Raw genomic sequence first — 115,343 nt, 5'->3', positions numbered from 1 at the left:
AGCGTTGTATGTCGTAAGACTGCGCCGAGATACGACGTGATGCGGAAATGCGCCTGTTTAAAATACTCATCGGCGCGTCAAACGTACCGACATAGCCTTCATCACCATAGTTTTTTAGATTGTCTATCAGTTCTGTAAATACCGGTTTAATGGTAGATATTTGCTCTTTCATGATACGCCTGATAGATCTTTCGGCAGGCAAAATAGCATTCACTTGATTCCGGTGACGCGCCATCAGTGACCATACTGGTAGCGAGACGGGTTCAGTAGGGGATTGTGATAAGGATTTTTTTACCAAACGCATGGCAGCGATACCATCAACGAGCGAGTGATGGATCTTAAAATACCAAGCAAAACGTTCAGGTCCACCTTCTACTTCCGGTTCAATCCCTTCTATGACATGGCATTCCCAGAGAGGCATCGCACGATCTAACAGTCGCCCATGCTCTCTTGAAACATACATCAAAAGCTCACGGATACGTCCAGGACTTGGTAGTGCCACATGGTGAAAATGATGCTCAACATCAAAATCTTTGTCTTTTTTCCAAAACACCAAATGCTCTAGCACCTGATTGAACGGAAAGCTCGGCGGTACATCGGATTCTTGCATTTGTTTTACCAGCTGATAGACAAAGTCGCTATCAGCGCCTTCGGGTAATTCAAATAAAAACAATCCGCCAACGTGCATTGGCTGTTTACGCGACTCAAGAAGTAAGAACAACTGGTCGACTGCTGTGAGAAGTCGCATAATAAATCCTTTTATGACGATAATGAATAAAAATGATAGCTGACAGGTGGCTGATTAAATCAGATTTCTGTCTTATTATTTTATAATCGGTTTTTTGTTAGAGCTGACCCGAGCAAGCGCCTACTGGAAAAAGTAGCCCGTCTGCGGTGAGCTGGCAGTTGCCATTTTTCGCATCGGCATACGACCTGCCAAAAATGCGGCGCGGCCTGCCCATACGGCATGTTTCATGGCATGTGCCATCATCACAGGGTTTTGCGCATTCGCGATCGCTGAATTCATCAGAACGCCATCACAGCCAAGCTCCATTGCAATTGCAGCATCAGATGCCGTGCCAACACCCGCGTCGACCAAGACGGGCACGTTTGCGTTTTCAATGATGAGGCTGAGGGTATGGCGATTAAGTAAGCCAAGCCCAGAACCAATCAAGCTCCCAAGTGGCATGATGGCGACACAGCCCATGCTCTCTAACTCTTGGGCGACGATAGGATCATCTGAGCTATAGACCATGACTTCAAAGCCATCATTAACCAGTACTTGAGCCGCTTTTAAGGTCTCAGTGATATTAGGATAAAGGGTTTTTTCATCACCCAATACCTCAAGCTTAACCAAATTGTGTCCGTCCAATAGCTCGCGAGCAAGTTTGCACGTACGAATGGCGGTTTCGGCATCGAAGCAGCCAGCCGTGTTTGGCAAAATCGTGTATTTGTCAGGAGAGATGACATCAAGCAAATTTGGCTCGTCACTGTTTTGTCCGATATTGGTACGGCGAATAGCGACGGTCACGATTTCTGCTGCCGAAGCGGCAATGGCTTCTCCAGTCTCGCTCATGTCTTTATATTTGCCCGTACCGACCAGCAGGCGAGAGGAAAAGGTACGACTACCAACGGTAAAAGTATCTTGCAAAAGTGGTGTCGGGTGAGTAGCAGTGCTAACGTTCTCTGACATAACTAAAAATCCTAATGGCGAGCGGGCAAGGTGGACAGAAAAAATATAACGAGATTTCTAAGTAATATTAAAAAAGTGAAGTAGACAATAATAGCGCACTGTTAGCAAAATAAAAAATCGCATGATAAGTTGGCTATACATACCGTAAAAATAGGCGAGTGGCGATACGTAAAAAACGCCGACTACATAAAATAATACGCGTCTAATACAAAATGTTATTATAACAAACTCATGCGATCTTACTTGCAATCTTTTTGGGCTTGGTCAGTCAAGCTCAGTGTATTTACAGTGCTTTGGTGTGATTGTCTATTTGACACTATCTCTATTTATTAGGTCGTCTTTATGATGCAGTTGCCGTACAGCTTTGCGAAACGCCATCAGATTTTGGCCATACTTGCCATTGACCCTGAGTTGCCGCCAACTTTGGTGTTGACGAAAGCCACCCCGCTGTCTGCGATTAATGAAGCGGTGCGGTTTTTACAGCAGCAAGGTAGTCGCGGCGTACCAACTTACGAAAATGTCAGCTCGGATGATTTTGAAAAACGTATGAACGCGGCTTACGCTGGTAATACCGGAGAGTCGCAGCATATCGCTGCTGGGCTTGAGGATCATCCGGATCTTGATAGCTTAGCAGATAGCGTCCCTGAGACTGAAGACTTGATGGATCAGCAAGATGATGCGCCGATTATTCGTCTGATCAATGCGCTGTTGTCAGAAGCCATTCGCCTAAACGCCTCAGATATTCATATCGAAACTTTTGAAAAACGCTTGGTGGTTCGCTTTCGTGTCGATGGTGAGCTTAAAGAAATTATCACGCCAAAACGCCAGCTCGCGCCGTTATTAGTTTCGCGTATCAAAGTCATGGCCAAGCTGGATATCGCAGAAAAGCGTGTACCGCAAGATGGGCGTATTAGCTTACGACTGGCAGGGCGAGAAGTCGATGTGCGTGTATCGACACTGCCGTCGAGCTTTGGCGAGCGCGTGGTGATGCGTCTACTAGACAAGCAAGCGGGACGTCTTAACATGACGTATTTGGGGCTATCTGATAATGACTATACCGAGCTGAAGCGCTTGATTCATCGTCCGCATGGGATTATTTTGGTCACAGGGCCGACGGGTTCGGGTAAGACCACCACGCTATATTCGGCATTGACTGATTTGAATGACCAAACGCGCAATATTTTGACCGCCGAAGATCCAATTGAGTTTCAGCTTGATGGTATCGGGCAGACACAGGTCAATAATAAGGTAGATATGACCTTTGCCAAAAGTTTGCGCGCGATGTTGCGTCAAGATCCAGATGTGGTGATGGTGGGTGAGATTCGCGATTTAGAGACGGCAGAGATCGCTGTACAGGCGTCTTTGACAGGGCACTTGGTCTTATCAACGCTACATACCAACACCGCAATTGGCGCAGTCACTCGTTTGCAAGATATGGGTGTTGAGCCGTTCTTATTATCGTCGTCACTGATCGGCGTGGTAGCACAGCGCTTGGTGCGTACTTTATGCTCACATTGTCATGGCTGGCAGGCAGCGGACACCGAACAAGCCAAGCTTTTTACCGAAATTGGTATTGAGCCAGTTTTAGAAGGTAATGCGATTCGTCTACCCAAGCCAGTTGGCTGCGATAAATGCAATCAGTCAGGATTCAAAGGACGTACGGCGATATATGAAGTTGTACCAGTTGATGATACGCTGCGCCGCATGATTCATAGTAATACCGCTGAGTATGAGTTAGAAGCGTATGCTCGCCAGCAGACACCATCGATTCGCGCGGATGGTCTACGTAAAGTGATAGAAGGGCGGACGACACTGGAAGAGGTACTGCGAGTGACGAAAGAAAGTGCCCTAACGGATGATACGATACTGGTATAAATGCTTAGCTATAAACGATGAGAAACAGTGTCTGGTGCGCAATGTCTGAAAAGTAGAAAAAGATAACTGAGCGAAATAGCCAGTTATCTGATCTTTTTTCTGCAATTAACAGGATAACGTTTTCAACTGCTATTACTTGGCAGCGATGCACTCAATCTCAACGCTCGCTCCTGCGGCCAACTCCGATACGCCAAACGCTGAGCGTGCAGGATAAGGTCTAGACAGTTCTGCCTTATAGACTTTGTTAAAATCATCAAAGTCATCCATATCAGTCAGCATAGCCATGCATTTGACGATATCAGATTTTCGGTAGCCGTATTTTAGTAGCGTGCTATGGATATTATCTAGTGTTTGTTTGGTTTCAGCGTCGATACCGCCTTTGACCAATTTGCCGTCTTTAATACCAATTTGTCCTGACATATATAATGTATTGCCAACACGTACGGCTTCTGAAAAAGGATAGGGACCACCATCACCCAAAAAAGTTGGGCTAAATTTAGTATTAGCGGCAGGAGCTGTCGCTGGACTGGCGTTAGCACCAACAGCCGAGCCTAATGAGCACATAGCAACCAGTGGTACGATAGATAAATAGGTGCTAAGTTTGGACATCCTTGTCTCCTTACTGAGTTGATTGATCATAAACATGCTAGATGCGCCACAAAATGCAGATAGCATATGTTACGTCGGTTTAATCGATTATTTGTTATTAATAGTCTCGTCATCTGCAGAGAGTGTATCGTCTTGCTCGTTATCTACTGTAGTATCCGTACTATCTTCTGAGGCATTTTCATGTGCTTTGCCTTGGCGGCGCGCCTCTAATTCGGATTTTGGAATCCAAGCCCAAGTCATCTCCACTACAATCGGGTCGCGGTCACTCTCAGATTCACGGTCATCAATGACGCAAGGAATAACCATTTCACCTTTTGGCGTATTTAAAATCTGTAAGCGCTGCTCATCAGATAGACTGGCTACGGCTGCAATTTGACCTTTTTTGATCGGGCGATAGAAACTAACGGAATAGGATTTAATCAGTAGTACGCGATCAGAGGGTAAGTTTAACCCCAAAATGAAGCCTGTTGCCGTTTCAGCCAGTAAAGTAATGGCTACTGCATGGATTGAGCCAATATGATTCTGTACCCCTTTGACATTATTTAGACTGACGATGACTTGATTGGGCTCAACCATTTCATAGTACACGCCTGTTGTCCCTACGTAGGGTACAACTTTGCCAAAGGCTTTTGAGAGAATGCTTGAGCGTGCACTGGTAGGTAAATATTTGGTCACAGATAACAGTTTGGTAAATTGATTACTGATGGGTTTTAGCGTGCTGCTGGGTTTTTCGATGGATGATCTTGTGCTGTCAGAGACTTTGGCTGGTTTTTTATTGGTCAGCTTGACGGGCAGTTTTTTTAATAATCCTGACATACAAAATTCCTTAATGTAGATAAATCGAATGTTGTTTTTTGATAGTGGCAAACAGTCACTGTTAGCAAAGCCATTACAAACACTATGGTACATTAACCGCTGCTTTCCTACTATTATTAGCATGAACTGCTGCGCTTATAAAACAGCAGTCATTTATATTGTGTTGCTAGGATATAGTCTTAAATAATTAAAATAGCTCAATGGTGGAGCACGGATCTGCCTAGTAGACAATCTCTTAATATACCACCGCGCTATAATAGCGTGATGTTGGTACGTCTTATTTCATAAATTTTCAATGCTGGATGATGCTATGTCTGATATGTCTAGTCACGAGCCGACCAATATTATTTATACTGGCGTCGCGGGTACTGGCAAAACCTATCGATTGCTCCAAATCGCGAAGCAATATACCGATTATCTGCCTGAGATAAATAATGAAGCGCTACTTGGGCAGCTGTTGCAAAGCCTAAGCTGGCGTGAAGTACTGTGTTTGATATTTTTAGACTTACGGGCTGAACAACAGGATTTGGTAAAGGTGCGAGAGCTTGTTGACCATCCTTTTTTTATTACCAAAGCGGCACAAAACTCACGTGAGAAAAACCTAGATAGCACTGCTTGGTTAGAGCTTCGCAGACACAGTCCTATAGATTCTAAAACCGTCAGTTTTGATAATCGTGCCAGCCAAGCGTATTTTGATAAAGATAACAGCGGCGCATGGTATTTGCTGCCTGAGAGTATGGTATTGCTAACAGAGTTGTCACAGAAATTGGCGGAGTTTCAGCAGGCACAGCATGATAACCAATCCAATCAAAACCAAAATTCTGGTCAGCAGCGTTTTAGTATGGTGAGCTTTCATCAGGCTTATGGTTATGAAGAGTTTGTTGAAGGTATTCGTCCTGTTATGAGCGGCTCTATCCACGCAAATAACAGTCACTCGAGTAATACCCAAATGAGCTACGCCGTTCAAGATGGTGCCTTTTTAAAGCTATGTCAGCGTGCTGCGCGTGACCCTCAGCATCGTTACGCGATGTTGATTGATGAGATCAATCGCGCCAATGTGTCACGAGTATTTGGTGAGCTGCTCAGTTTGATCGAGCCAGACAAGCATGCTGGCAAGCCAAATGCGATGACGGTTCATTTGGCGTATTCTGGGCGTGCTTTTAGTGTGCCTGCCAATGTTGATATCTATGCCACTATGAATACCCAAGATCATTCGCTTGCGCCGCTTGATATGGCATTACGTCGACGTTTCCGCTTCATTGATTGTCCACCGCAGCCTGAATTATTACCAATAATTGGCGATATGAGCGGCGCGACTAATCGTGCAGCAGCGGACATGGTAGATTTAAGCAAATTATTAATAGGCTTAAACATGCGTATCACACAGACGCTAGGAGCCGAAGCGCAGTTGGGGCATGCTTTTTTGTTCGCAGTCGATGATTTAGAGCAATTACAAATGGTGTTGGTCGAACAGATCATCCCGCAGTTGGCGCAAGCTGCGGGCGGTCAAGTGGCTATATTGCAGTATATTTTTAGAGATGAGCAGCAACCGTTAAGCACCCAGTTCATCCACGACAGCCAAACAATGATAAATAATGATTTGTATGATCCGATGAGTAAGAACCATGCAACGACTCAACATCAAATGTTTGCAGGGCAGGGCGCCTTTCTTGGTCAATCGATGAACGTAGGTGGCTATATGATGAATCCTGACCTTATTGCTAAGACTGGTGAGTTTAGCAAGCCCGCTATCTATCAGCGCTTGTACGAATAAGGTGGCTGTTTAGTGAGAACTCATAATCAATATTATGCGCAAGGAAACTATATTAATGCAGATAATATTAATGCAAATAGTTTTTATGCTCGTATGCCTCAAAATAAGGCTCCCTCAGCGAAGGTTGTGACGGTATTTGAACATCGACGCCTCACAGCGCACGATTTCGCGTATGTCTCTGATTTTCACTGGCTAATGGCGCAAGAATTTGCCGTCTTTACCATCAAGCGCAAGCAAGGACAATGGCAGCTCAAGGTTGGGCATCATATAGGAATTATCCTCTTGCCTAGTGGTATGACACTTGAGCTATTGCCAAAGTTGGATCAATCCACTCAATATAATAATATTGCTCAAACTCGTCACTGGGTACAAGACATGTTAGCCGACTTGACTCGTCTTGATACGCGTCAAAGTCGTAAGCTGCCTAGTATGAAAAACCTAGGTCAATTTAGTGATCGGTCAATGCCATTACCTGTAGAGGCTCCGCCGTTGTCAGACTGGCTATTAGAGCAATTTTTGCAGCGCTTGGTTCGTTATCAGCCAACCCAGCACTATCAGGCGCAGATCAATAACCAATCATCGCTACAAGGGCGCCTGCTCATCAAAGAGCAGCTACGACATAACAGTATGCAGCCGCATAAGTTTGTCTGTGAGCGTAGTGTACTGAGTCAAGATATGTTGGCCAATCGACTGATCAAGAGCGCATTGGTATGGCTGATGCCATTACTGTCTAGATCTATATGTACACCGCTCTTACAACCATGGCAGCCGTTATCTGGGTTAAACCAGCGTGAACTACAGCGGCTAGAGTCAATATATGCTCAAGCAAAGCAGCAGTTAAGCGTCCTGCCATTACAAAAACAGCAACTGCAATCCGCACAGCAGTTGGTAGACCTAGCTTATTGGCTGTTACAGCAGTCAAAGGCATCGACAGGTTATGGTATTGATCCCACTCGACCAAACCTACCTCAGTCAAGATTGTGTCTATTGATCGATATGAATCAGGCGTTTGAACAGTGGGCGAGTCAGCGTATCGCGTCGATGTTTCGGCAAGTGAGTAGCCATTATCGTCCTTTTTACCAAACCCAAAGTGTCTGGCTCAATGATAGCGAGGGTCAAGCATGCGTATCGATACGACCGGATTTGCTGATATATAAAACGGCTGATAATGATAATGACCAAAATCAGAGTGATACCGCGGTTAGTAAAGAGACAATAAACGGTTGCTATAGCCACGTCATCGATATCAAATGGAAATATCTGCCTCATGCTGGTGCTATTACTGCCAGCGATGCCTATCAGTTGACCAGTTATGCACAGGCCTATCAAGCAGGGCAAGGTTGGATGGTATATCCTGTATTAGGAGACAAGAGACGACCAGTGGCGCTTAAGCAGCAGATTTATCATGACAGTGGTGAGAATAAAAGTGACATTAGCGATGATAATAAAAGTAACCATTCAAACCATGCGGATTTATGGCTGATACCGTTTGATGTGCTGACAGGTATGGTCAACGGTGTCTTGCCTACGAATTTGAATGAGGAATAATGATTCCATCAATCATAAGAATCATAATTAACAAAGGTTTTTGAAGAGACTATTTTTATAAAAATGCCTTTTTTGAAAGAATTTGGCATTTATTTAAAATTAATCGAAAATAGGTGTTGACACAATCGCCTTTACCCCTTAATATGTGCACCTCGATAGCGAGGAACATTAACAAGTTAGCGGCATTGCCAACAACGAGTTAATCAACAAACTATCGTGATAATAGAGAATTTCGGAGTGTGGCGCAGTTTGGTAGCGCATCTGGTTTGGGACCAGAGGGTCGTAGGTTCGAATCCTATCACTCCGACCATCTATTTTAAGAGCCTTACAGGCTTTTTTTTATGTATAATGATTTAGTTTCTGATATAGTAAAAATTATATTATAGACTAGGTTATAGTGTATAAAAGTCCTCTAAGAGCGCCTGTAGCTCAGCTGGATAGAGCATCTCCCTTCTAAGGAGGTGGCCGCAGGTTCGAATCCTGCCAGGCGCGCCATTTAGCCTGCAAATCTTGCCTATTCTTTTGGCAATAGTTATGGCGGTTGTAGCTCAGTTGGTAGAGCCCCGGGTTGTGATCTCGGTTGTCGTGGGTTCGAGTCCCATCAGTCGCCCCATTTTATTCTGCATTGTCTGCATATAAATCCTATCTTTATACTAAACCTTAGCTAATAAATAGCACTCGCCACTGTTGGCGTTTTTTTGTGTCTGCTTGATTTCTATTTCCCTGTATCATCCTATAATATTAAACGGTTAAAGCTTTCTGAACTTTTAATTGTTTAACGATTTACTGACTTCTTATTCATATCAATTTTGCGATAGGTTTTTCTTCAAAAACCTAAACTGACTGTGTCTGCTCTACTATTTATTAGTACTGCTTATGAGTAAATAGACATCATGTTTTAAATCGGGCATTATGCTTAGGTCTTGATGCATCCTGCTGATGAAAACATCGTATTGGCTACATAGAAAAAATTTAAAGCATTTTGGATACACCCCCGCCTTTTTAAGATTTGTTGTTATTGACCCTGTATTATTGAGGAACTGATTGATGGACGCATTGAGCGTATTGCTACAGAATGTGCACTTATTTGAGACCAAGTATTATCGTTTGAATGGTGCTGGCAATTGGTCTTATTCTATGAGTAGAAAAGACACCATTTTATTTTACTTGGTGATGTCGGGTGGTTTTTGTATAGACGTTGGCAATGGCCTACGCGAAGCTCGCGCTGGTGATATGATTATGATCCCGAACGCGCATAAGCACGTGAGTTATGCACTCAATCATCATGGTGACGTGGCTGAACCCCTCGATGAGTTACTGACCAATTGTCAAGATCGCACGCTTGAGATCGATGGCAATGGCGATCCTAACTCCTCACTGATTTTGATTGAATGTAAATATGATAAAGAGATGATTAGTCCTCTACTCTCTGTGTTACCACCGATATTACCTGAGCTCAATGATGCGGCTGATGGTCGGTTTGAGGTGATTGATGTAGAGATCAAGCTTTTGACCTTGGAGTCTGAGCGCGAACGCATGGGCAAAACGGCTGTGATTAATCACTGGGCAAGCATCATGATGATTGAATGTTTGCGCGTTTATATTGAAAGCTTACCTGAGGCGACTGAGAATTGGCTAAAGGCCATGAAAGATCCATTTTTGACCAAGGCACTAGCAGCGATGCATGAGGCGCCAAGTCAAAGCTGGACCATTCATAAGCTTGCAGAGGTGGCAGGTATGTCGCGCTCAAGCTTTGCACAGCGCTTTAAAGATACGGTAGGGATGCCGCCCCTCACTTATTTAATTGATTACCGCTTGCGTCTAGCAGCACGCTATTTGCGCTTACAGCAAAATAGTATCAGCCGTATCAGTGATATGGTGGGCTATGCGTCAGATTCAACTTTTAGTCAGGCGTTCAAACGCGTTTATGGCGTTTCACCAAAAGCGTACCGTCAACAGTATCAACAGCAAAAGCTTGCCTAAGTTATTTTTTGACGTCCTCAGTGTTCATTTATTAAAAGCGTTAAGGCGACCAAGGTATCCTTAGCGCTTTTTTTGATTGGTATATATCTAGTATTTGCATAGGTAAAATACTTGGCAGTCAACTGGCGCTATTTTGGCTAGGCAAGGCTGACAATACGCTTGTGTTCAGGTACTATGGAATAATGAGTCGTCGAGGTGTGAGCGTTCATATTTGACGCATAATATGTGACTGTATACCAGTGATATAAAAGGATCGAGACGATGTTTATTTTTGCTGCTGATGGTATGTTATGACTGAACCGACCGCAAAGCCAAGTACAGAAGCCAATAGCCACCAAGGTACTACTGCAACTGCTAAAAAAGAACAGAAATCTGATAAAGCTAATGGGCAAGATAACGTGCATACTGGCAAAATAGCGTCAGCTAATACGGCTGAGATGCCTGATAAAGCGGCATTATTAACACTATTTACTTTGTCAGATACCGAAGAGAGCATTGATGAAGCAGGCGCTAGCGAACAGCCTGACACCGATACATCAACTATACAGCCTACTGCCAATGAGTCAAACGTAGCTGCGCAGCGTGTGGCTCTTTATCATACCCAGCATGAACGTACTCGACTGCTATATATGGCATCCGCCAATACGCGCCCCACGTATTTAGTACAAACCCTCAAATCACAATTTGCAGAATATCAGCAGTATTTGCTTGCTCAACAGCTCGATAAGCGTGGTTTGATGGATACGGAAATGCTTGAACGACTTTGGCAGCAGCTGCACGTGGTCGATGATATTATTGCAGATATCGTGCATCATATGCCCGCTCAGCAGCCAGCAGGTTGGCAGCTTACCACGCAGGATGGGCGCAATCCGCTGTGTTTTGCCACTATCGGTAAGCTAAAACATGGCAAGCCAATCCGCGATCAAGGCAGTCTCAACAGCTACGTGCTTGGTCACTTTGGTGTGAGCAGCTTTACCTATGATCGGGGGTATTATATCGGTCACGTGGTTGGGTATTTATTCAGCTGTTATTTTTGCGCGCACTTATCAATCAGCTATGGTGTGGCAGCGCTCGGTCAGCAAGTCGTTGCTGATTATGACTATGCTAGCCTTGAGACGCCGCACATGGTCAGGCTTTTACAAGGTCTGGATGGGTATTGTAAAAAACGTGTCTATCAGTTGGCAGTGATTTGTGCGCGCTTGAGTGTGTTTGCAAGTGATAAACGCATTGAGAGAATGCTGATTGCTGAGGTTAATGATTTTGATAAAAAACTCCAGCAGCAGCATTTGGATGTCTTATTATTACAAGGCTTGATGCCTGATAGTAACGACTCAACCCCGCTTTGATAGATACTTTTTATAGACATTGCCCTTTTTGTTAAGCCATACATCCAAACCCCTACCTGTGATTTTTTTAGGATATCTGCTGCTATGCCCGCTTATCATTTTAAAGCGCTTGACGACCAAGGTAGTGTCCAAAAAGGCTTACTAGAGGGGGATTCTGCTCGGCAGGTTCGGCAGCAGCTGCGTGATAAGCAGTGGACACCAGTCGAAGTCAGTGCGGTCAATGACAGACAAAGCCAAAACAAAAGCCGCTACAAAAAGCCATCTGCTTATGAGCTTGCATTACTCACCCGCCAGTTATCTGTACTACTATCGGCTGGTATTCCACTTGAAGAAACTTTGGCTGCTGTCGCTAAACAATCGCCAAAGACGCATATCAAATCTCTGATGCTGGCGGTACGCTCACATGTCCTCGAAGGCTTGAGCTTAGCACGAGCATTACAACAAGCGGCGAGCTTCCCACCCTTATACATCGCGACGATTGCTGCAGGCGAAAAATCTGGTCACTTGGATTTAATCCTTAATCAGCTAGCCGACTATACCGAAAACCGCTTTGCCCTCCAAAAGAAAATCCAAGGGGCGATGGTCTATCCGATTGTACTGATGGTCATGGCAATTGGCGTGATCATGGGGCTGATGAGTTTTGTGGTGCCCAAAATTGTCAAAGTCTTTGAGCAGTCTGAACAGGCCCTGCCATTAATTACGCAAGTCGTTCTGACGTTATCAAATATCATTACGCAGTGGTGGTGGTTAATGCTACTGGTATTGGCAGGTACTGCGTTTTTGTTTTATCGTTTTGCCCAAACGCAAGCTGGGAAATTGGCAATAGATAGTGTAGTGCTCAAGCTACCGATATTAGCCAGATTGTCTAAGGGGTTGAATGCGGCGCGTTTTGCCAGTACGCTTGCGATCTTGGTGCGCTCAGGGGTGCCGTTGATTGAGGCGCTACATATTGGTGCGGCAGTGACAACCAATTTGCACATCAAGCAAACGATTGTGACTGCTGCTGATAGGGTCACAGAAGGCTCAAGTTTATCCAGCCAACTCGAAAAATCCACTTACTTTCCGCCCATGATGGTACAAATGATCAAAAGCGGTGAGAATTCAGGCGAGCTTGAAAACATGCTCAGTCGTGCCGCCACGATGCAAGAAGCGGAGGCAACCAATTTTATCAGTACCTTATTATCATTACTTGAGCCTTTGATGCTGGTCTTGATGGGCGTGGTGGTGATGATTATCGTGATGGCAGTGATGCTACCAATCGTTAATATGAATGACTTGGCAGGCTAGTCAATAGCTAACTGACTAGCTGACAAACAGCCGATATATTTTTCTCAAACTATCAACTATCTGCTTTTTTATCCTCTCTTAATTACCTATCTTGCTAAACCCTACGTTAGCTTTCTTAAGATTTGCTTACTGTTGTATATTGTTGACCAAGCAAAATTTTTGCTATGGTAAACCTAAGCACCACGTTATAGTGAAAGCGGGTTAAAACGATAGTGATAAGTATCGATGGTTACTTGGTATTGACTGTAATGACAATCTGAGCACAGCGCTGGATAAAAATAAAACCATGGTTTATAGTGACAATGATTTAGGGTTTTATTGATAAGCCCCTAGGCGCATGAGTGCTACTAGAACGCCACTTTTACTATTTACATAACTGTGATGACCAAAGCGATGACTATGACTGACACCCTTCAAGTAAATATTAGCCCAAAAAGTGCCAATACCAAAAATGACAATAATAATATTCAAGCCCATGGTGGCATTGTAAATGACCATCAGAGAGTCCATTCAATGACACATCACAGCTCGGTAGGCAAGTCTGGACAATCGGGATTTACGCTTATTGAGATTATGGTCGTTATCGTCATATTGGCTATTCTTGCAGGCTTGGTCGTCCCAAAAGTAGTCGGACAAAGTGACAAAGCGCGTGTCAAAACCACTGAAACCGCGCTCGCTACTGTCTCTAATGCGTTAGATATGTATAAAGTCGACAATTCACGTTATCCGACGACAGCGCAAGGGTTAGAGGCGCTTACCACACCGCCTGCGGATGCAAAAAACTATCCTGAAGGTGGCTATATTAAAGGTGGCTATCCAACAGATGGTTGGGAAAATGAGATGCAATATGTTGCGCCAGGTAGTGAAGGGCGACCTTATGACTTGTTCTCATTAGGTGCAGATGGGCAGCAAGGTGGTGAAGGTCAGGATGCGGATCTTTATGCTCAGCTATAAGATTTAGCCTTATCGGCATCTAGAAAGCCTATACCAATAAAATATCGTTAAATGCACTTGCTATCGTGCAATTAACGACCTATTAATATCAACCAATAACTTTTTATTGGTTGATATTTTTTATCGATACGTAAAATAAATACCATCTGATATGAACCTTGTATTGAGGGTAAGTAGTTTTATCAGTAAGTGTATATCCGTACTGCCAGTCACTGGAAGCTAACATCAAAGGTAATAACTTATGTCAATGAAAATACCAACACTACAATCAGTCGCTATCAATAAACGCGCTACTAAGTTCCATGCGCTTGCACTTACTGTTGCAACCACCTCGTTGATGACAGCTTTATCAATGACATCAATTAGCGCACAGGCGGCAGGATTGAACGACTTATTTAATAGTAGTAGCGCATCCCAATCAAAATTCTTACCAGTGGATGAAGCTTTTCAGGTGATCAGTAGCACCAAAGCGACATCTAAGGGCACGCGTTTATCCATCACGTTTGATATCACGCCAGGACATTATGTCTATAAAAACCAGCTCGCGTTAAGCTTTCCTAAAGGCATAAACGCAACGCCGTTTACTTTTAATCAGACACCAGTGTCCATTGATGATCCAACCTTTGGTAAAGTTCCTGTATTTACGCAAAGGAGTGTTGTTGCCACTACGATGCTGACGACCAATAATGGTAAAGGCGCAAAAAACGCCCCAATTATCATTGGTTGGCAAGGCTGTGCAAAAGCTGGGCTATGCTATCCGCCCGAAAAGATCAAAACTAAGGTAAATATTGCTGCGACACGTAGATAAGTATTGAGCAGTTTGATTCAAATATTGGTAATAACAGGTAGCTACTCATGCTCATGAAGACATCACAACAATCGCCATCATTGACCGCAAATACACATGTAAAAAAATCGTATGTCTTAGCATGTGCGATTGCTAGCGGCTCGCTATTGACAGGGTTGTTGGCTACGTCAACGACGGCGCAAGCGGCAGGGTTGGGTGATCTATTTGGCAGCAGCCAAAATACAGCGCAATCGAAATTTTTGCCAGTAGATGAAGCCTTTCAGGTTAGTAGCAGTAGTGCCTCTACCAAGTCAGGTACGCGTCTATCTATTAATTTTGATATCACGCCTGAGCATTATGTCTATAAGAATCAAATCAAACTGACGCTACCTGCGGGCGTGACGGCGGCACCTTTTACCTTTAACCAAAAGCCATATTCAATCGACGATCCGACATTTGGTAAAGTATTGGTGTTTGATCAAGCCAATATGGTCGCAACTACCACATTGACCAGTAACAACGGAAAAAGCATCGATGATGCAGCAGTTGTCATTGGTTGGCAAGGTTGCGCCAAAGCGGGATTATGCTATCCCCCTGAAAAAATCAAAACCACGGTCAATATCACAGCAGCATCGCCACAGAGCGCGACAAGTAATGCCAACAATGAGGCAGAAAGTGCGTCTGTTGGCGAGACGGCCGCGAGCGACAGTCTGACTGATGCGACAATATCTGCTGGGAATACTGAGACGACATCCGCAACGACTGGTACCAGTAGCACCACGGCGCAAGCAGAACAATCGCTGATGGATGATGAGGTTATTGATTATGATCTAATCGATGACAGTGCTTTGGAGTACGAATCTTTAAATGGTAGCACTGCAACGACTACGATTTCTGGAGCAAATGCCAACGTATCAAGTGACGCGACCAATAGTGAGAATGTAAATGCTAACAATCTTGTCGATGGTGATCCCTTTGGTTTGGCGTCTCATCCTTGGCTCGCGTTGGTCTTGCTATTTTTAGCAGGTCTCGGTTTGGCATTGACGCCGTGCGTCCTGCCGATGTTACCTATCGTTGCCAATATTGTGGCCCGCGAGCAAAACCCAACGGTCAAACGCGGCGTCATCCTAACCACCAGTTACGCGATTGGTGTGGCGACTGCTTATGGTATTTTGGGCGCTGTAATTGCAGTATTTGGCGAGTCATTAGGTATTATTGGCTGGTTACAAAATCCTGTTATTTTGATTAGCTTTGCGGTTGTTTTTGTCTTGTTAGCGCTATATATGCTCGATGCTTTTACCATACGTTTACCGCAAGCACTCAGCCGAAAAATGCAAGGCCTTAGCCAAGCAGGTGATAGCAAGCTTGGTAGCACAGGCGGTAGTTTGATCGCTGGATTTTTATCTGCATTAGTCGTATCGCCTTGCGTCTCTGCGCCATTATTCGGTGCGCTATTAGCAGTCTCTACTATTGGTAGTCCGCTCTTGGGTTTCGCCGCCTTATTCATGCTGGGTTTTGGTCTGTCAGCACCGCTTATTTTAATCGGTGCCACTCAGGGCAAAATCATGCCAAAGGCAGGAGAGTGGATGAACTGGGTCAAGCAAGGCTTTGCGCTACTATTATTCGCGGTGGCATTGTTATTAGTTGAGCGCGTGTTTGTATCGCCAGTGATGCTTATGGTATGGGCATTATGGTTTATGGTGGTAGCGACATGGGCGTGGAGCTGGCTCGGCAGAAGACGCATGTTAACCCAAGCCATGAGTCTGATTGCTGGTATCTGTGCTGCTTGTCTGATCGTGGGTGCGGCATTAGGAAATGATGATAGCCTGCATCCATTAGCCTCGCTAAGCGCTACGCCGACCATGCTTCAGTCAGTGACTGGTCAGCCGATGGATAACGATAGTACGGCGACAGATAAAACGATCACCACACTTGCTGAGCTAGATACGATTGTTGCGGCAAATCCTAATGTCCTTGTCGATTTGACAGCAGATTGGTGTGTTGAGTGCCGTATCATGGATAAAAACTTATTTCATAATCGCCCAGCACAGATGCAAGACTGGCAGTTGGTGAGACTTGATATCACGGATACTACTGAAGACTCCAAAGCCATTTTGTCACGCTACAAGCTGTTTGGCCCGCCAGCACTGCTTTATTATCAAGGTGGTCAACTCGTTAATCAGCAAGTGGGCGAAATAGGTCGCTTGGAGTTTGAGCAAACCTTAACGACGCTAAACAACTGATGGCTCACAACCCGTACTTAATAACCTGAGTAAGTCTTTTGCTAAGGCTTAATAATGAAAAAAAGCCAGCGTACGCCAATAATGGTACGCTGGCTTTTTTCATGCCATTAAATTATTTTTATAATATCTTCTAAACGTTTGGTTTCACACACAATATGTCTCTTTAAGCAGATTTAATATATCGATAACGCTAGTATAGTGATTATATTTTCATTACAATAAAGTAACAATACTGAAGGGGTATGTCGGTTTGTCATAACTGCCTCTGATGTTCTCATATTTTCTAGTTTTTTAGCGGCGACGCTAACAGTTATATTAATTAACTCACATACTCTGCTGGCGATAATGCTGGTTAGATAAAGGACATTTATGTTTGCCCACATCACCACTCAGCGTCAATTACAACGTACTCATGTAATCAGTCGTAACGCCAGTAGCCGCACTATACATACTCATTTGAGTATCGCAGTCGCTATCGCGTTGAGTTGTACGGCGGTACAAGTACAAGCAGCTGACAATAGCCAAACTTATAACGAACTGCCAGTACCAGAAGCGGCGTTTGAATATGAAGCCGTTGAAATGCCTCAGGGCGTAACCACACAGAGTGGCAAAGTAATCAGCAAAGAATTTATTGCTCAACAAGCGAAGCTGTTTTCTGAATGTACACAAGTGCAGAGTAGTGCCGCTCGTTTGGCTTGTTTTGATAAGGTAGCTGAACAAGGTAAAACACCAAGCTATACCACGACCAAACAACCAGTTGATTTGGCAAAAACATTTAAGACAACTATTTCGGGTAATCCACAAGTTGTTTTTGTGGAAGAGAACTCGACCAATACTTTCAGTGATGAGAGCGCAACTGCTAACCAACAGTCTGATACTAATAGTTTTGATACGGTCACAGACAATCAGCAAGAAGCTCAAGTTCTAGAAAATGTGGGTGTCACTCAAGCAGATATTGAAAAATACACACCACTCAGTCTGGCATATGATCTCGATCAAAACAGTGAGCGCGGTACTTGGACGGTAAGACCATACCGTCCGACTTATCTGCTGCCATTGTTTTATACTTTTGATCCTAATTTAAATCCAAGTACCCCTTCTCAAGAAATTGAACCTTTTGACTCTAATGACATACGTGAGACAGAGCTAAAGTTTCAGTTGTCTTTAAAGAGTAAAGTCGCAGAGGATCTATTCGATACCAGTGCTGATCTGTGGTTTGGTTATACCCAAGAGTCACATTGGCAGGTTTATAATGAAGACAATTCACGACCATTTCGTGCCACCGACTATCAACCTGAAATATTTTTAACTCAGCCTGTGACGGCAGATCTACCTTTTGGTGGACGTCTACGCATGTTAGGTGCGGGCGCTGTGCACCATTCTAATGGACAGGATGATCCATTATCACGTTCGTGGAACCGTGCTTATTTGATGGCAGGGGCAGAGTGGGGTAAGCTGTCAGTCATACCGCGTCTATGGGCTCGAGTGAATGGTGATAGCAGTAGCGACGATGACAACCCAGATATCGAAGATTACATGGGTTATGGCGATATCAAGTTCTTATATGATTTGCCTGCCGAGCAAAGCATTAGCGGTACCTTGCGCTACAATCCAAGCACCAATAAAGGCGCTGCCCAAATCGACTATATCTATCCATTGTCAGAAAACGTCAATGGTATGGTGCAGCTATTCCAAGGTTACGGCGAGTCCATTGTCGATTATAATCATGAGAATACCTCTATTGGTTTCGGTATTGTACTGAATGACTGGAAAGGGCTCTAACATAAGCGAGTCTTACCATATTTATGATAATCAATAGTCTATGCACCGCTTAACGCCTTATCAAACCGGACTGTGGCTGGCAGAGTATTTAAATGTACGCTGCCAGCTATGCCGTATTTATCGAAGTACAGCACAATCTCAGCTATTGATGCAGCACTCACACGCTAATAGTAATGACGCATCGAGCGAAAATTCTGAATTTTCTCTTTCAAGCAATCCATCCTCGTTTGCTCATATTTTTCATCAAATCAATCACCGCTTAAGTAGTGGGTTACTCTGCACTTATTGTCATAATAGTATCGCATGGCTACCACAGCCTTTTGATGTTGACATTGCGGCTGGTAGATCCTTATCTATCCAAGTATCTACCTATTATGAATATCCAATGCGTCAAGCAATTCGAGCGTTCAAGCATCATGAAGACATGACAAAATTGCCATTGTTGTTACATGCATTACGCCAGCTAACACGGCCACATGGCTGTCATCATAATAATAGTGTGATTGTTGCCATGCAAACAACCAATCAAAGACTAGTGAAACGAGGGTTTGATCCTGTCAGTATTTTATCATTGCAGCTGTCAAAGCATTGGCAAATACCTTTATGGCACGGTGTGGAACGCATTGATGATACGGTCAGTCAGCAAGGGCTCACACGCGCTGAACGTCTAAGCAATTTAGACAATGCTTTTGTGCTAACTGAAAAACCTCCGGTAAAACGCTTACTATTGTTTGATGATGTATCTACGACAGGCGCAAGCTTGCAAGCATTGGCACGCGCATTTATCTCATCTGAGCAAACAGCGACCATAAACGCTCACAGCCATAATAACTATGACATCTCTGCCTATGCCTTAGCTCATGGCAGCCAATCATAAAAATAGTTACTATCTATTTGAAATCATTAATATATTGCTAATATATCATCGTAACGCTATATTATTAGATACATATATATTTACTGGTTTATCAAATATATCTTATTGTTCATTTGTATATAACATGAGCAGAATGTTATGGAACAAAAATTGCATATTATTTAGTACATTGAATATAAAGTTATCAATAAAAGCGGTATAAGATTTTTATTGTTTTTAAGTAATGATTGATATCAGACAGACATTAGCGGTGTTAAATAGGGATTTGATGTGAATGCATCTGTGAATAATCGACAACCCAATAGACTGATGGCTAATTCAGGTTTTACCTTGATTGAGCTCATGGTAACGATTGCTGTTCTTGCAATTATTGTAAGTATTGCTGCACCCAGTATCAGTACTCAGCTTGCAAACCAGCGGGTTAAGTCAACGGCTTCTACGCTTACGAATGCTCTAAAAGAGACTAAAGCTGAAAGTGCTATTCGTCGTCAGCCATTAACGATAAGCATTGATAGTACTAATAAAATAATAAACGTTCAGCGTGTGGTGGCAGGTCAAGTCGAGAGCACTATAGCAACTTATAAGTACAGCATTGAAAGTAAAGTTAACTCAAGTCAGAGCAGTAATGAGTTTAAGCCTAATAAAGCTGCAGATGCTGTGACATATACTATATGTGATAGTAATAATACAGCCAGTCCTATAACTATTAAAGTGAGTGCTACTGCTATTATTAGCAATAGATCAGAAGGAGTATGCTGATGACCAATATTGGCAAACAGCAAGGTGTAGGATTGGTTGAGGTAATGGTTGCTTTGCTATTACTAGGAGTTGCAGTGTTAGGCTTTAGCGCACTTAACATGGTATCTATAAAGGCAACAGATGATAGTGTATTGATCGCAAACGCTAACACGGTAATGCGCGGTTTATCTGAAGACCTAAGGCTCAATTCTAATAATATACTGGAATACCAAAAAAATATTCAAAGTGTATTAAGTAGTGTATCTGATTCAACAAGTTATTGTGAAGCAGTAGAAAGCTATAAAACAAGTAGTGTCACTAAAAACTGTGATAGCGATGCCTGCACTGAAGAGCAGTTAAGTCAATATAATAGCTGGAATACAATGAAACAGGCTTGTGATAACGACGTTTTGCTGAATATGATTACTTGTCCTGGTACTGAGGACAAACAATTACGCCAATGCATCATAACTTCATGGAATGGTACACAGCCAGTGTTTGGTACCAGTTCAGCCAATAGCAAAGCTTGTGCAAGCACACTTGGAATATATCATGCAGGTTCTGACTGTTTGATTATGGAGTCTTATTAATGAAGATCAAACATAACCAAAACGGTTTTTCTTTAATTGAGCTCATGATAGCTCTTACATTGGGTCTTTTGATTTCAGCAGCGGTGATGCAAGTCTATTTAACCAGCATCAAGACCAGTAGCGTTCAGTCTGGTGGGACAGATATATTAGAAGCCAGTATTTTTGGTATTCAAAATATAGAAAAAAGTGTAAGACTCAGCAATCTAGGAATGGCAGATACTAACAATCCTTTTACACCTCTAGCCGGTTTAGTCATGACTAGTGACAGCAGTTTAGTTAGTGATACTCAGACAGATACTTCCAAAAACAACATGAATAGTATCAAAATGGGAGGAACGAAATCGAGTGCTGGTGGTGCAGATATCACAGATGGCTACCTAACTAGAAGCGGCAACCAGAGTACCAGTAGTGATAATAATGCTTGGAAGGCAGGAAATAGTAATATTACAGGTCTGAAAAGCTCACAACTGACGATACAGTACGAAGCGCCGCAAAATATGTACGATTGTGAAGGTTCTTTAGTTCGAGGGCCTGTAGAGATAGATCGTGGCGGTCGTTTGACAATGTTACCAGGACAAGTCGTTATTGAGAGATATTTCCTAAGTGAAGTGGCTCAAAATAATAAATCTAACTATGAATCAAATATAAAGAGTTATGAACTACGGTGTGATGCTGGACGTTATGTCAAAGAAGATTTAACAGCAGCCGAACTTGATGACCAAAAGATTAAGGACGAAGACAGCACCATACTAGTAGCAGCTAGAAATATCAGGGATTTTGGAGATATTGGAGAAGTAGTTATTCCAAGAGCTGATTATTTTGGTATCTCTTTGGGAGTAGAGGTTGTGGAGTCTACTAGCCCGTCTAATGTTTCAGTTTCTTTAAGATACTTTACGCCTGAGGAATATATAAGTTTTTTAAAAACAGTTGAACAAGCAGAATCATCAGGCAGTGCTTCTACAACCACTACGACGGACGTTATATCTGTGAAGCTATCAGTTTTAGTACGAGCGGATCGCCCGCTTACAGGAGAAGGTGGGGCAACCAAATTCATAGTGTTTGGAGAAGAAGAAGAGCTATCTTCAGATACTTCTAGTGCGTTTATTCGTAGAGTTTATGAGTCGAATATAATGTTAAGAAACTCAAGAGCCATTAAAGAAAGTTCTATACCCAATATCTAGCGGATTGAGCATACGGATTTGCTAAAAGAGGATAAATAAGATGACTAAAAAATCACAGGAAGGCGTTACTCTTATCGTCGTATTGTTGTTTTTACTGCTAATTACTTTGGTAGGTATTATGGCGGTTAAAAGAAGTACAACTGACTTAAGAGTAGCCACTGCTGATCAAATAGATACATTTTTATTAAACTCGTCAGACAGTGCAAATAAACGTATTGAGAAAGTATTCGATAACGATACAGATCAAGACTATATAAATGCAGTAATGGAAGGGACAGGGATGTTTGGCTATTATCTTTCTCAAGCAGGTAGTGGCAATCGTGATGATCAATATATATTTTGCTATAACCCAAGGTTAGATAGCTTTGCTAAATTGAGTTATGCCAGCATCGTAAAACCCAACGGTGGAACGGTGATGACATCAGACAGCGGTTACTGTGATATATCAAATACTAACAGCTACTCTAGCGCTCGCAGTAATTCAGTGACCCAAATAAATATCACGCGTCCATCAACTGCCACAGTAGGGCAAGGGGATTTTAAGTCAGTGACACAAGGGTCAGGGGTACAAGCTGGTGAAACAAGTAATGAATCTGCTGTGTTTAACATTCGATCGACTTCTATACTGCCTAGCTTGTCAAGTGCTAGTAAACAAAAAATCAATGACTGTCTAAAAAAACCTATCGCGCCCAACGATGGTGGAAGCACTAAATCTCTAGATGAATGTATGAAAGACGAAGGGGTTGCGACCAAAACATTGGTACAGCAAGCTTATGTCAAAAACGTTGTGGACGAGACTGTATGCTACGGGTTCGGTGTAGGTGATGGCAAGATAGACGAGGGTTGTCAAAAGCTGATTGGTGTTGATGCCAGTGGAAACCGTAAATAACATCGCTACTAAAAATTATATAATGGTAGGAATACATATCCATTAGATCCTTTAACAGCTGTAGTTGAATAAGAGTACTCATCATGATTTTAAAAAAGCTCATACCTAATCAGTTACGATATTCTAAGCTTAGCCAGTCTGTTAAGCCTTTATGTTATGCCGTCGCGCTCTCTATGATAGCCCTGCCCGTCAATGCAGGCAAAAATGACTTAGGTGACTTAGAGATATATAAAGCAGCGGAATCAGGAGGTGCTGTACTAACACTAATGCTTGATACTTCAGGCTCTATGGGTACTGTAGATTTTGGTACTGAATCTCGATTGACCATATTAAAAAGGGCTTTAACCGAGCTATTGACAAAAAAAGATGCCAATGGCAACTATACATTATCAAGTAATAATATAATCGGATTAGGTCAATACTCTGTAGACAAAGATGGTAATGGATCGGTTGATGGCAAAGCAGGTAGTATCTTAGTACCAGCACGTAAACTTGATGAAGTACAACGTACCAAACTGATTGCTACTCTAACAGGTTTTCGCGCAAGTGGTAATACGCCAGCGGCGAATGCTTATGCAGAAGCCGGCGCCTATATGATGGGTACTACTACGACTGAATTGAAAGAAGGGGAAGAGGCACTCAAGGTATTGGGTAGGATTGTTAGAGGAGACTATAGTAATTATTATAAGGCTTATCCATATTATATACAAAGATGTGCCTCTGGAAACAGTTCTACTATTAGCCCTTACAAGGGCGCTAAGTTTTATTTCTGTAATAACAGTCAATTCGAGACAGTTGCTACAGAATATCATAGTAGTTGGAATAAAATAGATAAATATCTTGATGTTGCTAGAGATGAGATTTCTAGTAAAATTGATAACTTTTATGAGGACAGTAGTACCATTGGTTATTATTCAGAAATGGTTGGAGGTGATGAGGAAATAAAAGACACTGAAGAAAGTGGTTATACCGTATCGACTCAAGAAGCGAAAGATGCTACTAATAATTATTTGAACTATAACGCCCCTGTTTCAGACTCACAGTGTAGTGGCTATGGTATTTACTTTTTAACAGATGGTGTACCTAACGGTTCATCCAACTCAATTGCTTCTGGTTTAATGAACTTAAGTCTTAAGGGTAATAGTAGCTCATTGAGTCTGGATGGTAGTTGTGCTGGTGGTTTAAACAATGTTAACAACAGTACTGGTTGGGCATGTATGGGTGAATACGCCAAGAAACTACGAGACGTCACCAATCCTGCTAAGCGTTCGATATTGACTGCTACAGTCGGGTTTGGTAGAGAGTTTGCTGGTATTAAGACTTCAGTAGATGGCGCTGGAAAAACAGTATACCATTGCGATGAGACAGATACTAACTCATCAATCACTCCCTCTGCACACGTCAAAAACCTATGTAAGCTAGGTAGTGAGGCGTATGGTGGCGGTGGTTTTTACTACACGACAGATGCAGACAGTCTGGCTGCTAGTGTGTCTAGCTTTACAGCTAAGCTGACTCAAATTATCGAAACAGCTCCTTCCGGTACTATCACTATTCCTAACGATCCACTGAGCTCTACTAATCTGCAGCCATTTGCTTATCTACCGATGCTAGAGCCAAAAGTTGCGGGCGCGCAATACGTATGGCCTGGTAATTTGAAGAAATATAATGTTTATCAAGGTACGCTATATGGTAAGTCTTCCTTCCCATTCGCCGAGTCTAATAGACTATATGTAGATGATGATGGCGATGATTTTCCAGACGATTTGAATAATAATACTCAAGATGTGTGGAGCACAACAGATTACAAAAATGATAAAGGTATAAGTGCAAATAATTCGATCTATGCAGGCGGTGCTTACGCACGTTTAAAAGCCCCAACTGTTGGAACCAATGCTAGCACTACGCGTAATGTGTACGTTGAGAGTGGAACTGGTAGCAATGCTAAGCTAGTAAATATTAAAGTGACAAATGGCACTATAGTAGGTTTTGATCAACTTGATTCAGATTATGGCATAAGAGAAAAGCTCTACCTGCTTTCCTTTTTGGGTTATAACGTACCAACAGATGCTGTAACAATTATTTCCGCTCTAGGTACGGCAGCGAGCCAAACGACGGCACTTAATAACATAGTGAAAACGCCACCAACTCAAGAAGTAAGAGTACTAGGAGGCGTCGTACATTCCAAGCCAAAACAAGTCTCATATGGTGCAGAGTTTACAACCGAAGGTGAGATATCTAACGATGAGAAAGATCGTGATGATTATATTATGTTTGGTTCAATGGACGGTGCGTTACACCTAGTATCAGCAGAAAAAGGGGAGGAAACCTTTGCTTTTATTCCCAAAACTATTATTAAGCAGCAGCTAAAAGCACTGAAAGCAGATAGTGAAGGCTCTGTAGGCACGACTGTATTTGGTGTTGATGCACCATGGACGAGTAGTTCAGTACTAGAGTATGATTTTTCAGGAACGCCTAAAAAAGTAAAAGCGACGTCAGTAAGAGCGTATGGTGGCCTAAGAATGGGCGGTAAAGGCGTATACGGCTTGGATCTAACTACGAAAGATAAACCAACCTTTTTATTCTCTAAAAATACGACTGATACTGGATTTTCTCGTTTAGGACAAGTTTGGAGTGAGCCTACAGTTGCAAAAATCAGAGTCAAAAAGGGATCAGGATTCGAGTCTAAAGAGGTAGTCATTGTTTCTGGTGGCTATGATATGTGCTACGAAAATCCAAGCTTTAAGTTAAAAAATAGTGGTGATAATACAAGTTGTGAGAAAAAAACACAGGCAGAAGGTAACGCAGTTTATATACTAGATGCTAGTGATGGCAGTATTATCTCATCTATATCAGGTAGTGATAGCGGCACAAACCATACTAAAGTGACGAGTATGAAACACAGTATAGTAGGCGGGGTAACTGCACTAGATCGTGATGATGATGGTAATATTGATCATCTTTATTACGCAGATTTAGGCGGTAGCGTGTACCGCGCGGATCTGAACTCAGGTGCTACAAATGCCAGTTTAGTGAAGCGAGTGGTTAGAGTGTTAGACGCCAGCTCTGGGCAGACATTGCCTTATCGATTCTATGAAAGACCTATTGTCAGTTTTTACACCAGTCCTTATCAAGAGATATTTGCTTCGGTGACCGTTGCGTCGGGAGATCGTAGCACACCACTATCTATGCTTAGGGATACGGACAACCCTAACTATCTATTTAATGTCTTTGACTATGACATTGCTCAGCCGAGTATCTTTAGCTATGCAGACACAAGTTTGACTACAGTAGACAAAAAGATTAACGACTTAGTTAGTTTACCGTTTAACCAAAACAATGCGCTAAAAAATCTAACTAACCGTAAAACTGTGCTAGAGACGATAGCGAAAGGCGCTTACGATGACACCAAGAAACGCTATATATATGACTATGCAGGATGGCGTTATCCACTCAGCTATTTTGATGGATATAGTGGTGTAGAAGGAGTGAAGTCAGTAGGTGAACCTCTAGTATACGGTAGCAGACTATATACGACTGCCTATAGTCCAGAGATGGTCTATGATCAGGCAGATAATTGCTCTGCTAGAGTGGTAGGGGGGTCTGAGAGACAAATATACTGTATGCCTTACGGTATATGTGAGGATACGGAATCACTTGATGGGACTGCAGGATACACTCGCGCTGGTAAAGGAATACAAGAGTTGACATTGGGGGCATACAGCAAAGACCAGCGAAACGTCAAACTGCTTATAGGTCCGCAATCATTGGCTGACCAAGTTAAAATTGCAAATAGGAACAACAGCAACACTGGCTCAGGTGGGTTAAACCAAACGACTGAAGCTGGTCTACAGGTAACAAACAATACCGTAGTAAATGACGGTACCAGTGGGTATGGTGGTAAGTCTGACAGTGTAGTTGAGACAAATGGTAGACAAACCGCTGATAGTAATCTGGGATCTGAAAAGTATAAATTCATACCAAAGAGATGGTATGAGCTCTATGAAGAGGATGAGTAGAGTGACTACCTTGGCTAAACGTCTAAAGAGCAATCCTGCTGTAAGTTCAGCGGGTTTTACTCTGATTGAGCTGATGATTGTAGTAGTGATTATCGCTATATTAGCTGCTATCGCAATCCCAAGTTATCGTCAGTATCTGATTATGAATGCAGAGCGCGATGTACAAGCGAAAATGCTACAGCTTGAGATACAGTTAGAACGATGGCGAGCATCAGCATTAACGTATAAGGGATTTATGCCAAAGGTAGTTACAGGTAATAGTACGGTGACCTATACCTATGATGCTGGTAACACAACCATCTATGTCCCTCAAGGTAGTGATGCTACCAATTATCGTTATCAGATCACGTTAGTAGATGGAGCAAATACTAGTAGCTCATTAGTGCCAGCTAATACTACAGGTATTGACAATACCACTGGTAGAAGCTGGAAAATGCTAGCTGAACCCAGAGATTCAGGCATTACCAAAAGTGCGAGTTATTTTATGTTGTCAAGTACAGGATTGAGCTGTCAAAACAACAGCCAGGTGAAAATAGGAGATAATGACTGTGGCACGGGTCAAGGAGAGTGGTGATGCAGATTGACTCAGACACGACAGTCAACGTATTTAAAAAGCAGTCTGGTTTTACATTGATTGAACTAATGATCGTCGTCGCCATCATTGGAATATTGGCTGCAATTGCTTATCCAAGCTATCAGCAGTATGTTGTTAAGACTAAGCGTACCGATATGATGAGCGAGATGCATAATATTGCATCTGAAATACAAAGCCGTAAGCTGGCACAAGGTGCGTATAGCAACGCCCTAATTACAGGGTTGAGCGGTGACTATCCTAAGCAAGGTGATGCTCTATACACAATAAGCTTTACTCCTAATCCGCTCACTTCGGATTGGAATATCATAGCCACGCCTAAAAATGCTGGTCAAATGGCGAATGATGGTAAGCTCAGCCTGAATTATCAAAATATTAAATGTCGGGGGGATGATTCGAATAAAAAATGTGGTACAGGAGACGAGTGGAGATAAGTTTTGTGACTATATTTCATGTACGACTGACAAAAAATGTCAGATAAAGTTATTATATTAAGCTTGAAATATATCAATTGACAATTTTCAGTAGGTAATGAGTAACATTGAATATGATATGCGAGTATGAGTAGATTATAAATGTCACTATTAGATGTAGCTTGTGTATTACTCATTAATTTAGAAATGAAAATAAAAATATGCGCAGGTTGGCATGATAAGTGCTTTATTTAGGATAAGAAGTAAATAAATTATATAACTGAAGATAAGCTGGTAAATAAGCTATTTTCTTATTATCTCAAAAGGAGTTCTTATGAACACTCAAAAAGGTTTTACCCTAATCGAACTAATGATCGTTATCGCTATCATCGGTATCTTGGCAGCAGTTGCTCTACCTGCTTATCAAGATTATACAGTTAAAGCTAAGGTCTCAGAAGTCGTATTAGCAGCATCTTCATGTCGTACTACTATTACAGAAACAGTTCAATCATCTCCAGCGGTAGATATAAGCAAAGTACTACCCACTTCTTGTGCTTTTAGTCCTACTAAATATGTTAAAAGTGGAGTAGTTGATGCGAATGGTAAAATTACTGTCACAGCCGACGAAACCAAATTGACAGCTTTGACCAATAAAACGAATGCATTGACACTTCTACCGATCCAGACAGGTACAACTGCTCTAAAAGGTACAACTGATGGTGGTAAGACTATTGCAGGATGGCGTTGTGGTTTACCAGCTGATGGTACGACTATTCCGGCTAAGTACTTACCTGGTTCATGTCAAGGTACTTACTAACCTATTAGTAAGTTAGATTAATAAAAAAAGACTGGTTTACCAGTCTTTTTTTTTGCTTTAAATTATAGTTAGCTCTGATTGTTATTTATCATCAAGCCATAGCTATTTGATGGAAAGCAGTTAGCTCTATTTTATTAAATTTTATTAAGGTGGAAGTATGTCACCACGTATTAAGTTTTTTATAAAACATTTGATTGCCTCTTTGATTGTCGCTACCTTAGTTTTGGGCTGGATATTTACTGTATGGTATCCAGCACCTTTAGCTAAAGCCACTGGTGTTACCCATATTGTACTTATTATGCTAGCGACAGATGTGATCGTAGGACCGATATTAGGGCTTATCGTATATAAGGCACATAAGAAATCACTGAAGTTTGATTTGATGACCATAATACTGTTACAGATATCGGCATTGAGTTATGGTATATACAGCTTAGCTGAGGGTAGACCAGTCTGGATGGTGTTTAACAGTAATCGCTTCGAGCTAGTAAGAAATAATGAACTGCTTGATGTTAGTGTAGATAGTCGTGTAGATAACGAATATTATCACCACAGTCTACTAGGACCTAAGTACGTAGCCGTAAAGATTGCTGAGGATAGCTCTGAGAGAGAACAGAATATGTTTGATGAGGTAATGGGTAATATATCACTGGCTCAACGACCAGAGCGTTATATCAATATTGCAGAAGCAAAGAAACAAATTATAAAAAATTCTGAATCAATATCTGAGCTCAATGATTATAATTCGAAATCAGTAGTTTCGAATACAGTAGACCACTATTCTAATGCAAGGAGCTATTTAGGTTTAAAAACAAGCGAGGTTGATATGGTTGTTTTATTAGATGCTTCGGGAACGCCATTACAGATAGTAGATTTACGTCCTTGGGAATAAATTTAAAATAGCGTACTTATAGTCAAAGAAATCTAAAACAGCTACAAGACAGCCGACCGCAGATTGTACATATCGTACCTCTAGAGAGGGTAACACCGTAGCGGTTTAGTAGTTCGCTGACTATAGATATATTGTTATGATTTCACCTCACAATAAATACTAAAAGAGCCAAACATGATGTTTGGCTCTTTTAAAAACTCAAATTAAATTTGTCGAATCAGCTACCTCTCTAAATACTGAATCTTACCTTCCACACCATCCCACTTAGCTGCTTCTGGCATTTGCTCTTTCATCTCAGTGATGTTCGGCCATTTCTGCGCCAGCTCTTCATTTAGCTGGGTGAACATCTCTTGGCCTTTGGGTACTTCATCTTCTGAGAAGATGGCATTGGCCGGACATTCAGGCTCGCATAGTGCGCAGTCGATACACTCATCAGGATCGATGACAAGAAAGTTTGGACCTTCATAAAAGCAGTCCACAGGACAGACTTCTACACAGTCGGTGTATTTGCAAAGAATGCAGTTATCTGTAACGACAAAGGTCATAGTAATGTCTACCTGTTATTGATTTGGCTTTTGGCTAAATAGAATAGCCGAAAATAAAGCGTATTTTAGCGCCTTTACCTCTATTTGACAATTCCCTTTAATGACTAATGATTTTTTTCAAATGATAGATTAAATCATGCGCTTGTTTAGGGGTCAGGCTATCAGGATCAATGGCGCTCAATTCGTCTTCTATGCTAAATAACTGATTTTGCTTTAGATTATCCACTATATTTGGTGATTGTATCGCGTAACTACTTTGTGGTTCTAGAACGACATCATTGTTAGATTCCGACTGTTTATCCGTTACTGACTTAGCTAAGTCATTTTTATCATCAATAGTTTTTTTATTTTCTGCTTTTAGATTGTCTATTAAGTAACGTTTGGCATCATTTAATACTTGTGCGGGGATACCCGCCATCTTCGCAACATGCAATCCAAAGCTTGAACTTGCTGCGCCTTCCTTGATTTGATGAAGGAGAAGCAGTTTACCATCGATTTCACTGGCGGCGACGTGGACGTTACGAATCTCGTCACTTGTCTGTCCCAATTGCGTCAGCTCAAAATAATGAGTGGCAAATAACGTCAGGCAGCCAATTTCGACTAGACGATTGACACAGGCGTGAGCGATTGCCAAACCATCAGTGGTGGCAGTGCCGCGTCCGACCTCGTCCATTAAGACCAGTGATTTGTTCGTTGCTTGGTTTAAAATATTGGCCGTCTCTATCATCTCAACCATAAAGGTAGATTTGCCACCAGCTAAATCATCCGCGGAGCCGATACGGGTAAATATCCGATCTATGTCACCAATATGTGCATGCTCGGCGGGCACAAAACTCCCGCAATGAGCAAGCAAAACAATCAGCGCCGTTTGACGCATATAGGTAGACTTACCACCCATATTAGGACCAGTGATGAGGAGTAATCTTTCAGGATGTCCTTCATCAGCATGAGCACTACCCAGCACGCAGTCATTGGCGACAAAATGGTTTGTACTTGATGCAGCACCGTTCCGATTGTTCGCGTTCGCTTGATTTAAGGCCGCTTCGACCACGACATGACGACCTTGGCGTATATCAATATGGGTCTGATTTTCGGCTATAGATTTATTTTGATTTTCTGAAGCTCCTCCCATAACTGGGCGTTGCCAATGATACATGGTCGCAAGCTGCGCCCAATTGCTTAGCACATCTATTTGGGCAATAGCAGCGCTCAGTTGTTGTAGCTCAGCCAAATGTTCGTTTAATTGGTTGAGCAGCGCTTGGTACAGTGTTTTCTCGCGAGCCAATGCCAAAGATTGCGCACTCAGATATTCTGTCTCGACCTCTTTTAGCTCATCAGTGATAAAGCGCTCACTACTCTTGAGCGTTTGCCGACGGATAAAGTGGGCAGGGGCATTCTTTGCTTGCATCTTAGGTAATTCAAAGTAAAAGCCACTGACTTTATTAAAGCCAACTTTTAGACTCGGTAGTTGGTTGTCCTGACGCGCTCGCTCTACCATTTCGTCCAATGTCACTTGAATATTGTCATGGAGATGAGTGAGGCGGTCGAACTCGTCATCATAACCCGCTGCTAGCATTCCGCCATCACGGATATGTGCAGGTGGTTCAATGACAATAGCGCGCTCGATTAACTCAGCGACAGATTGAACGGCTGGCAGTTGAGCGGGCAATTGTTGCATTAACATCGGTAATAATCCAGCATGCTCGTGGCTGATGCCTGAATTTATCAATAGAGTCGTAAGTTGAGTGCTACTCGCGATACCATCGGCAAGCTTGCGTAAATCACGAGGTTTGGCACTCATCAGCCCGATGCGACTGCTGATTCGTTCAATATCGCCAATGGTGTGTAGCGTATCGCGTAAACTGGTGACCAGTGAGCTATTTTCTGAATTTTGATTCGAATTACCATCCGCATTCAATAGGGACGTTATCGCGTCTAGACGCATATTGATGCGCGCATGCTGTCGCAGTGGACGCTTCATTTGCTGTACGAGAAGTCGCTTGCCCATTGGCGTTTGACAATGGTTAAGTACGGATATTAGCGAAGTACCACTACTACTGACTGGGGCAAATAGCTCAAGGTTTTGCTGACTATTGGCATCGATAATCAAATAATCGTCACTGTATTCAACGATCAGCTGATTAACTTGTGGCACATGGCGCTGCTGAGTTTGCCGTGCATAATGAATAAGCGCAGCACAGCTAGTTTGCGCCAGCAGGTTATCTGTGATACCCAAACCATCAAGACGTTGTACTTCAAACTGCTGACACAGCGTGTCACTGGCATGCTCACGGTGAAAGTCATTGGCAGCGACTTCTATAATAGGGCAGTCTAGATGTTGCCGTAACCACAGCATCCACTCTGCATCAGTGCCACCAATGCTATCGCTGAGTGCTTCGCTAATGATACATTCACTGGGTGCAAAACGTGCAAGTACCGTCAGCATTTGAGTTTGCAACCCATCTATATCGTTTTTATCTGCTATTAACGTCTGAGTGGTCAATGTACCTGCAGCCAAGTCCATTTGGCTAACAGCTGCTTGTAACGTCTGGCTATTATCTTGTGTTTTTAAATGAGCAATATCGATAGCAACGACAGTCGGTGTATGGTTTGGTGCAATGAGTGCATCATCGGTAATAGTTCCTGCCGTCAGCGTTTTGACCACTTCACGGCGCATGATGCTACCAGCCGCCGATTTGCTTTTGTCTTTTTTTTGCTTGTCGCCCATCGTAGGGACATTGGCCTTATTATTAGCGCTGCCAGCATTGCCAGTTGTTGATTCGTCAATTTGTTCACAGACGACGACCGTTTGCCCAGCCGCGATGAGGCGTGCCATATAGCTATCGGCTGCATGAAAAGGAACGCCCGCCATCGCTATCGTGTTGCCTGCTTTATCCGTACCACGACGCGTCAATGTGATGTCCAATATTTGCGCCGCCCGCTTAGCATCATCAAAGAACAGCTCATAAAAATCACCCATCCGGTACAGCAGCAATGCTTGTGGATAGTTGGCTTTCATGGTTAGATATTGCACCATCATTGGCGTATGATCCGCTAGGTTATAGACGGTATCGCCGATGCTTAAACAGTCATATGTATTTGGTTTTGATAAGGCACTATCTAATTGAGTAGAAATAGATGAATGATTTTGGACGGACGGCTTTACGGTCATGCAGAGTCTCTTATTGTGCTTAGATGCGTTTTATTTATCGATTCTTTGTGTCAATTGGTTTTAGAAAAGTGCTCATCAAAGGCGCATTGCACGACGACGTTTGGACTGGATTGCACCCAGTGCCTTTTATAAAGTTTAGTCGTAGTCAGCGAACAACAATGCCAAAAAAACCAAGAGATTGAATAAAGTAGCGCCTATTTTAACACGTCCTGCTCGGTTTTTGCCTTGGCAAATATCTACTCGCTGCCCTTGTATCCATCAGCGCCATAACCATATATAATGACGGCACACTTAATTGGGCGATACTAAATTAGGTAGTACTTAGTCGGGTAATGATAAGGCCACGAGCTAAGCTTTGGCTAATGCGCACTAATTATCGAATATTCCATAGGTCAAAAAATTATGTTATCAAAGATTGTAGGCAGTGTGGTTGGCACCAAAAATGACCGCGAACTAAAACGCATGCGTAAAGTGGTCAGCAAGATCAACGCACGAGAGGCTGAGATACAAGCCCTGTCTGATGAGCAACTACAACAAAAAACCGAAGAGTTTAAGGCGCGTCATCAAAAAGGCGAAAGCTTAGATGCGCTATTACCAGAGGCATTTGCCGTCTGCCGCGAGGCCTCATTGCGTGTCAATGGTATGCGCCACTATGATGTGCAGCTGATCGGTGGTATCACCTTGCACGAAGGCAAAATCGCTGAGATGAAAACAGGTGAAGGTAAAACCCTAATGGGAACCTTGGCCATGTACCTCAATGCCATTAGTGGTAAAGGCGTTCATTTGGTCACGGTCAACGATTATCTAGCCGCCCGTGATGCGGAGTTGAACCGTCCGTTGTTTGGCTTTTTAGGTATGACGGTTGGGGTTATTTACTCACAGCAGCCACCATTAGAAAAAATCGCAGCATATCAAGCAGATATTACTTATGGTACCAACAATGAGTACGGTTTTGATTATCTGCGTGACAACATGGTCTTTAGTTTAAAAGAGAAAAAACAGCGTCCGTTAAACTTCTGTATTATCGATGAAATCGACTCAATCTTGATTGATGAAGCTCGTACGCCGTTGATTATCTCGGGTCAAGCCGAAGATTCATCACGCATGTATGCGCTGATTAATACCATTATTCCTGTGCTGATCCGTTCAAAAGATGAAGAAGCAAATAAGAATAATGAAGAAGAAGATTTCTGGATTGATGAAAAAAATCGCCAGATTGAAATTAGTGAAAAAGGTTACGAAAAAATTGAGCGCTTCTTAATCGAAGTGGGCGAGCTGGGTGAAAACGAAAGCTTATATAGCCCAAGCCGCTTGCCGTTATTAGCTCACGTTCAAGCAGCCATTCGTGCGCATCATGTATTTGTCAAAAACGTTCACTATATCGTCGATGAAGGCGAAGTGGTCATCGTCGATGAAAACACGGGCCGTACAATGCCTGGTCGCCGCTGGTCAGAAGGTCTGCATCAAGCAGTAGAAGCCAAAGAAAACGTTGAAATCCAAGCAGAAAACCAAACGCTTGCGACCACGACCTTCCAGAACTACTTCCGTCTTTATGACAAACTGTCTGGCATGACGGGTACTGCTGATACTGAAGCAGCAGAATTCAAATCTACTTATGATCTAGATGTCATCGTCATTCCAACGCATGAGCCGATTGCTCGTATCGATATGGATGATCAGATTTTCTTAACCAAGTTAGGCAAATACAAAGGCATTATCCGCGAGATTAAAGAGATTCAAGCCAAAGGTGCGCCAGTATTGGTCGGTACGGCGACGATTGAAGCCAGTGAAGAGTTGTCTTATTTGCTCGATCAAGAAGGCGTCAAGCATAACGTTCTAAATGCCAAGCAGCATGAGCGTGAAGCTGAGATTATCGCACAAGCTGGTAGCCCAAAATCAGTGACGATCGCCACCAACATGGCAGGCCGTGGTACGGATATTATCCTTGGTGGTAACTGGCAGTCATTTATCGAAGATATTGATGGCGTCAGTAAAGAAGAAATGCAGCGTCTAAAGTCTCAGTGGCAAGTGAAGCATGACCAAGTTGTTGCGGCTGGCGGTCTACATATCATTGGCTCTGAGCGTCATGAATCACGCCGTATCGATAACCAGTTACGTGGTCGTGCTGGTCGTCAGGGTGATCCTGGGATGTCACGCTTTTTCTTATCGCTCGAAGATGATTTGATGCGTATCTTCGCAGGCGATCGCGTGGTTAATATGATGCGTGCCATGGGTCTCAAAGAAGACGAAGCCATCGAGCACAAGATGGTCTCAAAATCGATCGAAAACGCGCAAGGTAAAGTTGAGAGTCGCGATTTTGATGCGCGTAAGAACCTATTGAAATACGATGATGTCGCCAATGAGCAGCGTAAAGTTATCTATGGTCAGCGTGATGATTTGCTTGCCGAAATGGACTTATTAGAAGCCATTGAAGTGATGCATCATGAAGTCTATAACGCCATGATCAACCAGTTCATTCCTCCTGGCTCTATCGACGATCAGTGGAACATTGACGGATTAGAAGATGAGCTTGAGGACGAGTTTAAAATCACGATGCCGATCAATGATTGGCTAGATGAAGACCGCCGCCTAGATGAAGAGGGGCTGCGTGCTAAAATTATCCAAACAGCCATAGACCGTTATCACAGTCGCCGTGAGCAAATGGGTGAGCAAGACGCCGCCCAGCTTGAGCGTCACTTTATGCTACAGAGTCTAGACAAGCATTGGAAAGAGCATTTGACACAGATGGATCAGCTGCGTAAAGGTATCCATCTACGCGGCTATGCGCAGAAAAACCCTGAGCAGGAATACAAGCGTGAATCATTTGAATTGTTCCAAATGATGCTTGGGGCGATAAAGTCCGAAACGGTACAAGATTTATCACGTGTTCATATCCCAACCAAAGAAGAGCTAGAGGCGTTGGAAGCTCAGCAGCGTGAGAATGCTGCGCATATGCAAATGCAGTTTGAACATAATGACGTAGATAATTTAGATAGCAACGTAAACAGTGCAGCCGCTCAGCCGCAACCACAAAGCCGCAGCCTTAGTGGTACGGCAGCAGCTGGCGCTGCTATGGCAGCCAGTGGCACCAATGCCAATGAGCCAAACCCGTATGCTGGTATGAATATCAGTCGTAATGCCCCTTGTCCTTGCGGTTCAGGGCTCAAGTACAAACAGTGTCACGGCAAAATCTAATCACTCTTGTCTTTTAATCATTAACAACTATGATTAAAGTATGTAGACTGCTAAATAGCAAGCCCTTATCTCAACCAGATAGGGGCTTTTTTATATCTTATAAAGACTGCTTGTTCTATAATTTACCGTTCTATAGCAGATGAACACTTTGTATTGATTGCTTACAAATTCAGCATAGGCGTGAATTTATGGACACGCTATAGTGTTTAGCATATCTATTTGGGAGAGCGTTATGAGTTTAGAATTATTAAAAAAATTACGTACCTCAGTCGCATTGACGGGGTTGCTCGCTGGTGCATTAACGATCAGTGCCTGTCAGCAACAATCAGAGCCAGAGTCAAGTATGGAAGATGGTGTCAATGCTGAAGAATCTGTACCAATGTCAGCTGAGCCTGCTGAGCCAAGTGATGTCGTTGTAAATACTGAAGATGCTTCACTTAATGAAGTAGAAGATGATACAGTCGCGTCGGTAAACAGCGGCGTGACGCAGGTATCATATCTGTGTTCACCTGAGCTAAAAGTTGAAGCAACCTATAAAGAAGACGCTAACCAAGTCGTTGTCGCGACTGATATGGGTACAGTGACATTGAATCAAACCAATGAAGGCAGTAATCCAGAAGTGTTTGAAGTCGCAACTGCAATGGATGGTGGTCAAGGTTTTACTCAGTGGCGTGTGGCGCATGAAGACCGCGAAACTGGCGTCATGCGTACGGCTGGTGCGGATGAGTCAACCGTGAATACTTTTGAATGTAATAAAGTATAAAAGTTTGACTGCTATGTACCACAAAAAAAAGCAACGCTGGTTTGGCGTTGCTTTTTTTGTCAATAATTTATCTATGCTAATGCTTAAAGCACCAGTATCTCATCTATTTTGGCTGAGTAGTATTAGTCTCGTGTGCCAAATACCCTTCTTCAGTCACATCTAACTCTTCATGCTTAAGCTCTACTGAGATACTATCGGTATGGATATGTGTACTCTTATTGACCTCAATTTCTTGGATGGCATAGGTGTCTTTGGTAATAGTCGCCACTTGGCGTGATAAGACGATTTCAATCGGATCATCACCAATCTCTATTTGTTTACCATTGACGGTCACCACAGCTTTACTATCAAGTGAGGGCTCAACATGACGTAATATGTCTTTTTCGTCGTAATGGCCAGACAGCAAATCTTGACTCTCTGCATCATGGTATTCAGTACGAATCGTGATGTACTCTTCTACTAATTCAATAGGGACGTCGATAGTTTTGGTGCGGGCATGCTTGGTGACAGTCACTTTACCAACGTCTAGGCGCTCTTTATTGATGACAGGACGCTCTTCTAATAGTTCCAAATGTCCAACATTGACGACATTGGAGTTTTCATCAGTTAGTGTACTTTTTTGGTTTTCCAAATCGTCTTGGTATAAATTTTCTGTATGGTCAGTAGTCATTGTTATTTCCTTATAATTACAAAATAATGGATTGGGCAAGATGGAATGTTAACAAGTGATATTGAATTTATTACTATCATTAATCATTACTATAATAAATCATGTCACCATATTATCGATACAAAAAAGACCAGAGACATGCTCTGGTCTTAATCTGCTAAACCAAAATGCTTAGCTGCCTATTACTATCGCATCTCATGACGACATCACAATATCATTAAAAGACACAAAGTATCGGTGTATTACATACCACGAGCACGGCGTACATCGTCTGCAGTAATATCATCACGGTTTACTAAGTTGCCTTCACGGTCGACTACATTACCATCGTTGTCAACGTCTAGCTCTTCGCGCTGAATAGTCTCAACGATAGTTTCAGTATGACGTTCTGTTGTTTTGCCAACATTCACTTCTTCAGAGACATAAGTATCTTTACCGACACGAGCACGTTCTGCTTCTAGCTCAACTTCAACGGTATCATTGACGTCCATATCACCAATGCGACGATCTGTTGGACGATCAACGCTGGTACGCTGGATATCAGCATGTTCTTCTTCTAGCTCGACATCGACATTGCGCTCTTCAGTGACAACGTGCTTACCAACTTTTACAAGACCTGCAACGATACGGTCTTTATTAACAGTTAAGCGCTCTTCTAATAGCTCTAGTGTATTTGGTGCATCATAAGAATGATCTGCAATATCTACTCGCTCTTCAGCTGGAAGGGTGTCAGCAGTAAACGCTTGACGATCTTTTTCATATTGCTCTTTATAGCTGTACTGGTAATCATGGTCATATACTTCCATAGCTTCTACCTGTGACTTGGTCAAGCTATCGAAGAATACATCATCACCAACGATACGAGCAAGGCCCGCTGGTACTAATACTTCTTTTGAGCTGAACCAGCCGCCTGCATCAACGATTAAATAACGAATACGGCCAGTGGTGTCTTCTACTAGCGCACCTTCGATTTTACCGATCTTTTCCTCGTTCACACCGTAAGCAGTTTTGTCTGTTGGATCATAATAGTCATCACCGATTAGGTCACGATGAGTTGCTTGAATATCTTTTAAACGAATTAGTTGACTCATTATTTTAATTCCTTTTCTGTAATTTATTAGTTGTTTATTTTCTTTTACTTATCATTAAATAGACTTTGGAAAATCTATTTAGATATCATGTTGATAGCGACGTGTCAATTTTTCTTACTTACTATCTCAACTTGTATTCATCGTAACACCATGATTTTCGATGAGATACATGCTCAAGGTAGCAAAATGTGAGCTTGCAGTAATTGCGTGTAATAGGGTGTAAAGTCCACAACATAGAGGGGGTATAAAGTGAACATCTTTTTACAGAAGAAGACGATAGATAAAGACGAGCAGACGATAAACAAAAAACCGCAGCACCATTCGCGCTGCGGTTTTAAAAAATAATGAGTGATAAAAAATTAAACTGCAAATTGTCTCTAAAACTACTGTTTTAAAAATAATTGATAATTAAGGAAGCTCAATAGCAACGGCAACTGCTTCGCCGCCACCAATACAAAGTGTCGCAACGCCTTTTTTGCCGCCGGTACGCTTGAGAGAATTAATGAGCGTCACTAAGATTCGCGCACCTGAACAGCCTACTGGATGACCAAGCGCACAAGCGCCACCTTCAACGTTAACTTTGGCGTGGTCGATGTTTAGCTCATCCATAGCAGCCATAGTGACCATCGCAAAGGCTTCGTTAATTTCCCATAGATCCACATCAGCGACTGACCAGCCAGCATTTGCTAGTACTTTTTCGATAGCACCGATTGGAGCGATGGTGAATTCGCTTGGGTGACGAGAGTTCGAAGCAGTGGCAACGATGCGAGCTTGATAATCCAGACCTTCAGCCTTTGCTTGTGACTCTTTCATGACGACGACAGCAGCAGCACCGTCTGAGATTGAGCTGGCATTGGCTGCAGTGATCGTACCGTCTTTTGCAAATGCTGGGCGTAAGCTTGGGATACGATCAGCATTCGCTAGGCCTGGTTGCTCATCAGTATCGACCGTTTGCTCGCCTTTACGAGTTTCAAACGTCACAGGCTCAATTTCATCTTTGAAGTGATTGTCTTTGATAGCGGTTAGTGCACGATTCAATGATTCGATGGCAAACTCATCCATCTTCTCACGTGTATAGCCTTTTTCATCCGCCATTTCTTGAGCGAACATACCCATTAGCTTACCAGTCTCAGCATCTTCTAGACCATCTAAGAACATATGATCTTTGACTTCTTTGTGACCCATACGGTAGCCACCACGCGACCCTGGCATGAGGTACGGTGCGTTGGTCATTGACTCCATGCCACCAGCCACAGCAACATTGAAGCTACCAGCTTTGATGCCATCGTGTGCTTGCATGACGGCTTTTAGACCTGAGCCGCATAGCTTGTTGATGGTGACAGCGCCAGTCGCGTCAGACAATCCAGCTTTACGCATGGCTTGACGGGCAGGGCCTTGACCCAAACCTGCAGTCAAGATACAACCCATGATTACTTCATCAATATTATCGATACTAACGCCTGAGCGTTCGACAGCGGCTTTGATTGCAGCAGCGCCCAAATCGCTAGCACTCATGTCTTTGAGTACGCCTTGGAAGCCGCCCATTGGTGTACGTGCGCCGTTTAAGATTACAATTGCATCATTTGACATCGTTATTATTCCTTATTTACGTATTTTAAATGAAAGTGCCTCACAGAGAGGCAAGGGCTGGTTCGCCATTACCCTTTATCGGTTAGCATTTGCCTAGCTCACTGATAAAGGGGGTGATAAGCGTGGCTTACTAAAATTATGTTTTAAGCCAGCTCGTCTAAGCGAATGCGTACTACTTTATCAGTAATGGTGTCTAATTTTTCAATTTTTTCGATAGCGAGGTTCATCTGACTCTCGACCACAGGTAAGGTTAAGATAATGACAGGTACTTGACCAACTTTATGCGCAGGCTTTTGCAAAATAGCATCAATATTGATACCTGCATCGCTTAGGATGCGAGTGATGTCCGCTAAGACACCTGGGCTATCATAAGCATGCACACGTAAGTAGTAACCAGTAATCATCTGCTCAGCACGTAAGATCGGCGTGTCTGAGAGTTGCTCAGGGATGAATGCTAAGTGCGGTACATGGTGCCCATGATTATTTTGCTCGCTGCTGTTTTGCTCGTCGCCACTTTTGCTACCTAATACACGGACGAGATCCATGACATCGGCCATCACTGCCGAAGCAGTAGCACCAGCACCAGCGCCATCACCGCAGTAGAGTGTTTGCCCAAGTGGATGTGAGTTGACCAGTACCGCATTTTTTACGCCGTTGACATTGGCAAGCAACGCATCTTGTGGAATAAGCGTTGGATGTACACGTAACTCAACGCCAGCGTCATCACTATTGCCTTGACCATCACGGCGTACCGCAAATCCTAAATGTTTGATACGGTAGCCAAGCTCTTCGGCATAATTGACATCTTGTAGTGTGATACCAGTGATTCCTTCACAGTAGACTTTGTCAAACTGTAGCGGGATACCAAAGGCAATCGAGGCGAGTAGGGCTAGTTTGTGCGCGGCATCAATGCCTTCCACATCAAAAGTTGGATCTGCTTCTGCATAACCCAGCTCTTGCGCCTCCTCTAGTACATCGGCAAATGGGCGACCTTTGTCACGCATTTCGGTCATGATAAAGTTGCCAGTACCGTTGATGATACCTGCGAGCCAATCAATTTTATTGGCAGCAAGGGCTTCACGCATCACTTTGATGATTGGGATGCCGCCTGCTACTGCTGCTTCATAAGCAACATGGACATTATTCTCTTCAGCGAACGCAAAAATCTCATTGCCGTGTTCAGCCAATAGCGCTTTATTTGCAGTTACGACATGCTTACCGTTTTTGATAGCCTGCATGATGACGTCTTTAGCTAAGGTCGTACCACCAATCACTTCGATAACGATATCGACATTGTCGCTTGCCGCAATTGCCATCAAGTCACTGTTTTGCATGATGCTGGTATCAATATCATCACGCTGACGGCGCGTACCCACTTCGGTAATAATAATATCGCGTCCACTACGGCGTTTTAGCTCATCTAAATTGTCATTGATTAGGTTGATCACACCTGTTCCGACGGTGCCTAAACCAAGTATCGCTAGTTTGATGGAATTGCTCACAGTATCCTCAAGAGGTTAAATATAATGAAGCGGGCATAACGCTGGGGCAATATCAAATGAGTCTGCGGCATGACACCAGCAGTCTATAGGCATTTTCTAGTGCTACTTTGCATACATACTTCATTATAGTTGAATAAAAAATGCTCAGATAAAAGGGTATTGCTAATTTTGCATCGCGCTTTATCGTATCATACCGACAAGCAGTTGTGACGTCTACACAATGTCGATAAGGTTATATAGGGTATAGATTATAGAATAACTATCGTGCTCATCTGTACTTGGCATACTAAGGTATTGCTCAAGCGGTGCTGTCTTATATTTAAATGCATTCACATAAACGATAGATATTAGAATATATTAAAAATATCACATTTTAGGATTAAATATTAGTTTGCACCGACAGCTTGCGCCAACTGTGCTGCAGGTAAGTAGCCACCTACTTGCTCGCCTGCTTCAGTAAAGATAGCAGGAGTACCACGCACACCAAGTCTTGATCCTAGAGCCATATGCGCTTGCACAGGGGTAGCACAGCTAGGCGCTTGCACGTTGGCACCCATTTTTGCTTGATTCATCGCTGCGTTACGATCCTGACTACACCAAATCGCTTCCATTTTTGGCACAGACTCTTGACTGCGTGGCCATGCTAGATATCGCACTTCGATACCGCGCGCATTAATGTCATCCATCTCTTCATGCAGTTTACGGCAGTAGCCACAGTCGGCGTCAGTAAAGGCGTAGACGACCGCTTTGGTCTCACCTTTTGCTGGATAAATAATCATCTCTTTTTTATCGACTGCTTTTAACGCTTCTTGCGCGGTACTTGCCGCCAAAGCAGCACTGATATCCACTGGCGCAGCCCCGCCAACGGCAACGATCTGTCCTTGGATAATATGCTTACCCGACTTATCGGTAAAGAAAGAGGGTAGCCCTTCAGCAGTCACCCAATAAATACCATCCATATCTGTTGGTACCGCTGAGACGATGGTTTCTTCGATACCAGAGGCTTTTAGGTTTGCTTGTAATGCATTGACCACTGCAGAGTCACTATCAGCTGACACTTTGGCTGGCGCATCCTTGGTCTGTGCTGCATTGACAACACTGGTATTACTGGTTGCATCCGCCGCATTGTTTGAGCAGCCAGCAGCAATACCTACTAGCAAGGCACTCATCACAAAACGAGATAGGGTAGTACGAGAGAAAAAATTATTCGTCGTGGTATTTTTGCTAATGGATGACGGCATATGAATTTCCTATAGGCATCGCGCCTAGACATGAGTTCGTTATATACAAAGCGTTGTAGATTACAATATATAGTAAGGTGTCTGAGTAGTGTTTTAAAGGTTTAATTTTACAGAAGTTTTTATAAATAATTGATAATAAAGATAAGCGGTAAAATCGCTATATTACCATATTTATGGATAATGACAGCTCAAATGCATCGTCTAATAAATGCAAATAATCCCAACTTTTAAGAATAGCTGACAACACAAATTCAAAAAATAAGATACATTTGTACTATGTAATATATGGGCGTGCCCTTGTAGTCTACTGCTAACAGCATTGTTTTTATAAGAGTTTTAATAAAATACTTTGTTTTAACGATTTCAGCACGACTTACTTTAACAAATTTGCTTTAAGGAGCACACATGGCAGGTGCCAGTTTATTAACCTTACTTGATGATATCAGTGTGATATTGGATGACGTCTCGGTCATGACCAAGGTCGCTGCCAAAAAAACCGCTGGCGTGTTAGGCGATGATTTGGCTTTGAACGCTGAACAAGTTACTGGTGTCAAAGCCAATCGCGAACTTCCCGTTGTCTGGGCAGTAGCCAAGGGCTCATTTATCAATAAGCTCATTTTGGTACCAGCAGCGTTATTGATCAGTGCGATTTATCCACCGCTTGTCACGTTTTTATTAATGTGTGGCGGTCTGTTCTTAGTCTATGAAGGGGCAGAAAAAGTCATACATCGGTTTTGGCCACATGCATTGCCACATGACGAAGAACAAAATGCCCGCCGAAAAGCCAATGCGGATGAAACAGTAGATTTGGTGGCTTTTGAAAAAGAAAAAATCAAAGGCGCGATACGTACAGATTTTATCTTATCAGCTGAGATTATCGTGATTGCACTAGGGGCAACAGCAAGTGCTACCTTGCTAGAACGCAGTTTAGTACTATCCATTTTAGCGATTGGTATTACGATTGGTATTTATGGTTTGGTCGCTGGTATCGTCAAAATTGATGATGTGGGCCTACATCTGATGGAGCAAGAAAGCACGTTCAAGCAAAAAGTAGGTAAGTTGATGTTTGCAGCTGCGCCGAAGCTCATGAAGTTCTTGTCTATTGCGGGTACGTTGGCCATGTTCTTAGTGGGTGGTGGTATCTTAGTACACGGTATTGGCTTTTTGCATCATGGCGTAGAAGATATCGCGCATCTCACTGGTATTTTTGAAGGAGTAACAACTACCGTATTAAATGGTGTTATTGGTTTTATTATCGGTGCGGCAGTTGTGGCATTGCTTACCATTATTGATAAAGTGCGCGGTAAAGATGATAAGGCTTCTTCTACTCATTAAGCTGGCCTATGTTTTTATCTTACTATCAAACTTTTTTCTAAATCAATAATTAAGCTTCGACCTATTAAAAAAAGCCCCAAAGCTATTAGTAGCTTTGGGGCTTTTATATTTCTGCTTCTATATATTAGCTTTCGCTATCGGTATCATCAGACGCAAGCTTCTCAGCTTGGGTCGGTTTTTTATGATCCGTTTTTGGCTTGCGACTGCGCGCCTTTGGAACCTTTGGCGTCGTTAGATTAAACATGCCTGTCTGTGGCAGCAATTGCTCAGCCACATTCTCGATCATGTTTTTATAGCTGGCGATGGTGGTCTTAGACTTAGCTGCTTGACTGTCATCTTTGCCCATTTCCTTAGTAGATTCTTCTACTTTAGATTCGGTCGTCTGCTCAGCCTCTTCTGCATCAGAGCTTTCTACATCCGCCTGTGTTGCATCAGCTTCCGTCGTATTGACTCCTTGTGCCTCACTGGCTTGAGCTTCTGCACTGTTAGTAGCTGATTGCGCTTGCTCGACTTCTAGCAATTTCTCGCTATCAGCGCTGACATGGTCTGTCTGCACTTGATTCGCCAATGCTGTCGCTTCAACGTCATGTGCATCCACTTCGCTATTGCTTTGATTAGTGTTTGCTAACGATGCTTCATTGCTCCAAGTCTGCTCTGTAGGAACACTCAACAAAGCTGGCTCTTGGTAGTCAGGATGCTGACCGCGTGGATCATTGCTGGCTCGTTTGCCAATGGCGCGTGGTTCAACGGCTGTTTTGCCTTGAGCTGCTGCAAATTGACTGACTGCTTGCGTCATTGCTGCGAAGCGTGCCAAGTAATCTGCTGCTAATGGCTGGTAGCCATAGTTGCTAAAGTCAAAGCGCTGACTGGCCATATCGTTGCTATGGTTGTCATCAACAGTGTTCTCGACATTGGCGCTATTATCAGCAGATTGCGCTTGCTCATTATACAAGGCAATTGTCTCGATAAAGCAGCTGATAACGCCGTTCTCTGTTAAGCGAGTTTGCGCTTCTGGCAGCGTAGTACGAATAAACTCACCAACGGTGCCACGTATCGTCGTTGTACTTACAGTAGTAGCTTCGACTTGAGGTGTTGCTTTTGCTTGCTGAGCACGTACCACACGTGGGTCGTTGCTAGCTTGACCAAACTTCTCAGCAGTCACGTATCGTTCGCCAAACAGTGATTCGTGTGTTAGCTCAAGTGCTGAGTTACTCATGCCTTTATCATTCGCACCACTGTCATTAGCTGAAACTTTTTTAGCTTCTTCAGCTTTATTGACATTATCAGTGGTCTCAGCTTTCTGATGCTCGGGCTTGGCTTTGGCCTGCTCTGCATCAGCCGTTTTTGGGCTAATTGACTGGCTGTCTATGTCGCCAGCAGAGGCTGGTTGCGCTTGTTCTGACTGATTTTTATTATCAGTGCTCTGCTTACGATCAGGTGCATTGTTTTGCACCTTACCGTTAGTAGTCGCCTCTTGGTTGTTTTGAGTCTGATTCTCAGACGTCTCTACCGTACCCTTTTTATTGTCACCTTTTTGGTCAATATTTTTCTCACTGTTACTAGGCTTGTTGGCAGTTTGCTGAGTAGCGTGATCTTTTGTGCTCTCGTTCTTTGCCGTGCCATTTGTTGAGCGTTGTTTATCGCTAGACTGAGGCTTAGCAGGCGTGGACTTGCTATCATCTAAAGATAAGTGCACAACTTCTGACGCCTTTAGCTTGGTCGGTGCTTCATTGACTTGTAGCACGACTTCGTTAGGGTCCTGACTACGACGTGTGCCAGATTGGTTTTTACCATTGGCATCGTCGTTATTTTTACCATTTCGCTGCTTGTTTTGCTTAACATCGTCAGCCGTTAGCGTCTCACCGCGCTCTAGCTTTCCGCGTGAGCCGCGTTGGCTATGCGATTTACGCTTAGCGCGGACTTGCTCATCAGCTTTTTGGCCAGTTTCGTTGTCTGCGTCATTACGATCGTTTGTTTTTTGGTTATTGTCTTGACGATTGCTGCTGTCTTGACGGTTATTACGATTGCGATCGTTCGTACGTCTGTTTTCCTGTTGACGATTGTCTTGCTGTTGTTGTCCTTGGGTGTCAGACGATTTCTCATCAGCGCTGTTGTCCGTGCTGCTATTGGTATTGTTAGTCGTCTCATCAGTCGCCTCTTTTCTTTGACGCGGCTTTGAGTTTCTTGACTTACGTGGTTTGCGTCTTCTTCTGTCTTCGTTATTGCTTTCATCAGTATCGCTATCATTACGACGCGCCTGTTGACGATTAGCGTTGTTATTTGACTGTTGGCTGTCGTTTTTCTGATGATTGTTTTGTTGAGTTGGCTGCTCACTATTTGAAGCGGCACTATTCAATGCATTGCTATCCACTTGGCCAAATGAGCCTAAGCTTTGCGCGCCAGTATTTACCAAGGCCTCGATCGCTTCAGCGGCATCGCGACTACTGACACTAGGTGTGGTGGTGGCTTGCGGCGCTTGAGCAAACAGATTTGATAACCAAGCGACTGCTTTTGGTTGAGCAGTGGCTTCAATATTTTGAGTCTGCGCTACGACTGGTGCTGCAACGTTTTGAAGTTGACTGGCTTGTGGTGCGCTCGCTGGCGCAGCGTCATTAACATTTTTATGATTACGACGATCATTGCTATGATTTACGGTATCGTTCTGCGTAGCTGCGCTCTGCTTGTTGTTATCATTTGATGGTTTACGAGGCTGGCGAGTAGGCTGCTGCTCAGGGCGCTCTTTTTCAGCCGTTTGCCAGTCGACATTGTAGCCAAGGTCACTGTGCTCTTGTTGCTGGGTATCAGTGATACGCTCGTAGCTCGATGGAGCAAAGCCATCGCGATTAAAGTGCAGCTTAAAGTTCGGTGATTCTAAATGCGCATGTGGCAAAATCGTGATACGCGTGCCACTGTCTTGCTCAAGATAAACCAAGCTATCGCGTTTCTCATTCAACAAGAACGCTGCGATATCCGTTGGAACTTCCGCTTGTACTTCACCTTGGCGTTCTTTGAGCGCGATTTGTTCAATTTGACGCATGATGGATAGCGACAATGAACGCAGATCGCGAATCATACCGTTACCATGGCAACGCGGGCAGATATAGCCTGTTGATTCTTCTAGGGACGGGCGTAGACGCTGACGGCTCATTTCCATCAGACCAAATTTAGAGATATCACCAAACTGGACGCGAGCACGATCGTATTTGGTCGCATCGATTAGACGCTTTTCTACTTCCTTTTGATGCTTATTGTCATTCATGTCAATGAAGTCAATAACGATCAAACCGCCCATATCACGTAGACGAAGTTGACGAGCAATCTCATCAGCCGCTTCTAGGTTGGTATGGTAAGCGGTCTCAGCGACGTCTGAACCTTTGGTCGATTTGGCTGAGTTGATATCGATAGATACCAAGGCTTCTGTTTGGTCGATAACGATTGAGCCGCCTGACGGCAGACGCACTTCGCGCTGATAGGCCGTTTCGATTTGTTTTTCGATATTGAAACGAGAGAACATTGGCTCGTAATCGGTATACTTGCGTAGCTTTTCGGCTTGTTTTGGCATTACTGCGTCAATAAAGCCTGCCGCTTCGATATAAGCGTTTTCGTTATCGATCCAAATCTCAGCGATATCATCACGCAAATAGTCACGGACAGCACGCGTGACAACGCCTGCTTCTTGGTGAACCAAACGCGGTGACGGGTATTTTTGGTTTTGTTCTTGGATGGCCTGCCAGATATTGAGCAAATGGTTGAGATCATGCTGCAAGTCTTCTTGCGTCTTGCCAATACCTGCTGTACGAATGATAACGCTCATGCCTTTTGGTAAATCAAGATTGCTCAGCATACGTTTCATGTCTTCGCGCAGCTTACCTGAGATTTGACGTGAGATACCGCCACCACGAGGATTGTTTGGCATGAGTACCAGATAGCGACCAGCCAAAGAGACATACGTCGATAGGGCGGCGCCTTTATTACCGCGCTCTTCTTTTTCGACTTGGACGATTAATTCGTCGCCTTCTTTAATCAGTTTTTTGATGTTTTCATCACGTGGGTTACCGCTTAGATATTCGGCAGAGATTTCACGAATCGGCAAAAATCCTTGGCGCTGAGAGCCATATTCGACAAATACCGCTTCGAGCGATGGCTCAACACGAGTCACATGGCCTTTATAAATGTTAGATTTTTTTTGCTCGCGGGTACGATTTTCTAAGTCGAAATCGTATAGATGATTGCCTGTACATAAGGCGACACGAATCTCTTCGTTTTGAGTTGCGTTGATCAAAATGCGTTTCATATTTATATCCTATGAGTACGCATAACAACGATGAGACAGTCTTTAAAAGAAAGATAGTGGCAAGTGTGGCTAATATGACATTAGCATTTGTAGATATCAGTGAACAGTAGAACGTAAATCGTGGGCTTTGTAAAGCACGTGGGCTTTTTCAATGGCTTCTTTTTTACCTGAAGTGATGAGCGGTGCTCACATTAATATAAATAATATAGGGTGTAAGGCTATGATACTTATATTTTATTATCAATAAACTTGGTACATATATGAATATGTCAGCGAATAAAAACTCTCTTAATGTCAGTACGTTCTATTGGTAGTGATGTTGGCGCACGTTGTAAGCGTGTGCGACGGTCAGTTACGGGTTTAAAAAATACTGATATTAAAAAGGCATATTGCGATAGCCATTCATCCTTCAAAGTCTAACAATAATATCGCGGTTATGATTGCTACTATATATCGTAGCGTCAGTCAGCGGTTATCTATTCAGGCAAAGCGATTGGTTACTCTTTATTTATCGTTCTTTATATATCGTCAATAATATCTTGGGTGTCTCAAGGTTAGGTATCACAGCTTTGGTTATCGGCGGGGCGTACTTGGCAAACAGAGTAATGAACCAGCTTGTCAGCATGGCATTGTATTTACCTCTTTATCGTCATCTGTTTGACCACCAATACTCAGGCAGCTATCGAATTATTTTTCGATCCTAACGCTAAACGACCCATACTTGCTCAACTATGCTGTCATAAAGGACCATCAGATAAGTAATCATTAAATAATAAATAGTTATCAAAAAAAGTCGTTGTCATGCAGTTAGTGAGTCAATGTAGTGTTGTCATCCGTTAATAAATAGACTGATCGTCAAAGTTATTAACGCGATGGTATTTAGTGTCACTATTTGTTTTATGGTACCGAGTAAAATTCGATACAGTGTTTTAATTTATAGGGCTGTGTTTGGTAATGAATACCTTTAAATGCTAATGCCTTTAAACGACTGGCCCTACAATCAGATGAAACGTTTCATAGCAGCAGGGTAAATAGCATAGACCTCTTTACTAGCAATCAGTAAGCACTGGAAAGTAATAAAACAGTAACCAGCTATCTGAAACAACAATGATTATTGCTGTCGCCTCTGCTTAATTGTCGCTCAACATGCTAAACTATAACAAATCTTTGTGTAAATACCTAACTAAAAATGACAAACTCAAAAATGACTGACGACGCTCCTACCCATGAAGCCCCTGCTATTTTCAATAGCAAAACACGCCCACAAAGCGCTGACGATGAGATTAGCAACTTCGGCAAGGTGAACTACCTTGAAGTGACGCGACATCAGCACGACCAGCGTTTGGATAACTTTTTGCTGAACCGTTTAAAGGGTTTGCCAAAATCGCACATCTATAAGATGATTCGCTCAGATGAAGTGCGTGTTAACAATAAGCGCTGCAAAGCACATGATAGAGTGCAGCGTGAAGACGTTGTACGTATCGCACCTGTGGAGCTTGCGACACGTGACAAACCTATCATTAGTACTGAGTTTGCCGAAAGCTTGCTGGCTCGCGTGGTCTATGAAGATGAAGGTCTGCTAGTACTAAATAAGCCTTCTGGCATTGCCGTGCATGGCGGTAGTGGCTTGGACTTCGGCGTCATCGAAGCCATGCGTGAAGTGACGGGTAAAAAGTATCTAGAACTGATACATCGCATTGATAAAGACACCTCAGGTCTGCTGATGATTTCCAAAAAACGCTCAACGCTTAAAGTGTTGCAGCAGCATTTGGTAGATAAGACTATTCAAAAGCACTATCTATGTCTTGCCAAAGGACAGCCTGCGCTTAATGAGCAACGTATCAATGCACCGTTGCTACGTTATACACTTGCTAGCGGTGAGCGCCGTGTCAAAGTAGACGCACAAGACCCACAAGCGAAAGAAAGCCAAACCGATATCATCGTTCATGATCGCTTTATGGTTAATGGTCAGCCAGTAAGCCTCATCGAAGCCAAGCCACTAACCGGACGCACGCATCAAATCCGTGTGCATTTGGCTCACATCGGTCATGCCATTTTGGGTGATGATAAGTATAACGTGCATGATAAATCAGGCGTTCATCGTCTGTGTCTCCACGCGTGGCGCTTAGATATTCCGGGTTATGACCTTATTACCGCACCATTGCCAGACGACATGGCGGATTGGCTTCCAGAGACAACCAAATTGCCTGAATAGGTCTAAATATAATCATTTTGGTCTAAAAATTTAGACCTTTATAGAAACATGAAAACGTCACGATATCTTATTTTTATGAATAAGCCACCGTGACGTTTTCGTATCTGCTATTTACTATTTTTATTCGTTAAGGTGAATCTATGACTGCATCACTTACCACTGATACGCCAGAACTTACTCAACACTCTCAGCTCGCAGATGAGCATCGTCTATCTGATAAGACACTAGTCATTTTTGACTGGGACGGCACGTTAATGGATTCAATCGGCTTAATTGTTGATTCTATGCATGTGGCTGGAGAAGCACATGGATTTGAGACGACTGATAAAGCGGTGAAAGACATCATTGGTCTGAGTTTAATGAATGGTATCGAGATTTTATATCCTCATGCAGATGAGTCGCAGACGCTCGCCATTCAGCAGACTTATGCAGAGTACTATATTGCTAATAGCCACTGCACGCCACTCTTTGAGCCGATAGAGCATATGCTGCAGACTCTACAGGAGCAGGGCAAAAAGCTCGCTGTTGCAACTGGTAAAAAAAGAAAAGGGCTAGATCGTGTATTGGATGCTTCTGACAGTCGCAATTATTTTGTCATGACACGCTGTGCTGATGAGTCAGGCTCAAAACCTGATCCGCAGATGTTGACTGATATCTTGAATTACACGCAGCAGCAAATATCTGATGCCGTGTTCATCGGTGACAGTATCTATGATATTCAAATGGCAACCAAACTGGGTATGACCAGTATCGCGGTCAACTATGGCACGGCAACAAGTGCAGAGCTTGCCGCTCAGCAGCCGACATATCAGGTTGACACGCCGCAAGCATTGGCTAAGCTATTATGTGCTTAAATAAAAGCCTTTTTAACTTATATAAAAAAGGGGTTCATCGTTAATATCGACAAACCCCTTTTTTTTATTTGAGACTATAATTTCTATTTGTTTTCTTCTTGACCGCTTTCTTTTTCAATGGCGTCTTCTAACTCATCGCCTTCTAATAATGCAAAAGACGATTCAATGATTTTGTCATTATCCAGTTGATAATCGTACCATTTACCCATGACGCCAGCCAACTCATCAAGACCTTCTTTTCTCAAGGCTGAAAATAACTGGATAGTACAGTTTAAGCCGAGTTTTTTGAGTCTTTTGCGGGTATTGAGTAAGGCATTTTTAGACGCACCATACTTAAGCTTATCCGCTTTAGTCAGCAGGATATGTACGGGTAGGTCACCATCTTTTGCCCAATGCAGCATCTGCTCGTCAAAAAACTTGAGTGGGTGACGAATGTCCGTCATAAGCACTAGGCCGGCAAGGCTTGAGCGCGATACTAGATACTCTTCTAGCTCGACCTGCCATTCTTTTTTCATCTCAAGTGGTACAGCGGCATAGCCGTAACCTGGCAAATCAACCAGTCGTCTATCAGTGTTACCAATACTAAAAAAGTTAATCATTTGCGTGCGTCCAGGCGTTTTGGACGAGCGTGCAAGCTGGCGCTGATTGGTCAAAGCGTTGATGGCTGAGGATTTACCAGCGTTCGAGCGTCCTGCAAAGGCAACTTCTAATCCCATATCAGGTGGGCAAAGCTTAAAGGTGGGCGCTGAGGTCATAAATTCAGTCTGCTGAATTTTCTGACGGGATTTGGTGTTGAACAGCGCATGTTCGGCAGCAACATCGGTAAACGGGGTATTCATAAATGGCTCATTAATCTTGAAAAATTAGATACGGGTATAAAATTCTGGTTAGCTGGTGGTTGGCTTAAGCCATGACTTCAATTCAGCAAATATGCAAAAAGTGGTAAGAGGCTCTTCTTTATCAGCGCTTATACATTATAAAGTTAGCGATTTGATATTATCCGCTATTCTATACTATTACCTGTCTTACTTATTGAAATAACTGCGATTAGCATCATATAAATAGTAGGATAACATTAAAGTTAATTGTTAATTAGAATAAGTTTTTAATGTTAACAAAGCTGAATATAATTTATCTATGTTTGCATGACATATATTGTTACAATGTTTAATGAAAGACGTTTAATAGAACGATTGATGAGACACGTGAAATCTCACGAGGAGGTGCTCTATGTTTTCAATCAATAGACTTCTTAGCAAGGGCTATCATGCTCTAACAGTTAGCAGTGCTGCCTTATTGCTAAGTGGCATCATGATCAGTAGCGCAGGTGCGGCTGATATTGCTACTACTTATGATAACTCATGTGCAGCTTGTCATGATAGTGGCGCGCTAAATGCTATCAAAAAAGGCGACAGTGCCAAATGGCAGAAACTTATTGAGCAAAAGGGCATGCCGACACTCATTAAGTCTGTCAAAAGTGGCATGATTCAGATGCCAGCAGGCGGTCTCTGTAACACCTGTAGCGATGATGACTATCGCAAGCTTATCGAGTATATGAGCAAGTAGTCCATTTAGACATGAAGCTTGAAGCGATAAAATAGAGCGCTGGGTTTATAACCTGAATGCGCTTTTTATTTTTGCCCTGTACTTTAAGCTATGCGCATTAGAAAACTGATGAATACTACGATTAAGTAGGCAAATGATACAAAGTCTTGCTATAATAATCGAAAATAAACCCTGATGTTAGTAAGTACTTTCAGACTGCTTGTGTCCAAGACCTCAGAATATATGCCACGCCTATGATTAAAGAGGCGACTATATTGGGTATCTTATCCGTACAATCACTCTAAATAATGCTTACGCCGAGCTAGTAGGATTTGTATCAATGAAAAAGTTAATCGCTGCTGCCAGCTTATGCGTTGCAAGTTTCAGCGTACAAGCTGCTATTATTGTTCCTGAGTATGACGTCGATGCAGGTCAGAAAATTGCAGAAACCGTTTGTGCTGCTTGTCATGGTCTTAATGGGGTCAGTATTGTTCCTGCGCAGCCAAACCTTGGCGGCCAAAACGTAAAGTATCTTTATAAACAGTTAGTTAACTTTAAAGCAGGCTATCGCAAAAACGGTATCATGCAGTCACAGGTTGCTAATTTGTCTCAGCAAGATCTAGCCAACGTGGCAGGTTACTACTCTAGCCAAGCACCTTGGGGTGTTGGATACGGCAACCCTGCAACGAACCAAGAAGCCACCAAACTATTCTTGGGTGGTGATAAGTCACGCGGTGTGATTGGTTGTGCTGGTTGTCATGGTCCGGACGCTGCAGGTAACCCTTGGGCGGCGTTTCCAAAATTAGGCGGACAGCATGCTCAATACATTGCCACTCAGCTAAAACTATTCCGCGCCGCTGGACGTGCTGATGATATCGATAGCGATGATCAAAAACGTGTCAATGATGCTGCGAAAGAAGGTGAGATGGGTATGATGCAAACTGTTGCATCGAAATTATCAGATCGTGACATTCGTATCTTGTCAGACTATGTGAGTGCTATTCACTAATTAAATGGCACTGATGATCAATGTCTGATACGCACGTTGTAGATAGAATTATTGAGCACCTTGCATATATTGATCATGTCTGAACTACTAAACCCCGATTTCGGGGTTTTTTTATAACTGTTTGTCCCTTATATTGAAAAGACAATGTACAGCTGAATTCCTCTACAGAGGCAACTCATTGCTCTGTATAATTATAAATTGCCGTTATTCACTTTATACCATGCTCAAAAATGCGATTAGCTGTATCGAACTCGTTTTACTTGCTACTGTCGTCCTTGTGAATGGTATTAGATCGTTTGGATTGAGATTATGATGATCCGTTATGCTTCTTATTTTATCGCGGTATTGTTACCGTTATTATTATTTCGCTGGTTCGCCCCTGCTTCAATCGGTGAGATCGATTTTTGGTTATTATGGCTGCTAGCAATGGTGTTGGTCGCGTTGCCAGTCGTTTATGCTGAGATAGCTTTGGCTTATCGTAGTGTCGAGGGACCTTTGGCGGGTATGCAAAAGCTCACTCGCGAATCAGATGCAAGCCCAATATGGCGCAGCTTTGGTTGGCTGGCTGCATTGGTTTCTATTGTGATTGCAGCATTGATCATATCAGGTGCCAGCACAGGGATATTAACTGCCTTGACTGAGCTTAATAGTGCCCCTGATGTGCCAAGTTTTGCGGTTGCCGCAGGGTTGATGGTTATCACTGTCTTATTAAGTCTGCTTGGGGTCGCGCCTTTGCCTATTGGCCTCGGATTGATGGTCGTTGGATTAATACTGGGCATCGCAAATGGTGTGCCTAATATTAGTTTTGCTATGACGGATATCAGCTTGGTTGAATGGGCACGGGCAGTGGCGCTAGCATTGGTCAGTGTTGGTGCGGGTACAGGATTATACTGGTTCGGACAAAATTTGGTCAGTAAGCAGACGCTCACCGCCGTGGAAGCAAACAGCCAACAAGCGCAAAATAAGGCTGCTCGTGATTATCGTGCCACTAAATTGGTATTACCGATTTGGATTTTGCAGCTATTAGTAGGGGTCGTCGCGTTATTTATTAGTGGTATGTCGTTACCACCGATTGGGCAACTACTCTATTGGGCTGGCGTACTATTCGTCGTTAGCTATTTGCTGCATTACAGTACTCAGCAGTTAACGCATAAGTTTGGGCTGTTAGTCAGCTTAATAATAACTTTTGTTTTAGCGTTGCTACTGGTGGTTGCAATTCCAACAACTTGGCTGGTAGGCATTCTAGTTATAGTGAGTAGCATAGCTGTACTACTATTATCAGTATTTGCAGGATGGCAGATGAAAATTAGTCATTTGCGCAAATCACTGAACTTTAGCAGTGAAGCATTCTATAACTTATGGCGAGTCGCGATACGTCTCGTCGTACCGCTGGCATTGCTATTGGCATTGATAGGTTGGGTGTTACAGTGGTTGAGCTAACGAGTGACGGTAGCAAGCATAGCAATAGTAATGCGCTGCAATCGGAGTTAATGACGGTCTATCTGGCGTATGCGGAAGATGAGCAGCGCCAGCATTATCTGGCGTTAAAGGTTAGACAAGGTACTAGTTTGCATGAGGCACTAGGTCAAGCTGGCTGGCTTGAAAGGTTTGCTGAGCTGGCAAAATGGTGTGAGCAAGCAGTAGACATTACCACGCCAACAGCTAAACGTTGGCATGTGGGCATCTATGCACAAAAACAGCCGCTGAATTATCTATTGCAGCCTTTTGACCGTATCGAGGTATATCGCAGTTTAAGCGCTGATCCAATGTCTCAGCGCAAAAATAAATCTCGCGGTTAAGCTATTATTTGTTTTAACTGGTAGTCATTTGGGCTGATAAGTCGTACTGATTACGATGCTGGTAAGCTCTCGATACCCTCGATGCGAGTGACTAAACCATTATCATCAAAGTAGACTACTAAGTGTTGGCTTGCATTTTTGACATCAGTAATGCCTTTACGGCGGCCTTCGGTGCCTGCTTGGTAATCGTAAATGTAATCCCAGCGCTTAGGCTCAAGGGTATCTCTAATCGCAGGGCTGCCAAGGATATAAAGTACTTGGTTCTGATTCATCCCTACTTTTAGTTTTTGTGCTTGAGCTTGAGTAATCGCTGTGCCTTGAGGCAAATCAATCTTATAAACGCTCAATAGTGAGCAGCCAGACATAGCGACAGTAGCGCTCAGCATACTGGTGATGACAATGTTACGTAGTACGCTGGCATGGCTTAACGGACGAAAATTTAATGTCTTTATCATGGTAAGATGACTCATAAGAAATGAATTAGGCGCGGCCAGAGTTAGATGGTGCGAGTCTGACCGACAATCTTGGACAAATGATACGTCATTTACTTGCAATTGCCTACCACTTACGACATTATTTACCAAACACCACCTGAATGGTTTTATTATTTATATTTTAAATTCATAGGCTTGCACTGCGGTTATTCAGGGAATTTTAAAGCAGTCCGTCACCTCATCAGCACTGTTTTGAGGGTGTTAAAACCACCTATATTTAATAAAGAATAATCATCAACGATTATTTATCTCATATTTTTTAGTTTTTCATTTGCTAAGACTGTCACAGTCAGAAGGGATATTATGGCTTCTTTTACCAATCAAGATTTACGTAGAGCAGGATTGAAGGTTACGTTACCTCGTATCAAGATTTTAGAGCTGCTAGAAAGCGCCGAGTTACATCATATGAGTGCAGAAGAAGTATACAAAGCGCTCATCGAACAAGGTGAAGATGTTGGTCTGGCCACAGTCTATCGTGTACTCACCCAATTTGAGCAGGCGGGTATTGTAGAACGTCACAATTTCGAAAATAATCTGTCGGTGTTTGAGATCACTCAAGAAGAGCATCACGACCATCTGGTCTGTGATGTTTGTGGCAAAATCATTGAGTTCCATAATGAGATGATCGAGGAAGAGCAGCTGAAAGTCGCAGAAAAGCACGGCTTTAAACTATCAGGTCACTCGTTAGTCTTATATGGTATCTGTGCTGACCAAGCTTGTAGAGACAGTGCCAAGTAAAGACCTTGGTTATCACTTAAAGTTTTATTTTCATACATGACTCTAATATTTCTTATATTAAAAAGCCCTCACTATCAATAATGAGGGCTTTTTTGAGTTTAATTTTTCAGTATGTACAGATGTTGCTCTCAATAGCTTAGCTGATGTCTAACGATAAACTATCCGCACCTTCGTCTAAATTAGCCTTACCGTTTTTGCTACTGAGCTTAATTTTCAGACGTAAGTCGTTAGGGGAGTCAGCATGCAAAATTGCTTCTTTATAAGTGATTTCTCCTTGTTCATACAAATCAAAAAGCGCTTGATCAAAGGTTTGCATACCGCTGTCTCGCGAGCGTGTCATGACATCTTTGATTTCATGCACCTCACCTTTACGGATATAGTCGCTAATCAGCTGTGAGTTTAATAAAATCTCAATGGCAGCACGGCGTCCTTTGCCATCAGGGGTTGGAATGAGTTGCTGGGCGATAATGGCCTGCAAGTTCAGTGACAAATCCATAAATAGCTGATTATGACGACTGGTTTCAAAGAAATGAATAATACGGTCAATCGCTTGGTTGGCATTATTGGCATGCAAGGTTGCAAATACCAAATGCCCTGTCTCAGCGTACTGGATCGCGTAGCTCATGACCTCGCGGTTACGAATCTCACCAATCAAGATGACATCTGGTGCTTGGCGTAGTGTGTTTTTTAGTCCTGCTTCAAATGAATGAGTGTCGATACCGACTTCACGCTGAGTGATGATACAACCACGATGTTTATGGACAAACTCGATAGGGTCTTCTATGGTAATGATATGCCCATGAGAGTTTTGGTTACGATGTCCAATCATAGCCGCGAGCGTAGAGGATTTACCTGTGCCGGTCGCGCCGACCAGCAAAATAATGCCGCGCTTTTTCATGGCCAGTTCTTTGAGCGCTGGAGGCAGGCGTAGTTCCTCAACAGTCGGGATTTTATTCTCAATTTTCCGTAAAATCATTCCTGCCATATCGCGCTGTATGAATGCACTGACCCGAAAACGTGCTTGCTGTGCTTCATCAGAGATGGCAAATTGACACTCGTTCGTCTCTTTAAATTCTTTTTGCTGGCTAGGGGTCATCACCCCTTTGACTAACATCATGGTTTGATCAGCGGTCAAAGGGGTTTTACCGACAGGTAAAATTTTTCCATTTACTTTCATGGAAGGCGCTACATCAGCAGTAATAAAAAGGTCAGAGCCATTTTTATTAATCATCAACTGCAATAATTTATCAATGTCCATATCGTACCTGCATTCGATGTAAGTCGATTAAAAGTTATTTAAAGTAGTGTATTAAAGATCATTTATAGAGACCAATAACAATCTAGCACTATTCACGCTTTTTTGTGATTTGGCTGAGACTATAAAAATGCCTCAGGTTGCTTAGCATAAGGACGAGCCACATCTTTACTGATGGTGCCTTTGCCAACCAAGTTTTTTAGCGTCTGATCGAGTGTAATCATGCCTTCGCCTGCACCCGTTTGAATGGCAGAATACATCTGAGCAATTTTGTTTTCACGTATTAAGTTACGGATAGCGGGTGTGCCTAGCATGATTTCATGAGCTGCCACACGTCCACCATTTTGACGACGTAGCAGTGTTTGTGAAATAACTGCTTGTAATGACTCCGATAGCATGGCACGAATCATATCTTTTTCGGCGGCAGGGAACACGTCGATGACACGGTCAATCGTCTTAGCGGCTGAGCTAGTATGCAGGGTGCCGAACACTAAGTGTCCTGTTTCTGCTGCCGTCAATGCCAAACGAATGGTCTCAAGGTCACGTAACTCACCAACCAAGATGACATCTGGATCTTCTCGCAATGCTGAACGTAATGCAGGCTCAAAACCTAAAGTATCGCGGTGCACTTCACGTTGGTTAATCAGACTTTTTTTCGATTCATGAACAAATTCAATCGGATCTTCAATCGTTAAAATATGCTCTTTACGGCTTTCGTTAATATAATCAATCATGGCCGCTAGCGTTGTTGATTTACCCGAACCAGTTGGGCCGGTAACCAATACCACACCACGTTTGAAGTCTGAGACACGTTTGAACACGTCGCCCATACCTAAGTCTTCCATGGTCAATACTTTAGAAGGGATAGTACGAAATACCGCGCCTGCGCCGCGATTTTGATTGAATGCATTGACTCGAAAACGTGCCAAGTTTGGAATCTCAAAAGAAAAATCTGTCTCAAAAAACTCTTCAAAGTCAGCGCGCTGCTTGTCATTCATAATGTCATAAATGAGCTGATGAACCACTTGGTGCGTCATTGCAGGCATATTGATGCGTGTCATCTCACCATCGGTACGGATCATCGCAGGCATGCCAGCTGAAATATGTAAATCCGATGCTTTATGTTTGACCGTAAAACGTAGCAAATCTTCGATACTTAAGGTGTTTTTTTCAGCCATAATCCGATATTCCTATCAATTAGTCAGGGTAAGACAAAAGAGCATAAAGGCACGTGGTAAACTAGCTATCAATCGCTTTGTTCAAGCGTAAAATATGGAAGAGTGAACCAGCATGCAGTCTTTACCACCGCTATCATATTCAGTAGCATATGTTAAAGCATGTAACAATATCATAACAAGACTGTGAGTATTTAACCATCTACTCCTTTAAGAAAATATGAAATTCGTCATTTTTTAGCTAATTTTATATATGAATGATGGGTTGTTTTTTATTAAAAATATTCAAATCAAGCACCCATCCTTAGCCATAAACTTTTTATAAAACCTATTAAAAATTAAGTAAACTTTGAGAGCCCTATATATGAATGATATGAAAGAGACAAATCAAAGTATTGATAATCAGACGCTGGTCGCTAATTGGCAGCAAGTCAAAGAGCAAATGACCCAAGCCTATGAACAGGCATCTGGGCGAGATAGTAGATCTGCCAATACTACAATTTTGCTAGCCGTGTCAAAAACTAAGCCTGCCAATATGATTGCTACTTTAGCGAATGAAGGACAGCAGCACTTTGGCGAGAACTATCTACAAGAAGCCATCGAAAAAATAAATACGCTAAAATCGAATCCTGCATGCGCGGGTATCGTCTGGCATTATATCGGCAGTATTCAGCGTAATAAGACACGTGATATTGCCGAGCATTTTGATTGGGTACAAACCCTTGAGCGCGATATTATTGCCAAACGTTTAAACGATCAACGCCCAGATGAGCTCCCAGCATTGAACGTACTGATTCAGGTAAATATTGATAATGAAGACAGCAAGTCAGGTTGCTTACCAGCAGAACTGCCAGCATTGATCACAGCGATTAAAGGTTATGAGCGCTTGCAACTGCGCGGGTTGATGATTATCCCTGCCAAAGCAGATACAGATGCTTTTGCTCGAACCAAGGCATTGTTTGACGATATCAAAGCCAGCCATCCAGAGTTGAGTGCTTGGGATACGCTTAGTATGGGGATGAGTGGTGATATGGCAGAGGCGATAGACAACGGCTCTACCATGGTACGCGTTGGTACGGCTATCTTTGGTGCGCGAGACTAGTTTTGTGCGCGAGGCTAAAATGCTGCGTTCTAGGCCAATTGAATAAATTATTAGTTGGCCAATCAATCAAACCGTATCTTCTCGTTTGGTCACTAGCATTTGAGTGATTTTCAGATTATCGGTGGCAATGATTTCAAACCGATAATTGGCATACTCGATCGTATCGGTCTTCTTAGGAATTTTGCGAAGCATATACATCATAAAGCCGCTGATGGTCTCATAGTTCTCACTGCGTGGTAAGTCGACGATATCTAATGCACGAATGACATCTTCAATAGGGGTCATACCATCGATTAACCACGAGTTGTCTGTACGCTGGACAATAGGCTGTTCCTCAAGCGTTACCAGCTCACCCATCACGATACTCATGACGTCTTTGAGTGTGATAACCCCAACCACGAGCCCATACTCATTCACAATAACGGCAAAGTCTGCACCGGTAGACTTAAACATCTCGAGTACTTCAAACAAAGACAACGTATCAGGCACAAAGAGCGCAGGCTTTAGCAGAGATTTGTTTGTCAGGCTAACCTCTTGCTGGTTTAGAACCAACGCCAAAAAACTGCGAGATTCTACGTAGCCAACGATATGTTCTAAATCGTCATCATGGCAGACTAAAAACTTATTATGCGGCTGCTCAATCATGACCTCTACGACGGCCTCGGTACTGGTCTTGGTATCGAAATATACGATATTTTCGCGTGGGTTCATCACCGAGGTGACTGTACGCTCTTGCATATCAAAGATATTTTCGATCAGATGATGCTCTTGTTTTTTGATCACGCCCGCTTCAGCACCCGCATCCATGACGGCATAGATATCCTCTGGTGTCATATCGTCTTGGCGGATGGTCGAGATACCAAAAAACTTAAAGAGGATATTTGCAGCACCATCGAACACCCATATGATCGGCTTTAATACAAAAATTAATAGCATCATAGGGCGTACCAATCGCACCGCTATCATCTCAGCATTCGACATCGCCAAACGTCTAGGCATTAGATCGGCAAGTAGTGAAAACAAGCTGGTGATGAGTACAAATGATATGACCGATGCGATCGCTTCACTATTGAATAACTGCTCTAGATAAGGACTGATGGCTGATTCACCCACGGCACCAGCCGAGATAGCAACCGCATTTAGTACTATTTGTACCACGGTTATAAAACTACCGGGATGTTCCTGCATATTGAGGACATCAAGTGCGCGAACATCGCCTTCTTTTGCCATGATTTGAAGTTTGATTTTACGCCCTGCGGCAATGGCAATTTCAGCGGCAGAGACAAAGGTACTCAAGGCAAGTAGAAGGAGAAGAAAAACACTAGCAGTTAGCAAGCTCATGACATACTCGAAAAAGAAGTAAAGGTAATTAAGTTAAAAATATTGGGTAGGTTTATGTGGAAAAAACAGAAATATCTATAAATTGTTTGGTGAATAAAAACCAAAAAAGCTGGGCAAGTACCCAGCTAATAGGAAAAATTCGACGTTTTGTCAAACGATTTGACTTGCACCTTTCAACTCATAAATTCATAAACTATATAAGCTGAAAGGCAAGTGCGATTTAGCCTTTAATTGACCACTTATTGACCAATGGATAGCGGCGTTCACGTCCAAAAGCTTTGTGGCTGATCTTTGTACCAATTGGCGACTGCAAGCGTTTATACTCACTATTGTCTACCATCTTGATGACTTTTGCGACCATCTCAGCATCAAAGCCTTTATCGATAATTTCCTGATAGCCCATATCTTCATCGATATAAGACATCAAGATACCGTCCAATACATCATAATCAGGCAAGCTGTCTTGATCTTTTTGATCTGGTCGTAGCTCAGCTGACGGTGGACGAGTAATAACGCGCTCAGGGATGACAGGCGTGTCTTCTAGGCGATTGCGGTAGCTTGCCAATTTATAGACTTGTGATTTATACACGTCTTTTAGTACGTCAAAGCCGCCAGCCATATCGCCATACAATGTTGAGTAACCAACCGCTAATTCTGATTTGTTACCTGTCGTGATGACCAAATGACCAAACTTGTTGGACAGTGCCATCAAGACAACACCGCGAGCACGGGCTTGGATGTTTTCTTCGGTCGTATCAGCTGGTGACTTATTAAATAGAGGCGCTAATGTATGACGGATACCTTCAACTGCATCGAAAATAGGACACACGGTATAAGAGACATTTAGGCGACGTGCCTGAGCCTGTGCATCTTCTAGACTGATTTGAGAGGTGTATTCGTACGGCATCATAACGGCATAGACCTTGTCAGCGCCCAACGCATCAACCGCGATACAAAGTGTCAGTGCTGAGTCAATACCACCTGACAGACCCACGATAATGCCAGAGAATCCTGAGTGATTGACATAGTCGCGTAGACCGACGACTAACGCTTGATACATCTCTGACTCACGGCTTAGGGTCAATGGCGCTTTGGCTTGGTTGTTGAACTTAGCCGTTTTGACATCTAAAGTGGCCAATAATAACTGATTCATAAAGCGCGGTGCTTCATGGGCCACGCTGCCATCGGCTTGTACGGCCATAGAGCCGCCATCAAACACAAGGTCATCTTGACCGCCAACTGCATTGACATAGACGATAGGCAAGTTGTTTTCACGGCTGCGCTTGGCAAGCATGGCTTTACGGTTGTCTTGCTTTTCAATCTCAAAAGGCGAGGCGTTTAAACTAACAATGAGGTCAGCACCTTGTTTTTTGAGTTCAGCAATCGGGTTTTTGTCCCATAAATCTTCACAGATGAGCAGACCAATCGTAATGCCTTTATAGTCAAATAAGACTTGATTACGACCTTTATCAAAATAACGGCGCTCATCAAATACACCGTAGTTTGGCAACATCTGCTTGTGATAGAAGCCCTTTTGATGACCGTTATGTAAGATAGCAGCGGAGTTAAAAGTACCATGATGATCGACATGCGGATAGCCGACAATCATGACGATATCGTCGATGTCACTCAAGGTAGATAAGGCGCTTTTGACACGGCCTGATAAGCTTGGGCGTAGTAATAAATCTTGCGGAGGGTAGCCTAGTAGCGCCAGCTCTGGAAATACGATAACGTCAGCACCTTGTTCGCGTGCTTGTAATGCAAGCGTGCGCATTTTTTCAACGTTGGTTGCGATATCGCCTACCAAAAAATGTGACTGCGCTAAAGCAAAAGTGACCGTATCTTGTGGTTTGTTGGTCTTGCTGGCTTCATGTGAGGGGTTAAGATTGGGATTATCAGTGTCTTTTGACATTGTTATTGTTCCTATCGATATATTATTAAAATTTGGTGAGTCTGTATTGATTTAAAATAAAATCAAAGTAAGTCCGAAATTCATTCAAAACTATCCGCTTGCTTATCAAACTCGAATGTTGAGTTGATATAACAAGCCTAAATCCTACATAAGCGCTTAGACAATGCTTAAAAGCATGATTGCTTATGCCTCCTATCCCAAATGCTCGCGCCATCCTAAAATGAGATCTTATGATAGTCTAGAAGAAGACGATACAAGAGGGTCTGGAATCTGCTTTGATAGATGCGATGTTTATGCAACGACAAAAATAAAAGCGTACAAATGCACTTAACTATATTGAAAAGCTTAAAATAATTGCTTTAGTATAACATCAATTGTCGTGACAAATAGAACGCACCAGTGAATTCCCTGATAAGATCGCAGTTTAATGGCTGAACATAAAAGCAGCTGCGATGGTACTGTTTTTCACAGTAAATCCATGCATTATGCGCTAGTCATTCTGGTCATCATCTAGTAAGCTTGCATAGACAAAGTTGTAAGTAAAGATTACAACATAGCGTTATATAATTATCATAATCTATTGCATAATGGAGCGTAATAGCTGCGTTTTTCGCGATGTTATTTATCAGAGTGATAGTTTGTAAATACGCAGTATTGTCATGTGATTTAATGGGTTTGACACTGTTTTTTCTTTATATACTTATAATCTACCATCCTCGCTAATGGATACAGTTTGTGGACAGCGTCTATAAGCTGATGTTCATCACACATTTATAAACTTGCCAGCAAAACTATCGTTTGCTGTCCGCTCTTGGTTTATACGCTATGATTGAAAATTGGACAAAAGAATTTATTATCCAGCGCTTGCTTGCGATTACCTTGCTGGTTGCGCTGTTCGTATTATGCTTTCAAGTGGTGCAGTTTTTTATTGTACCGGCATTGTGGGCGGCGATTTTGGCGTATGTGACGTTCCCTATTTATGAGTTTTTTCACGAAAAAGTTAAACTGAGTCCAGATTTTAGCGCTGCCATTATGACGGTGAGCATCTCCTTGATAATAGGTGTGCCACTAGTTATTGGTGTGTTTATTTTGCAGCAAGAAGCGTTAAGCTTAATCAGTAATTTGGTCTATCGTATTAAAGTGGGCTATCTAGATGTGCCTAACTCATTCAAAGACTTACCGATTATCGGCCAGCAAATCAAAGACGTACTGTGGCGAATCAATAAAAACCCAGAAGGCACGCTAGAAGCCTTTCGTCTTTGGGTTCAGTCGCACTTGTATTATGGCAAGGTAGCATTTGATGTGGTGTTCAGTGGTCTGGCCAAACTTGGTATGGCGCTGATGACACTATTCTTTTTTTATCGTGATGGCACCAGTCTGGTTCGCCAGATTCGTCAAGCGTTGCGTAACATTATTGGAAACCGCATCGATGGTTACATCGATTCTGTAGGTACAACCACGCGTGCAGTGGTATACGGCATTGGGCTGACGGCATTGGCTCAGGCGCTATTGGCTGGTATCGGCTATTACTTCGCTGGTGCGCCAAGTCCTATCTTATTGACCATTGTCACATTTATTATTGCGTTGATTCCCTTTGGTACGCCATTCGTTTGGGGCGGTGTGTCTATTTGGCTACTGAGTCAGGGGCATACTGCAGAAGGGATTGGTTTGGCACTATGGGGCGTGTTTGTTATTAGCTGGGTGGATAATCTTATTCGTCCTATTGTTATTAGTGGCGCGACCAAAATCCCGTTTATTATTATTTTTATCGGTGTATTGGGTGGTCTGACCGCGTTTGGTTTTGTTGGATTGTTCATCGGCCCTGTGGTATTGGCTATCGGTCTTGCCGTATGGCGCGAGTGGATATCGCAGCATAAGAATGAGATATTTGCGCCGCAAGAAGTCACGCTCTCTGACCCAAACACCATAGCGCCAATACATAATCCAGAACAAGACACAGTCGGTGGAAACGAGTCTATATAGAAAACCCTTATCGATAGAGAAAATTGCCAATGACAAATAATAATAGTATCGCAGATGCTATAGACAATAAAATAGATGCGATGAGTATGGCTAAAGACATCACGATCGTTGCGGATAGCAATATCGCTAGCCTGAATGATTTTTTTAATGCTGCTACGCTGGGTGAATTGACCGAGCAGACAGTCAATATCATTACTGTCGCTGGTCGTGATATTGATGCAAAACTGCTGTCTGAAGTACAGCCAGATATTTTGTTAATACGCTCGGTCACGCAGGTCAATGAGGCGCTACTGGCTGATAATCATAGTGTGCAATTTGTTGGCTCAGCGACTATCGGTACAGATCATGTCGACCAAGATTACTTGGCAACGCGCAACATTACTTTTGCCAATGCCGCTGGTTGTAGCAAACACTCGGTGGCTCAGTACGTATTGACAGCTATTTTGACCATACATCCAAACTACTGGCAGCAGCCCGTGACACTCGGTATTATCGGCCTTGGCAATATTGGTAGTACGCTTGCTCAATATGCCAATGATCTGGGCTGGCAGGTACTTGGATACGATCCATTATTACCAAGCTCTACTATTAATAATGCCAGCCTTGAACAAGTGCTCTCTCAAAGTAACGTGGTGAGTTTGCATGTGCCACTGACAGATGAGAAAGTTGCCAGTAATTCTAAAGGCAGTGACTATCCAACGCGTCATCTCATCAATGCAGATACATTGGCCATGATGCCTGCTGATACTCTATTGATTAATAGCGCGCGCGGCCCTGTGATTCACGAAAATGATCTCAAGAACGATATTGCTCATACTGGGCGACAAGTGGTTTTGGATGTGTTTGAGCATGAGCCAACGGTTGCTGATAGCCTCCTGTCTAAGCTCACAATCGCCACACCGCATATCGCTGGCTACACATTAGAAGGCAAGCTACGTGGTACACAAATCATCTATGATGCCTTGTGTGAGAAGCTAGGGATAATACCTGCCCAGTCTATGTCGAACCTGCTACCACTTAACCTGTTTTTGTGGTCTGAGTTAAAAGCACACCCAGACAGATTGCCAAAATTTTATGACATTATGCAAGATGATGGCTCGTTGCGAAGCAAAATATCTGGTGAAAGCTCTGACAAACAAGTGAACGGCGCTGACTTTGACGGTTTGAGACGTGATTACCACTTGCGCCGTGAATGGCAATCCTAATCTAGCAATTTAAAAATACTATTCTTAAAAACATAAATAATCTACGTCATTGAAGCATTATTATTCACGAATCACGGTAGACAGTCATGAGCCAATCAAGCAGTACCTCTAGTCATAAACCTCACTACGCCCCGACCATGACACTGGCAATGGCACAGCAACGCGCCAAGTTTATCGGTGATATTCGGCAGTTTTTTACCAGTCGTCAGGTACTTGAGGTGCAGACGCCGCTTTTGTCGCAAGCGGGGAATACCGACACCTTTTTGCAGTCAGTGGCAGCGCACGTAACCTATCAAGACCGTCCTCGTAACTATTATTTGCATACGTCTCCTGAGTTTGCGATGAAGCGTTTGTTGGCTAGCTGGCAAGTGCCTATTTATCAGATTTGTCCTGTATTTCGGGATAATGAAATAGGCGTGCGTCATAATATCGAATTTACGATGTTAGAGTGGTACCAGCCCAATTATAGTCTCGATGATATGGCAGGTGAGCTTAATGAGTTGCTTACGGCGCTGTATGGTCATCCAATGGTGATGAGTCATTATCGTTATGTCGATGCTTTTATGGATTTTGTTGGTATACACCCACTGACAGCGAGCCTATCTGCGCTCCAAGCTGTAGCAGAAGACAGAGGGTTGATAGGATTTGATTTTAATGATGCTGATGATAGCGAAGAAAACCGTCGTCAGAGCTGGTTAGACTTACTATTTAGTCATGCAGTAGAGCCCAATCTGGGACATGATTTGCCGACACTGATCATAGAATATCCGCCTGCGACAGCCGCATTGGCAAAGACAGAGCTGGATAAGGAAGGGAATAAAATAGCGAAACGCTTCGAGCTGTATATCAATGGCATTGAGATTGCCAACGCTTATGATGAGCTAGCAGATGGTCCAGCATTGCGAGCACGCTTTGAACAAGACAATCAATTACGTCAGCGTCATGGGTTGCCTCAGATGCCGATAGATGAGCATTTGCTCGCTGCATCTGATGATTTGATCCCTTGTAGTGGTATTGCGGTCGGTGTTGATAGATTACTCATGGTCATGACAGGCGCAAAGAGTTTGGAGGAAGTGATTGCTTTTCCCAGTGGTCAAGCATAATGAGATAGATAGCTTTTATTCATAGCAGCAAGAAAAAAAGGTCGTTACCGATTCGCCAATACTCAATTGGTGAATCGGTAACGACCTTTTTTATAATTCAATTCTGAGATGTTACGTACGTAGTTACATCTCGGTAGTCAAACTCATCTAAACAGTAGTGGCTTATACAGTAGCAATGGCTTCGTTGATATCTATGTCACCATTATGCATGTTAAATACTTTTCCAATAGTATTATCTGCGGTTAGGACAGCCGACAGCGTTGTTGCGACATCTTCAATAGCATTCTCACCAGAGCTGGTATCATTGATAGTGATTTTGCCTGTACCATCACGCTCTTTCAGTGCGCCCGGCTGTACGATTGTGTAGTCGAGCGAGCTGTTATTCACTAACCAATAATCAGCATAGTGCTTAGAGATATAGTAGTCTTTTAGATCTGCAATGTTAGGATTATTGTCCCATTTCTCAGTTTCTAGCGAGAATACAGAGCTGAGCATAATATAGCGTTTGATACCTTTGTCTTGCGCTGCTTGCATAGTTTTTACTGCACCATGTAAGTCGACTTCTAGTACATTTTTACCACCAGATCCTGCGACAAAGTAGACAGCATCAATATCTTGATCTAATTGTTTTTCGATAGACTCTTTGCTAGCAGTAATATCCAAATCTAGCTGACTATAGCTATCATTATCAAACAGTTTTTCTTCTTGGCGAGTCGTACCAATTACTTGGTGTTCGGCAGCTAATAGTTGCTTAACCAAGTTACTACCGACACGACCACTTGCACCAACGACTAAAATTTTCATAATCATTCCTATTTTTATTTAGATTCTATTATTTGAGGCATTCAGTGAATGTATTTATCTCAAGAACTGAATGTATCTTAACAAAGATAGACAACACGCTTCGTTATAAAGCGTGCTGATTGAATAGGTTTTGGTTATAGAGTGTATACGGTTTGCAAGGAAGTAAACATTACCTAGAGGGCGTCACTTAGAAGACATCATCTAATAGTTGGTAAGCAGGTCAGTGTCAGACGGAATGATAAAGCCTACTAACGAACCAAGCGATTGAGACCGTCGGCAAAGGCTTTTTTATCGCGGTCGCCGTAGGGTTTTTGCCCGCTCATCTCTTGCAGCTCTAGGACACCAGTGCCGCGCATGGTGTCCATAAAATCGCGCATATTGAGCTTTTGCTTAATATTGTTTTTGTCATAGACCACGCCGCGAGTTGTCAGTACTAGGCCGCCTTTATCCAAAATATCATTGGCTAAAGGTATATCGCTCGTAATCGCCAAGTCGCCTGCCTGTATCTGCTCGACGATATAATCATCAGCCTTGTCAAAGCCTGATGGTACAACCGTCATAACGAGCAGAGGAGATTTGCGTAGTTTGATTGGCTGGTTGGCGACGAATATCGCCATTGTCTTGGTACGTTCAGCCGTTTTGATAATCAAATCTTTGGCAATCAATGGTACGGAGTCGGCATCCACCCAAATTTGCATTATTTTTTGGCCTTCTCTGTCTTTGGCGACAATGCTGCTGCAACACCGTTATCTTCTAAGTCGTCGTTTTTAGCTTCGACATCTGTGGTATTAGATTGAGTATCGATACTTCCATACTCTTTGTCCAAACCTACTTTATTTGGCAATACGGCAACCAACTTTGCCATGGCTGATTCTAAGTCAGTCACGTCATTGGGCATCAAGGTAATATGAGCAATCTTGCGATCGTCACGCTCGGCTTTATGATAGCTATGATAGTGAGCGCCATCGATATTTAGCACGGCACTAATATCAGGATATTGGCCGAGTACGTTGACCATAATCGCCGGATGGACGTTATCTGTGTCGCCTAATGGCAAGTTGACCACGGCACGGATATGATTTTCAAACTGGCTAGTAACCGCGCCTTCGATGCTCCAGTGGCCAGAGTTATGCACACGTGGCGCAATTTCATTAGCCAGTATCGTGGTATGACCGCAAGCGTCTTTGGTGACAAACAGCTCAAGTGCCATAACACCCACATAGTCTAGATGATTCATGATTTTTGTGATGGCGTCTGTTGCCTGCTGGAGCAGGTGGCTGGTACCGACCGCAGGGGCTTGAGTTTTTGCCAAAATACCGTGATGATGATGGTTTTCGACCAAATCATAACAGCGTACCTGACCATTTTGCGCTCTTGCTGCAATGATAGAGACTTCACGATTAAAGTTAATAAAACCTTCAGCAATCAGTGGCGCAGGCGTTGGCGTGAGTGAACCTTTACCACTGACGGCATCTTTTAGCTCAAGCCAAGCAGTTTTAATATCATTGTCTTGCTTGATAACGAACTGACCTTTACCATCATAACCACCGCGACTGGTCTTCAAAACGATAGGCAAGCCCAACGCTTCACAAGCTTGCTTTAACTCAGCTTCAGAATTAACTTCCATAAATGGTACGGTGGCGATATCGAGCGCATTGAACATCTGCTTTTCTTTTAGACGATCTTGGGCGATATCAAGCGCAATCAGTGGTGGGAACATGCCTTGCTTGTTACCAGACTTTGACAAGCTCGTTAATTGCTCGACCGTAGACGTTGGCGTGTTCTCGAACTCTAGGGTAAAGACATCAGCGGCCGCGATAAAGTCTGCTAATTGATCGCTATGAAATACGCGACCATATAGGCTGGCAGGGCATTCTGAATTGTCTTCTAAAAACACGCATTGGTAACCGAGTGGCATCGCGGCTTCGGCAAGCATCATACCAAGCTGACCACCGCCTAAAATACCGATGGTACGAATGGTTTGGGTAACAGGATAAGCGTTTGCTGTAGTCATGAAAGGCTCTTTGAATAAAAGTGAATGAGGTCTGTGTTGTATTAAAATTTAAAACGCAATGGGCGAAAATAGGAAAAGGTGCACTATAGGCACCTTATATCTAGTATGACTTACATAAAAATAAAAAGTGATAGCTTTTGTTTTTAGGCTATCAATATAAAAGACCATGCTAAAAAAGCTAGTCACTCTATATTTATTTAAGGATTGATAATGCCTGGTGTTGGGCTAGCAAGAATGGTCTCGGTTTGAGTCTGACGCATCTGATCCAGCTTAGTAGCAATCGTTTCATCATGCAAGGCCAAGACTTGAATCGCAAGTAGGGCAGCGTTATAAGCGCCAGCGGTACCAATCGCCAATGTCCCAACGGCAACCCCTTTCGGCATTTGTACGATAGACAACAGACTGTCCCAACCGCTTAGCATAGAGGATTTTACAGGGACGCCAAATACAGGTAGTGGTGTTTGGCTCGCACACATACCAGGTAGATGAGCAGCACCGCCTGCACCCGCGATAATCACTTGTAGACCGTTGTCTTTTGCACTTTTGGCGTAATCAAATAGTCTATCAGGTGTACGGTGGGCAGAAACCACTTCACACTCAAAGGCAACATCAAAGTCTGCAAGCAATTGCGCAGCAGCACTCATGGTCGCCCAATCAGATTGCGAACCCATGATAATGCCGACTTTTGGCTGACCAGCAGGGGAGGTGATTGGACCGTTCTGGTTAGCCGCAGTATTGGTGGTGCTCATGATTGGATATCCTCAAAAAGACCATCATACAAAAATTTTGCTACACTCGTAAAGCCAAGTTTGACTTTTAATAATGATATGGTGTTAATAGCATTTATATCACTGGTTTATCTCTGCTTTTTTATCGTGATAATACTGCACAAAGCGAGAAGCTGTCAGTGGTAATGGATGTTCGGTATCAAGCTGATAGCAAGTCAAGTAGCCACTATCTACCGCTGCCGAATAGTCAGTACAAACGACCTGCGGACTGAGTGGCTCAGGTGTACCGGTGAGCCAATAGTGACCGACAAATACAGGTTTATGTGTTTGTAGCGCAAAGTCGATATTTTCAGCCAGTGCATCAGGCGGTATTTGAGCCAATGCGGAGGACGGTGCACGAGCGACCTCGCGAAGCGTGCGCTGATTCAACCCATCAAGCCACCAACGCACCCGCACTCGTCTGCGTTCAGTGCCTTCTTTATCTACCATGATGATGCCATCAGGTAACCCTGTCTCAACCCCTTTTAATACTCGTTCTAAAGCATCAAAGGCGATGGTATCTTCTTTAGCGGTTGCGATTAGACCTTCAGGAGTCAGGCAGTTATTATCCGTCAGCAGTGGCTTTAGTACTGCCATGCTATCTATATCCCAACAAGCATGCACAAAACACGCATAATCTGTCTCAATCCATAGAGGTATCTCATATAAGCGTTGCAACCAGTATTCGTGCTGCTCTGAGCCGAACGGTATCTCCGCCAAGAATGCTTCATGCTGGCGTTTATGTACCGCATTATGTGAGCGCAGATACTGGCTAGAATCCTCAGGATCGAGCGTAGCATAAGCCAAGGCATTATATTCATGATTGCCCATCACCGCATCGGCCACGTCCGCATCTAACATCGCAAAGACAATCTCTAATGTGGCTAATTGCTGCGACCCACGGTCAATCAAATCGCCAATGAATAATGCCCTGTGACCTGCCGGTGGCACAAAGTACTGACCGTTATGCTCGTAGCCTAATTGGTTTAACAAACCAACGAGCTTGTCTGCATAACCATGAATATCACCGATAATATCTATAATCATAATGAATTATTAAATCTCAAACGTAAAAGTAAGCAATTTGCTTAATTGCCCTGATTAAAAGAATTTCTATTTGAGAAAATAGTTTAAAAACCAGGCGACAATAAAGCATTTATAAAATGGGGTAGTACTTTAGGTTCTAAAATAATCGTAGCAATGACGCCAAATGCGCCGCCCCACATATGTGCCATATGATTGATATTTGAGCCACCGCGTTTGTCCGCATAAATACTATAAAACACGTAAGCGACGGCAAACAGTATCGCAGGAATGGGAATAATGGCAAATAAGTAAATTCGCTCCCACGGTGCTAGCAAAATAAAGGCAAATAAGACCGCTGACACACCGCCCGATGCCCCAAGACTTAAGTAACTGGCATTGTTTTTATTTTTAAGATAGCTTGGAACCATGGCAACAACAATAGCCAACACATAAAAAACCACAAAACCATAGCCGAACAAAAATGAACGATATAGCCCTTCAATAGCTCGGCCAAAGAAGTATAACGTAAACATGTTGAATAGCAGATGCATACTGTCGGCATGAATAAAACCATGCGTAACAAAACGATCCCACTGCCCATTATTTACGGCGGGTGGATAAAAGATAAGACGGTTGAGCAATTTCTTGTTTTGCCATGCCGCTAAGCTGACAATAACAGTAATGATGATAATAAGGGTCGTATGGTTTAACAAAGGAAAATCCTTAGGCCGCGCCTGATAGGTGACAATGCAATAAATGGCAATGCGATAAATGACAATGTTCAAAGCCTAAGAGTTAGGGCTGAGTAAAAACAAATATGACCATTAATTAATATATTGATACTAATTTCGAGTTGCTCGTAACGTAATTAGTTAATACTAACAGCAGTTATGCTGATACAAATATCTATTATGTGACAAAACGATGCATTTTTATGCTTTTATAGTGAGTAGTGTAGCAGTGTATCATGTGAGATAAGTGAAACCGCTATATAGACGTCGATGCTGCTAAGAAACGCTGGACAGTTTTAGGGCAAGTAGCCGTATATACAACGAACAATAAGTGCTTAATTTTTGCGGATTTAAAAAGTCGAGAGAGGCAGTGATCCATGAGTATTATCGATCAATTAGAACAGACCGTCACCCCCGCTATATTGGGCGAGCATAATCGCAGTGATAGCGTGGCTTATATCAGCTTGCTTGAGCAGTTTTATGCCATTTTAGCCACGCGCTTAGCGGTGCCACAGGTCTACTCGCAACTACTTCGTAACGATCAGGTGATGGCTAATGACAGTATTGCTGAGCGGCCTTTATTTGAGCAGCTATGGCAAGACCAAATACTACAAAAAACGATTATCCAAGAGCTGTCAGCCGCGCATCATATTGATGAGTCGATCACTGCTCAATTGCTAATTAATGCAGCATCCCTAGCCTATCGAGAACTCAAGGTTTTGGCCAATGGACAGTTTTTGCCAGCATTCTTGCAAGGAGAGCAGTCATCGCTGCGCCCATATTTACCTATATGGTCAGCGTCTGTTATCACTGCCACTCAAGGCGTTGGACACGAATCAACGTCAAAATTTGTCGCAGATAATGGTATCGCGCCATCAAGTGGTACCGTACCAAATAAACTTAATGAGCCTGATCTAAGCACCAGCGCAATCGCTGCAACGACAGCCGCTACAGCCGCTACAGCCGCTTATGTGGAAAACGCTAATATAAGCGCTACTGACGGATTAAATGACGATGAGCATTTTGGTGACAGTAATGACGCTATCCATGCCAGTCCAGCAGCTCATCACTTGGCAGAAAATAGCAACATCAAGCGAGAGCAAGTGCGCACTCGCAATCAGCGGAACGACCTACTGGTACGGGTGTTTTTATTAATAGTAGCGCTTGCTGCGATGGCACTGGCTGCTTGGGCATTATTAATAAAACCCAAAAGTGACATACCAGTAGAACCTGTTGCTGTCGCGCCTGTGGTCACTCCAGCACCGCCACCAGCACCAACGATGACGCCCATCGAATTCATCGTTGGCGTAGATGATAGTGGCAACCTCTATACTTGTAACGCGACGGTCGGTGATGCAGCGCTACAAAGCTCGTTACAACAGGCACTTAATACGAGCTTTGGTGAGCAGGCGAGTATATGTGAATTGACCGTGCAGGATGGAATAGCAACCACTATCGCAAATATGCCTGCGGAGATATTGCCCAATGTCCTGACCATGCTCAGATCGACACCGTTTGCCCGTCTACATTTACAAAACGATCGTCTGACAGTAGAGGCGCCGGATGACATGCTACTACAACAATTGGTCACAAACGTACGTAGTTTAGCACCAACCATGGCAGTCGATAGTACTGCGCCATTGCCACTGCCTAACAATAGTAATGGTGATACGACATATGGTATGGCAGGCACTAATGGCGTAAACAATCAACTCGGCGATGGAACAGGCGCTAATAACCAATACAGTAATGACGGTATGAGCAATAGCACTGGAGAATATCAAGCCGCTGATGATGACACAGGTGATCGCGTGATACCCGCGCCACTACCTAACAATAACGATGGATTTAATAATAATTCCAACAATGTACCTGCCAATGTCCCAAATAACATTCCTAGCAACGTACCTTCTAGTAATAGAACGAGCAGGCCTTCAGGCCCTATTTCTGAGTCAGAAGTAGATGACATGGCGAGCAGTGTCATTGTTGCCGAACCAGCACAAGTCAGGTAGTGAGTCGTATAAAGTACATTCAAATCGACTTATTTTGAATGTGCTTTCAGAACTTTCAGAAATAGTTCAAAAGTTAAGCAAGGGAGCGGTATGAATTTGTCATACCGCTTTTTTGATTTTAATAGGTCTTAGCTTACGTATTTAAGATCTGAGCATCAAAAATGGTGCTGCTTCACCAAAGAAGCAGATTTGCGGAGTTGAGTATTAAATTTTATTAGCTGGTACTCAAATGCCTGTTGGGTTATGAGTGTATAGTTACGCGTACCAACTGAAACATTACTTAACGTATCATTTGCACAACAACGTATCGACTGTGAAAACACCTTTAACAATTCTATAATATCCAAAACCAATCATAGTGGTCTGATAAATCTGACTTGATAGAGTAAACAGCCGCCACGTTATTAGATGATTTTGTGCTTTGAATAATCGAACAATATAAATAAAAATTAAGGGGAGAGTTGTATTATGGATATTATCAGTCATTTGACACGCACAGTCAGCCCAGCCGTATTAGCAGACGATCATAGTCCTGCTAAGCAAAATCTACTTGAGCAATTTTATGCAATTTTTGCTGCTCGCCTCGCGAATAATGATACCTATAGCCGTTTTGCTAATGAGAATATTGCTCGTGATGATAGTGCTTTTTATGATCGTGTATGGACAGAAGGGGCTCACCGTGACCAAATCTCTCGTGAGCTCGCTAATGCACATGGTGTCGATGAGACAGCTTCTCGTGGTCTGATTGCTATGGCAGCGCCGCTGGCTTTTCATGAAATCAAAAGCTTGGCTGGGACCACCCCTGTACCGCAATTTCTCAATGACAATCTCAACAGTTATCAGCATCATATCCCTGCATGGGCGGCAGCGGTCTTACCTGCGAGTGCCATTGCGGCCACTCCTGCTGCGGCACCTATATCCGATACGGTCAGTACCGCACCACTACAGAAAGAAGAAGAGCCGCAAGGCAGCTTTATGAAAGCCCTATTACCGATTATCGGTTTGATTATTTTGGGTGCATTGGCTTGGGCCTTGTTAAGAGGCTGTCAAGAGAACCCTGAGCCTGTTGCTACGCCGATGGCTACCGCGCAGCAAGACGAGCAAGGCAATGAGCAAGCAGTAGTAGCAACTGACATCGAGCCTGCCTCACTCCGTATCGCCACTGGGGAAAATGGTGAGCTATACGCTTGCCGCATGAGCGTAGGCAACGAGACGCTACAGACCAATGTGATGAATGCACTAACTGGCGCATTCGGCGATGAAGCCAATAAGTGCCGCGCTGATGTCGATGATAACTTTGCTATAGATATGCCAGCCGCTGCACAGCTTACTACGATATTGCCGATCGTCAAAAATGTGCCGAATGCTAGCATGGTGATCAAAGGTGATACCATCACGGTCAATGCACCTGATGATGCGGCATTGGCCCAATTGGTGACTGATCTACAAGCTGCTGCACCTGCGATGATGGTAGAAGCTGAAGGTCCATTAGATCTGCAAGGTGAGATTGACGAGAGTGTGGCTGCTGCAGATGCTGCCATGACCAATCTCGGTGACGATCCAGACCCACGTGATGTCGCGCGTGCCCTGAGCCTTCAAGTTATCAACTTCCAAGTGGATGAAGCCGTCATCCCTGATGTCAATAAAGCCATCCTTGATCGTGCTGCAAAGATCATCAATGAAGTGCCTGACATGAACCTGATGATTATCGGTCATACAGATAGCCAAGCATCGGATGCTTATAACATGGAGTTGTCTCGTGAGCGCGCTGAGTCAGTAAAAGAGTATTTGGTGGCTCAAGGTGTCGATGCGAGCAAACTTAGTACAAAAGGTATGGGTGAGACAGATCCTATCGCGGATAACTCAACTGAGCAGGGGCGTTTCCGTAACCGCCGGATTGAGTTTATGGTCAATGACAAAATGGTCGATCCAAATGATGGCATGATCATCAACAGCGACTCGCTTGACCCAGATTTGAATCCGCTAGACAGTAATAATGATGATTTGTTGCCCGATGGTGATGATGCGACTCAAGGTACTGCAGTAGATCCAACGAATTAATTAAAAAGTATCTAATTTAACAGCAGTTAAGTCTAAAAAACCGCACCTTAATGATGCGGTTTTTTATTTGCCAAATTTTTTATATGAATACAAAACTATTTATAATCAGTAGGGTCTTTTGATTCATTGGCAGGTTCATCAACTTGTGTATCAGACTCAACGTTAAAAAAGGTCTGAGTGACGTTATTCTTTGCTTGTTGCCAATAATCAAACTGCTGGCAAGTAGACTCAAGATCACCTTGCCACTTTGGTATATTGCCGCACATGGTTTTGATGCGTTTCTGGTTAGGATAGGGCAGTTCTTGCGCTGCTGCCGCCGCTTCATGAGCGGCAACGCGATCGTTACACACCAATGCAATGTCGCAACCAGCTTCAATAGCAGCTTTTACGCGAGCGCTGACATCGCCAGCGGCCTTTGCACCTGCCATCGATAAATCATCAGAAAAAAGCACACCATTGAACGCTAGCTGATCACGAATAATGTCTTTTAGCCAAATTTTAGAAAATCCTGCGGGTTTGTTATCTACTTGCGAAAAAATCACATGCGCTGGCATCAAAGCATCAAGCAGTGACAGCGTTTGCGCAAAAGGTTGCATGTCGCTATTGACGATCTCGTCCAAACTACGTGTATCGATGGCCTCTGATACATGAGAGTCAGGAGCGATAGCGCCATGACCAGGAAAATGCTTGCCAGTGGTGGCCATACCAGCCGCTTTCATGCCGCGCATAAACTGCGTGGCTAGGGCAACGATCGCTTGTGGCTCCTGATGAAAGCTACGGTCACCGATAACTTGGCTGATACCATCTCTATCCAGCACGGGCGCAAAGCTCAAATCAATACCTACCGCCAGTACTTCGGCTGCCATCAGATAGCCGCAGTCATATGCGCAGCTGAGCGCGCGGCTTGGATCGTGATTGAATAATTCACCAAGCCTACCCATAGCAGGTAGCGGTGTGAATCCTTCACGCAGCCGTGCGACTCGTCCGCCTTCTTGATCGACACCGATAAGTATATCCTGATTGTGATACCGGATATCATCACACAACGCGCGTACTTGGGCCGCATCGGCGACGTTACGTCCAAACAGTATGACCCCGCCAATTTGTGCTTGTTTGATCAAGCTGACGTCTTCTGCGGTCAGTGCGGTATTGTCGATATCAATCATTAAAACGCCGTACATTGCGTCATCCTTATTTTTGTGTGTATTGTTATATTATGGGGTTGACCGATCATTGATGTCCAATCGCTTAGCAGTCATTACTCATGTACTTTATTATGACAGTTATTATCAATTGAGCCTAATGTGGCAGATTATTGGTATCAAATCAATTTGTGGATAGTCGGCGAATTGATGCTAATAGCCTTAAGTCGCTATGTGTGGTAAAAGTGATAGAAAGTTTGGTATGTGCAGGCGTTGCGTGTAAGATTGCTTATACAGTTTGAGACAGTTGAGTATTTATGCACATGATAATATTGATTTTTGACTATATATCAGGATTCGATAATAAGCGTCAGAATCTATATATAAAGGCGACGGAATAATAAAGCTATAGCGTTGTAAGCTCATAGTAACGAGCAGGCTCACGCAGAGCAAGACAGATATTCAGCAAAACAGATGACAATCATGGCCAATAACACATTCAGCAGTTTTTAATTTTTATAACATAAATAATATCACTAACTTCAAATAACTAGGTACATATGATGAAAAAACAACCAGCACAGTGGTTACTCAGTGCAGCGTCAGTGGGCATCGCCGGTATTATCCTGACACAAAGCTACGGCACTGCCGTAGCAGAAACCAATACGGGAAGTTTTGTTCAGACACCTGAGCAAAAGGTCACTACTCGCCAAGTCGCCGCTTTGCTGGATCGCAGTCATTACCTTAATCAGCCATTAGATAGTAAAACCGGTAGCGAAATCTTATCAATGTATATTGATAGTCTTGATCCAAATCATACCTTGTTTTTGCAATCTGATGTCGATGAGCTGAAGAAAAAGCATGCCGATGATTTTGGCGCTCGCCTCAAGCAAGGCGACCTATCGGCAGGGGTAGAAGTCTTTGATCGTTATCGCAAACGCTCAAACGAATACTTTGCCATGGCAACCAAGATGCTCAAGAAAGATATTGATTTGACTGGTAATGACACCATCATTCTTGATCGTGAAAAGCTCGGCCATTTCAAGACCAAAAAAGAGCAGCGTGACTATTGGGAACGTCAGCTAAAGTTTCAGCTGATGAGTATCACGCTGGGCCAAGAAGACGAAAAAGCCAAAGAAAAAGTATTTTTAAGCAATCCAGATATCACTCGTGGACAAGACTTGGTACGCAACGATGAACGTACGCCAAATGAGATTTTGCAAAATCGTTTGTCGCGTCAGCAAGAGCAGTTTAAGCGTCTCAAAGATGATGAAATTATGGAGACTATCCTAAATACCGCGATGCTAACCTATGATCCGCACAGTAACTACTATGCGCCGATTCAAGCAACTGAACTACAGATTCAATCTAGTCTACAATTAGAAGGCATCGGTGTTTCTATCCGTCCTGATCGTAAAAACCCAGATTATACCCGTATCGTGACCTTAGTCGATGGTGGTCCAGCGGCCAAATCGGGTCAAATCAAGCCCAATGACTTGATCGTTGGTATCGCAAAAGATGGCGAAACCATGACGGACGTGGTTGGCTGGTCGACGCGTGAGATTGTCAGCTTGATTCGCGGTAAGCGCGGTACGTCTGTCACGCTCAAGCTACGTCAACCCAATACGCCAGATGCCAGTGCCCGTACGGTCACCGTCGTGCGTGATATTATCCAGCAAGAAGAGTCAGGCGTGACTCAGCGCGTGGTAGAGGTACAACGTCCTAATATCGACAAAACACCAAAACGTATTGGCGTACTTGAGATACCGAGCTTTTATCTGAACTATCGTGCGCGCCGTAATGGTGAGGACTACCGTAGTGTCAGTATCGATACCGAAAAAGCATTAAAGGAATTGAACAAAGAAAATATCGATGGTCTGGTTGTCGACTTACGTAATAACCCTGGTGGCTCGTTGGATGAGGTTGCCAAAATGCTAGGTTTCTTTATCAAGAGCGGGCCACTGGTACAAATTCGTGATAATCGCGGCAATATTCAAGTGTACCGTGATGACGATGGTGGCGAGCAGCTTTATGATGGCAAAATGGTGGTTATTACCAACCTAGCATCGGCCTCAGCCAGCGAAATCTTTGCCGCGGCCATTCAAGACTATGGTCGTGGACTGGTGGTTGGTAGTACGACCACAGGTAAAGGCTCTGCGCAGATTCAACTTGATAGCTTGGCGCTAGGTTCTGCGACCTTAACTCAGCGTAAGTTTTACCGTATCACGGGTGGTAGTACGCAGAATAAAGGCGTAGTACCTGATGTTGAATTGGTCAATATCTATGATGATGCGACCTTTGGCGAACGCGCGCAGAAAAAAGCCTTGCCTTGGGATACCATCAGAACGGCGCCTTATAAGCCTGAAGGGAAGTTCACTAGCGATACATTAGCGACGCTCAATCAGCAGTCTAAGATTCGCCAAGAGAAGAACCCGCAGTTTACTTACCTGTCGACGCTCAATGATATTCGTAATATGGATGATGAGAAAAAACCGGTTCGTTTAGATATTAACAGCCGCCGAGCCAAAATGCAGCTGATTGAAAAGCGTTCGTTAGAAGCCGAAAACAGACGTCTGATCGCTACTGGTGAACGTCCCTATTCTAATTGGAACACGTATCAGGCCGCGATGGATGCAAAGTTTGAAGAGCGTAGTCGTATGAAAGCTGCTGAGCGCCCAGAGTTGCCAGAAGATGAAGCGTTTATTAACGAAGCCGCTTATCTGATGCTGAGTGCAGAACCCGAAAAATTGCTCAGCCCTGAAGAAAAGCTATAGATTTTCAAGTACCCACTATGTCCATGTAAGCATATGCTTACATGGATTGACGCTTGAACCACTTACCAATCATAGGTCAATCTGCGACTATAACTGTACGGCACGATTGAACGAAACGGTTCATTGATACTAGGGATTGGTATCTTAAAGGTCGCATCAGGGATAAGTGGTTTGCTGATTAGGGATGATAAGGCTGGATGCCTGTCAGTTATGAGATACCCCGGGATTAGGTATCACGTAACACTAACATGGATGGTTGGTAATAAAAGCCGCATGACGCTTGTCGTTATGCGGCTTTGTTATGTCTGAAAGTTGGTAATATATTTTATTGGATATTTATAAGTAATCTATAAATTACCTTCTTTATATTGATCTAACCTATGATTTACTATAAAAATTCAATAAAAAAAGGCCAGTAGACATTGCCACTGACCTTTTTGATTGGACGATAAGTTAAATCATCACTTATCATCCAATCGCTGTTCACTATACTCTAGAAGAGATTAGTGCTCAACGCCACCTGCGCCATGTACATGGCCGTGGTTTAGTTCGTCTTCAGTTGCTGCACGTACTTCTTGGATTTCAACGTCAAATGTCAAACGCTTACCAGCCAATGGATGGTTTGCATCAACGGTTACTTCTTGGTCGTTTACGTCAGTTACAGTAACTAGCATAACTTGGCCACCAGCTTCTGACTGGAACTGCATACCAGGCTGGATATCATCAACGCCTTGGAAGTTTTCGCGTGGTACGTGCTGTACCGCTTGCTCTTGATACTCGCCATAGCCATCAGCAGGCTCAACTACTGCGTTGACTTTTTCGCCAGCAGATTTGCCTTCTAATTGTGATTCTAGGCCTGGGATGATGTTGCTGTGACCATGTAGATAAGCAAGTGGCTGACCTTCTGGAGACTGGTCAAGGATATTGCCTTCGTCGTCTTTTAATGTGTAATTGAATTTGACGGCAGTGTCTTTTGCGATAGTAGTCATAAAATATCCTAAATATATCTATGTAAAAAATTAAATACGGTTGCAATAAACCTAAAAAAGCCAATCAGCAAGCCAAATAGCCACAGTATTAGTCAATTATCATCAGTTTATTAAAGTAACTTTAGCAGTTAGCATCTTTAATTGAGATGGCGTATATAAGTTTCAAGGCAAAAAACATAAAAAATGCCAATTAATGCCACAATTTACAATAATAACTGTTATTTTCTATAGTTAATCGATAACTACTGGCCACTCAGGGTTTGGGAGTTGCGTTTTTTGGGAAGGACTCCTAACATAACAATAAAATAAGGACGAGAGATACTATGAATGCATTTGCCGATAATACTAATAACCAGCTAACGAGCGACGATTCAATCAGCAATGATAATATCAATAATATGGCTAATATCAGCTATCAATTCGATTTTGCCCGTTTTTCTGAGCATTTGGTTGATGTGTCACTGTCTTTTACGGCAACAGCTGATGCTCCTCAGCTCTGGCTACCAGCATGGATACCAGGCAGTTATCTGATGCGCGAGTTTGCTCGTAACATAACTGCTGTACATTATCGAATAACAGATCGCCAAATAACAGATAACGACAGTCAGTTTGAGATGTATCGCGCACAAAAAATAGATAAACATACGTGGCAACTCCCAACGGTTCAGATAGGGCAGACGGTAAAAGTAGAGTACGAAGTCTACTGTTACGACCTATCGGTACGTACGGCGTATGTCGATCAGCAGCGTCTATATGGTAATTTCACCTCACTTGCACTCGCGGTCGATGGGCAAGAGCAAGAACCAGGACAAGTCAGCTTGATTGTTCCGGAGTCGTTTTTGATAGATAAAGATGAGAGTAATGTGCTGTTGGCATGTGGTTTGGCATCTACGCATCTATGTGTTGATGGTCAGAGCGAAGACAAACGGCACTGTTATCAATTACGGGCAGATAATTATCATGAGTTGATTGATTATCCTTTTGAGATTGCAGCACAGAATAAATTTGATTTTATTATTCATGACAGTCAGCATCAGACACTTCATCACAGTTTTTATCTCTCAGGCAAGCATAGCGCCAACATGGGTAGACTACAGCAAGACGTCACTCAAATTTGCCAGACCTATCTAGACTGGCTGGGAGATGCGCCATTCAACGATTACACCTTTATGACGTTTGCTAGTGGTCAGGACTATGGTGGGCTAGAGCATATCAATTCTACTAGTCTGATTACCCCGCGCCGTGACTTACCAAATGCTGATGAGCCAAAAATACCAAGCACTGATTATCAGCGGTTTTTGGGCTTGTGTAGTCATGAGTATTTTCACTCGTGGTGGGTCAAAACCGTGCGTCCTGATGTCATGATCGATGTTGATCTACGCCGTGAAGCGTTCACGCCGATGCTTTGGGTATTTGAAGGATTTACCTCTTATATCGATGATTTTATGTTGCAAGCTTCAGGCGTGATCGATAAGTCAAACTATCTCAGGTTACTAGCAGAACAAATCAATCGCTATTATCAAACGCCTGGACGTGATAACCAAAGTGTCGCAGAGTCGAGTTTTGATGCTTGGATTAAATTGTATCGCAGCGATGAAAACACCGGTAATGCAGGTATTAGTTATTACAATAAAGGCGCATTGGTGGCGCTGTGTCTGGATTTGATATTGTTAAAAAATACCAATAATCGCTATCGCTTGTTTGATGTGGTCAAAGCGTTCTATACCCAAGCAAAGAAAAATAACAGCAAGCGTATCGGCATCAATAGCGCGGATATGGGCGACGTGATTGGGCAGTTTATGCCGATAGCGGAATGGGAAGATTTTGAACGCCGTTATGTCAACGGCGTAGAGGAATTGCCGATTGAGGCGCTGCTGCTCGCAAACGGTGTCAAAATGCAGGTTAATACTAAAGAAACCGCTGATAAGCATGTCCCATGGGGTATGCGCTGCAATGAGACACCCGCTGGACTCAAAATCAATCGCGTGAACCGCAGTAGTGTTGCTGCCAAAGCAGGTATCTCAGCCCATGACGTTATTATCGCGATTGATGGCATTAAAGCGGATAGTAAGCAGCTAGCATCGCTGAGTAATGCAGAGCATCCCGTTGAGTGTCATTTGTTTCGTCGCGATGAGTTGATGTGTGTGCAAGTGCAACATAGTGAGCTGCAACAGCAAGATAGTACCGATAGTGAGGAAGTTATCGGAAAAGCATTCCCTCATAAAGTCAGCCTACACATAGTAAAAGGCGATAAAGCGCTAGAGGACAATGGTGATAAAACGAAAGGAGAGGCAAGTTGGGAGACATGGCTTAATGTCATGAAGCGTCAGCCAGAATAGCGGCAGCGGGTTGTACAGGTAAAAAAGTAAAACCTCTTGATAAGCAAACATGTTTATCAAGGGGCTTAGGGCGTGTCATCAATTAACCCATTCAATCATTTAGCGGTCTTAAAATGGCTAAATCTTGTCAAATATCGTCAAAAATCTTGTGAATATACCTATATTCTCTGCAATTTTTTCCTCATTTAACTACTATTTATCTCATTTTAAGCCTCGCTATCTAAATGATGACACGCCCTAAATCATAGTTGATAGGTTTTTTAATGTTCTCAATCAATATTTAGCAAAAAATAATCATACAAATAGTCTATTTTGTATTTTTATACTGAGTTGATTGTTACTGCTCTTTGGTTTTATCATCAGGGTCTTCACTAGCAGACTTCTCGTTTGCAGTAGTTTCGCCGTTAGGCTCGACAACCTCAGCATTATCGTTTTCAGTCTCGCTCGTCGCTTCAAGCGCGGCAATCCAGTTTTGCATGAGCTCAATCTCTACTTGCTGAGTATCGATGATATGCTGTGCCAGTTGACGCATTTCTTCATCAGTACCGTATTCGAGCTCGATTTTTGCCATATCTACGGCGCCAATATGGTGTGGTAGCATGCCACGTGCAAATGCCATATCCGGCATAGGATCAGCAATACCCAATGTCATCTCGCCATGCATGCTTTCCATGCCCTTAGCGTAGGCCTGTTGCATAGCAGCGGTATTGGGCTTAGGTTTGGCTGCGTCAGGATGGCTGGCAAGCCATTTGTTTAGGATATCAATCTCAGCTTGCTGCGCCGTAATGATATCTTGAGCAAGCTGGCGCATGGCGTCATCTGTACCGTATTTTAGCTGAATTTTTGCCATATCTATCGCGCCGCGATGATGTCCAAGCATGCCTTTGGCAAACGCGGTATCAGGATCGTTATAACTCATACCGATCATCATCTCATCATGCATACTGGTCATGGACTTTGTGTAGTCTTTGAGCATATCCGTCATCTGAGCGTCATCTGTGACGTTTTCGCTATCTACCGATGTATCGTGGCTCATATTCTCATGCTCAGCATGAGTCATGTCAGTCATTGGCGGGGTGGCTTCTTCTACAGGCGCTGATTGACTATCTGCTGCTGGCTGACACGCACTTAATAGCAGTGCAGCAGACATGCTGGTGGCCAACAGAACAAAACGATGAGAAGCAATCATGATATATCCCTACTATAAGAAGACCAAATGATAAATAAATGAGGTCTATTTTACATAACTAATGACGTGCTGAATCTTAACAGATAAACCTTACCCATTCGAGACGATATGTTTAAAAAGTCGTAACGAGCGCTTATTTATCGTAGGAGGATCTGTGCAAAGCAACAGTGTAATGTGTTAGACGCTAGTCCTCTTGTTTTCTTTAGCCACTTGCTTATTTTGATGATAACTAGTGTGAGAGAGATGGTATGTTATACCGTTTGACAAAAGAAAATTATTATACTTGCATTAATGAAACAACTTTTGATAATACAGGTGAAATATTTGTGTCTTTTAGGTATTCGACGCTAATAAGGTTATGAGCTTTCGTATCAAAACTGTCATGAAAGTCACTTTGAACTTGAATTAAGACCTTTGGCAGATTATAGCCAATATCATTGAACTGGTCTGCTGTTATATCTATTATGTAACCTTGGCATAATAACCATGCATGAGACTGATACGAGTTGTTAATAAGACCTTCACCACATACATATTCACTTTCTATTCCATGAAATTTCAACAAATACAAACCGATCAAATCGGTAGCATCTCCACAGCAACCTTTAGGAAAGCCTGATGAACGATAAAAGGTAGTTGTATTGTCAAAATCAGACTTATCAAAATTTTCTAGAATTTTTCGAATTTGGTATATTTTTTTCTCTATCTCTTTATCCACAAAAAGTTCCTATTTTCATTTTCCTCTATAATATACCTGTTGCATAGGTCATTGCTGGCTATAGTAAATTCGTCAGTGAACTGGTACTTGTGCAAGAGATTTAACGCTAAAAACTTAATTGCAAAAACAATAATATATATTCATTAGTTCCTTCATATTTTTTTGATGCTTAACGTCATTTTTAGCAAATAAACTAATAGCTAATACCCAACTGCTGATAGTGCTCACTAGTTAAGTGAATGCGCACAAACTCGCCAACTGCTATGTCACCCAATTCAAACCCTGCCACCGACCAACGTATCAAACGCAAACAGGGCAGACCAACATGCGCGGTCATGCGTCTGACTTGACGGTTTTTGCCTTCATAAATTGTCAGCATCAACCATGAGTCCGGTACGCTTTTACGCTCACGTATCGGCGGATGACGTTGCCAGAGCGTCATGGGTAGCTTATCCTCACTCACGTGCTTGACTTCAGCAGGCAGAGTTTTGCCATCTTTGAGAGTCACGCCACGTTTGAGCTGATTGATTTGCTCAGCAGTAGGAATGCCCTCAACCTGTACCAAATAAGTCTTACCTTGCTTACGTCCAGCATTGGCTTTTGGCGGGTGGGTAATCGCTTTGTTGACTCGGCCATCATCGGTCAAAATAAGTAGCCCTTCGGACGTTGCATCAAGCCTACCAGCAACTCGCAAAGACTTATCAGTAAAGTACTGCGATAGAGTGGCGTGGCTATTGTTGCTATCGTCTCTGAACTGACTTTGCACCCCATAAGGCTTATTGAACAAGATGAGACTAGAAGTCGGCATAAAGTGATATTTCCTGAAGGTAAATGAGTGATTAGCAGTCTTGGCGTATGTTCGATCAAGCAAAGTCAGTACTGAAAAATTAGAAAAGAGGTATCGTGTTTGACGTACGCTGTGCGATGTATTTTGCTACAAAAGTAGGACAGCAACCGCGCAAATTTACTGCTACTCTAAATCCATATTTTTGCAGGGGTATTTATATTTTTGATAGTAATAAACCTATTATCTGTAAGATAAAATGATTGTTCAGCCCTTTATTTTACTACTATCGCTAAGAAAATATATTATAACCTTTTAAAGATTATAGTGTTATAGATGCTGCATTTTTATTAATACTATATAAAATGTATATGTTATATTTCTTATTAATTTAGCCAATAACACTGAATTTAATAATGAGCAGTTTCTATACACAGTTTTAGTTTATATTTGCATCAATTCGTACGTTTTTAATTTGAATCTGTTTTTTAGTATCGTTCAATCCAATGCCGTAAGTGTCTCACACATCAGACTTTGTTTAGCCAATAAGCGTCTAGAGCGCGACCATTATAATAGAAAAGCTAGCATAACAAAGTGTTCAGTTCGCTTGCGACGTATAACTTACCACTAAGGAGTTTTATCCATGTCATATGATAAGGTCATCGTACCAAGAGACGGCGAAAAAGTAACCGTGAATGCTGATTTGTCGCTAAATGTGCCCAATCATCCGATTATCCCGTTCATTGAAGGTGACGGTATTGGGGTGGATATCACGCCTGTCATGATAAAAGTGGTCGATGCGGCGGTCGATAAAGCCTACCACGGTAAAAAATCAATCATCTGGATGGAAGCTTACTTGGGCGAAAAAGCAGCCAAAATATATGACGGTGAATATTTACCAAGTGAGACATTAGAGATTTTAAAAGACTACGTCATCAGTATCAAGGGACCGTTGACCACGCCAGTGGGTGGTGGCTTTAGCTCGTTGAATGTGGCTGTACGTCAAAATCTTGATTTGTATGTCTGTCAGCGGCCAGTACGCTGGTTTAAAGGCGTGCCAAGCCCAGTACAGCATCCTGAGCTGACCAATATGGTGATCTTCCGTGAAAACACAGAAGATATTTACACAGGTATCGAGTGGAAGGCGGGCAGTGATGATGCCAAAAAAGTCATCAATTTCTTAAGAGAGGAGATGGGTGTGACCAGCATTCGCTTCCCTGAAGACTGCGGCATCGGTATCAAGCCTGTCTCAAAAGAAGGCTCGCAGCGCCTAGTACGTAAAGCCATTCAGCATGCTATCGATAATGACTTGCCAAATGTGACCCTCGTGCATAAAGGCAATATCATGAAATTTACGGAAGGCGCGTTTAAAGATTGGGGATACGAGCTGGCAGCAGAGCGTTTTGATGCTGAGCCATTAGATGGTGGTCCATGGATGACGATGAAAAATCCTAAAACGGGTAATGACATCATCATCAAAGATGTGATCGCTGATGCGTTCTTGCAGCAGATTCTGATGCGTCCGGCAGATTACTCCGTAGTGGCAACACTCAACCTAAACGGTGACTATATCTCTGACGCGCTAGCGGCGGAAGTAGGCGGTATCGGTATTGCCCCAGGTGCTAACAAAGGCGGCGCAATCGCTGTCTACGAAGCGACGCACGGTACTGCGCCTAAGTATGCTGGTCAGAATAAAGTAAACCCAGGCTCATTGATATTGTCTGCGGAGATGATGCTGCGTGATATGGGTTGGTGTGAGGCGGCGGATCTCGTCATCAGTGGTATCCAAGGCGCGATCGCCAATAAGACGGTCACTTATGACTTTGAGCGTCTGATGCCAGACGCTATCTTGCTCAGTACTTCTGAGTTTGGTAAAGCCATTATCAAGCACATGGATGCGTAATCGTATCAGTGCCTAAAACGTTAAACTCTATTAGATTTATTCAAGGCCACTTACTGATGTAGGTGGTTTTTTATGTGTTTGAAACGAATAGATAGAGGCAAGTTGTTTGTCGTTATTTTGAGATAGGCACAAAAAAACACCTCAACGTTCTAAGACGGCTGAGGTGTTTTGTTTGCTAAGACTTAAACTTACCTAATCGATCTAGGTATACAAACCAGAGCGATTAGGATTAATTGTTTAAGATCAATTGCTTATTACTTATAACGATGCCAAGGTTTCGTTAAACAAAGTGCTTGGGCGCATGGCTTTTTTAGCCAACTCTTCATCAGCGTAGTAGTAGCCTTTGATATCTACTGGCTTGCCTTGCGCATCGTTAAGTTCTTTGACAATGGCGTCTTCGTTTTCTTTGAGCTTTTGCGCAAATGGCGTGAACTGTGCTTTTAACTCACTATCTTGATCTTGCGCGGCCAGCTCTTCAGCCCAATATAGCGCTAGATAGAAGTGACTGCCACGGTTGTCGAGCTCACCGGTTTTACGTGATGGCGACTTGTCATTCAGCAGCAGTTTTTCTGTCGCTGTATCTAGCGTATCGGCCAAGACTTGAGCTTTAGCATTGTTGTCGTTGCTTGCCAAATGCTCCAAAGAGACATTCAAGGCCAAGAACTCACCAAGTGAATCCCAACGTAGATGGTTTTCTTCAGTTAGCTGCTCAACATGCTTTGGTGCAGAACCGCCAGCACCCGTCTCAAACAAACCGCCGCCTTTCATCAGTGGTACAACCGATAGCATCTTGGCACTCGTACCTAGCTCTAGGATTGGGAACAAGTCAGTGAGGTAATCGCGTAAGATGTTACCAGTCGCAGAGATCGTATCTAGACCACGAGCGACACGCTCTAAGGTATAACGCATGGCGCGAACCTGAGACATGATTTCGATATGTAAACCGTCAGTATCATGATCTTTTAGATACATTTTAACTTTTTTGATGAGCTCGTTCTCATGTGGACGGTATGGGTCGAGCCAAAAGATAACAGGCGTATTTGATTCACGTGCACGGCGTACAGCAAGCTTCACCCAATCTTGGATAGGTTCATCTTTAACCTGACACATGCGCCAGATATCACCTTTTTCAACACGCTTTTCGAGCAATACTTCCTCGGTATCCACGTCGACGATACGAGCAATACCAGCATCACTCGATTCAAAAGTTTTGTCGTGCGAGCCGTACTCTTCTGCTTTTTGTGCCATTAGGCCGACGTTTGGTACTGTGCCCATTGTTTTTGGGTCAAAGTTACCATGCCATTTACAGAAGTTGATCATTTCTTGGTAAATACGAGCAAAGGTAGACTCTGGCATGACCGCTTTACAGTCATACATCTTGCCATCAGCGCCCCACATTTTACCACCTGAACGAATCATCGCTGGCATAGAGGCATCAACGATGACATCGCTTGGTGAATGGAAGTTGGTAATGCCTTTGGCAGAATCAACCATGGCCAGACGTGGGCGATGCTCTTGACAAGCGTGGAGATCGCGCTCAATTTCTTCACGCGTTGAGGTTGGTAGTGTCTCAATCTTGTCGTATAGATCAGCCATACCGTTGTTGACATTGATGCCAAGCTCATCAAAGAGTTCACCATGTTTTTCAAACGCTTCTTTGTAGTAAATGCGAACCGCATGACCGAATACGATAGGGTGTGAGACCTTCATCATGGTGGCTTTTACGTGCAATGAGAACAAGATACCAGCTTCGCGGCAATCTTCCATCTCTTGCTCATAAAACTCGAGCAATGCTTGTTTGCTCATGACCATCAGGTCGATGACTTCTTTATCCAACAACGCAATTTTAGGTTTTAGTACTTTTTGGGTGCCATCGTCAAGTAGCAAGTCCATACGTACGGTACGAGCTTTATCTAACGTCATAGATTGCTCGCCATCATAGAAGTCGCCGCCATGCATGTGTGATACGTGCGTGCTTGACCATTGCTTCCATTCACCCATTGAGTGTGGATGTTTGCGAGCGTAGTTTTTGACGGCTTTTGGTGCACGGCGATCTGAATTACCTTCGCGTAGGACTGGGTTTACGGCACTGCCTAAGCTCTTACCATAGCGCTTACGTAGCTCTTTTTCTTCATCCGTTTGTGGATCTTCTGGGAAGTTAGGAATGGCGTAGCCTTTACCTTGTAACTCTTTGATAGCGGCTTTTAACTGCTGGACAGAGGCACTGATATTTGGCAGTTTGATGATGTTGGTGTTTGGGTCTTGAGTCAGGCGACCAAGTTCTGCTAGGTTGTCAGGAACACGCTGCTCTTCGGTCAAGTATTCAGGGAATTCGGCCAATATACGTGCTGCAACAGAGATGTCACTGGTTTCAACTTCGACACCTGCGGTCTTAGTGAATGCTTCTACAATTGGTAAAAAAGACAGCGTCGCAAGCGCTGGGGCTTCGTCAGTTTTTGTATAAATAATTTTTGACATTTTATTTAGTTCTTCCTTTAGTTGTCGTTAATAATAAAGCTCAAATATAGTGTTGAATATGAGTCAATGATACTATGCAATGCTCAATGATATCGTTCGAACAAGTACGTCGTATGTAGCTGCTTAGCAATATTTAAGTTAGAGATATTCAAGTTTGATAAAACATTTTCTTTTACTGATGTTCACTACAAGGGCATTCTCAAATGGCACGTTGACTGTCTCGTAAAACTGCCAGAAAGCAAGTCGCTGACGGTATATTATAATAAATCCACTATAAATTCGAGAGGATGTCAATCGCGTACCATGAACTAAGTATACTGTTTTCGCTCATATCTTAGGGTTTCAAATTATACTAAGCTGGTAGTGACCTTATTCTAACAGTCATCTGTTGCGATATCATCTTTTCGATACAACGACTATGCCTCATCGGTTTATGTCATGCTCTAGATATCCAAACAAGCATAATCCTAAAAACCACCAATGTCACTATTGGTGGTTTTTTATTGTGACTCAAAAAACTTTGCAAATTGTGACAGCAAAATAGCAAAAATTTGCTAGGCTAGGTCATCAATAGATAGATTATCTATATACAATATAGTGACGGTAAATATGAGTTTAGAGTATGCGCTGATTAATGATACCAGTTGGCAGAGCCAGACTGCTTGGCAAACGCCAGACACACCTTTTATGTCATTTGCTTTTTGGCAGGCGCTTGCCGATACGGGCGCGATTGGCGAGCAGGCAGGGTGGCTACCGATATTTATTTTGGTACATCGTGTCGACGATGACGATGACGATGAGGGTGCCGCACTGCAACCAGTCGCGGTGCTGCCAGTATTTATAAAAGGCCATCATCGCGGTGAGTTTGTGTTCGATCATTCATGGGCAGAGGCATATGCGCGTTATGGTCTCGACTACTATCCAAGATTGGTCACCAGCGTGCCATATACACCAATTACCGGTCAGCGTCTTTGGTTGGCAAAAGGCGAGCGCTTAAATGAGGATATCTTCAAAACAGCCATTGCAGGTATCGATGATATCGCTCAGCAAGTCGGCGCCTCAAGCTGGCATGGACTATTTGTCACACCTAATCTAGCATCTGTTGCCACTACATCTATGCCTACTGAGATTGATATAGAGCGTGCGATAGCAGCCCAAGAGAGCGGCGTAGAGTCCGCGCCGATTGAGATGCCGATATTTGAGCGTCAAGGCTGTCAGTTCTTATGGCAAAATAAAGACCTGCTCAATAGCAGCCAACCATTTGCAGACTTTGATGCGTTTTTGATGACATTAAAAGCCAAAAAGCGCAAAACTATTCGTGCGGAGCGTCGTAAAGTGGCTGAGCAAGGTATCAGTTGCCAGCGAAAAATCGGCGATGATATCAGCGATGCAGACTGGAAGGCTTTTTACCATTGCTATGTGATGACCTATGCGGTGCGCGGACAGCAACCTTATCTGACGATAGACTTTTTTATGGCATTGGCAGCGAGTATGTCTGAGCACATTATGCTCGCGCAAGCACTCGATGCCAGTGGTGAGGTTATCGCCAGTAGCCTATTCTTATATGACACACCTTTCAGTAATAGCGACAACGACAGTATTGATGGTGATGTTAATAATGATGTTGATAATAGTGCGACTTTGTACGGTCGATACTGGGGTGCGCTTGGTGAGTATGACAGTTTGCATTTTGAGCTGTGCTATTACCAAGGCATTGAGTTTGCCATCGAGCAAGGCCTAGCGTCCTTTGATCCAGGTACGCAAGGGGAGCATAAGTTGGTTCGCGGTTTTATCCCAACGACGACGCACTCGCTTCACCGCATTTATGATCCGCGTTTTGTCCCTGCGATTGGCGATTTTTGTGCTAGAGATCGGATGCATATGGCACAATATCGCAAGCAAGCCCATGAGGCACTACCATTTAACGCAGACAATATGCCAGCCTTTGATACGCTTCATTGATATACACCATTAATGCTGATTATTAATTAATAATAGCTCGCAGGCATTTACTTTACACATTTCACTATTAGCCGTTAACTATGTCCAGTAACTCTCTTACTCCTACCACGTCTCTACCTCCTGCTGAATTAGTATCATGGCTCAATGCCGAAGGTTCGCTCACAGCTATGCTAGAAGAGAAGGCAGGGCAGCCGTTACGAGTGGAGCGTAGCTTTGAGGGTTATCGGCTGTTGACGCTGCAACAAAAGCGACAATTGGGTCTGCAAGGCTCAGCGCTAAATCGTCCATTGCTGGCGTGGATACGTGAAGTACAGCTATACGGCAATGACGAGCAACCATGGGTCGGTGCGCAAAGCATCTTTCCGCTATCAAGCCTAAAAGGTAACGCGCGACGCTTGCAGCAGCTAAAAGGTACGCCCATCGGTTATGTATTATTTAAACGTCGCCGCACACTGCCAAACCAGCGATTTATGCGACAGACGAGCGAGGGCTGGCAGAGGCAAACGCGCTATGACTGGTATGGTCGCTCATTGCTTATCAGCGAAACCTTTTTGCCTGCGTTTTTGTCCAGTGGTGCTTAAAAACGTTTTATTTTTATATAAACACAAAAAGGATTAGGGTCAAAATTTGCATTGAGTAAATCCTTTATTTAATTGGCTATTTATCTGTGTTATATCGCCATTTAATTTGCTCATCTTAAGGTGGGCTTTTTTGCGCTCATCGCACAAATTTTCATGTTACACTTACGCTTTCGCGATGATATCGATGCAAATGTATATCGATTTTATTGACGGATCGGTCAAGTTAATGGCAAGCCAATTGCCTGTGTTTATTCTTATTTCAATTTTTGCTAATAGACTCAATTCACAATAATGGTCATACCATAAAACAGCTTGCAGAAAAACAGCGTGCAGAGGTATCCACTATACTTCAAGCGACGTTGACGCAGTGGTCGTTTGGTTGTGAGCAGGCTATCAGCTTCTTTCCAATGAAATTTTTCAATGACAGTCACTACTTAGGACATTACTATGTTTAAAGATATTTCTATCAAAGAGTTTGATCCCGTACTTGCTGAAGCGATGGCCGCAGAAAGCGTTCGTCAAGAAAATCACATCGAGTTGATTGCCTCTGAAAACTACTGCTCACAAGCAGTGATGGAAGCGCAAGGCACTGACCTGACCAACAAATACGCTGAAGGCTATCCTGGTAAGCGCTATTACGGTGGTTGTGAGCATGTAGATGTCATTGAACAATTGGCCATTGACCGTGCAAAAGAGCTGTTCGGTGCTGAGTACGTCAACGTCCAGCCACATTCAGGCAGCCAAGCGAACTCTGCTGTATTTTTGGCATTGCTAGAAGCCAATGACACCGTACTTGGCATGAGCCTAGACGCAGGTGGTCACTTGACGCATGGCGCGCACATCAACTTCTCAGGTCTGAACTACAATGCCGTACAGTACGGATTGGTAGATGGCACTGGTCTTATTGATTATGATCAAGTAGAGAGCTTGGCGCGCGAGCACAAGCCAAAAATGATCATCGCTGGTTTCTCAGCGTATTCACAAGTCGTTGATTGGCAGCGTTTCCGTGACATCGCTGACGAAGTAGGCGCGTATCTACTAGTAGATATGGCACACGTTGCTGGTCTTGTTGCGGGCGGCGTATATCCAAGCCCAATCCCTTTTGCTGATGTAGCTACCACCACCACGCACAAAACCTTACGTGGCCCGCGTTCAGGTATGATCTTGTCGCGTGATGAGAAGCTTGCCAAAAAGCTAAACTCTGCCGTGTTCCCAGGCAACCAAGGTGGCCCGTTGATGCACGTCATCGCGGCAAAAGCGGTTTGCTTTAAAGAAGCGTTAGAAGACAACTTCAAAACCTATCAGCAGCAAGTCGTGAAAAACGCACAAGCGATGGCAAAAGTCATCCAAGAGCGTGGCTACGAAATCATCTCTGGTGGTACTGAAAACCATCTCATGCTGATCAGCCTAGTGAAGCAAGAAATGACGGGTAAAGAAGCGGACAAATGGCTTGGTGATGCACACATCACTGTGAACAAAAACGCCGTGCCAAACGATCCAAAATCACCATTTGTCACCTCTGGTATTCGTATCGGTACACCAGCCATTACTACTCGCGGCTTCAACGAAGCGCAAGCGGCTGATTTGGCAGGTTGGATCTGTGACGTGCTAGACAGCCGCGGTGATGAAGCGGTTGCAGCTGAAGTACGCGGTAAAGTAGAAGCAATCTGCAAAGAGCTACCAGTGTACGAAAAAAACCAGTAAGTATTAACTGACTCTTTTTGAGAGTTGTATAACAAAAAACCGCTTAGCGTTTGCTAGGCGGTTTTTATTTTTTTGATAAAAGGAATGTTGATGACGCTACGAATCCATGCGCTGTACCATGTTGATTTTGAAGAACTCAGTTTTATTAAGCAGTGGGCAGATAATCGGGGCCATCGTATTACGGTTACACGCTTTTATGAGAATGATCCATTACCCGCGCAAGACAGTTTTGATTGGTTAGTCGTTATGGGCGGGCCAATGAGCATTCACGATGAAAATGACTTTCAGTGGTTAGCTGATGAAAAATCTTTCATTCAGCAAAGTATTAATGACGGAAAAACCGTGATTGGTGTTTGCTTGGGTGCACAACTGATTGCAGATAGTTTGGGGGCAAAAGTTGCGCCATCGGGCATCAAAGAGGTTGGCTGGCTGCCCATTCAACTGACTGAACAGGGGCTTGCTCATCCGCTGCTAGCAGATTTGCCAAGGAATAAATTCACTGTATTTCATTGGCATGGCGATGGTTTTGAGTGCCCCAAAGGCGCGACGCCCATTGCCACCTCACATACTTGGGCCAATCAAGGGTTTATTTATCAAACACCAAAACATGCCGAGCTAGATACCTGGGTAATTGGTTGGCAATGTCATTTTGAAGTGACTAACAAGAGTATGGTAGATATGGTGTCACATGGACAGACGTATATACAACAAGCGATGATTTCTCATCCTGACTCTGTGCAAGCGGCTGATGAAATTCTAGCGCTAGGGGACACGTATATGGCAGATAACAATGCATGGCTCTCGACCATGCTAGATAAAATGGCCAGATAATTCAGTGTCATGCGGTTAAGAGTCTGTAGCAGGTGAAAATCCATTATAAATAAAGGCGCTAAAATGACAGAGGAACAAACCAGTCAAGATTGTGGGTTTTACTTACATAATACTCGCTATTGATTACTTAACCTGCGGCCTATCTTTTATACAATCTCATTGAACTGAAGAAAGAACCATTTAGCTGCTGCTAGGTGGTTTTTATTTTAATAACAGATAAGGAGAGTACGATGTCTATTTCTACATCTATGTCATTTTGTTTTTGTAGTGTTCGTGAGGAAAATTTAGCAAGTATGCTCAATGGTAATATTACGCTTGATGAGCTAAGAGAAAATCGCGACAACCAGTATCTGGATGTCAGAGAAGCGTCTTTTGAACATTATACGGAAGAGTTGATAGAGCTGTTGGGAGAAGGGCATTACGCCTTGTGCGATCTGTTATTTTTGGCAGACAACAGCACGCCTCTACATGAGCAGCATGATGGACTGCTATATGATGCGGCAGTCGTACCGAAAATTGTCAAAGCATTTGCCGCGACAGACTTAAAAAAATTGGTACACGATATCGGCTACCACGAAGCAGAGAGCCAAGAAGGTTTGAATACGTTTCTTGAGAATTTAAATCATGTTCATAAGTTATTTGAGTTTGCAGAAGAAAACAAGCTTAATGTAATTGGGTTTACGCTCTAATAATTAGATTTTATGGATTTAAAAGCGTTCAGCATCTAATAGCTGATATAGGGCTGTGCATGTCTGAATAGATACGCATGTGATAAAAACCGCTTAGCACTGGCTAGGCGGTTTTTTGCGTTATGACTGTTAAATCATCTTAGAAGGTGTCTATGTCCTTTGTCTATATTCCAAGCGCTTTCTCTATACTCTAAGATAATGACGATATACATTGATAGCTGTTATAAGAATGATTGGGTTTGACTGTTAGCCTCAAAAGATAATTTGACTTTTGACTAACGAAAGCTTATAAATGTTTTGTTTATTAATTGTTATTGTTATATAGTCAGTGTTAACAATTTATTACTAAGAAAAGTACAAATTGTTAATAAACAATTGCTTGTTTAGTATTGATTTTAATAAAATTTTTGAAAATTCACCTAGAAGTGATTTTTATGACAAGGATGTCTATGAAAAAGCAATCGTTAATCGCTATGGCGCTACTATTCAGCGCAACTCTCTCGCAAGCAGCTGAATCAGGTCTAGAGGCTGAGCAGTCAGCTCTAGCAGCATTTGGTGCAGGTCTCGACAGTTTTATGTCCAGTGCATTTGGATGGTTCGTCGATCTTATCTTCTTTTCAGTGCCACTCGGCGAGACAAGCTTTCCGCTTATTGCGGGTTGGTTATTAGTTGCAGCACTCATATTTACGGCCTACTTTGGTCTTATTCAATTTCGTCAAATAGGGTTGTCTCTGGATATTGTTAGAGGCAAATATACCGATCCTAATCCCGCTGTTAAAGAAGAAGGTGAGGTTAGCCACTTTCAGGCGTTAGCCACTGCTTTATCAGGTACGGTTGGTCTGGGTAATATTGCAGGTGTGGGTGCAGCACTCGCTATTGGTGGACCTGGTGCTACCTTTTGGATGATCATCGTTGGTCTGTTCGGTATGGCTTCCAAGTTTGTAGAGTGTACGTTAGGTGTCAAGTACCGTACGATACTACCCTCTGGTGTGGTCTCAGGTGGACCTATGTACTACCTAAGCCGCGGTATGGCTGAACGTGGTATGGGTGGATTAGGTAAGGTTTTAGCCGTTGGTTTTGCACTCATGTGTATATTGGCGGCTTTTGGCGCTGGTAACATGTTCCAAGGTAACCAAGCCTTTGCGGTCATGAGCTCTACTTTTAGCATTCCTGCTGATTACAGTTTATTCTTCGGTATTGGCTTAGCTGTTTTAGTCGGTTCAGTCATTCTTGGCGGTATGCCTCGCATCGCAACCGTTACTGAAAAAGTCGTGCCTTTTATGGCTTTATTGTATATCACTATGAGTGTGATCGTACTGGTTGCCAATTTTAATCATATCGGCGCAGCATTTGGAGAGATCTTCACGGGTGCTTTCACGGGTGCTGGTGTTGCTGGCGGGTTTATTGGGGCGTTAATCCAAGGCTTAAAACGTGCGACCTTCTCTAACGAAGCAGGTATTGGTTCAGCCGCTATTGCTCACTCAGCGGTAAAAACGAATGAGCCTGCTACTGAAGGTCTAGTCGCTTTATTAGAGCCATTTATCGATACCGTTATCATTTGTACTATGACAGCGCTGGTTATTACGATATCTGGTGTGAACACCGTAGCAAACTTACAAACGCAAGCGCTCACTGGTGTGGATCTAACCCGTGCGGCCTTTATGGAAACGGCACCAATCTTCCAGTACTTCCTAGCCGTCGCTGTGGTATTGTTCGCTTTTTCAACCATGATTTCATGGTCATACTATGGTCTAAAAGCTTGGACGTATCTTTTCGGTGAAGGTAAAGTTGGCGAAGTAATATATAAACTTATCTTTCTTATCTTCGTCATTATCGGTACCATCATACAGTTCAGCTTTGTTATCGACTTCTCAGATGCAGCCATCTTCGCGATGTCTATCTTTAACATCATCGGTCTATATTTCTTGATGCCAGTAGTGAAAAAAGAAGTCAATTCCTTTATCGCTCGTGTGAAAAGTGGCGAAATTAAAAAGTATAAATAATGGGTTTGATTGAACATGCTGTTATCACACAAAAAAAACCGCTTAGCATTTGCTAGGCGGTTTTTTGTTTTTTTCATTGAATCAAGCTTTACCCTATGGCAGCAGTAGCTTACATAAACGGCAACTTGGTAAATATCTGCAATACCGTCGCATTGACGATATCGACAAAGAACGCACCAACCATTGGCACGATTAAGAACGCTTTTGGCGAGGGTAGATAGCGATCAGTGACTGCCTGCATATTAGCAATCGCTGTTGGGGTTGCACCCATACCAAAACCGCAATGACCTGCTGACAATACCGCCGCATCATAGTCTTTGCCCATCACTTTAAAGGTAATAAGGTAGACATAGATTATCATGATAATCGTCTGCACAACCAATATGACCAGTACAGGGCCCGCCAAATCCGTCAATTGCCATAGCTTCAATGACAGTAGTGCCATCGCCAAAAACAGACTCAAAGAGGCATTACCAAGTACGTCAATCGAGCGATCAAACATCTCAAAATTAAACACCATCGTTAACACATTGCGTATGATGACGCCGCCTGCCAGTGCCCAGACGAACGTCGGCAACTCAAACCACGTGCCCTCAGCCACGAGCGTCATTCCATCAGCAAAAGCCAACGCCCCTGCAAATAGCGCCAACGTCTCGATAGTAGAGGATGCCGTGATAAAGCGCATGCTATCGGGTCTCTCAAAGATGTCTTTATTGCTACCTGCAGTCTCCTCGTCATGTTTGGTGCTATATAGTGACTGAGCGCTTGCAACTTTTTCAATATCACTAGGATTTGGATCGGCTGGCGTCGGTTTTAGGCCCAGTCGGTTAATTAAGCGACGTGCCACAGGACCACCAACGATACCACCTGCGACCAAACCATAGGTCGCAACGGCGATACCCAGTGTGGTTGCACCGACTACACCGTAGTCTTGTTCTAACGTAATACCCCAAGCACCTGCCGTACCATGACCACCCGTCAGAGCGATAGAGCCTGTCACAAGACCGAGCAGCGGATCAAGCCCCAGCGCACTTGCCATGGCTACGCCAACGACATCTTGTAAGACAATAAATACGGACACCACGATCGTAAAAATCAATAACGGTGTACCACCCGCTTTTAGGCGACTAAAATCAGCACTCAGACCGATAGAAGCAAAGAACATCAGCATGGTGGCGGTCTGCAATCCTTGATGAAAGTTGAAGCTATATCCCCAAACCATATTGAGAATATAGACAGCCACCGCTGCGACCAAACCACCAGCAACGGGTTCTGGAATATTAAAGTCTTCTAAAAATTTAATCCTTTTGACCAAAAAACGCCCCAGTAGTAGCACCAAGGTCGCGAGTATCAGTGTGTAATAACCGTTTAAGGTAATCTCCATAGGTTAATCCTTTATATAAAATAAATTAACCTGAATTCGGGATAAATATGGCTTTATCTCGAATTCAGGTTTCTATGATGACGAATGATTATCGGTGACTAATTTTTTAACAACGAAACTAGACTTCATCCTCAGATGGCACAATAACCCACAATTGTGGCTTGCCAAAATCTCTATAAGCATCCTCAATGATGCTTTTAAAGACATTGAAGTCTTCGGTGTTTATCCTTTTTACCACCGTCAAATCAAGCGTTAGATGCACCACCTCGCTATCTGTCAAACAGTCCCATGCGCTGTCCCAGTTGTGCGAAAAATAACTGGGAAAATCACAGGCGCGGGCCAGACTCGTCAATAGCATGGTTTTATCGAGGGTGTCACCCACGGGTATGGTAACAGCCGTAGGAGGAATATCCGCCACTAGTGCTGTACCGTTTTGGTTAATGTGGCCTTGATTAACATAATGGATGGCTTGGCTCGTATCTTTCTGATTCATGGCTTCTTGATTCATATTCGCTTGTTCCATGTTAGGGCACCTGCAGTCTTTGAAAACTATCATAATGATCGACGGTTAAGTAATAGACGGTGGGCGGATAACCGCCTGTGACGATACGCCTTGCGCCGCGATGGGAGACGCCAGGGGTGGGTACTGTGTATTCGCGGTAGTAGCCTTGCGATTGTGCTGGCAGTCTACCTCCGCGGTTATAAAACGTAGTGCCGTCCTTATTGGGATAAGGATACGGCCCACCTTGTTGAATCAGCGCAATCGTTTTATCGATCTGTGCATCGCCCGTAATGCTAGTGGTCGCTGTGTCAGTCGTGGCGACTTGACTGGTATTGTCAGACGTATACTGAGATAACGTCGAGCTAAAATCGCCAAAGAAGTAGATAGCGACAGCGATAATGGCGATGAGGCTAAATAGGGTAGAACCTAGGCTTCTTTTATTTGAAGTATTAGTTTGACGGCTGCGGTTTGAGTTGCGATTGCTATGATTTTTATTTCGTTTGGTATTATTAGGTACATATCTAGATGTGTCTGATGCAGTATCTTGTTCAAGGCTTAATGAAGATGAGGTGACTTCGGTGGCGCGTAATTGGTTTTTATCATTGCGTTTGCTATTGAAATAAACGCTTTGTCCAACACTAATAGGCTGAGACAATCGCACTTTACTCACGTGAAAAAACACATCCTCATTTTGATCATCGACATCGATAAAGCCGTAGCCTTTTTCTTGATTCCAGTGTTTAATCTTGCCACTTTGCATGATTGCGCCGCTCCTTATTATGTAGACGTATGTGATTAGCATACTTGTTATTCAAATGCCTATGATTAAAATATCTATTATCCAAATGAAAAAACGCCAGCAAAATTGCTGACGTTCCTGATTACTCTTTGCGATAGTCGATACGTACCAAATTAAGCACGAGTTTCGCCATGACCGTAGACGATCCATTTTTGCGAAGTCAAACCTTCGAGTCCGACAGGGCCGCGCGCATGGATTTTGTCCGTTGAAATACCAATCTCAGCGCCAAGTCCGTATTCAAAGCCATCAGCAAAACGGCTAGAGGCATTAATCATCACGCTTGCTGAGTCTACCTCGCGGATGAAGCGTTGTGACTTGGTATAGTTGTCTGTAATGATGACATCGGTATGATGGCTACCGTGGGTATTGATATGTTCAATCGCCTCATCAATACCGTCGACGACTTTTACCGCGAGGATAGGCGCTAAGTATTCAGTATCCCAGTCTTCATCAGTCGCGGCAGATAGATGACCGTTTAGAGTAATCACATCGGCTAAGATGCTTTGGGCGCTATCGTCCACACGTAGCTGCATCGCGTCATCGGCTTCAATGATGGCGGTGGCAATCTTGGGCAGCAAGTCTTTGGCGATAGGCGCATCGACCAGTAGCGTTTCCATCGTATTACAAGTGCCGTAGCGATGCGTTTTGGCATTGACACTGACTTTGATCGCAATCTCGGGATCTGCATCGCTATCGATAAAGGTATGACAGTTACCGTCTAAATGCTTAATCACAGGGACTTTGGCATCGTTGCTGATACGTGCAATCAAACCTTTACCGCCACGTGGCACGATAACATCGACATATTCAGTCATGGTGATCAGCTCACCAACGGCAGCGCGATCGGTCGTTTGCAGTACCTGCACGCTATGCTCAGAGAGATCTGTCTGACTGAGGCCTTTTATGATGCATTTGGCAATGGCTTGATTGGACTCAAACGCTTCAGAACCACCGCGTAAAATAATGGCATTACCTGATTTGAGTGCTAGTGAAGCAGCTTCTAATGTTACGTTAGGACGCGATTCATAAATCATACCAACGACGCCCAGTGGTACACGCATTTTGCCCAAATGGATACCTGATGGCTGATAAGTCATATCAGTCACTTCACCGATTGGGTCAGGGAGGCCAGCGACATCTTTGAGACCTTGAAGCATACCGTTAAATCGTGCGTCGTTTAACTCCAAGCGATCAAGGAGCGCGCTATCGAGGTCATTTTTGTGACCATTATCCATATCGATTTTATTGGCAGCCAAAATGTCTTGTTTGGCATTGACTAGCTCATCATGAATGGCCATGAGTGCTGAGTTTTTATCGCCCGTATTGGCAGCAGCAAGTGCACGTGACGCCGCTCTGGCTTGCTTGCCAACAGACTGCATGTAGGTAGTAATATCCGTCGTATTTGCTTGACTCATCAATTATTCTCCTTATGTGGTATCAGTTTTATATAAATAAAAGCGCCTAAAAAGGCGAAAATTTAGCAAAAAAGAGGTTTTGAATGCCTATTTAAATAGCGATAGGTCATTATGCTATTTAACATAGAGGAGATTGCGGCGATAGTAAAGATGATTTTGTGAACAGAATCTGTTTTACAAAACGCTGATGAGGCTTTATCTCATAAAGTTTCATAGAATTTACCCTAAGTTTCTTGATGGCTATCTGTTATCAATCGCATACTCTATCTTTACGTGTCTTTAACAGAACTGTGCTGTAAATACTAAGGTAGCCGCAGCACATCATCAGTATAGTAGGCATTAACAAAACAGCGTTGTCAGTAGATAACGCTGAATCACGAAATAATAAACAATGGAGAGTGAAGATGGCGACTAAAAATGGTACGTACAAAAACTGGATGACGGTTGGGTTGGTTGCAGGCGTGCTTACGCTCAGTGCGTGTAGTAAAGACGAGACACCGATGGAAACGCAAGCGGACACGACAGCCGATGCCCAAACCAGCGTTGAAGAGAATGCAACCGCGACTGCGAGCAGCTCTGACGATATCGCTGTTGCTAGCGCCGATGACGGTATGGCTGTCAGTACAGGCGATGATGTGGCAGTGGCAACCGCTGATGATGCAGAAGTGCTGGATGGTACGGAAGATTCAGAGCATGTATCGACATACTAAGTTTTATGGCGCGCTAAACGCTATAATAGTGTGTTGGTTGATATAGCATTATCAGATAAAACAACGTCCGGTACGCGAAAGTGATAAAATAAAGCCCAGAGCGATAAATGCAGTCTGGGCTTTTTTGGGTCAACTGTTTGTAGCGACGCTATTATTGATGAGTAGCGACTAGTATCGACTAACTGACTGGTTAAACACAAGATTTGCCTTTTTGCTGTGGAATAAGAGACAATATGGCATTTTTTCTTTGCCTACTCAGGCATAGCACTATCACGATAATGCTATAGATGCTGATACTATATAGCTCTTATTTATAATATACAGCTCATATTTATTTTTATTCGTGTTTTCACTCATATTTATTGGAAGTCTGCTGAACCATGCTTGATACTGCAAAAAACCCGACTCGGCCTATCGCCCTAGACTTACAAGACATCCATAAAAGCTATGGCTCATTAGAAGTACTCAAAGGGGTATCTCTCACTGCCTATGACGGTGATGTTATCTCTATTTTGGGCTCATCGGGCTCAGGTAAATCAACCTTGCTGCGCTGCATTAATTTGCTCGAAAACCCAAATCAAGGTCGTATCTTGATCGGCAATGAAGAGCTCATGCTAAAACCTGCCAAGTCAGGTGAGTTGCAAGCCGCAGATGTTAAGCAGCTAGAAAGCTTGCGTGCCCGCGTGGGGTTTGTCTTCCAAAACTTTAACTTGTGGCCGCATAAGACGATTTTACAAAATATCATTGAAGGGCCAACGCAGGTTCTCAAGATCAAAAAAGCCCAAGCGATCAGCGATGCCGAAAAACTGCTAGACAAAGTAGGGCTACTCGATAAAAAAGACGCTTATCCAGCCAACTTGTCTGGTGGTCAGCGTCAGCGCGTGGCCATCGCTCGCGCACTTGCCATGCAGCCGCAAGTGCTTTTGTTTGATGAGCCAACCTCGGCGCTAGACCCTGAGCTGGTCAACGAAGTACTGGCTGTGATGCGAGAGCTGGCGGAAGAAGGACGTACCATGCTTATCGTCACCCATGAGATGCGCTTTGCCCGTGAAGTGTCAAGCAAAGTGGTCTTCTTGCACCAAGGGGTGGTTGAAGAGATCGGCACACCTGAGCAAGTCTTTGACAATCCTACCTCTGAGCGCGTCAAAGATTTTATGGCTTCGCATCGTCCGCACTAATCCTGTCCAAACTATAAATCAGATGGTGGTAGAGCGCTACCGGCTCTACCGCCATTGAATCCCATCAAATATAAAAATCACTATACCGTAACTATTGTTTATCCTTTATTACTCGATAGTCACTGCAAGTATGCAAAACGTTTGTTTTTGATTTTTTACTCAGGTATTATCAAAAGGTTTATAGTCGGTCGATTTTAACGGCTGTCCATTATTCTGCTATCTATATTGCTTGTCTGTCAGGGACGTCAGAGAACAAAGTATCAGAACCCGAAGTCAAAAAATCCTGTCAAAAATTTATGTCAATACCCATCAGAATTTAAGGAACGTATGATGTCGAATTCTCGCCTACTATGGTCATCAATGACCGTCACTGCAGCATTGATGCTGAGTGCTTGTAGTCAACCTGCCAATGAAACTACTGATGCCAACGCTGACGCACCTGCCGCAGAAACGACTGGCAAAACCATCCGCATTGCAACCGAAGGTGCTTACCCTCCGTTTAACTATACCAATGCTGATGGTAGCTTGGCTGGGTTTGACATCGATGTTGCCAATGCTTTGTGTGACCAGATGCAAGCCAAGTGTGAAATCGTTGCTCAGGACTGGGACGGTATTATCCCAGGTCTATTGGCACAAAAATATGATGCCGTTATCGCAGGTATGTCTATCACGGCTGAGCGTCAAGAAAAAGTCGATTTCAGCGAACCGTACTTTGCCAATACGATGGTATGGCTCACCAACACTGATGACAGCTTTGATCCAATGGCGATCCAAAACGTCACGCTTGGTGGACAGCGTTCTACCACGCCAGGCGCTTATCTACAGGATAACTACGAAGGCAAAGATGGCAATACCGTTCAGCTATATGACAACTATGACAATGCCTACTTGGATCTAAAGTCTGGTCGTAGCGATGCAGTATTGGCCGAAAAAGTCTCTGCCAAATCATGGCTCGCTGACAATAAAGAAGGTTTCGGTATCGTTGGTGATGAGATTGATAACGATGACAATATTGCTATTGCCGTGCGTAAAGGTGATGGACTCAAAGCGGAGTTTGATAAAGCATTGAGCGAAATCCGTAGCAACGGTGAGCTTGCCCGTCTTGAGCAGCAAAACTTTGGTCAATAATGGCTTACTGAAGCGTTAGGTTTAACAAAAGCGAGGCTTATCAATATCAAGTAAGCATCGCGCTGTTAAGCCTAAATCAGTAAGTAGTGGTTAACGATATGGCTGGTAAATACATTAAGGAATAATAGGTATGACAATTTCAATGACATCACTAATGACCTCATCAATGAACAAAAAAGCATTGTGGCTGGCACCGCTCAGCGCAGCGATGCTAATGCTGGCAGGTTGTAACAACAGCTCAGCACCAGCAGAGAATGCTGAAGCCGACACCGCCACTGAAGCACCTATGAACATCAAAATCGCGACAGAATCAAGCTATAAGCCATTTAGTTATACCGATGCTGATGGCAAACTGATCGGCTACGAGATTGAGCTAGTTGACGCATTATGCGCACAAATGAAAGCTGAGTGTGAAGTCATCTCGCAAGATTGGGATGGTCTAATTCCAGGGCTGAATGCACAGAAATTTGATGCAGCCATCGCTGGTATGTCCATCACGCCTGAGCGTAAAGAAGTGGTCGACTTCAGTGACCCTTACTTCCATAGTGGTATCATCCTCATTGGTAAAAAAGGCGATGATTTAAGTGTCGATTCGCTAAAAGGTCAGCCAATCGCTTCACAGCGTTCTACCGTGGCCTCACAGTATCTACAGGACGAGCACGCGGATGCTGATATCAAGCTATATGACACTCAAGACAATGCCTATCTAGATCTAACCTCAGGTCGTGTGCGCGGCATGATGTCTGATAAAGTCACTGGCACTGATTGGCTAAAAACAGAAGCAGGCAGCGGCTACGAGATTAAAGGTCAAGAAATCAGCAGCGACGATGATGCAATGGGTATTGCATTCCGTAAAGGCGATCCATTGGTTGCCAAATTCAATGCGGCATTGGCTGAGCTAAAAGACAACGGTACTTATGATCAAATCACTGGCAGTTACTTTGGTACCAGCTCGACTGCGGCGGCACAAAAAGCAGTCGTCACTGATGGTGTCGATGAAGTCATAGTCGTTGAAGAAGAGGCACCAGCTGAAGCGGCAACGAACTAAGACGACGTCTTCTGCATAGACCGTCATTTTCAAAAGTGTTGTTTACCCAAGAAAACCCAAGGATGATCATGAGCAATCACTGTGTTCCAGCCTGTGCTACGACTGGCAAATCTATTATTAGCGCTATGACGAGCAGCCGTCTATCTGTGCCATTGCTCGCACTGGCGACTATTTTTACCGTCGCTGGCTGTAGCAATAGCCAAGAGGGTGCGGCCGATACCAATTCTGATGCGACCGAAACAACGGTAGCAAAGAATGACGTACTGCGTATCGGTACGGAAGGGGCATATGCACCTTTTAACTATACCAATGCGGATGGGACACTGGGTGGTTTTGACGTTGAGATAGCAAATGCACTCTGTGCTGATATGCAGGTGACTTGTGAGATTATGGCGCAAGATTGGGACGGCATTATTCCTGGTCTAAAAGCCGGTAAGTATGATGCAATCGTGGCAGCAATGTCCGTGACTCCGGAGCGTGCAGAGCAGGTTAGCTTCACTGATCCATACTTTATCAATACCTTGGTTTTTTTGGCCAAAAAAGACAGCAGTTTTGACCCTAGTAACCAAAGCGACATCGACGCTCATTCGATTGCCGCGCAGCGCTCTACCATCTCATCACAGTGGTTCGAAGACAAGTATCCAAAAGCCGACATGAAGCTTTATGATACGTTGAGCAATGCATTTTTAGATCTAGGGTCAAACCGCGTCGATGCAATGATCTCTGATAAGTTGCCTGCGATAGAGTGGCTGAGCTCTCCTGCTGGTAGCAAATATGCACTAAAAGGTGAAGAGATTGATATCAATGATAACTTTGCAATAGCAGTACGCCCAGGCGACCCGCTACAAGCAAAGATCAATCAATCTTTAGCCAATATTAAAGCCAATGGTACTTACGATAAAATCAATCAAAAGTACTTTGCGGTGCCAGCATCTGCAACGAGTACAGTTGACGAGGACGCAAATAAAGGCGAAGATACAGATGCAGATATTAGCGAGCAACCAGCGACAGAAAACGCTAGTTAATAGCTAACAGTAGTTAAAGATAACAGTCAAAAATATTGTTTTGATTGATAAAAGGATATTGCCATCATGGTGATGTCCTTTTTTATTATTCCATAAATGTATCGTATGGTCATGGCATAGTCATCGTTATTCGCCATTCGCTTTACTCAAATTTAGTCAGTTCGTTTCAAGCGTATTTGCCTAAGTGTCTGTTTAAGTACGGCTTAGACACAGCTTTTACGTGTCAGGATTAACATCACAGCGAGCGAATATGATAAAATCAGCGCTCATTTCTACTGTGTCAATTATCGCAGCGCCAACCGTATTCCTTTGACGTCATTTTTTGGCGCCGACCATCCTTATTGATTTGGTATAAAATACGGTACGGTACATAGCCGCGTTCAGCTATTGATGCTGATTCTTTTAACTCATATTTTGCAAATTGCTAATATAAAGAGACTGAGTGGATAATCGTGTTTGACTTACAAGGATTTGGCGCGCTTTTATTAAGCGGCGCTACCGTCACTATACAGCTTGCCATGACCAGTTTAATTATTGGTCTGGCCTTAGGCTTGCTTGGCGCAACCGCAAAGATGTCCAATATCTGGTTGCTGCGTAAGCTTGCGACTGTCTATACTGCGACGATGCGCGGTATTCCTGAGCTGCTATTGGTGCTATTCATTTATTATGGCGGCTCGATCTTATTGATGAGCATCCTCAAAAAGTTCGGCTACAACGACTATGTCGAAATTAGCGCTTTTTGGGGCGGTGTCATGGCACTGTCTATCGCTTTTGGGGCGTATGCGACTGAGATTTTTCGCATGTCGATTCAAGAGATTCCGATAGGGCAACGAGAAGCGTCGCAAGCGATTGGTATGCGTCCTTTTCAGACCTTTTATCGCATAACCTTGCCGCAAGTATGGCAGATTGCACTACCTGGTCTGGGTAATTTGTTTTTGGTATTGCTCAAAGATACCGCGCTGGTGTCGGTCGTGGGTCTCAAAGATATTATGTATCAGTCGTCGCGTGCGGCACAGTCAACACAGCAGCCGTTTACCTTTTATATGGCAGCCGCGATTATTTATTTGGGTCTGACCATGTTGATTACTGGCTTTATGATGTGGCTTGAATGGCGTGCTAATCCAGCGGCACGCTATGCCAAAAAGATAAGCCGTCAGTCGACTCATCGTCAATCGACCATAGGATAGAGGAGAGAGACTATGGATTGGAATTGGCAGGTCATTTTTGACCATATCCCTGACTTACTAGGTGGCGCGGTATTGACCGTACAGCTGGTGGTCATCTCATGTGTTATCGGGTTGTTTTTTGGTTTGATCTTAGCGCTATTACGGCTGTCTAAGAATTGGTTGGTACAGATACTCCCGTTTCTCTATATCTTCTTTTTTCGCGGTACGCCGCTGCTGGTGCAGATATTCCTGATTTACTACGGTTTGGGTCAGTTTGAAGCGGTACGTGATTCGTTCTTATGGGAGCCTGTGCTCAGTCAAGCATACTGGTGCGCCATTATCGCCTTTACGCTTAATACTAGTGCGTATTTGGCAGAGATTATACGCGGTGCGATTCAAAACATCCCAGTTGGTGAGCTTGAGGCGGCTGATGCGCTTGGCATGTCAAAATGGCAGAAGCTAACACGCGTGACCTTGCCGCGTGCGTTTGGTATCGTGATACCCGCCTACAGCAACGAAGTGATCTTTATGCTAAAGGGCAGTGCGCTCGCTTCGACCATTGCATTGATGGATATCACTGGTGTTGCTCGTACGATTAGTGCGCGTACCTATACCTTGATGGAGCTGTTCTTTGCTGCTGGTATCGTTTATCTATTGCTGTCATGGGTTATCTTATTTAGCTTTAGAATGTTTGAAAGACGCATGAACCGACATGCCAGCTATGTGCCACCAGATGTTGTGACCAATACAATTCCGTAGTGAGTTGCTAGTCATGAATGGTCGCCAAGATGACAATAAAGGTGACAGTAGACAATATAGTAGGGATTGCTGAAAAATATTTATCATTTATAGGGAGAGTCTAGTATGAGCCAATCGCCACATGTGTCATTAGCAAATGCCATTGCCGCTGGTGTCAATGAAGAACAAAGCATTGATAACCACAATGAGCGCTTACGTGCTTCTATGGGTAAAGTCGTCTGTGTGGGTCGTAACTATGCGGCGCATGCTGAAGAGCTTGGCAATGAAGTGCCGTCATCGCCCATACTGTTTATGAAGCCAGCGTCTTCAGTGGTCTCTATTCGTAGTGATGTGGTGCGCCCCAATCCAGAGGTGTTTGGCGAGACGCATTACGAGGCCGAACTATGTATTCAGCTGTCAGCTGACCTGTCGATGGCAACGATTGAAGAGGCACAGCAGGCGATTGGCGGGGTGACGTTGGGGCTGGATTTGACCTTGCGTGATTTGCAGAGCACTCTTAAAGAAAAAGGTCATCCATGGGAGCGTGCTAAGTGTTTTGATGGTGCATGCGTACTTGCTGACTGGATCGACCCGCAAGCGTTTGGCAATCTTCAGAACGTACATTATCAGCTCACCATCAATGATAAGTTGGCGCAAGACGGTGATAGCGCTTTGATGCTGTTCCCTGTCTATGAGCTGCTGGTCAACATCAGCCATGCTTTTAGCCTACAGGCAGGTGATGTGATCATGACTGGCACACCAAGCGGCGTGGGTGTACTACAAGCAGGCGATAAGCTCAAACTAACATTGGGTGCTCACAAATGGGTAACACAAGTGCAGTAAGCTTGCTAAATGAACCAGTACTAATCGTCGTAAATATTAAGAAGCCCTGAGCCATTGCTTGGGGCTTTTATTCTTTAGATTTTGTATATTTTTTCAAAATTTTTAATCCTTATATCTCTCAATAATTGTTTGTACAGTTATTTGTCATGAGTTTGTCATCTATCGTTCAGCGTGCTGTCATAAAGAGTCAGTAGACTTAAGCGGAATTCGTATTTTTGTGGTTGTAATGTGACGCCGCGACCCACTCTCCGCCAATCTAGCCCAATAGCAAGGTGACTGATAATGACATTATTGAATAAAGAACTAGAGCTCGCTCACGAAATCGTTGAAGATTCAAATCCTACTAATAATACTGATTTTCAGACGGTTATTAATCGCCGTCTGAATCGCCGTAGTATTCTAAAAGGTGGCACAGGATTGACGGCAGCAGCGTTTTTTGGCGCGCTACCTTTGGTTGGTTGTAGTGATGATGATGACAATATCAGCAGTCCTATCGTCGAAAATGGCGATGATGCTGCTATTCCGGCACAGGGCGATTTGAAGCGTCCTGAAACCTTAAAATTTAAGGCCGTAGCGCACTCAACTGCTGAGACGATGACAGTGGCAGAAGGTTACAAGGCAGAGATGATATTGCCGCTTGGCACGCCGCTGATGCCTGGCCTTTCAGATTGGAAGGACAATCGTGAAAATTCAGCCGAGTCGTTTGAATGGCGCATGGGCGATAACCATGATGGTATGTGGTTCTTTGGCAAAAAAAGCAATGCATACAATGCCAAAGCCTCAGAGAATGGCCTACTGGTTATGAATCACGAATACGTGAATAGTGAGGAGCTAAGCCCGTTTGGCTATTATGTCATCGAAGATAAAGATGCTGCGCCTTTATTTCAACGCCGCCGCCTGGCCAGCGATATACGCCGTGAAGTCAACTGCCATGGCGTGGCAGTGGTTGAGATGAAGCGCCGCGCAAATGGCATGGGCTATGAGATGGTGCCAAACTCCAAATACAATCGACGTATCACTAGTAGTACGACCGCACAGTTAGCAGGCCCTGTGGCAGGTTCTGATTTGGTCAAAACCAAGTTTGACCCGACAGGTTTTCAGACGCGCGGCATTAATAATAACTGCGGTGCAGGCTTGTCACCTTGGGGTACCTACCTGACCACAGAAGAGAACTTCTTGGGTGTGTTTGCGCGCGGGCAAGATGCCAGCCAGTTAAGCGCCAGTGATAACTATGGTCGCGAGCGTTACGGCGCACCAGAGAACTCTCCAGGCTCTAGATATCTATGGCACACGCCTGATGCCAAAGATGCCATCATCACAGACGAGTTTTCACGTTGGGATATGACTGCTGTTGGTACTAGTGCTGCTGATGATTATCGTAATGGCTTCAATACCTTTGGCTATATCACTGAGATTGACCCGTTTGACCAAAACGCTACACCGCAAAAACGTACCGCCATGGGTCGATTTGCCCATGAAAACTGTGCCTATGCACCCGTTAAGCAAGGCAAACCGGTGGTATTTTATATGGGTGATGACGCCCGAGGCGAGTATATTTATAAGTTTGTCTCCAAAGCGATGTGGTCGAATGCGGATATCGGTGGCGGTCTCAAAGCTGGTGACAAATATCTGAATGATGGCACGCTATATGTTGCCATATTTAATGAAGATGGCAGCGGTGAGTGGAAAGCACTTGTTCAAGGTCAAAATGGACTAGATGCGTTCAATAGTGCGTTACCATTTAATAGCCAAGATGAAGTGTTGGTCTATGCTCGCGCTGCTGGCGATGCCGCTGGCGCCACCAAGATGGATCGACCAGAATGGGTATCGGTCAGTCCTATGACGGGCGATGTCTATGTGACATTGACCAACAATAAATATCGCGGTGTACGTGATGACCAACCTTTATCAGCTGCTAACCCGCGTAGCTATCAAGTCAATGGTAAAGAAAGCGGCAATGACAACGGTCATATCATTCGCTGGGCAGAGACGGGCGGCGATCATGCCGCAACCAGTTTTGAGTGGGATATCTATCTGTTTGGTGCACCAAGTAACTTGTCCGCAGAGAATCTATCGCAGTTAAGTGCTAGCAATGATCTGTCTTCTCCTGATGGTTTGTATTTTGATCCACGTGGTGTGTTATGGATTCAGACGGATGACGGTGCGTATACCGATACTACCAGCTGTATGCTGCTTGCGGCATTACCGGGCAAAGTCAGCGACGGTACTACCATCACCACATCAGCCGGACAGCAAACGCGCATTGGCATGCCGGCTAGTAACGACAACATTAAACGCTTCTTTGTCGGCCCTGAAGGCTGCGAAGTCACCGGCATTACCATGGCACCAGATTTCAAAACACTGTTTATCAATATTCAGCATCCAGGTAATACATGGGGTGCGGTCGCTGGCGGTAGTACTCCGCGCTCAGCAACGGTCATGATTACCAAAGAAGACGGCGATGTCATATTGGCGGAATCATTTGAGTCGGCAGCCAGCCCGGCATAGCTCGGTAAGCGCTAGATGACGAATCAGTAGAAAGTAAAAATAGTAGAAAGGCATATTTACTAAAAATCCCAAGTTCCGGCTTGGGATTTTTTCTTTTGATGCATGTATTAGTTGATACTTTAACAATAATAGAGATACCGTTTATCATCCATACGTCTCTTTTGGTCACAAACGAACGCTAAAACTAAATCATTCGCTTCTATTTGCGACAGTTAAAGGATAGTATAGAAAAACCCCCTTTTCGCTAAACGTGCCAATACTATGAGCAGTCAAAATTTGTTTTATAACAACCGTGTTAGTGACAGTAGCGCTCAGAATGATAGCAGTTATACGCGTAATCGCCATGAGCTTGATGCGCATTTTGTCTCAGCTGATAGTGTGCCACGGCATGGTGATTTGTACGAGCAGATAGATCAACTCGAAGCCATTGATATGGATGAGCTGGTCAAATTATTGGCAGACACAGAAGACAGTGAGGAAACGACCAAAACTCCTGTCTCTTTGGCAGATTTTTTTGAAGGGTTGGCGCAGCTTGCGACCATGGGAGTGGTTGAAGTTACTGAGATTG

The 115,343-nt window shown here is 43.5% G+C and carries 89 protein-coding genes and 3 tRNA genes (2 of these 92 cut by a window edge); 58 read left to right on the top strand and 34 right to left on the bottom strand.

Annotated elements, in window-relative coordinates:
• Together QO189_RS03650 and QO189_RS03645 are read right to left on the bottom strand one after the other, a co-directional pair.
• A protein-coding gene (locus QO189_RS03650) for a wax ester/triacylglycerol synthase family O-acyltransferase (RefSeq protein ID WP_371531567.1) crosses the window boundary here: on the bottom strand, window positions 1-748 show its 5' portion. 680 nt of this gene lie to the left of the window's left edge; only the first 748 of its 1,428 coding nucleotides appear in the window; its start codon is at window positions 746-748; the stop codon falls past the left edge of the window.
• A gap of 120 nt (window positions 749-868) precedes the next feature.
• Window positions 869-1,693, bottom strand: a complete 825-nt coding sequence (locus QO189_RS03645) for a thiazole synthase (RefSeq protein ID WP_371531566.1) — start codon at window positions 1,691-1,693, stop codon at window positions 869-871.
• A gap of 342 nt (window positions 1,694-2,035) precedes the next feature.
• Here QO189_RS03645 and gspE point away from each other — a divergent pair, with 342 nt between their 5' ends.
• Window positions 2,036-3,568 (top strand): type II secretion system ATPase GspE, encoded by a 1,533-nt coding sequence (gspE, locus tag QO189_RS03640; protein ID WP_371531565.1) that lies wholly within the window; start codon window positions 2,036-2,038, stop codon window positions 3,566-3,568.
• A 132-nt stretch (window positions 3,569-3,700) separates the two neighbouring features.
• Here the strand turns inward: gspE and QO189_RS03635 are convergent, their stop codons facing one another.
• Complete coding sequence (locus tag QO189_RS03635; RefSeq protein ID WP_371531564.1) at window positions 3,701-4,177, bottom strand: RidA family protein; 477 nt, start codon at window positions 4,175-4,177, stop codon at window positions 3,701-3,703.
• Window positions 4,178-4,264: 87 nt separating this feature from the next.
• Window positions 4,265-4,993 carry a DUF4442 domain-containing protein gene (locus QO189_RS03630; protein WP_371531563.1) on the bottom strand — a complete coding sequence of 243 codons (729 nt, stop codon included), beginning with the start codon at window positions 4,991-4,993 and terminating at the stop codon, window positions 4,265-4,267.
• A 310-nt stretch (window positions 4,994-5,303) separates the two neighbouring features.
• Here QO189_RS03630 and QO189_RS03625 point away from each other — a divergent pair, with 310 nt between their 5' ends.
• From QO189_RS03625 to tfpZ, 22 genes are all read left to right on the top strand, one after another.
• Window positions 5,304-6,767, top strand: coding sequence for an McrB family protein (locus tag QO189_RS03625; RefSeq protein WP_371531562.1), 1,464 nt, complete (start codon window positions 5,304-5,306; stop codon window positions 6,765-6,767).
• A 12-nt stretch (window positions 6,768-6,779) separates the two neighbouring features.
• Window positions 6,780-8,315, top strand: a complete 1,536-nt coding sequence (locus tag QO189_RS03620) for an McrC family protein (RefSeq protein ID WP_371531561.1) — start codon at window positions 6,780-6,782, stop codon at window positions 8,313-8,315.
• Window positions 8,316-8,548: 233 nt separating this feature from the next.
• Window positions 8,549-8,625: transfer RNA gene (locus QO189_RS03615), tRNA-Pro, on the top strand.
• Window positions 8,626-8,733: 108 nt separating this feature from the next.
• Window positions 8,734-8,810: transfer RNA gene (locus tag QO189_RS03610), tRNA-Arg, on the top strand.
• A 42-nt stretch (window positions 8,811-8,852) separates the two neighbouring features.
• Window positions 8,853-8,928: transfer RNA gene (locus QO189_RS03605), tRNA-His, on the top strand.
• Between the two features lie 434 nt (window positions 8,929-9,362).
• Entirely contained in the window at window positions 9,363-10,298 is a 936-nt protein-coding gene (locus QO189_RS03600; protein WP_058025656.1) for an AraC family transcriptional regulator, read from the top strand.
• A 290-nt stretch (window positions 10,299-10,588) separates the two neighbouring features.
• Window positions 10,589-11,644 carry a hypothetical protein gene (locus tag QO189_RS03595; RefSeq protein WP_371531560.1) on the top strand — a complete coding sequence of 352 codons (1,056 nt, stop codon included), beginning with the start codon at window positions 10,589-10,591 and terminating at the stop codon, window positions 11,642-11,644.
• Window positions 11,645-11,728: 84 nt separating this feature from the next.
• On the top strand, window positions 11,729-12,931 hold the full coding sequence (gspF, locus tag QO189_RS03590) for a type II secretion system inner membrane protein GspF (RefSeq protein WP_371531559.1): 1,203 nt from the start codon (window positions 11,729-11,731) through the stop codon (window positions 12,929-12,931).
• Between the two features lie 513 nt (window positions 12,932-13,444).
• Window positions 13,445-13,885 (top strand): type II secretion system major pseudopilin GspG, encoded by a 441-nt coding sequence (gene gspG / locus QO189_RS03585; RefSeq protein ID WP_371531787.1) that lies wholly within the window; start codon window positions 13,445-13,447, stop codon window positions 13,883-13,885.
• Window positions 13,886-14,126: 241 nt separating this feature from the next.
• Complete coding sequence (locus tag QO189_RS03580; protein ID WP_371531558.1) at window positions 14,127-14,693, top strand: protein-disulfide reductase DsbD N-terminal domain-containing protein; 567 nt, start codon at window positions 14,127-14,129, stop codon at window positions 14,691-14,693.
• Between the two features lie 47 nt (window positions 14,694-14,740).
• Entirely contained in the window at window positions 14,741-16,915 is a 2,175-nt protein-coding gene (dsbD, locus tag QO189_RS03575; RefSeq protein WP_371531557.1) for a protein-disulfide reductase DsbD, read from the top strand.
• Between the two features lie 369 nt (window positions 16,916-17,284).
• Complete coding sequence (locus QO189_RS03570; protein ID WP_371531556.1) at window positions 17,285-18,697, top strand: phospholipase A; 1,413 nt, start codon at window positions 17,285-17,287, stop codon at window positions 18,695-18,697.
• Between the two features lie 40 nt (window positions 18,698-18,737).
• Window positions 18,738-19,574, top strand: a complete 837-nt coding sequence (locus QO189_RS03565) for a ComF family protein (RefSeq protein ID WP_371531555.1) — start codon at window positions 18,738-18,740, stop codon at window positions 19,572-19,574.
• A gap of 270 nt (window positions 19,575-19,844) precedes the next feature.
• Window positions 19,845-20,333: a Tfp pilus assembly protein FimT/FimU gene (locus QO189_RS03560; RefSeq protein ID WP_371531554.1), complete on the top strand. Its 489-nt coding sequence runs from the start codon at window positions 19,845-19,847 to the stop codon at window positions 20,331-20,333.
• On the top strand, window positions 20,333-20,902 hold the full coding sequence (locus QO189_RS03555) for a prepilin-type N-terminal cleavage/methylation domain-containing protein (protein WP_371531553.1): 570 nt from the start codon (window positions 20,333-20,335) through the stop codon (window positions 20,900-20,902). The genes QO189_RS03560 and QO189_RS03555 overlap by 1 nt, the downstream gene beginning before the upstream one ends.
• Window positions 20,902-22,083, top strand: a complete 1,182-nt coding sequence (locus QO189_RS03550; protein WP_371531552.1) for a prepilin-type N-terminal cleavage/methylation domain-containing protein — start codon at window positions 20,902-20,904, stop codon at window positions 22,081-22,083. Before QO189_RS03555 ends, QO189_RS03550 begins: the two co-directional genes overlap by 1 nt.
• Before the next feature lie 40 nt (window positions 22,084-22,123).
• On the top strand, window positions 22,124-22,972 hold the full coding sequence (locus QO189_RS03545; RefSeq protein WP_371531551.1) for a PilX N-terminal domain-containing pilus assembly protein: 849 nt from the start codon (window positions 22,124-22,126) through the stop codon (window positions 22,970-22,972).
• Between the two features lie 83 nt (window positions 22,973-23,055).
• Window positions 23,056-26,988, top strand: a complete 3,933-nt coding sequence (locus QO189_RS03540; protein WP_371531550.1) for a hypothetical protein — start codon at window positions 23,056-23,058, stop codon at window positions 26,986-26,988.
• Complete coding sequence (locus tag QO189_RS03535) at window positions 26,981-27,562, top strand: prepilin-type N-terminal cleavage/methylation domain-containing protein (protein WP_371531549.1); 582 nt, start codon at window positions 26,981-26,983, stop codon at window positions 27,560-27,562. Before QO189_RS03540 ends, QO189_RS03535 begins: the two co-directional genes overlap by 8 nt.
• Entirely contained in the window at window positions 27,562-28,014 is a 453-nt protein-coding gene (locus QO189_RS03530) for a type IV pilin protein (protein WP_371531548.1), read from the top strand. The genes QO189_RS03535 and QO189_RS03530 overlap by 1 nt, the downstream gene beginning before the upstream one ends.
• A gap of 313 nt (window positions 28,015-28,327) precedes the next feature.
• Window positions 28,328-28,810: a prepilin-type N-terminal cleavage/methylation domain-containing protein gene (locus QO189_RS03525; protein ID WP_371531547.1), complete on the top strand. Its 483-nt coding sequence runs from the start codon at window positions 28,328-28,330 to the stop codon at window positions 28,808-28,810.
• Between the two features lie 157 nt (window positions 28,811-28,967).
• The gene (gene tfpZ, locus QO189_RS03520; RefSeq protein ID WP_371531546.1) at window positions 28,968-29,702 is read left to right on the top strand and encodes a TfpX/TfpZ family type IV pilin accessory protein; all 735 of its coding nucleotides are present in this window, start codon (window positions 28,968-28,970) and stop codon (window positions 29,700-29,702) included.
• 221 nt (window positions 29,703-29,923) lie between these two features.
• Here the strand turns inward: tfpZ and fdxA are convergent, their stop codons facing one another.
• Both fdxA and mutS read right to left on the bottom strand, forming a co-directional pair.
• On the bottom strand, window positions 29,924-30,247 hold the full coding sequence (fdxA, locus tag QO189_RS03515; RefSeq protein ID WP_131393371.1) for a ferredoxin FdxA: 324 nt from the start codon (window positions 30,245-30,247) through the stop codon (window positions 29,924-29,926).
• Between the two features lie 97 nt (window positions 30,248-30,344).
• On the bottom strand, window positions 30,345-33,419 hold the full coding sequence (gene mutS, locus QO189_RS03510; protein WP_371531545.1) for a DNA mismatch repair protein MutS: 3,075 nt from the start codon (window positions 33,417-33,419) through the stop codon (window positions 30,345-30,347).
• Window positions 33,420-33,821: 402 nt separating this feature from the next.
• Here mutS and secA point away from each other — a divergent pair, with 402 nt between their 5' ends.
• Both secA and QO189_RS03500 read left to right on the top strand, forming a co-directional pair.
• Window positions 33,822-36,614: a preprotein translocase subunit SecA gene (gene secA / locus QO189_RS03505; protein WP_371531544.1), complete on the top strand. Its 2,793-nt coding sequence runs from the start codon at window positions 33,822-33,824 to the stop codon at window positions 36,612-36,614.
• Between the two features lie 232 nt (window positions 36,615-36,846).
• Window positions 36,847-37,377: a hypothetical protein gene (locus tag QO189_RS03500; RefSeq protein ID WP_371531543.1), complete on the top strand. Its 531-nt coding sequence runs from the start codon at window positions 36,847-36,849 to the stop codon at window positions 37,375-37,377.
• 103 nt (window positions 37,378-37,480) lie between these two features.
• Here QO189_RS03500 and QO189_RS03495 read toward each other — a convergent pair whose 3' ends face one another.
• The 5 genes from QO189_RS03495 to QO189_RS03475 form a co-directional block, all read right to left on the bottom strand.
• The gene (locus QO189_RS03495; protein WP_201599009.1) at window positions 37,481-38,047 is read right to left on the bottom strand and encodes a YsnF/AvaK domain-containing protein; all 567 of its coding nucleotides are present in this window, start codon (window positions 38,045-38,047) and stop codon (window positions 37,481-37,483) included.
• Between the two features lie 242 nt (window positions 38,048-38,289).
• Window positions 38,290-39,138 carry a DUF2382 domain-containing protein gene (locus QO189_RS03490; RefSeq protein WP_371531542.1) on the bottom strand — a complete coding sequence of 283 codons (849 nt, stop codon included), beginning with the start codon at window positions 39,136-39,138 and terminating at the stop codon, window positions 38,290-38,292.
• 408 nt (window positions 39,139-39,546) lie between these two features.
• The gene (locus tag QO189_RS03485) at window positions 39,547-40,728 is read right to left on the bottom strand and encodes an acetyl-CoA C-acyltransferase (RefSeq protein ID WP_371531541.1); all 1,182 of its coding nucleotides are present in this window, start codon (window positions 40,726-40,728) and stop codon (window positions 39,547-39,549) included.
• Window positions 40,729-40,871: 143 nt separating this feature from the next.
• Window positions 40,872-42,230 carry a homoserine dehydrogenase gene (locus tag QO189_RS03480; RefSeq protein WP_371531540.1) on the bottom strand — a complete coding sequence of 453 codons (1,359 nt, stop codon included), beginning with the start codon at window positions 42,228-42,230 and terminating at the stop codon, window positions 40,872-40,874.
• Window positions 42,231-42,616: 386 nt separating this feature from the next.
• Entirely contained in the window at window positions 42,617-43,471 is an 855-nt protein-coding gene (locus QO189_RS03475) for a DsbC family protein (RefSeq protein ID WP_371531539.1), read from the bottom strand.
• A gap of 405 nt (window positions 43,472-43,876) precedes the next feature.
• Here QO189_RS03475 and QO189_RS03470 point away from each other — a divergent pair, with 405 nt between their 5' ends.
• The gene (locus QO189_RS03470) at window positions 43,877-44,806 is read left to right on the top strand and encodes a DUF808 domain-containing protein (protein WP_371531538.1); all 930 of its coding nucleotides are present in this window, start codon (window positions 43,877-43,879) and stop codon (window positions 44,804-44,806) included.
• A 124-nt stretch (window positions 44,807-44,930) separates the two neighbouring features.
• Here the strand turns inward: QO189_RS03470 and QO189_RS03465 are convergent, their stop codons facing one another.
• Window positions 44,931-49,100: an Rne/Rng family ribonuclease gene (locus tag QO189_RS03465; protein ID WP_371531537.1), complete on the bottom strand. Its 4,170-nt coding sequence runs from the start codon at window positions 49,098-49,100 to the stop codon at window positions 44,931-44,933.
• Between the two features lie 1,204 nt (window positions 49,101-50,304).
• Between QO189_RS03465 and QO189_RS03460 the strand changes: the two genes are divergently transcribed.
• Window positions 50,305-51,315, top strand: a complete 1,011-nt coding sequence (locus QO189_RS03460; protein ID WP_371531536.1) for an RluA family pseudouridine synthase — start codon at window positions 50,305-50,307, stop codon at window positions 51,313-51,315.
• A 140-nt stretch (window positions 51,316-51,455) separates the two neighbouring features.
• On the top strand, window positions 51,456-52,169 hold the full coding sequence (locus QO189_RS03455) for an HAD-IA family hydrolase (protein WP_371531535.1): 714 nt from the start codon (window positions 51,456-51,458) through the stop codon (window positions 52,167-52,169).
• A gap of 83 nt (window positions 52,170-52,252) precedes the next feature.
• On the opposite strand, the gene yihA is transcribed toward QO189_RS03455, so the two are convergent.
• Window positions 52,253-53,008 (bottom strand): ribosome biogenesis GTP-binding protein YihA/YsxC, encoded by a 756-nt coding sequence (gene yihA / locus QO189_RS03450; RefSeq protein WP_201598986.1) that lies wholly within the window; start codon window positions 53,006-53,008, stop codon window positions 52,253-52,255.
• Window positions 53,009-53,399: 391 nt separating this feature from the next.
• Between yihA and QO189_RS03445 the strand changes: the two genes are divergently transcribed.
• The 4 genes from QO189_RS03445 to QO189_RS03430 all read left to right on the top strand — a co-directional run bounded on the left by QO189_RS03445 (window position 53,400) and on the right by QO189_RS03430 (window position 56,522).
• On the top strand, window positions 53,400-53,735 hold the full coding sequence (locus tag QO189_RS03445; protein WP_371531534.1) for a cytochrome c5 family protein: 336 nt from the start codon (window positions 53,400-53,402) through the stop codon (window positions 53,733-53,735).
• A gap of 319 nt (window positions 53,736-54,054) precedes the next feature.
• On the top strand, window positions 54,055-54,723 hold the full coding sequence (locus QO189_RS03440; RefSeq protein WP_075107765.1) for a cytochrome c: 669 nt from the start codon (window positions 54,055-54,057) through the stop codon (window positions 54,721-54,723).
• Window positions 54,724-55,032: 309 nt separating this feature from the next.
• Window positions 55,033-56,163 (top strand): hypothetical protein, encoded by a 1,131-nt coding sequence (locus tag QO189_RS03435; protein WP_371531533.1) that lies wholly within the window; start codon window positions 55,033-55,035, stop codon window positions 56,161-56,163.
• Window positions 56,151-56,522 carry an RnfH family protein gene (locus QO189_RS03430; RefSeq protein ID WP_371531532.1) on the top strand — a complete coding sequence of 124 codons (372 nt, stop codon included), beginning with the start codon at window positions 56,151-56,153 and terminating at the stop codon, window positions 56,520-56,522. The genes QO189_RS03435 and QO189_RS03430 overlap by 13 nt, the downstream gene beginning before the upstream one ends.
• Window positions 56,523-56,572: 50 nt before the next feature.
• Here QO189_RS03430 and QO189_RS03425 read toward each other — a convergent pair whose 3' ends face one another.
• On the bottom strand, window positions 56,573-56,992 hold the full coding sequence (locus tag QO189_RS03425) for an outer membrane protein assembly factor BamE (RefSeq protein WP_371531531.1): 420 nt from the start codon (window positions 56,990-56,992) through the stop codon (window positions 56,573-56,575).
• Between the two features lie 327 nt (window positions 56,993-57,319).
• Here QO189_RS03425 and fur point away from each other — a divergent pair, with 327 nt between their 5' ends.
• Window positions 57,320-57,754, top strand: a complete 435-nt coding sequence (gene fur, locus QO189_RS03420) for a ferric iron uptake transcriptional regulator (RefSeq protein ID WP_201598980.1) — start codon at window positions 57,320-57,322, stop codon at window positions 57,752-57,754.
• Window positions 57,755-57,890: 136 nt separating this feature from the next.
• Here fur and QO189_RS03415 read toward each other — a convergent pair whose 3' ends face one another.
• Window positions 57,891-59,012, bottom strand: coding sequence for a PilT/PilU family type 4a pilus ATPase (locus QO189_RS03415; protein WP_071002369.1), 1,122 nt, complete (start codon window positions 59,010-59,012; stop codon window positions 57,891-57,893).
• Between the two features lie 119 nt (window positions 59,013-59,131).
• Window positions 59,132-60,187, bottom strand: coding sequence for a type IV pilus twitching motility protein PilT (locus tag QO189_RS03410; RefSeq protein WP_371531530.1), 1,056 nt, complete (start codon window positions 60,185-60,187; stop codon window positions 59,132-59,134).
• Window positions 60,188-60,548: 361 nt separating this feature from the next.
• On the opposite strand from QO189_RS03410, the gene QO189_RS03405 reads away from it, so the two are divergent.
• Complete coding sequence (locus QO189_RS03405) at window positions 60,549-61,286, top strand: YggS family pyridoxal phosphate-dependent enzyme (RefSeq protein WP_371531529.1); 738 nt, start codon at window positions 60,549-60,551, stop codon at window positions 61,284-61,286.
• Window positions 61,287-61,352: 66 nt separating this feature from the next.
• Here the strand turns inward: QO189_RS03405 and QO189_RS03400 are convergent, their stop codons facing one another.
• Both QO189_RS03400 and QO189_RS03395 read right to left on the bottom strand, forming a co-directional pair.
• Window positions 61,353-62,627 carry a hemolysin family protein gene (locus tag QO189_RS03400; protein WP_201598970.1) on the bottom strand — a complete coding sequence of 425 codons (1,275 nt, stop codon included), beginning with the start codon at window positions 62,625-62,627 and terminating at the stop codon, window positions 61,353-61,355.
• Window positions 62,628-62,847: 220 nt separating this feature from the next.
• On the bottom strand, window positions 62,848-64,539 hold the full coding sequence (locus QO189_RS03395) for an NAD+ synthase (RefSeq protein WP_058024235.1): 1,692 nt from the start codon (window positions 64,537-64,539) through the stop codon (window positions 62,848-62,850).
• Window positions 64,540-65,364: 825 nt separating this feature from the next.
• Between QO189_RS03395 and QO189_RS03390 the strand changes: the two genes are divergently transcribed.
• The 3 genes from QO189_RS03390 (at window position 65,365) to epmA (ending at window position 68,830) form a co-directional block, all read left to right on the top strand.
• A complete protein-coding gene (locus QO189_RS03390) occupies window positions 65,365-66,522 on the top strand; it encodes an AI-2E family transporter (protein WP_371531528.1) in 1,158 nt (385 codons plus the stop codon).
• A gap of 86 nt (window positions 66,523-66,608) precedes the next feature.
• A complete protein-coding gene (locus QO189_RS03385) occupies window positions 66,609-67,727 on the top strand; it encodes a 4-phosphoerythronate dehydrogenase (protein ID WP_371531786.1) in 1,119 nt (372 codons plus the stop codon).
• Between the two features lie 86 nt (window positions 67,728-67,813).
• Window positions 67,814-68,830 (top strand): EF-P lysine aminoacylase EpmA, encoded by a 1,017-nt coding sequence (epmA, locus tag QO189_RS03380; protein ID WP_371531527.1) that lies wholly within the window; start codon window positions 67,814-67,816, stop codon window positions 68,828-68,830.
• A gap of 162 nt (window positions 68,831-68,992) precedes the next feature.
• On the opposite strand, the gene QO189_RS03375 is transcribed toward epmA, so the two are convergent.
• From QO189_RS03375 to QO189_RS03350, 6 genes are all read right to left on the bottom strand, one after another.
• Entirely contained in the window at window positions 68,993-69,634 is a 642-nt protein-coding gene (locus QO189_RS03375; protein ID WP_371531526.1) for an NAD(P)H-binding protein, read from the bottom strand.
• 248 nt (window positions 69,635-69,882) lie between these two features.
• Window positions 69,883-70,332 (bottom strand): DUF188 domain-containing protein, encoded by a 450-nt coding sequence (locus QO189_RS03370; RefSeq protein WP_093067583.1) that lies wholly within the window; start codon window positions 70,330-70,332, stop codon window positions 69,883-69,885.
• Window positions 70,332-71,648: a 5-(carboxyamino)imidazole ribonucleotide synthase gene (locus tag QO189_RS03365; protein ID WP_371531525.1), complete on the bottom strand. Its 1,317-nt coding sequence runs from the start codon at window positions 71,646-71,648 to the stop codon at window positions 70,332-70,334. Before QO189_RS03365 ends, QO189_RS03370 begins: the two co-directional genes overlap by 1 nt.
• A 197-nt stretch (window positions 71,649-71,845) precedes the next feature.
• Window positions 71,846-72,397, bottom strand: coding sequence for a 5-(carboxyamino)imidazole ribonucleotide mutase (gene purE / locus QO189_RS03360; protein WP_201598961.1), 552 nt, complete (start codon window positions 72,395-72,397; stop codon window positions 71,846-71,848).
• Between the two features lie 99 nt (window positions 72,398-72,496).
• Window positions 72,497-73,462: a metallophosphoesterase gene (locus QO189_RS03355; protein WP_371531524.1), complete on the bottom strand. Its 966-nt coding sequence runs from the start codon at window positions 73,460-73,462 to the stop codon at window positions 72,497-72,499.
• Window positions 73,463-73,545: 83 nt separating this feature from the next.
• A complete protein-coding gene (locus QO189_RS03350; protein WP_371531523.1) occupies window positions 73,546-74,154 on the bottom strand; it encodes a rhomboid family intramembrane serine protease in 609 nt (202 codons plus the stop codon).
• Between the two features lie 395 nt (window positions 74,155-74,549).
• On the opposite strand from QO189_RS03350, the gene QO189_RS03345 reads away from it, so the two are divergent.
• On the top strand, window positions 74,550-76,184 hold the full coding sequence (locus QO189_RS03345; protein ID WP_371531522.1) for a hypothetical protein: 1,635 nt from the start codon (window positions 74,550-74,552) through the stop codon (window positions 76,182-76,184).
• 468 nt (window positions 76,185-76,652) lie between these two features.
• Window positions 76,653-78,245: an OmpA family protein gene (locus tag QO189_RS03340; protein ID WP_371531521.1), complete on the top strand. Its 1,593-nt coding sequence runs from the start codon at window positions 76,653-76,655 to the stop codon at window positions 78,243-78,245.
• A 95-nt stretch (window positions 78,246-78,340) separates the two neighbouring features.
• Here the strand turns inward: QO189_RS03340 and nagZ are convergent, their stop codons facing one another.
• Window positions 78,341-79,426, bottom strand: a complete 1,086-nt coding sequence (nagZ, locus tag QO189_RS03335; RefSeq protein ID WP_371531520.1) for a beta-N-acetylhexosaminidase — start codon at window positions 79,424-79,426, stop codon at window positions 78,341-78,343.
• A gap of 524 nt (window positions 79,427-79,950) precedes the next feature.
• Between nagZ and QO189_RS03330 the strand changes: the two genes are divergently transcribed.
• Window positions 79,951-82,161: a carboxy terminal-processing peptidase gene (locus QO189_RS03330; RefSeq protein WP_371531519.1), complete on the top strand. Its 2,211-nt coding sequence runs from the start codon at window positions 79,951-79,953 to the stop codon at window positions 82,159-82,161.
• A 503-nt stretch (window positions 82,162-82,664) separates the two neighbouring features.
• Here QO189_RS03330 and QO189_RS03325 read toward each other — a convergent pair.
• On the bottom strand, window positions 82,665-83,150 hold the full coding sequence (locus QO189_RS03325; RefSeq protein WP_201598934.1) for a peptidylprolyl isomerase: 486 nt from the start codon (window positions 83,148-83,150) through the stop codon (window positions 82,665-82,667).
• Window positions 83,151-83,548: 398 nt separating this feature from the next.
• Here QO189_RS03325 and QO189_RS03320 point away from each other — a divergent pair, with 398 nt between their 5' ends.
• On the top strand, window positions 83,549-85,489 hold the full coding sequence (locus QO189_RS03320) for a M61 family metallopeptidase (RefSeq protein WP_371531785.1): 1,941 nt from the start codon (window positions 83,549-83,551) through the stop codon (window positions 85,487-85,489).
• A gap of 337 nt (window positions 85,490-85,826) precedes the next feature.
• On the opposite strand, the gene QO189_RS03315 is transcribed toward QO189_RS03320, so the two are convergent.
• From QO189_RS03315 to QO189_RS03305, 3 genes are all read right to left on the bottom strand, one after another.
• Window positions 85,827-86,678, bottom strand: coding sequence for a DUF305 domain-containing protein (locus tag QO189_RS03315; RefSeq protein WP_371531518.1), 852 nt, complete (start codon window positions 86,676-86,678; stop codon window positions 85,827-85,829).
• A gap of 277 nt (window positions 86,679-86,955) precedes the next feature.
• Entirely contained in the window at window positions 86,956-87,396 is a 441-nt protein-coding gene (locus QO189_RS03310; protein WP_371531517.1) for a hypothetical protein, read from the bottom strand.
• A 193-nt stretch (window positions 87,397-87,589) separates the two neighbouring features.
• Complete coding sequence (locus tag QO189_RS03305) at window positions 87,590-88,204, bottom strand: pseudouridine synthase (protein ID WP_371531516.1); 615 nt, start codon at window positions 88,202-88,204, stop codon at window positions 87,590-87,592.
• Window positions 88,205-88,823: 619 nt separating this feature from the next.
• On the opposite strand from QO189_RS03305, the gene icd reads away from it, so the two are divergent.
• On the top strand, window positions 88,824-90,083 hold the full coding sequence (gene icd / locus QO189_RS03300; RefSeq protein ID WP_238036322.1) for an NADP-dependent isocitrate dehydrogenase: 1,260 nt from the start codon (window positions 88,824-88,826) through the stop codon (window positions 90,081-90,083).
• 258 nt (window positions 90,084-90,341) lie between these two features.
• Here icd and QO189_RS03295 read toward each other — a convergent pair whose 3' ends face one another.
• Window positions 90,342-92,561, bottom strand: a complete 2,220-nt coding sequence (locus tag QO189_RS03295; protein ID WP_371531515.1) for an NADP-dependent isocitrate dehydrogenase — start codon at window positions 92,559-92,561, stop codon at window positions 90,342-90,344.
• Window positions 92,562-93,170: 609 nt separating this feature from the next.
• Here QO189_RS03295 and QO189_RS03290 point away from each other — a divergent pair.
• The 6 genes from QO189_RS03290 to QO189_RS03265 all read left to right on the top strand — a co-directional run bounded on the left by QO189_RS03290 (window position 93,171) and on the right by QO189_RS03265 (window position 100,331).
• Window positions 93,171-94,523, top strand: a complete 1,353-nt coding sequence (locus QO189_RS03290) for a GNAT family N-acetyltransferase (RefSeq protein ID WP_371531514.1) — start codon at window positions 93,171-93,173, stop codon at window positions 94,521-94,523.
• An 80-nt stretch (window positions 94,524-94,603) separates the two neighbouring features.
• The gene (locus QO189_RS03285) at window positions 94,604-95,104 is read left to right on the top strand and encodes a chorismate lyase (protein ID WP_371531513.1); all 501 of its coding nucleotides are present in this window, start codon (window positions 94,604-94,606) and stop codon (window positions 95,102-95,104) included.
• Window positions 95,105-95,551: 447 nt separating this feature from the next.
• Window positions 95,552-96,808: a serine hydroxymethyltransferase gene (gene glyA / locus QO189_RS03280; RefSeq protein ID WP_371531512.1), complete on the top strand. Its 1,257-nt coding sequence runs from the start codon at window positions 95,552-95,554 to the stop codon at window positions 96,806-96,808.
• 90 nt (window positions 96,809-96,898) lie between these two features.
• Window positions 96,899-97,639, top strand: coding sequence for a type 1 glutamine amidotransferase (locus QO189_RS03275; RefSeq protein WP_371531511.1), 741 nt, complete (start codon window positions 96,899-96,901; stop codon window positions 97,637-97,639).
• Between the two features lie 230 nt (window positions 97,640-97,869).
• On the top strand, window positions 97,870-98,328 hold the full coding sequence (locus QO189_RS03270) for a hypothetical protein (protein WP_371531510.1): 459 nt from the start codon (window positions 97,870-97,872) through the stop codon (window positions 98,326-98,328).
• A 449-nt stretch (window positions 98,329-98,777) separates the two neighbouring features.
• Window positions 98,778-100,331 carry a sodium:alanine symporter family protein gene (locus QO189_RS03265; RefSeq protein ID WP_201598915.1) on the top strand — a complete coding sequence of 518 codons (1,554 nt, stop codon included), beginning with the start codon at window positions 98,778-98,780 and terminating at the stop codon, window positions 100,329-100,331.
• 109 nt (window positions 100,332-100,440) lie between these two features.
• On the opposite strand, the gene gltS is transcribed toward QO189_RS03265, so the two are convergent.
• The 4 genes from gltS to QO189_RS03245 all read right to left on the bottom strand — a co-directional run bounded on the left by gltS (window position 100,441) and on the right by QO189_RS03245 (window position 104,431).
• Window positions 100,441-101,715, bottom strand: a complete 1,275-nt coding sequence (gene gltS, locus QO189_RS03260) for a sodium/glutamate symporter (RefSeq protein ID WP_371531509.1) — start codon at window positions 101,713-101,715, stop codon at window positions 100,441-100,443.
• Between the two features lie 118 nt (window positions 101,716-101,833).
• On the bottom strand, window positions 101,834-102,238 hold the full coding sequence (locus QO189_RS03255; RefSeq protein WP_371531508.1) for a barstar family protein: 405 nt from the start codon (window positions 102,236-102,238) through the stop codon (window positions 101,834-101,836).
• A 1-nt stretch (window position 102,239) separates the two neighbouring features.
• Window positions 102,240-102,977, bottom strand: coding sequence for a ribonuclease domain-containing protein (locus QO189_RS03250; protein ID WP_371531507.1), 738 nt, complete (start codon window positions 102,975-102,977; stop codon window positions 102,240-102,242).
• Window positions 102,978-103,129: 152 nt separating this feature from the next.
• Window positions 103,130-104,431 (bottom strand): glutamate-5-semialdehyde dehydrogenase, encoded by a 1,302-nt coding sequence (locus QO189_RS03245; RefSeq protein ID WP_371531506.1) that lies wholly within the window; start codon window positions 104,429-104,431, stop codon window positions 103,130-103,132.
• A gap of 404 nt (window positions 104,432-104,835) precedes the next feature.
• Here QO189_RS03245 and QO189_RS03240 point away from each other — a divergent pair, with 404 nt between their 5' ends.
• The 10 genes from QO189_RS03240 to QO189_RS03195 all read left to right on the top strand — a co-directional run.
• Window positions 104,836-105,141 (top strand): hypothetical protein, encoded by a 306-nt coding sequence (locus QO189_RS03240; RefSeq protein ID WP_371531505.1) that lies wholly within the window; start codon window positions 104,836-104,838, stop codon window positions 105,139-105,141.
• A 380-nt stretch (window positions 105,142-105,521) separates the two neighbouring features.
• Entirely contained in the window at window positions 105,522-106,319 is a 798-nt protein-coding gene (locus QO189_RS03235; RefSeq protein WP_201598892.1) for an ABC transporter ATP-binding protein, read from the top strand.
• A 327-nt stretch (window positions 106,320-106,646) separates the two neighbouring features.
• Entirely contained in the window at window positions 106,647-107,447 is an 801-nt protein-coding gene (locus QO189_RS03230; protein WP_371531504.1) for a transporter substrate-binding domain-containing protein, read from the top strand.
• A gap of 142 nt (window positions 107,448-107,589) precedes the next feature.
• Entirely contained in the window at window positions 107,590-108,495 is a 906-nt protein-coding gene (locus QO189_RS03225; protein ID WP_371531784.1) for a transporter substrate-binding domain-containing protein, read from the top strand.
• 68 nt (window positions 108,496-108,563) lie between these two features.
• Complete coding sequence (locus QO189_RS03220) at window positions 108,564-109,520, top strand: ABC transporter substrate-binding protein (RefSeq protein WP_371531503.1); 957 nt, start codon at window positions 108,564-108,566, stop codon at window positions 109,518-109,520.
• 452 nt (window positions 109,521-109,972) lie between these two features.
• Window positions 109,973-110,707 (top strand): ABC transporter permease, encoded by a 735-nt coding sequence (locus QO189_RS03215; protein ID WP_201598887.1) that lies wholly within the window; start codon window positions 109,973-109,975, stop codon window positions 110,705-110,707.
• 12 nt (window positions 110,708-110,719) lie between these two features.
• Window positions 110,720-111,445 (top strand): ABC transporter permease, encoded by a 726-nt coding sequence (locus QO189_RS03210; protein ID WP_371531502.1) that lies wholly within the window; start codon window positions 110,720-110,722, stop codon window positions 111,443-111,445.
• 204 nt (window positions 111,446-111,649) lie between these two features.
• Window positions 111,650-112,267, top strand: a complete 618-nt coding sequence (locus QO189_RS03205; protein WP_371531783.1) for a fumarylacetoacetate hydrolase family protein — start codon at window positions 111,650-111,652, stop codon at window positions 112,265-112,267.
• Between the two features lie 282 nt (window positions 112,268-112,549).
• Window positions 112,550-114,775 carry a PhoX family phosphatase gene (locus QO189_RS03200; RefSeq protein ID WP_371531501.1) on the top strand — a complete coding sequence of 742 codons (2,226 nt, stop codon included), beginning with the start codon at window positions 112,550-112,552 and terminating at the stop codon, window positions 114,773-114,775.
• A gap of 261 nt (window positions 114,776-115,036) precedes the next feature.
• Window positions 115,037-115,343: the start of an esterase/lipase family protein gene (locus tag QO189_RS03195; protein ID WP_371531500.1), read on the top strand. 1,187 nt of this gene lie beyond the right edge of the window; the window shows 307 of its 1,494 coding nt (coding positions 1-307); its start codon is at window positions 115,037-115,039; its stop codon lies off the right edge, out of view.

Source organism: Psychrobacter sp. Arc29, from assembly GCF_041431175.1.
In the GTDB taxonomy this organism is placed as follows: domain Bacteria; phylum Pseudomonadota; class Gammaproteobacteria; order Pseudomonadales; family Moraxellaceae; genus Psychrobacter.
This window is presented reverse-complemented; position numbering and strand designations above follow the sequence as displayed.

What these genes read in the sequence shown, in the direction of transcription:
- QO189_RS03645 (WP_371531566.1), bottom strand. Translation starts at nt 1,693, where the DNA reads ATGTCAGAGAACGTTAGCACTGCTACTCACCCGACACCACTTTTGCAA.
- gspE (WP_371531565.1), top strand. Translation starts at nt 2,036, where the DNA reads ATGATGCAGTTGCCGTACAGCTTTGCGAAACGCCATCAGATTTTGGCC.
- QO189_RS03635 (WP_371531564.1), bottom strand. Translation starts at nt 4,177, where the DNA reads ATGTCCAAACTTAGCACCTATTTATCTATCGTACCACTGGTTGCTATG.
- QO189_RS03630 (WP_371531563.1), bottom strand. Translation starts at nt 4,993, where the DNA reads ATGTCAGGATTATTAAAAAAACTGCCCGTCAAGCTGACCAATAAAAAA.
- QO189_RS03625 (WP_371531562.1), top strand. Translation starts at nt 5,304, where the DNA reads ATGTCTGATATGTCTAGTCACGAGCCGACCAATATTATTTATACTGGC.
- QO189_RS03600 (WP_058025656.1), top strand. Translation starts at nt 9,363, where the DNA reads ATGGACGCATTGAGCGTATTGCTACAGAATGTGCACTTATTTGAGACC.
- QO189_RS03595 (WP_371531560.1), top strand. Translation starts at nt 10,589, where the DNA reads ATGACTGAACCGACCGCAAAGCCAAGTACAGAAGCCAATAGCCACCAA.
- gspF (WP_371531559.1), top strand. Translation starts at nt 11,729, where the DNA reads ATGCCCGCTTATCATTTTAAAGCGCTTGACGACCAAGGTAGTGTCCAA.
- gspG (WP_371531787.1), top strand. Translation starts at nt 13,445, where the DNA reads ATGACACATCACAGCTCGGTAGGCAAGTCTGGACAATCGGGATTTACG.
- QO189_RS03580 (WP_371531558.1), top strand. Translation starts at nt 14,127, where the DNA reads ATGTCAATGAAAATACCAACACTACAATCAGTCGCTATCAATAAACGC.
- dsbD (WP_371531557.1), top strand. Translation starts at nt 14,741, where the DNA reads ATGCTCATGAAGACATCACAACAATCGCCATCATTGACCGCAAATACA.
- QO189_RS03570 (WP_371531556.1), top strand. Translation starts at nt 17,285, where the DNA reads ATGTTTGCCCACATCACCACTCAGCGTCAATTACAACGTACTCATGTA.
- QO189_RS03565 (WP_371531555.1), top strand. Translation starts at nt 18,738, where the DNA reads ATGCACCGCTTAACGCCTTATCAAACCGGACTGTGGCTGGCAGAGTAT.
- QO189_RS03555 (WP_371531553.1), top strand. Translation starts at nt 20,333, where the DNA reads ATGACCAATATTGGCAAACAGCAAGGTGTAGGATTGGTTGAGGTAATG.
- QO189_RS03550 (WP_371531552.1), top strand. Translation starts at nt 20,902, where the DNA reads ATGAAGATCAAACATAACCAAAACGGTTTTTCTTTAATTGAGCTCATG.
- QO189_RS03545 (WP_371531551.1), top strand. Translation starts at nt 22,124, where the DNA reads ATGACTAAAAAATCACAGGAAGGCGTTACTCTTATCGTCGTATTGTTG.
- QO189_RS03540 (WP_371531550.1), top strand. Translation starts at nt 23,056, where the DNA reads ATGATTTTAAAAAAGCTCATACCTAATCAGTTACGATATTCTAAGCTT.
- QO189_RS03535 (WP_371531549.1), top strand. Translation starts at nt 26,981, where the DNA reads ATGAGTAGAGTGACTACCTTGGCTAAACGTCTAAAGAGCAATCCTGCT.
- QO189_RS03530 (WP_371531548.1), top strand. Translation starts at nt 27,562, where the DNA reads ATGCAGATTGACTCAGACACGACAGTCAACGTATTTAAAAAGCAGTCT.
- QO189_RS03525 (WP_371531547.1), top strand. Translation starts at nt 28,328, where the DNA reads ATGAACACTCAAAAAGGTTTTACCCTAATCGAACTAATGATCGTTATC.
- tfpZ (WP_371531546.1), top strand. Translation starts at nt 28,968, where the DNA reads ATGTCACCACGTATTAAGTTTTTTATAAAACATTTGATTGCCTCTTTG.
- fdxA (WP_131393371.1), bottom strand. Translation starts at nt 30,247, where the DNA reads ATGACCTTTGTCGTTACAGATAACTGCATTCTTTGCAAATACACCGAC.
- mutS (WP_371531545.1), bottom strand. Translation starts at nt 33,419, where the DNA reads ATGACCGTAAAGCCGTCCGTCCAAAATCATTCATCTATTTCTACTCAA.
- secA (WP_371531544.1), top strand. Translation starts at nt 33,822, where the DNA reads ATGTTATCAAAGATTGTAGGCAGTGTGGTTGGCACCAAAAATGACCGC.
- QO189_RS03500 (WP_371531543.1), top strand. Translation starts at nt 36,847, where the DNA reads ATGAGTTTAGAATTATTAAAAAAATTACGTACCTCAGTCGCATTGACG.
- QO189_RS03495 (WP_201599009.1), bottom strand. Translation starts at nt 38,047, where the DNA reads ATGACTACTGACCATACAGAAAATTTATACCAAGACGATTTGGAAAAC.
- QO189_RS03490 (WP_371531542.1), bottom strand. Translation starts at nt 39,138, where the DNA reads ATGAGTCAACTAATTCGTTTAAAAGATATTCAAGCAACTCATCGTGAC.
- QO189_RS03485 (WP_371531541.1), bottom strand. Translation starts at nt 40,728, where the DNA reads ATGTCAAATGATGCAATTGTAATCTTAAACGGCGCACGTACACCAATG.
- QO189_RS03475 (WP_371531539.1), bottom strand. Translation starts at nt 43,471, where the DNA reads ATGCCGTCATCCATTAGCAAAAATACCACGACGAATAATTTTTTCTCT.
- QO189_RS03470 (WP_371531538.1), top strand. Translation starts at nt 43,877, where the DNA reads ATGGCAGGTGCCAGTTTATTAACCTTACTTGATGATATCAGTGTGATA.
- QO189_RS03465 (WP_371531537.1), bottom strand. Translation starts at nt 49,100, where the DNA reads ATGAAACGCATTTTGATCAACGCAACTCAAAACGAAGAGATTCGTGTC.
- QO189_RS03460 (WP_371531536.1), top strand. Translation starts at nt 50,305, where the DNA reads ATGACTGACGACGCTCCTACCCATGAAGCCCCTGCTATTTTCAATAGC.
- QO189_RS03455 (WP_371531535.1), top strand. Translation starts at nt 51,456, where the DNA reads ATGACTGCATCACTTACCACTGATACGCCAGAACTTACTCAACACTCT.
- yihA (WP_201598986.1), bottom strand. Translation starts at nt 53,008, where the DNA reads ATGAATACCCCGTTTACCGATGTTGCTGCCGAACATGCGCTGTTCAAC.
- QO189_RS03445 (WP_371531534.1), top strand. Translation starts at nt 53,400, where the DNA reads ATGTTTTCAATCAATAGACTTCTTAGCAAGGGCTATCATGCTCTAACA.
- QO189_RS03440 (WP_075107765.1), top strand. Translation starts at nt 54,055, where the DNA reads ATGAAAAAGTTAATCGCTGCTGCCAGCTTATGCGTTGCAAGTTTCAGC.
- QO189_RS03435 (WP_371531533.1), top strand. Translation starts at nt 55,033, where the DNA reads ATGATGATCCGTTATGCTTCTTATTTTATCGCGGTATTGTTACCGTTA.
- QO189_RS03425 (WP_371531531.1), bottom strand. Translation starts at nt 56,992, where the DNA reads ATGAGTCATCTTACCATGATAAAGACATTAAATTTTCGTCCGTTAAGC.
- fur (WP_201598980.1), top strand. Translation starts at nt 57,320, where the DNA reads ATGGCTTCTTTTACCAATCAAGATTTACGTAGAGCAGGATTGAAGGTT.
- QO189_RS03415 (WP_071002369.1), bottom strand. Translation starts at nt 59,012, where the DNA reads ATGGACATTGATAAATTATTGCAGTTGATGATTAATAAAAATGGCTCT.
- QO189_RS03410 (WP_371531530.1), bottom strand. Translation starts at nt 60,187, where the DNA reads ATGGCTGAAAAAAACACCTTAAGTATCGAAGATTTGCTACGTTTTACG.
- QO189_RS03405 (WP_371531529.1), top strand. Translation starts at nt 60,549, where the DNA reads ATGAATGATATGAAAGAGACAAATCAAAGTATTGATAATCAGACGCTG.
- QO189_RS03400 (WP_201598970.1), bottom strand. Translation starts at nt 62,627, where the DNA reads ATGAGCTTGCTAACTGCTAGTGTTTTTCTTCTCCTTCTACTTGCCTTG.
- QO189_RS03395 (WP_058024235.1), bottom strand. Translation starts at nt 64,539, where the DNA reads ATGTCAAAAGACACTGATAATCCCAATCTTAACCCCTCACATGAAGCC.
- QO189_RS03390 (WP_371531528.1), top strand. Translation starts at nt 65,365, where the DNA reads ATGATTGAAAATTGGACAAAAGAATTTATTATCCAGCGCTTGCTTGCG.
- QO189_RS03385 (WP_371531786.1), top strand. Translation starts at nt 66,609, where the DNA reads ATGGCTAAAGACATCACGATCGTTGCGGATAGCAATATCGCTAGCCTG.
- epmA (WP_371531527.1), top strand. Translation starts at nt 67,814, where the DNA reads ATGAGCCAATCAAGCAGTACCTCTAGTCATAAACCTCACTACGCCCCG.
- QO189_RS03375 (WP_371531526.1), bottom strand. Translation starts at nt 69,634, where the DNA reads ATGAAAATTTTAGTCGTTGGTGCAAGTGGTCGTGTCGGTAGTAACTTG.
- QO189_RS03370 (WP_093067583.1), bottom strand. Translation starts at nt 70,332, where the DNA reads ATGCAAATTTGGGTGGATGCCGACTCCGTACCATTGATTGCCAAAGAT.
- QO189_RS03365 (WP_371531525.1), bottom strand. Translation starts at nt 71,648, where the DNA reads ATGACTACAGCAAACGCTTATCCTGTTACCCAAACCATTCGTACCATC.
- purE (WP_201598961.1), bottom strand. Translation starts at nt 72,397, where the DNA reads ATGAGCACCACCAATACTGCGGCTAACCAGAACGGTCCAATCACCTCC.
- QO189_RS03355 (WP_371531524.1), bottom strand. Translation starts at nt 73,462, where the DNA reads ATGATTATAGATATTATCGGTGATATTCATGGTTATGCAGACAAGCTC.
- QO189_RS03345 (WP_371531522.1), top strand. Translation starts at nt 74,550, where the DNA reads ATGAGTATTATCGATCAATTAGAACAGACCGTCACCCCCGCTATATTG.
- QO189_RS03340 (WP_371531521.1), top strand. Translation starts at nt 76,653, where the DNA reads ATGGATATTATCAGTCATTTGACACGCACAGTCAGCCCAGCCGTATTA.
- nagZ (WP_371531520.1), bottom strand. Translation starts at nt 79,426, where the DNA reads ATGTACGGCGTTTTAATGATTGATATCGACAATACCGCACTGACCGCA.
- QO189_RS03330 (WP_371531519.1), top strand. Translation starts at nt 79,951, where the DNA reads ATGAAAAAACAACCAGCACAGTGGTTACTCAGTGCAGCGTCAGTGGGC.
- QO189_RS03325 (WP_201598934.1), bottom strand. Translation starts at nt 83,150, where the DNA reads ATGACTACTATCGCAAAAGACACTGCCGTCAAATTCAATTACACATTA.
- QO189_RS03320 (WP_371531785.1), top strand. Translation starts at nt 83,549, where the DNA reads ATGGCTAATATCAGCTATCAATTCGATTTTGCCCGTTTTTCTGAGCAT.
- QO189_RS03315 (WP_371531518.1), bottom strand. Translation starts at nt 86,678, where the DNA reads ATGATTGCTTCTCATCGTTTTGTTCTGTTGGCCACCAGCATGTCTGCT.
- QO189_RS03305 (WP_371531516.1), bottom strand. Translation starts at nt 88,204, where the DNA reads ATGCCGACTTCTAGTCTCATCTTGTTCAATAAGCCTTATGGGGTGCAA.
- icd (WP_238036322.1), top strand. Translation starts at nt 88,824, where the DNA reads ATGTCATATGATAAGGTCATCGTACCAAGAGACGGCGAAAAAGTAACC.
- QO189_RS03295 (WP_371531515.1), bottom strand. Translation starts at nt 92,561, where the DNA reads ATGTCAAAAATTATTTATACAAAAACTGACGAAGCCCCAGCGCTTGCG.
- QO189_RS03290 (WP_371531514.1), top strand. Translation starts at nt 93,171, where the DNA reads ATGAGTTTAGAGTATGCGCTGATTAATGATACCAGTTGGCAGAGCCAG.
- QO189_RS03285 (WP_371531513.1), top strand. Translation starts at nt 94,604, where the DNA reads ATGTCCAGTAACTCTCTTACTCCTACCACGTCTCTACCTCCTGCTGAA.
- glyA (WP_371531512.1), top strand. Translation starts at nt 95,552, where the DNA reads ATGTTTAAAGATATTTCTATCAAAGAGTTTGATCCCGTACTTGCTGAA.
- QO189_RS03275 (WP_371531511.1), top strand. Translation starts at nt 96,899, where the DNA reads ATGACGCTACGAATCCATGCGCTGTACCATGTTGATTTTGAAGAACTC.
- QO189_RS03270 (WP_371531510.1), top strand. Translation starts at nt 97,870, where the DNA reads ATGTCTATTTCTACATCTATGTCATTTTGTTTTTGTAGTGTTCGTGAG.
- QO189_RS03265 (WP_201598915.1), top strand. Translation starts at nt 98,778, where the DNA reads ATGAAAAAGCAATCGTTAATCGCTATGGCGCTACTATTCAGCGCAACT.
- gltS (WP_371531509.1), bottom strand. Translation starts at nt 101,715, where the DNA reads ATGGAGATTACCTTAAACGGTTATTACACACTGATACTCGCGACCTTG.
- QO189_RS03255 (WP_371531508.1), bottom strand. Translation starts at nt 102,238, where the DNA reads ATGGAACAAGCGAATATGAATCAAGAAGCCATGAATCAGAAAGATACG.
- QO189_RS03250 (WP_371531507.1), bottom strand. Translation starts at nt 102,977, where the DNA reads ATGCAAAGTGGCAAGATTAAACACTGGAATCAAGAAAAAGGCTACGGC.
- QO189_RS03245 (WP_371531506.1), bottom strand. Translation starts at nt 104,431, where the DNA reads ATGAGTCAAGCAAATACGACGGATATTACTACCTACATGCAGTCTGTT.
- QO189_RS03240 (WP_371531505.1), top strand. Translation starts at nt 104,836, where the DNA reads ATGGCGACTAAAAATGGTACGTACAAAAACTGGATGACGGTTGGGTTG.
- QO189_RS03235 (WP_201598892.1), top strand. Translation starts at nt 105,522, where the DNA reads ATGCTTGATACTGCAAAAAACCCGACTCGGCCTATCGCCCTAGACTTA.
- QO189_RS03230 (WP_371531504.1), top strand. Translation starts at nt 106,647, where the DNA reads ATGATGTCGAATTCTCGCCTACTATGGTCATCAATGACCGTCACTGCA.
- QO189_RS03225 (WP_371531784.1), top strand. Translation starts at nt 107,590, where the DNA reads ATGACATCACTAATGACCTCATCAATGAACAAAAAAGCATTGTGGCTG.
- QO189_RS03220 (WP_371531503.1), top strand. Translation starts at nt 108,564, where the DNA reads ATGAGCAATCACTGTGTTCCAGCCTGTGCTACGACTGGCAAATCTATT.
- QO189_RS03210 (WP_371531502.1), top strand. Translation starts at nt 110,720, where the DNA reads ATGGATTGGAATTGGCAGGTCATTTTTGACCATATCCCTGACTTACTA.
- QO189_RS03205 (WP_371531783.1), top strand. Translation starts at nt 111,650, where the DNA reads ATGGGTAAAGTCGTCTGTGTGGGTCGTAACTATGCGGCGCATGCTGAA.
- QO189_RS03200 (WP_371531501.1), top strand. Translation starts at nt 112,550, where the DNA reads ATGACATTATTGAATAAAGAACTAGAGCTCGCTCACGAAATCGTTGAA.